The sequence below is a fragment of the Thermosynechococcus sp. GLH187 genome, assembly GCF_031583395.1.
Classification (GTDB): Bacteria; Cyanobacteriota; Cyanobacteriia; order Thermosynechococcales; family Thermosynechococcaceae; genus Thermosynechococcus.
In genome coordinates, this window is sequence record NZ_CP134175.1 from 1835728 (window position 1) to 1948253 (window position 112526).

Consider the following 112526-nt stretch of genomic DNA (forward strand, 5'->3'; position numbering starts at 1 on the left):
TACCTTGGGGGATGTTGGCCGACCCGTGTGCCACCTCTACGCAGGCCTCTTTGCCGGTTTCTTTAGCGGCCTGATTCAAAAAGAACTCAGTTGTATTGAAATCCAGTGCTACGCTATGGGAGAAACCTACTGCAAGTTCCTGCTCGGCAAGCAAGATCGCATTGATGCCGCTGCCTTCTGGCAAAACGAAGGAGCCTCCGCCAAAGATATTGAAAAACGGCTCCGCAGTGGAGAACTGGTCTATGAAAAACCGAAACGGTAATTGGCAACAGCAAGCCGTTGCTGAATTCTTTGAGGAACTGAACTGGCTGGGCTTGGTGCGCCAGCAGCCGATCGCAGAAACCTTGGTTCTCAACTGGCAATCCCTGAAAGTAGGAGAATTTTGGCAGCGGGTCAATTGGCTGGGGCTTGAGGTCAAAGGGGCGATCGCTCCCACGAGTCCCACAGAATGGCCCAGCTACCGCGTCAAGGACTTCTTTGGTCACATGAACTGGGAAGGGATTGAGGTCATCTTGCCTGCGATCTCACCCCCCCTAGAGGAGGAAATGGCGGCTCCCCCCGTTGCTGCCCCTACCCTCCCTTGGGCTGCATGGTCGGTAGAAACCTTCTTCCGCCAACTCAACTGGGAAGGCCGTCCGGATCAAGCCATCTCCCTCGAGCCAAGTCTGTGCCTCTGGCGCCTGTCGGTCAAAGACTTCTGTGCCAGTATTCCTTGGGCAGGCCAACCCGTGATTGCCCAAGTGAGGAAAGTGGAACCCCCGCCCCCTGCCCCCATGGAACCCGAAGTCACCCTCTCAGACTTATCAAACCTGTTTTAGGAGATCCCTATGCACACGGAGTTAATGAATCTCTACTACAAAGCCGAAGAAAACTACCTCAGCAATGTGGACATCAAAGTCTTCCGCCACCACATCGAGTCTCTGCAACAGCGGTTGAGTACCTATGAATTTCTGCGGGATCATGAAATTGAAATCTTCCAGCCTGTAGCCGACACTCTGCAAAAGAAATACCCCACCGAAAATCCCCAAACCCTTGAGCAAGTGTTGCGTCAAGCGATCGCCCTACTGCGCTATGCCGCCATGGCCATGCTCCTGAATAACCCCGAGTTTTTGCAGCATCGGCTCCTCGAGTGGCTCACGAAAGTGGTCAACGCCCACCAAACCCAAACTCTATGGAGCAGTTGCCACGAGCTTCTCAGTGCCCGCCTCAAGGAAATGCTCACCGAGGCTGAGCAGGACTTGATTTTGCCGCTGTTGGATCACGCCCAAGCGACCCTTGTGGGTCTGCCAGCGGTGGTCTCTGTCCACGCCTAGGTTAGGGTTGGAAGTCTGCTGAAAGTGCTTGTTATGCCTACGAATGAGGATGCCCTATGATCTCCGTTGCTGATTTGGTCAAAGACCCCATCATCCTCGGCAATTACTACGCTGCCGATGCTTATGTACAGGGGGATTTTGAAACAGGTCTGATTGAAAACCGCAAAGGTGCCCGTCTGATTGCCCTACCCGATATTTTGCTCCAAGCCATCTATGCCGGCCTCGATCAGGAAGTGGGACAGGCCAGTGGGGTGGTTCTCTTTAACTGTGGTCGCTGGTGGGGCAAGAACTTTTATCGCCGATTTGTCGAGGAGGTCAGCGAGTACTATCGCCGTCCCCTTGCGGAAATGGAAATGGTGGAGTTTCTCCAGTGTCTCAAGGAATGCTGGAAGACCCACGGTTGGGGCACGATTGATCTCGATGTGAGCTTCTACCAGCAGGGCTTTTTGGTGGTGAAAACGTGGGACTCCCCCTTTGCGGCGGCGGCTCCCAAAAATACGGGTCAGCCCCAATGCGCTGCCGAGGCGGGGATTTTAGAGTCCTTCTTTAGCCAATTGACCGGTCGCGATCTCCACTGTGTGCAAACTGCCTGTGAAACCCTAGGGGCAACCAATAACCTCTTTGTCTTGGGCTTGCGGGAGCGGGTCGAACCGGCTAAGGCTTGGCTGCAAGAGGGACAGGATCATGACACGATTATGGAGCGGCTATGTCGCACTCAAGCCGCTTGAGTATGATCCTAAAGTAACTCTCGATGCGTCATTAAAAGGAGAAAAGAGCAGTGGCCAAAGTTGTCAAACTTGAACCCATCTCGCGGGAAACCACGATTAATACCAATGACAATTTGCTGTCTGCTCTATTGGACTCTGAACTCCACGTGCTCAAGGAGTGTGGCGGGCGCGGGATGTGTGCCACCTGCCATGTCTATATCAAAGAGGGGATGGAGAGCCTCTCCCCGATCAGTAAGCGTGAGCAACGCACCCTTGAAGTGATTACAACGGCAAATGCCACCTCTCGCTTGGCCTGTCAGGCACGGGTACTGGGGCCGGGGGTAGTGGTGGAGCTACCCTCAGGGATGTATGTCAGCGCGGTTGAAGATATTGAGTCTTTGATTGGGCGGCGGGCTGAGCAGGATATTTTGCACCCCCTCGATGGCCGCGTCTTGGTGGAAGCGGGCAAGCTCATTACCCGCACGATGATTACCCAGCTGAAAGATACCCAAGTGCAGGTGGGGCAATATCTCGCCAATACGTCGGATGCCTAACCAACCACTTCATTTTCATCCTCAGGGAGGCACCATTTATGGAAGACCGTAGTTTGAATTCCCATGACACGCCATCGGGCAGGGGGCTAGCACCCCTAGAATGGGGCGCAACAGGGCTAACGGTTGTGTTGTCGGTGGCGGCGGCTGCGACCCAACAGGCCATTTTGACAGCGATCGCTCCTTTGCCCCTCTCATTGGCGGTGGGCTTAAACTTAGTGAGCCGTAAAAAATTGGATGCCCAGTTCCAAGCCTTTGTGCAGCAACAGGAGGCCAAAATTGCTGAATTGGTGGCGTCCCAAGGGCAGCAGCAGTCAGAGGTCGGCGGCCTTACCTTGGCCCTGAGTCAGGTATGCGATCGCCTTGAGGATGTGCAGAAACAGGTCATGCAACTCAACCAAGGGGCACGGGATCTCCACGACTACACCCGCATTCTTGACACCGAGCAAAAACAAATTGAGGAAGTGCTGGATTGCTTGCGGGAAATCGAGAAAAATACCCAAGTGATCCAAGTGGATCCCAGCCATGCCAAGGCCTACTACAATCGCGGTCTGACCCATCAGCGTCTAGGGGATGCCGAAGCAGCAATTCTCGATTACACAGAAGCGATTCGAATTAACGATAGCTATGCCAAGGCCTATCACAATCGCGGTGTAGCGCGCTCAACTTTGGGCGATCGCAAGGGAGCAGTAGAGGATTTGCGCACAGCGGCGAAGCTCTTCTTTGAACAAGGGGACATTAGCAGTTATCAGCGGGCACGGGATCTGGCCAAGCGTATCCATGAAGTGGGGAGTATTGAACAGGACAATAAAGAGGTACCCTTAGAAATCCTCTTCTCCTAGGGGACAATTCATTTTGCTGCTGACCCTGCATTGACAGGGGCAAAATTGCGAATCATTCTGAGAAATGTTTTTCGTTGATGGTTGAGGCTCCTTGTTGGCCACGGCTCGTGCTGCCCAAACCTCCCGTTACCGGCTGGTGGATCTAGCCGGTCAAGGCCAGTACGGACAAGTTTATCTGGCGGTCAATCGCGAGTCGGGTGAACTGGTGGCAATTAAGGTGCTCAGCGAGCGGCAATTGCTGACCCGTGGCTTTTTGCGGGAGTTGAATTTTCTCCTGACGCTTCAGCATCCCCATGTGGTGGGTTGTCAGGCGATTGACTATATTCGCGTGCACCATAGCTCCCAAGTAAGCCGCAGTTTGGTAATGGATTATTGTGCCGGGGGGACCTTGCGATCGCTCCTAGAGCAAGAACAGGCCTTACCCCTGACCACCGCTTTGCGCCTTACGCTGGATGTGCTGGCAGCTTTGACCTATGCCCATCATCGCGGCATTCTCCACTGCGATCTCAAACCGGAAAATATCCTGCTGGAGGTGACTGCTACGGGCTGGCAGGCAAAGGTGTCCGATTTTGGTGTCGCACGCCTCATTGAGGATGTCAAGGGCAGCGGTCAAACGGGATCTCCTGCCTATATGGCGCCGGAGCGTTTCTATGGTCAGACGATGCCCGCTTCGGATCTCTATGCAGTGGGGATTCTCATGTACGAGATGATCGTTGGCGATCGCCCCTTCCACGGCACACCTGCTGAACTCATGACTGCCCACCTTAGCCGTCCCTATACCCTTCCTGAAGGCTTGCCCTTTCTGGTGCGGAGCACTATTACTAAAGCGTTGGATAAATTACCGCAGCGCCGCTATAAAAGTGCAGCGGAAATGACGATGGCGGTGCAATTAGCCCTAGAGGTGATCGCGGCAGAGCGTCATGAGCAGCTGTTGTTGTTCTCTAGGTCACCGGCGGCGGTTTGGCTGGGGGAACCCCAAGGCTATTCTTTAGCGATACCGCCCCAACAGGTTGCTAGTACGGCCACAAGGTTCTATGGGGTGGTGGGCGATCGCCTGTGGGCCTGGCAAGCCAAGGAATCTCACCCTGAAGTGATTGGCCAATGGCCGCTGCCACCGTTGCCGATTCAACTCTATGGCGGTGAATTGAGGGCTTGGCTGGGCATCCAAGGGCAGCCACCGCAGCTTTTCTGTATCCATGACGGGCTCATTCCCCTAGAGTGTCATCTTCGCTCCACTCTGAACCGATTAGCCATTGACGCCACTGGTTATTGGTGTGCAGAAACGCAGATTGATGATGCAGGAGAATTAACACTTCATGTCCAACTGCTCAATGGTCAAGGACAGCGCACTCTCCGCTGTGGATGGCAGGGACGAGCTTTTGTGGATACACTCCTCCTCAATCGTCGTTATGGCTTGGTCATCAGTCGTTCCCAACATTCCGAGACGGAGCATGCCACCACCCATTTTCAACTCTTTGACCGCCGCGGACACTGGCGGCTATACACCCAACTGCCTGCCCACCTGACATTGTTTACCCCGGCCCATCACCAGCCGTGGCAACTAGCAGCGTTTGAAGATCATCCGCAGCAACCTCTATTGATGCTCCTCCATTTGCGGCCTTGGCGGATTCAACGCTTGGGGCTGCGGTTTCGTCCCCAATTTCTCTGTGCTACGCCCTGGGGCTATGTGGTGGCGGGTCGCCATCGTTTGAACTTAGTGACCCACAGCGGCGAAATTGTCGGCACGGCTGAAAGTGAGCAGGAGATTTGTGGCCTCGGCTTTACGGGCGATCGCCACCTTTGGCTGGTTCGGCAGCATCAGGGCAAGTATATTTTGCAAACGTGGGATATTACGGCCTGGGAAATTGACCTCATCCTCTAGGCCAGCCGCCTATGATAGAAAGAATAGCCGTGGGATATGCCCCATGAAACAGCCCCAGATTCTCAAAATTACCCGCAAAGCGGCCAGTCTGAAACAAAAGCAAAAGCAGCAGTCATCTCCCACCACCCTTGATGTTACAGCGACAACGGTAGCCCCTGAACCCGTCGTTGAGGTAGCAGCGGGCGATCGCGACAGTGCTCAAGGGCGTCAACATTGGTGGAGTGAACGCTGGATTGGTGTGCTAGAGTCCTTTGGCTGGCGCCGACGCCTAGAGCGGGCACGCAATTATGTCCGTGAAGGACGGGTGCTCACCTTGGAATTCAAGGGCAACCAAGTCCATGCCCAAGTTCAAGGCACGGCTCCCGAACCCTATCACGTCAAACTGCATTTGGATGCCTTTAGTGAAGAGCAGTGGCAATATGCCATTGACGGCATGGCACAAAAAGCCTTCTATGCCGCGAAGCTCCTAGCGGGAGAACTGCCCCCCAGTATTGAAGAAGTCTTTACCCAAGCTGGATTGAGTTTATTTCCCTTTACTAAGTTCGACATCCATAGCCGCTGCAATTGCCCTGACCCCGTCAATCCCTGCAAACATATTGGCGCGGTTTATTACTTGCTGGGGCAATACTTCAACGAAGACCCCTTTTTACTCTTTCAGTTGCGGGGCAAAACCAAAGAGGAGATTCTCCAACGCCTGCGCCACTATCGGGCAACGGCGACTACCCCCTCTATGGTGCCCACCCCCCCACCCCTCTATGAGCCACCGAAAACCGATGCTCCCTTTTGCCAATATCGCCAGCCCCTACCCCCAGAGTTAGTGGTGCTTGTCCCCAGTGGTCAACCCCATGCGGTGCTATCCGTGTTACCCCCCTTTCCCCATGAGGTTCCCAGTGAAGTGGCGCAGTTAATGGCCACCCTAGAGCAGATGTACAGCAGTGCCAGTCTTGCGGCCTGTCAGTTGGCGATGGGTGAACCGCTGAGAGGAGATGAAGGAACCGAAAGTGAGCCATGAAACCCAACCAGTATGACGGTCAGGGCGAAAATCTCAAACGTGGTCTCAAAGCAGAGGACACCTTCTTAGAGCTTGCCCGCAAGCAGGGATTCCAAGTTCACCACGCGAGCGAAGCTGCTGATATTCATGAGCACTGGGATTGTTTGTTGATTAAGGGGCATGAGTCCCTGAAAGTGGACATCAAGGCAGTCAAGAAAATTCAACGCCAAGACCCGCAGCCCCAAGATCAATACACTTGGATAGAATTGCAGGGGGTACGTGATCAAGGCTGGTTGTTTGGCGGTCACTCAGACTATATTGCCTTTCAAACGTTGAACTCATTTATTTTGGTGCAGCGCACAGCACTGATAGCGTTTGTGCAAAAGAATGTCGATCTCGCCGTTCAAGTGACCCAACCTACAGAGGCCCTAAAAAAACATCAAGGCAAATATCCTGTGTACCGTCGCTCAGGGCGGAGCGATCGCCTCATCTTAGTCGAAACCGATATTCTAAGACAGCTTCCGGGCAGTATCGAGTGGCTGAATCCCCAGTAACTTCCCCCTTTTCCCCAATGAAAGTCGCTCTCAAAGAAGATCACATCCCTTTAGACCAGCGATCGCCCAACCTGTCAATAATATGCACCATGTCTGAATTGCTCCAGCCCGCCAGCAGATGGGCAGCAATGGCACACCCCCCCGCACCAACCCCTTCCTTGACAAACCCCTGTTCATAGGCACGCAGGGCAGGATGACGGGATGCGCTGAAATCAAGTTGCGTGTAAATGAGTGGACACTGAACACGCTCTGCCAAGCGGTGAATCTGAGCCGTTTGATCTTCAATCAGCCAGCGGGTTGTGCCCACCACGATTTGTGCGGGACACCAAGGAAGCTGACGCCACTGGGCGATCGCTCGCGCAAAGGCATAGACCGCCATCATTTGTGACCCCCCCGCCAGCAACACACCACAGGTTTGACTTGCCCGCAGGGCCATAGCCGCCACCACCACCTGCATTGGATCGCCAATCGCTGCTACACAAGTGAAAGGATCCGCATTAGCAGGGAGATGGGCAAGCCCCTGTTGCACGAGTGACCACTTTTGGGCATGGTTACTCTGGCGATGACTACTGCCTACACAATCGCGAGCGGGGATGCCCAAACTTTCACAGAGGGCAAGGGCAGTGGTTGTGCCGCCCACGACACATTCAGCAATGATCAGCCACGGATATTGGCTGCTGAGCTTGGCTCCCCAAGACCATCCCTGTTCCCAGAGCTGCGCTACAGTTTGGGCTGTCATCGCTTCAGCCGTGGTTAGGCAGCGCGCCGGAGCGCCCCCCAAGTCAATCATCTCGGGCAGACGCGGCAAAGGTAAACCCGCATCAAAGACGTAGAGGGGCAACGCCAAGGCCTCAATGAGGGCACGACTAATTAGAGCAGGGGACGCACCCGCCGTCAGGGGTGGCAGCGGATAGCGGTAGTAGGGTTGAATGCCTCGCAGCAGGAACTCGCCATCCGCTAGGGCTGTGGTTCGGCGATCGCTGGGGGTTTGACCCGCTGCCGAGATTCCGGGAATCAATGCCGTTTCCGTAAAGCCAAGAACACAGACTAGGGCAGGAAAGTCGGGGTGCTGGCAGTGGCGATCGCCCCAAGCGCGGGCAATGGATTCTCCCGTGGCAACGCCAATCATACTAATCGACTAATAATTCCCGACCACTGCACCTGCTTGAGGTGTTCACGGCGATAGGAGAAAAAGCATTCAGCATCGCGAAACGTACAGTGGGGAGACAGGGCAATTTGCTCGTCCCTTAGCCCCAATTGCAGCAATTGCAAGCGATTCACCCGTGCCACATCCACCCGAAGTCGCTCAGGGTCTGGATCAAGAAAGATCATCTCTGGGTCTAAGGCAGCGAGACGCTGGTAAAGATCATCGCGGTCAGTGGTTTCCGTCACCCCCTCAAGAATGGTCTGCGCCAAGGCACGGGCCACATTCAGCCCCACTTGATAGACCTCACCGCGAATCGCAGGCCCCATGGCAATCCGTAAATTGGCAAGATCACTGCCGAATGCTTGCATCTGCTGGAGCGTGGCCCTAGAGATTTGGATCGCTGTCCCCCGCCACCCCGCATGAATCGCCGCAACCCGTCCACTGCCCACATCGGCAATGAGTAGCGGCACACAATCGGCACTACACACCCAGAGGGCTTGATCAGACCCTGTGGCCACAAGGGCATCCGCTGCCAATCGTTCATCACGGGCTAAAACTTCTGCTGCCAAAGCCACGCGATCGCCATGCACCTGTTGGGTTCGTAGCGGTGTTGCTGTCGTGCCTAGGGCTGCGGTGAGGGTGCTGAGGTCTTGTCCTTGCCAATCGCGAGTAAAGAAGCCATGCTGAAACCCCTGCAAAAGATCGCAGGTGAGAAAGCGCCCGAGGTCAGTGGTTTGCCAGTGCCACATTGTCAGATCCAATGACAGCTAAACTATGGCGTTCTCGTAGCTCCCTAGAAGGCACGAATCGCCTCCTTTAATACCTCCTCCCTAAGCGTTGACCGTAAAGATTGGGGTGTGCCCAAATCAACAGAACAGTTTAAGATTTCCTCCAGATATTCTTTTAACTCAATGAAGGTAAATAATCCAACAGGCCTTTCAAACTCTACTAACAAATCAACATCACTTTCAGCGTGAGCTTCATCCCGTGCCACTGAACCAAACAGCTGCAGGGTCTTTACTGCAAATTTTTTAAGGGATTCTCGACGGTTTTCTAAGGTATTGATCACTAACTGACAAGTCACCATTCCAATGTTTCCTTATTCTTTTAATCTGAATCTGACCGATCCACTGGCTGATGCGGTTCATCGGGGAGAGAGTCCTTAAGGGGTTCTAGGCAGCAGGGGGCAAGTCAAAGAGAACGGTGGTCATGTAGCGTTCTGCCCAAGCAGCACCAAAGGCTTTTTCCAGAACCCGGCGGGTTTTATCGTTCTGCTGTTGCTGATGGCAGTACTGCCGTTGCCCGGCCATAACCGCTTCCGGGTGATCCGTGGGCACAGCTTGCTGGCTAAGTTGACAGTGGAGCCTGAGGTACTCGTCAATCCGCTCTAAAAATTGCTGTTCCTCAGTGTCTCCCTGTGGCCGAATAAAAATGCAAAAGGACGAGAAGATATGTCCCCAAGGGGGCAGCTCACGGGGTTGACTAAAGGTGAATTTTGGCAAAGCACTTAAAGCCGATGTATAGGCAGCGGGCAACTCACCCGTCACCGGCGAGAGATCCACAATTGCGGCACTAATTTGCCCTCGGCCACCCACGAGGTCACAGCCAAACATTGGCAGATCGTAGCGCGGCTCTGGAAACATGACACAGTGCAAAATATCGAGACTCTCCCCCACCCGTGCCAGTTCAAGGTGAAGTTTGCGAAAGGGCGGCGCTTGGTAGCAGTGGTTCTCAATCGTTAGCCGCTCCCCTTCCAGTTTGCCCTCGACATAACCGAGATCCTCAGGCAGGGTATAGGGGGCTAAGGGCAAAGTGCTCTGCCAAATCTGCTCAATGCGATCGGCGAGCCGCTGAATTAGGGGATGCTGGTGTTGACGGAGAGACATAGCCTTGATCCTAACCCAAGTCTGTGCCGCTTGCGAGGGAGCGATCGCCCCCGCTAAACTAACCAAGAGTCTAACAGCCGAGGAATCATGCAAACTCAAATTGCCGCTGCCATTGACCCAAAGCAACTCCAACAGGCGATTCGTGCCAGCCAAGACTTTCTCTTTTCACAGCAATATGCCGAGGGCTACTGGTGGGCAGAATTAGAGTCCAATGTGACCATGACCGCAGAGGTGATCCTGCTCCACAAAATCTGGGGCACCGAACAGCGGCTACCCTTGGCCAAAGCGGAACAGTATTTGCGCAACCATCAGCGGGATCACGGCGGTTGGGAGCTATTTTATGGCGATGGCGGCGATCTCAGCACCAGTGTTGAGGCTTACATGGGACTGCGACTGTTGGGCGTGCCCGCCGATGATCCTGCCTTGGTGAAGGCACGGCAATTTATCCTTGCCCGCGGTGGCATTAGCAAAACTCGCATCTTTACCAAACTGCACCTTGCCCTCATTGGCTGCTACGACTGGCGTGGGATTCCCTCCCTCCCCCCTTGGATCATGCTCCTGCCGGAGGGTAGTCCCTTCACTATTTATGAGATGTCTAGTTGGGCACGCAGCAGCACCGTGCCGCTGTTGATTGTCATGGATCGCAAGCCCGTTTATGCCATGGATCCGCCCATTACCCTCGATGAACTCTATGCCGAAGGGCGGGCAAATGTGATCTGGGAACTGCCCCGCCAAGGCGACTGGAGTGATGTCTTTATTGGTCTCGATCGCGTTTTCAAGCTCTTTGAAACCCTGAACATTAATCCCCTCAGAGAACAGGCGCTAAAGGCTGCCGAAGAATGGGTGCTCGAGCGTCAAGAAGCTAGTGGCGACTGGGGCGGCATTATTCCGGCGATGCTCAACTCCCTATTGGCATTGCGTGCCCTTGACTATGCTGTGGATGACCCCATGGTGCAGCGGGGGATGGCAGCAGTGGATCGCTTTGCGATTGAAACCGAGACCGAGTATCGCGTCCAGCCCTGTGTCTCCCCAGTTTGGGATACTGCCTTGGTCATGCGCGCCATGGTGGATTCAGGCGTCGCCCCCGATCATCCCGCTCTGGTCAAAGCTGGCGAATGGCTGCTGTCCAAGCAAATCCTTGACTATGGGGACTGGCACGTAAAAAACAAAAAAGGTCAGCCGGGGGGATGGGCCTTTGAATTTGAGAATCGCTTCTACCCCGATGTGGATGATACAGCGGTGGTGGTGATGGCGCTTTATGCTGTGACCTTGCCTGATGAAAACCTCAAACGGCGAGCCATTGAGCGGGCAGTCGCTTGGATTGCCTCAATGCAGTGTCGGCCGGGGGGCTGGGCAGCCTTTGATGTGGACAATGACCAAGATTGGCTCAATGCCATTCCCTACGGCGATCTCAAGGCAATGATTGACCCGAATACTGCTGATGTCACGGCACGGGTGCTGGAGATGGTGGGGCGGTGTCAGTTGGCCTTTGACAGTGGTGCCCTCGATCGCGCCCTTGCTTACTTGCGCAATGAGCAGGAACCGGCAGGCTGTTGGTTTGGCCGCTGGGGGGTGAACTACCTCTATGGCACGAGTGGGGTGTTGGCAGCCCTCTCCCTTGTTGCCCCTCGCTACGATCGCTGGCGCATTCGCCGTGCCGCTGAGTGGTTGGTGCAGTGTCAAAATGCCGATGGTGGTTGGGGTGAAACCTGCTGGAGCTACAACGACCCTTCTCTCAAGGGCAAAGGCGATAGCACCGCTTCCCAAACTGCTTGGGCCATTATTGGCCTTTTGGCCGCTGGCGATGCCACAGGAGACTACGCCACAGCAGCCATTGAAAAGGGGATTGCCTACCTGCTGCAGACCCAGCGCGCCGATGGCACATGGCACGAGGATTACTTCACTGGCACGGGCTTTCCCTGCCACTTTTACTTGAAGTACCACTACTACCAGCAGCACTTTCCGCTGACGGCCTTGGGGCGCTATGCTCGCTGGCGCAATCTGTTGGCTAGTTAGGTGAGATTAGAAGGAGCGCAGTTGTTGTTGATAGACCACCGGATCGGTGCCACACAGGGGTTGGGGGGCAACCACACAGTCATTGCTCAAACCAGAGCGAATTAAGTTTTCAGCAAGCAACTGGCGATCGCGCGGCGCAGGGTGGGTACTCAAAATCGTTGGCGGTGCCCCTCCCTCCCGTTGCAATTTCTGCAGAAATGTCACCATCGCCCGTGGATCATAGTTGCTGCGAGCCAATAGCCCCAAACCATAGCGATCGGCCTCTAGTTCCTGCTCACGACTGCGAGGACGTCGAAAGGCAAGTTCCATGGCCATTTGTAGCCCGCGATCGCGATCCAAGCCCGCAGCCGTCATTAAGCCTTGGGCGATCGCCATTTGTTGCAGTTGACGAATCACATGGCGCTGATCAATGTGGCCAATTTCGTGGGCAATGACGCTGGCTAGTTCCGCCTCGTTTTCCGCCCGCAGCATTAGCCCTGTAGTGACATAGACAAAGCCCCCCATTGTGGCATAGGCATTCACTTGGCGGTCTTGGATGATGTGAAACTGGTAGGGCACACCTCGACGTTCGCCGACATTAACCAAGCGGTCACCAATGCTATGCACATAGTTTTGCGCAGCGGGATTGCGAACAAGGCGCATCCCTTGCCGCAGCATCTGCTCATGGATCTGTTGCCCCAAGGCCACCTCTTGGCGGGGCGAGATATTCGATAGTTGGATGACCTGAATCCCCTGCAACAGTAACCGCTGCCAGAGATTTTGAGCCTGTGCAGCCACAGGATGGAGAGCGATCGCCACCCCACAGACCAAGCTGGCAAAGAGGAGAAACCAACGTTGTTTTTTCACGGCTAATATTTCGCGTAAAGTCCACACCCACGCCTAGCGGCTACTTGCCCCCTTCTGACCCCTCTATTTTAGACATTGTTCCCAAGGCTTAACGTTTTTTAATCTCTGGCACCCGTAGCCCTTTACTGGCCAGCCACTCTGGATTAAAGAGCCGCGATTGATAGCGGGAACCCCCATCGCACAACACAGTAACAATTGTGTGACCGGGTCCGAGTTCCTTGGCGAGGCGTACCGCTGCCCCCACATTAATCCCGACGGAGCCACCCATAAAGAGGCCATCGTAGTGCAGCAGTTGATAAATGATCTCAAGGCACTCTTGATCCTCAATTTGAATCGCATCATCAATGGGAGCGCCTGCTAAGTTGGCGGTAATGCGGCTATTGCCAATGCCTTCGGTAATGGAACTGCCACTGCTACTGAGGGTGCCCGTTTTCGCATAGCTATAGATGGCACTGCCCATGGGATCAGCAATCACAGTGCGAATCGCGGGATTTTTTTCCTTGAGGTACATCGCCACACCTGCATAGGTGCCTCCCGTGCCAGTAGCTGCTACCCACGCATCAATGCGGCCATCGGTCTGCTGCCAAATTTCAGGGCCAGTGGTTTCGTAGTGGGCTTGGCGATTGGCCAAGTTATCGAACTGGTTTGCCCAGATGGCATTCTCCATCTCAGCAGCAATCCGCCCGGAGAGCTTCACATAGTTATTGGGGTCTTTGTAGGGCACAGCGGGAACGGGGCGCACCTCGGCACCTAGGGTACGCAACAGATCAATTTTTTCTTGAGATTGGGTATTGGGAATCACAATCAGGCACTTGTAGCCTTTGGCATTACAAATGTGGGCTAGGCCAATGCCCGTATTGCCTGCTGTGCCTTCGACCACCGTACCACCAGGTTTGAGAAGGCCCTTTTTTTCAGCATCTTCAATAATGTAGAGGGCAGCCCGATCCTTAACAGAGCCACCGGGGTTGAGGAACTCTGCCTTACCGAGAATTTCACAGCCTGTGAGGTCACTAAAGTAGTTGAGGCGAATCAGCGGCGTCTGCCCGACGGTGCCGACAAAACCCTGTTTAATATCCATGCCGTCGTTGTTTTAAGTTAACTGAATACTTTTATCGTAAAGGGGTTTGCCGCCAGAATTGCCTTGAGGGGGAGCGTGACGGAGTCAATCGCGAAGTGTGCCTTTGGCATTCACCTTTGCTATGATTGGAGATCCTTGGAGAGGTGGCAGAGTGGTTGAATGCGCTTGACTCGAAATCAAGTTTAGGGTAACACCTAACGGGGGTTCGAATCCCCCCCTCTCCGTTGATGTCCCCGATAGTTTAGAAAAACGGGTACCTCGCTTTAGCTAGCGATAGATGTAGTGGCACGACTGACCTAGAAGCTTGGCTAATAGAACCTGTCAAGCTCGAAAAGTCCTATAAATTGATCACATCAAAAAGTGTAATCTCATTCAGGAGTCTCTCCTTTGCCAGTTCTGCATATCGAGGATCAATTTCAACGCCGACGCCTTTTCGTTTGTTGGCAAAAGCTTCCACCAGTGTTGTGCCGCTGCCACAAAAGGGATCGAAGACGATATCGCCCGGAAAACTAAAGAGCTTGATACATCGTCTCGGCAGTTCCCTTGGAAACGGTGCAGGGTGACCAATCTTTTTTTTGCTTTCGCCGCTGAATGTCCATAGCCCGTTTGTCCATTCCATAAATTCTTCCCGAGTAATATCGGCCTTTTCATCGGACTTGCGCCGCCACTCCTCTTTGTACAACACCACAATTAACTCCACAGGCGCAATCACATAGGGTGCTGAGGGCGACATCCACGATCCCCAAGCCGTCCGCCGCGAAATATTACCCTCATTCCAGACAATGGTGGACTGATATTTCCAGCCAACCTCTTGAGCCAAAACCGTCAAATCCGCGCCAACACTGCGCTGTCCCCCTTTGTTTTTATCGAGGGGAATGTTAAGGCAAAACCGCCCGCCCGTTTTTGTCCAGTGAAAACAGTTGGACAGCCAAGCGCGACTAAATTCTAGATAATCGCTGTAGGGGACATCATCTTTGACTGAGCGATATTCAAGACCCACATTGTAGGGCGGGGAAGTCACAATCAGGTCAATAAAAGGCTCAGTAAATAAATCAGCATCAAGGCTATTGGCATTGAATAGCCATGTATCTTTCATTTGAAAGAAGGCTTCTTTTTTTGAGATGAATGGCATTGAGTTTTCCCAAGATTAAGAGGGTTTCCATAGCTCTACCCCATCCCGCTGATCAATCCCCTGCAAGAGTACCTTGACCACTTCATCGCGAGCCGTGGGCAGTACTTTACCCGTAAAGTCGGGGTGAATCGGCAATTCGCGGTGCCCGCGATCGATGAGTACCAATAACCAAATGGCACCGGGGCGACCGTAATCATGGACGGCATTGAGGGCAGAGCGAATCGTGCGGCCACTAAAAATCACATCATCCACCAAGACCACAATCCGCCCAGAGAGATCCACGGGAATCAGGGTCTGACGCGGTGTGCGTGGGCCAATGCGATCCAAGTCATCGCGATAAAATGTAATATCCAACTCACCAATGGGGAGGTTCACTCCTTCCAGTTGTTCAACTTGTTGCCCCAACAGCTTGGCAAGGGGAACCCCACGGGTATGAATCCCCAACAACACTAATTTGTCGAGGGCATCGCGAGCCTTCTCCACCACTTGGGAGGCTAAGCGCGTGACAGTGCGCCGTAGATCATCGGCACTGAGAATTTCAACGACTTCACCAGCCATAGCCGTCACGGTAGGGAATTCACAGATTTTAGCGAAATTCCCGCAAAAAGAGACCCTACGCCAAGCGGGTAGGGCCAAAGACGCAGTTAGGAGGTATCTTGCTTCCCTACGATACTGCCGATATTTTGGGGGAGCGAAAGCTTTTACCAATTCTTTAGATTTGGCGCAATTAACTGTTACAATACACGAGAAACTGTTATTTAGAATACCAAATCTTAGGGCTGCTTTCTCAAATGGGCGAGGACGTGGTTTTGACCGTTTCAAGCGCCTTCAATCCTTCTGAACAAGATTTTGGGTGGCTCGCTCCTCCGTTGCTCGACTACCCTAAAAGCTAGGTAAGAATTCGTTAGAAATTGGGCAATGACCAGCACTCCCTTTCGTATTCACGCTCCCTTTGAACCGACGGGAGATCAACCCCAAGCCATTCAAAAACTGGTTGCAGGGGTACAGGCGGGATATCGCTTCCAAACATTGCTGGGGGCAACGGGCACCGGCAAAACCCACACGATCGCCCGCGTGATCGAGGCCCTTGGCCGCCCGACCCTTGTGCTGGCCCACAACAAAACCCTTGCAGCGCAACTGTGCAATGAACTGCGCTCATTCTTTCCAGAAAATGCCGTCGAGTACTTTATCTCCTACTACGACTACTATCAGCCTGAGGCCTACATTCCCGTTACCGATACCTACATCGAAAAAAGTGCCTCTATCAATGAAGAAATTGATATGTTGCGACACTCGGCCACCCGCTCCCTCTTTGAACGGCGGGATGTAATTGTCGTTGCCTCCATTAGCTGCATCTACGGCTTGGGTATTCCAGCAGAGTACCTCAAAGCGGCGATTTCCTTGGAGGTGGGCAGTGAAACGGATCTGCGACAACTGCTGCGGCAACTGGCCACCATTCAATACACGCGCAACGATGTCGAACTGGGGCGGGGGCGCTTCCGTGTCAAGGGAGATGTTTTAGAAATCGGCCCAGCCTATGAGGATCGCATCATTCGGGTTGAGTTTTTTGGGGATGACATTGAAGCGATTCGCTATGTCGATCCCCTGACGGGGGAAACATTGCAGAGTGTCGAACGCCTGAATATCTATCCCGCGAAGCACTTTGTCACCCCTGCCGAACGCCTGGAAGCGGCTTGTGCTGCCATTGAAGCGGAACTGCAAGCCCAAGTGGCTTACTTGGAAGCCCAAAATAAACTCCTTGAAGCACAGCGCCTGAGTCAACGTACCCGCTATGACTTGGAAATGCTGCGACAGGTGGGCTATTGCAACGGTGTGGAAAACTACTCACGCCATCTCGCCGGCCGGGCAGCGGGGGAACCGCCGGAGTGTTTGATTGATTATTTTCCTGACGACTGGCTGTTGGTGGTGGATGAGTCCCATGTAACAGTGCCGCAAATTCGCGGGATGTTTAATGGTGACCAAGCCCGCAAAAAAGTGCTGATTGATCACGGCTTTCGGCTGCCCAGTGCGGCGGATAATCGCCCCCTGAAGGCGGAGGAATTTTGGCAAAAGGTGAAGCAATGTATTTTTGTCTCGGCAACCCCCGGCGATTGGGAATTGGCGGTGTCTGAAGGGCAAGTTGTCGAGCAAATTATTCGGCCGACGGGGGTCGTGGATCCAGAAATTTTTGTCCGTCCCACCCAAGGACAGGTGGATGATCTCTATGGGGAGATTCGCCTGCGGTGCGATCGCCAAGAGCGGGTACTGGTGACTACTCTCACGAAACGCATGGCCGAGGATCTCACGGAATACTTCCAAGAACGGGGGGTACGAGTGCGCTATTTGCACTCAGAAATCAATGCCATTGAGCGCATTGAGATTCTTGAAGCCCTGCGCCAAGGGGACTTTGATGTGTTGATTGGTGTCAACCTGTTGCGGGAGGGACTGGATTTACCTGAAGTGTCCTTGGTGGCCATCCTTGATGCAGATAAAGAGGGCTTCCTGCGGGCGGAGCGATCGCTGATTCAAACCATTGGCCGTGCTGCCCGGCACGTCCGTGGACAGGCGATTCTCTATGCCGACACCCTCACCGACAGTATGCAAAAAGCCATCCAAGAAACAGAGCGCCGCCGCGCCATTCAACTGGCCTACAACCAAGCCCACGGCATCACCCCTCAACCCATTGTCAAGAAAACCAGCAATGCCATCTTGGCCTTTTTGGATGTGTCTCGCCGCCTCAATGCCGAGTCGGTGCCTGTCTTATCTTCCCAAGCCTTACAGGAACTGAGCCTAGAGGATATCCCCCAACTGATCCAAGACCTTGAGGCGAAAATGAAGGCGGCTGCCCAAGAATTGGCCTTTGAGGAGGCTGCCCGCTACCGCGATCAAATTAAGCGTTTGCGCGATCGCCTCGTGGGGTACCGCTAGAATTATGAACTTTTGTAATAGTTCGCAACAGTCCGTAAACGGGAGCGAAGGGGGAGAAACCCTACCGTGATAAGCTAAGTACGATTTTAGATCCGCGCAATTTCGGCTGGCGTTCGGGTTGACGCTAGTTTTACCAGTTCTAGGAGTAAGAAAAACCTATGCGTGATGCCGTCACCACACTGATTAAAAACTATGACTCCACCGGTCGCTACCTCGATCGCGATGCTGTTGACAGTTTGCGCTCCTACTTTAATTCCGGTGCGGTACGGGTTAAAGCGGCAGCAGTGATCAATGGCGATGCCGCAGCCATTGTGAAGGAAGCGGGTTCTGCCCTCTTCACAGAGCAGCCGGAACTGATTCAACCCGGCGGCAATGCCTACACCACACGCCGCTATGCCACCTGCCTGCGGGATATGGACTACTACCTGCGCTATGCCACCTACGCCATTGTGGCCGGGGATGTGGATGTCCTCAATGAGCGCGTCCTCGAAGGTCTGCGGGAAACCTACAACTCCCTAGGGGTACCCATTGGACCAACGGTGCGCGGCATTCAAATCATGAAGGAGATTGTGCGCGATCGCGTGGCAGCGGCGGGCATCGAGGACACGAGTATTGTCGAACAACCCTTTGACTACATGTGTCGGCAACTGAGTGAAGTGAATATCTAGGTTGGCCAAGGTAGAAGACTCTGCAACAATAGAGGGCGGTGGCATTGGCGATCGCCCCTTTGTTGTCCTGTGCAGCAAGTATGAAAATTCGCATTGGTAATGGCTACGACATCCATCAATTGGTGCCCGAGCGGCCTTTGATTTTAGGCGGTATCAAACTAGAACACACCTTGGGACTCTTGGGACACAGTGATGCCGATGTCCTCACCCACGCAATTATGGACGCCCTTTTGGGAGCCCTCAGCCTTGGCGATATTGGCCATTACTTTCCCCCCAGTGATCCGCAGTGGGCAGGGGCAGATAGCCAAGTCTTGCTGGCGAAAGTAGCGGCACTGATTGCAGAACGGGGTTGGCAAGTGGGCAACATTGATGCCGTAGTGGTGGCAGAGCGTCCGAAGCTGAAACCCTACCTCGACCAGATGCGCGATCGCCTTGCAACCACCCTAGGGATTGATCGCGACCAGATTAGTATCAAAGCCACCACCAATGAAAAACTGGGGCCAGTGGGGCGTGAAGAGGGCATTGCCGCCTATGCCGTGGCGCTGCTCCAGTCAGAAGCTTAAGATGAACTACTAGCGAACATACAGGCTGTAGTGAAAATCCGTTTGCTCGCACTGGCTTTGCTGAAGATTGGCATGGCGAAAATTGGCCCAGCGACAGATGGCATGACTGAGGTTGGCGCGCACAAAAAGGGCATGGGAAAAATAGCCCCGCGTCAGTCCCGCATAGGCTAAATTGGCCGCATAGAAGTTGCAGCGGTAAGCCTGAACCCCCTCAAGACAAGCCTGCACCAGTTGCGCAAACCGCAGCGTAGCTTCATTGAGACTGGCTGCCATCAGCAGCGCAAAGGAAAAATCACTGGCAGCGGCGCGGGCATGGCTGAGATCTGCTTGACACCAATTGCTGTGGCGACAATCCGCCTGTTCAAGAGTGACCCAAGAGAAATCGGCATAGGTCAACCGAGCGTACTGCAAGTTGGCCAGTTGAAAATTTGCCCGCTGGGCAGTGGCGCGATCGCCCACCACTTTTAAGAACAACGCCCCTCGGCAATCGGCATCATCGAGGTTCGCCGCTGTCAGATCCGCCTCATAGAGGTTAGCAAAGCGCAAATCCCCGTGGGCAAGGTTCACCTCTCGCAGACAGGCACGGCTGAGATTGCAGCCCCGCAGGTCATAGCCCCGCAGATCCATGCCCGTAAGATTCATTTCACTCAAATCTACAGTAAGCTGAGGATAAGCTCGCCGCCATTCGTTCCAGAGGTCTTTTCCCCCCCGCAGGCGATCGCTCATTACCTGATTTAAGTGCCCTTTGATCATCATTCTTGCCTTGAGATTCTTCACATTTCGTTATCGTGGCGCGAAATTTGATAGAATTTCGTCTATGTAGCCCTATCGCTGACGAAAGGAGAATGGGTTTGAAACAAGCAACCCTACATCAGCTTAAGGTTTTTGAGGTCACTGCTCGCCACGGAAGTTTTACCCGCGCTGCCGAGGAACTCTTTCTGACGCAGCCCACCGTTTCGATTCAAATGAAGCAGTTGACCCGTGCCGTTGGTATGCCCCTCTTTGAGCAAGTGGGCAAGCGGCTCTATCTCACAGAAGCCGGCAAGGAACTGCTGGCCACCTGCCAAGACATCTTTGAGCGCCTTGAGCGGTTTGAAATGGCCGTTGCCAATCTCAAGGGGCTCAAGCAGGGACACTTGCGGCTGTGTGTCATTACCACGGCCAAATATGTGATTCCGCGGCTGCTGGGGCCATTTTGCCAGCGCTATCCGGGGATTGATGTCGCCCTGACGGTTACCAACCATGAACAGGTGGTAGAGCGCATTCGAGGCAATATGGACGATCTCTATATTCCCAGTTGCCCACCGGAGAATGTGGATGTGGAGTGCCACCGCTTTTTGGATAATCCCTTAGTGGTGGTTGCCCCCAGTCACCATCGCCTCAGTGGCCGCAGTAAAATCCCGATCCAAGAACTGGCGGGAGAACCCTTTATTATGCGGGAGCAGGGATCGGGCACCCGCCAAGCGGTGGAGAAGCTCTTTGCGGAGCACGGTGTGCCGATCAATATCCGCCTTGAGCTGGGAAGTAACGAGTCCATTAAGCAGGCGATCGCCGGCGGCCTAGGGATTTCTGTCCTGTCTCACCACTGCTTAGCCCTTGATCGCGAGTCCAGCCAGTTGACGATTCTCGATGTCGAACATTTCCCGATTCAGCGGCACTGGCATTTGGTCTATCCTGCGGGCAAACAACTGTCGGTCGTGGCTCAGGCCTTCTTTGACTATGTGTCCACCGAGGGTCGGGAAATGATTGAATCGAGCCTCACCTATCCCAGTGTGGCGGCGCCGGCCAAGGAACTCAACCCCGTCTAGCATGACAACCCTCCAATTTCTCACCTTTCCCGATCCGCCGATCGCGGCAGATCACAGCCTTCTATTGCTCCACGGCTGGGGTGCCAATGCCGCAGATCTGATTTCCCTTGGATCGTTGCTGGCTCCCCAAGCCCAAACCTATGCAGCGGAAGCCCCCTTTCCCCATCCTTACGTCCCCCAAGGGCGGATGTGGTATGACCTGAATCAGCACGATGTCCTCAGTGGTTCATTACTGCTCGATGAGCGGGCAATGGATCTAGCCACCAGTGAAGCGGCACTGCAGGAGTGGATTGCCAGCTTGCCCATTGATCTCAGCCGCACAATTTTAGGGGGGTTTTCCCAAGGGGGAGCACTGACATTGGCTGTGGGGTTAACGTTGCCCTTGGCGGGATTATTGGTCTTTAGTGGCTATTTGGTGCGCCCGCCAGTGGTGACAGCTGCCTCGCCACCCGTGTTGATGATTCATGGCACAGTGGATCCTGTGGTGCCCTTTGCCAGTGCCCAAGCCAGTTGGCAAGCCCTGCAAGCCGCAGGAGTGAAGGGAGCGTTTCATGCCCTACCCATGGCTCATGAAATTAATGGAGACGCGATCGCCATCGCCCGCCAGTTTATTGAGAAGACCCTGCCTAACATCAACTCAAATTGAGTAACCCATAGGCAAGCAAAGCGCTACCGATCGGAACTGTGAGATTATCAACCCCTCGCCAAGCAATCAGTTCCAAAAGGGTCGCACCCAGACCTACTAAGGGGGCAATCCAGAGCAACTCTAAGGCCGCAATGGGGGTGAGGGATAGAGCCGCCACCACGGTACTCACACAGAACATGGTCAGGGTTCCTTCCCAGCTTTTACTGGTTCGCGGCAGGGGATGGCGTCCCCAGTTAATCCCCACAAGGGCAGCCAAGCCATCTCCCCAAGCCATCACTAAAATTCCCAGAACCGCCAGTTCCGGCAGCGTGTTCCAAAAGAGCGCCATTAATGTGCCAATACTCACCGCATAAAAAAAGGTGCCCCAGCTTTGGCGCCCCACGCCACTAATACTGGGAAAAATCGGTATGCGGTAAGAAAGCAGTGTGACGACGCCAGCGATCGCTGCGGCCACAATTCCCCAACTCGTGGGTACCCCCAAGGCATAGGCAATGAGAATCACTTGACCGGCACCAATGTGAACCACTTTCCGTGACCATTCCTTGGCATTGGGAAACCAAGCGTGAATCAGTTCTGCGGTTAACAGCACCAAGCCCAGCCAACTGGTGACCAAAATTCCTGCCCAGAACATTGTCATTGCTATCCTCAGATGGCCGTGGCTCCTTACTGTGTCTGCTGGGCAAAAAACTGGGTCACAATCTCAAGGATGCGATCGCTGGCATGACCATCGCCAAAGGGATTAATCGCCGTCGCCATGCGGTTGTAGGTCACTGGCTCCGTGAGCAGTTCAATGGCTGCCGCGGCAATCCTATCCGCAAACGTGCCCACCAGTTTAGCAGTGCCAGCGGTGACCGCTTCCGGCCGCTCAGTGGTTTCCCGTAACACCAGTACCGGTTTACCAAGGCTAGGGGCTTCCTCTTGGAGACCACCGGAATCCGTCAGCAGGAGCGTTGCTCCCTTAATCGCTGCCACAAGAGCAGGATAGTCCAGTGGCTCCGTCAGAAAAACGCGGGGATGATGCCCCAAATAGGCTTTGAGGGGTTCACGCACAGTGGGATTGCGGTGCAGGGGCAAGAGCAAAGCGGTATCGGGAATCGTGTTTAAGATTTTCAGGAAGCCATTGGCAATGTCTTCTAGGGGGGCACCCCAGTTTTCCCGTCGGTGAACGGTGGCGAGGATCACGCGATACTGTTGCCAGTCAAGGCCGGGGACATGGCACACTGGCTGGCGATCGGCCACTTGCAACAGCGCATCAATCACGGTATTGCCCGTCAAGTGAATACTACCCGTGACCCCGGCCGCCTGAAGATTCTTGACGGCTTGTTCCGTAGGGGCAAAATGCAACTGCGCTAATTGGGAAATAAGGCGGCGGTTGGCTTCTTCTGGATAGGGGTTGTAGAGATCGTCGGTGCGCAAGCCCGCTTCCACATGGCCGACAGGAATCTGCTGATAAAAGGCGGCAAGGGTAGCGGCAAAGGCAGTTGTTGTATCCCCCTGAACCAAAACAAGATGGGGCAGGAGTTCTTGATAGAGTTGCTCAAGGCCTTGGAGAGCACGACAGGTGATTTCGGTCAGGGTTTGCTTGGGCTGCATAATGGCCAAGTCCCGATCTGCCCGCAGGTCAAACAGTGCCATCACTTGATCCACCATTTCGCGGTGCTGTCCCGTGAGGACAACGTAGGGTTCAAACAGGGGCGATCGCTGGAAGGCTTGAATGACCGGTGCCAATTTGATTGCCTCCGGGCGCGTACCCAACGTAATGCAGATCGGGATCGGGGAAGCAATCATAGCCCTCTAAATACCAAAAATAATAACTTTAGTGTACCGAGAAGCGAGCGTCAAAAAAGTGTCTAGTTGCCACTGTCCATGATTCCGTCGTTCGCCAGTCTTTTTCTAAAGCATGGAGTCTCAAGGAATGCCTGCGCGTCGCCCCTCCGTTACTTCCCCCATAGGGAGTCTTACAGTGGTAGGGGTGTGCCATCTTGGTGGGAAGGACTGTATGTTAATAATAGAAGGGAATGCACCGCCATTGCGCTCGCTGAGGTGGCCATGATTGAAATGACTGTTGCTGGGATTGCCCTCGATGCCACTAACCGTCGCACGCCAATTGTCTTACTCAAAGACGGTGCTGGACGGCGAGCACTGCCCATCTGGATTGGTGATAATGAGGCGCGGGCAATTTTAATGGCCTTGGAAAATCAACGAGCACCGCGACCGATGACCCATGATCTGATGGTCAACATTCTCAACGAATGGAATATGACCCTAGAACGGGTGGTGATCCATTCCTTGGAAGACAACACCTACTATGCAGTGCTCACCCTGCGCCAAGGAGAAACTCGTAAAGAGATTGATGCTCGTCCCAGCGATGCCATTGCCCTTGCCCTGCGCTGTGATTGCCCGATTTGGGTGATGGAAGCGGTTGTTGCCGATGCCTCGATTCCCGTCGATCGCGATGCTGACGAGGAAGAACGCCAAGCCTTTCGCCGCTTTTTAGATTCGATTCGCCCTGAAGATTTTATTCAGCAGGGCCGGGGAATGGAAGAGGATTCCTCCGCAGGCTAGAATGCGCTACCGCCGCTTTGGTCGCACGGGGCTGAACCTCTCGGTTTTTTCCCTTGGAACGATGCGTGCCTTGGGCAGTCCAGAGGTGATGCAGGCGGTCATTGAGGGGGCGATCGCCCACGGCATGAACCACATTGAAACCGCCGCCGCCTACGGTGCCAGTGAAGCCTATATTGGTCGTGCCCTCAAGGCACTGGGTCAGCCCCCCGTTTTTATCACCACTAAACTCTTGCCCCAAGGGGATGCGGATCACGTCCAGCGGCAAATTGCTCAATCCCTTGAGCGTCTTCAAGTCTCACGGTTAGATGGTGTCGCCCTCCATGGCCTCAACACCCCTGAGCATCTCGCATGGCTGAGCACTGAGGGGATGGCAATGCTGCGGCAGTTGCAAGCAAAGGGGGTAATTGGTGCTTTAGGCTTTTCCAGTCATGGATCGTTGTCTGTGATTTTGCGGGCGATCGCTAGCAACCAATTTGACTTTGTGAATCTGCATTACACCTACTTTCAGCAACGCAATGCCCCAGCGATCGCCGCTGCCGCCGAGCGGGATATGGGGATTTTTATCATTTCGCCAGCCGATAAAGGAGGACAACTCTACCGGCCTTCCCAACGGCTCCAAGACCTCTGTGCGCCCTTTCACCCTCTCCATTGGAGCTATCGCTGGTTGCTGAGTCAGCCGGCCATCACCACCTTGAGTATTGGACCGGCCACCGTTGCCGAGTTGGCCTTTCCCTTGGCCGTGGCTGATCAGGTGGCACCCCTGAGCGCTGAAGAGCAAGCGGTGGGCGATCGCCTGCAAGCAGTGATGCAGGAAACCTTGGGCACCGATTTGTGTCAACAATGTTATGCTTGTTTGCCCTGCCCTGAGGAAATTCACATCCCCGAAGTGCTGCGGCTTCACAACTTAGCCGTCGCCTACGACATGACAGAATTTGGCAAGTATCGCTATGGGATGTTTGGTCGTGCCGGGCATTGGTTTCCCGGTCAACCCGCCAACCGCTGTACTGAATGTGGCGATTGTTTGCCCCGCTGTCCCAGTGGCTTGGAGATTCCTCGGCTATTGCGCGAAACCCATGAGCAGTTGCAGGGCAGCTCGCGATCGCGCCTTTGGCAGAACATTTAATCAAATAATCAAAAATCGAAAAAACTTCCTATTTTCCCACCCAGTACCGAACTCAACTGTCAAGTATGGGTCAATCCCAATATTCCCGTCCTGTTCCCAACTCAGGGACTTCGCTAAAATCTAAAGTGAAGATAGCTTGTCATCCCGCCACGATGTTGCGCAGTATTGTCAAGGTTGGGTCAAAATTCTTTGTCTCAATCTCAATGTGAAGTATATAAGCTGAGAAAGAATTATGTGAAATGATGTCAAATTACTATGCTCATACTCCAAACCAAGATGGTCAATGGCATTCCCTGTCAGCGCATCTTTCTAAAGTGGCTGGTAGAGCGTCGAAGCTGGCTGGAAAGTTAGGTACACCTCAACTGGGCAACTATGGTGGCCTTTGGCACGACTTAGGCAAGTACAACCCTGATTTTCAGGCTTATCTCCAAGCCTGTACCCAAAATCAAGCTGTTAAAGAGAAAGTTCCTCACGCTAAGTATGGTGCGCTCCTCGCTTTCCAGAAGTGTCAGCCTCTTGCACCAATGATCTATGGCCACCATAGCGGCCTGCCTAATATGGCAGATTTGCAGAATCGGTTGGCGGAGGTTGATCGGGTAACCTACGAGCATATTAAAGGCCTAGCCAAGGCGGATGGGATTGATTTAGACCCGTCAGCAGATTTTCAAAAAGAGTTAACTTCCATTGCTAGCCCTGAGCTAGACATTGCAACTCGTAAATTAAATACTGAACTGTTCCTGCGCTTGCTGTTTTCCTGCTTAGTGGATGCGGACTACCTTGATACGGAATCCCATTTTGATCCAACCGCCGCAGCCCAACGGGGGCAGTACCCCTGCCTACAGCAGCTATGGTCAGCGTTTGCAGCGAATCAGACTCAATTGATGGCCAATAGCCTAAACACGCCTGTTAATACGGTTCGTAAGGATGTTTATCACCATTGCTTGACCGCAGCCAAGGAGCCGCAGGGAGTCTTTCGCTTAGCAGTCCCCACTGGCGGTGGTAAAACCCGCAGCAGTCTAGCCTTTGCCCTTCAGCATGCTTTAACACATGGGTTAGATCGCGTCATTGTTGCGGTGCCCTACACCAGCATTATTGAGCAAACAGTCGCCGTCTATCGGGAGATTCTGGGTGAAGACACTGTTCTGGAGCACCACAGCGCAGTGCAAACAGATTTTCAGAATGAAGATGATGCGCGATCGCTCCAAGCCTGTGCCCGCCTAGCAGCTCAAAACTGGGATGCACCGCTGATTGTCACCACGACGGTGCAACTATTTGAAAGCCTATTTGCCAATCGCCCCAGCCGTTGCCGCAAACTTCACAACATTGTCAACAGTGTAATTATTTTAGATGAGGTACAGACCCTGCCGCTGAAACTGTTAGCTCCTATTCTGAGTGTTCTGAAGACACTAGTAGCGCGGTATCGAGTCACGGTTGTGCTCTGTACGGCAACGCAGCCCGCCTTAGCTGGAACAACGCCCTACCTAGAGGGATTTGACAATGTCAGGGATATTATTCCGCCTGAAGAAGCTCAACAACAATTCTGCACCCTGAAGCGGGTCAATTATGAGCAGCTGCCAACCCCGTGGTCATGGCAAGACCTTGTGGCGGATTTGAAGCAGCAACATCAAGCCCTCGTCGTGGTGAATACCCGCAAAGATGCGCTTGCTATTCTGGATGCCTTGGGTGAGGAGGAGCACGATCGCCAGTTTCATCTTTCAACATTGCTCTACGGTGCCCATCGGCAAGCCGTCCTACAGGAGGTGCGCGATCGCCTGCGAAACAATCAACCCTGCTGGCTTATTTCTACTCAAGTGGTCGAAGCGGGTGTAGATTTAGATTTTCCGGTCGTTTATCGTGCCATGGGGTCACTGGATCGCATTGTGCAGGCGGCAGGTCGCTGTAACCGTGAAGGGCAACGTTCATCCTTGGGACGAGTCGTGATTTTTGACCCCCAAGAGGGTCGCACGCCTCAAGGGGAGTATTGCACCGCTGTTGAAACTACTCGCACTTTACTCAGGCAAGCCATGGTTGACCTAAATGACCCTACAGTTTTTCAGAGGTATTTCCAGCAGCTTTACCAAGTTCATGATCTTGATACCGAAAAAATTCAGCAGTATCGTCAGGCATTCAACTTTCCCGAAGTTGCGCAACGCTTTCGTCTCATCGAGGATCACACGTATCCAGTTGTCATTGTGCCCGATCAAGCAAAAAATAAAGATGAACACAATCAAGTAAAACAGTTAATTCGCCGTATTCAGCAACGCGGCTTAAGGGCAAAAGAAATCCGCGCATTGCAGCCTTACCTTGTCAACCTACGCACCAAGGAATTTCATGACACTGAGCACCTGCGGGAACTGATTGCTGCCGGCCTCTGGGCTTGGCAGGGTGACTATGACCCTCTCAAAGGGATTGCGATCGCAACAAACCCCATCGTCGCAGATCCCAGCGATCTTATTTTTTAGGTCAATCAGAGTTAAACTAGAGGAACGGCATCATCGGCTTTCCTAAGCCAATCAAAAGTAAGCTGGCGATGACAATTAAAATCAAATCAATGCTCAGTGTTAAAGTTTGGGGGGATTATGCTTGCTTCACCAATCCTGCCTTTAAGGTGGAGCGGGTGAGCTATCCAGTGATGACACCTAGTGCCGCGCGGGGGGTGTTGGAGGCGATTTTTTGGAAACCTGAGTTTATTTGGCAAGTGGAAGAAATTCACGTTCTGAAGCCGATTCGTCATTTTTCAATTACCCGCAATGAGGTCAACTCTCTGCAAAGCGATCGCGCCGCCCGTCAAGAGAGCTACCGCTATTTTGCTGATGAGGATCGTGCCCAGCGTCATACCTTAGCACTGCGGGATGTGGCCTATGTGATCAAGGCTCAGATCGTTCTACGTCCCCATGTCAATGCTGACATTGCCAAGTACTGTGACCAGTTTCGCCGTCGCGTCAGGAAGGGGCAATGCCACCACCAGCCTTACCTAGGTACTCGTGAATTTAGTGCCTTCTTTGAGGAACCTACGCCAGCGGATCAGCCGATTGCCCACAGTGATGATTTGGGGTGGATGTTGCTGGATGTCGTCTATGAGCAGGATACCAAGGTAAAGACCCTCAGCTACTGGCGCCACGATGGCAATGGCGCCCATTTAACTACCGGGAAAGCAGAGCCAAAGTTTTTCCATGCCCGATTGATTAATGGTGTCTCAAGGGTGTCCCAAGTTGCGATCGCCCTTCGGGGCGATCGAGGATTGAAACGAGTAACTGATTTAAGAGTTACCCGTGATCCTGAGGTTGCGATCGCCCTTCGGGGCGATCGAGGATTGAAACGACACTGACAGCATCAAAGCGATCGTCCCCGGGACGATATGACAGGATTTCTAAACCAATTGGCTCCCCAGTCACCCCATCCTTGAACAAAATCACCCCATCTCCAAGTTCTGTCGCAACTTGGTTTCTTCGTGGAACTTGCCAGAATACACTTAACAGCTCTGTTTCTGGCTCATAAAATACTCTTATTTGAGCCACACTGTCTCCCCTTCTTTAATGGCGTCAGTTTGATAAGCAGTGATTAAAAAACCATCTCCATTTAAGCGTCGTGCCACTGCAACAACCCAACGTTTTTCTCGCTGTACCCGATAAAACAATAATACTCCTGAATCTCGGCTACTGCGACGAACCTCATCTGGTGTAGAAAGAGCTAACCGCACACAATCTTCCAACTCCTCAATATCAGGGTGCTTGATGAGCAGCCGTTGCCAATACTCCTCAGAGGTTCTAACCGTAAATCCAAGCGGTGTAGAAATTTCAAATTTCATGAAACTACTGTGGTAGCAAGGGGTGTCTATCGGAGTTGCGATCGCCCTTCGGGGCGATCGAGGATTGAAACTATTCAATACGAATGACTCGCCCCATTGAATGGGGTTGCGATCGTCCTTCGGAGCGATCAAGGATTGAAACGAGGCGATCGAGGATTGAAAAGGGGGCAAAAAGATGGAGAGTAGGGAACTCGAATCCCTGACCTTCGCGGTGCGATCGCGACGCTCTACCAACTGAGCTAACTCCCCGATTCTTTCTTTAATATACGGTAAACGAGGACACGATGGTCTTAAATTGGTCTTCTACCTTTGGCCATCGCTCCTCTGGAGCTGAAACACTCAGAGTATAGACCTTGCCTCGGCTCACAGCAATACTCGACAAATTGTGTCGCTGCTGAGCATTGTCCCCATCCCCCGGCAGAGTGACGGCATACTCCAGAATGTAATAAGTTTTGTCATCTGCCTTTTGGGAGGTCGCGGAGATCAGGGCAGAACTGCGCCCGCTTTCAGTTGGGGCAATGATATTTCGCAGCAGGCGATCGCCCACCTCCTCAGGGGATCCCAATTCCTCAAGAGACTTTGTGCTGGAAACCGTATTCACAACCACACTGACGTTTTCTGTCGTCTCGATAATGTCGTGAAAGACCACATCCACGGGGTCATCCACCTGTACTTGTACCCAACCGCGGGGGTAGAGAAACTCATAGCCATCGTAGCTATCCACATAGGCCTGTAGCCCACTGGTGGCCGAACACCCCCCCAGCAACATCACAAGAATCGCCAACGCTGTGGCAAAAAACCGTTGAATCATACCGTCCTTTTGCGCTGTTCTCCCCTATTGTGACACTGAAGCTGGCGTAGCGGGGCGGCGCAATTCCTCTGGATGTGAGGGGGGAATGCCCTCAATCGTAATCAGGGACTCCGTTACCGCTCGCACAATCGGAATCGCCACCGTTGAACCGTAGGCATCATCCCCCTTGGGTTCATCCACTACCGCCAAAATCACATACTGCGGCTGATCAAGGGGAAAAATAGCCGCAAAGCTCGTGATGCGCAGATTGCTGTAGGTACCGCCAATTGCTTTTTGTGCTGTGCCGGTTTTACCCCCCAAGCGGTAGCCGAGAATATGGGCGGGTTTCCCTGTACCGAAGCGCACCACTTCTCCCAGCATTCTGACCACTGCTTGACTGGTGCGCTGCGAGAAGACCCGTCGAGGGGGGCGTTGCTCAAGGCGTTTTTGCAGTTGGCCATTTTCATCGTAGAGGCCATCAATGACATGGGGAGTGACCATCTCTCCCCCGTTGGCGATCGCCCCCAATAGTTGAGCCAAATGCAGCGGCGTCAGGGAAAAGCCTTGGCCAAAGGCCGTTGTTGCCGGTTCAATGGGGTAGTTAATAAATTGCTCCGGGGGCTTTAACTGGGCGGCGGTTTCAAAGGGGAGATCACTGCCCACCTTCTCGGTCAGCCCCAAGCGATGCAGATAGCGATAGTAGTGGCGGGCGGGAATGCGGTTCATCATGTGCACCATGGCCACATTGCTGGAGTAGGCGAGAATTTGGGCAATATTGAGGGCACCGCGGCCGCCGCGTTGGCTAAAATCACTGTTTTGAATTGGCCAGCCCCCCACCGTAATCCGCCCCTCATCGGGCAGCACTGTATCGGGAGTAATGGCATTGAGTTCAAGGGCGATCGCGGTGTTGATCGGCTTAAAGGTTGATCCCGGCTCATAGAGATCCGAGACTGCCCAGTTGCGAAAAAGGGCTGGATCAGCCCGGTAGTAATGATTAGGATCGTAGGAAGGCTCTGAGACCAGTGCCCGCAGGGCACCAGTTTTCACTTCTAGGACAATGACCGTGCCCCGCTTAGCGTTGAATTTGCGTAACTGCTGTTGCAGGGCTTGGCGTGCTGTTTGTTGCAAACGAGTATCAATCGTGAGGCGCACATGGTACCCCTGACTCAAAGCACGCGGATCCGCAGGGGCAAGGGCAGGTAACCATTGACCCAAAGCATTGGTTGATAGGAGCTGGCGGTTATGGGAAACCTGTAAAAACTGGTTTTGGCTAAACTCAATCCCCGCTTGACCTTGGTGGTCACGATCCACATAGCCGACAACGCCCGCCATGAGTTCCTGCTGCGGATAAATGCGCTGCCACGCTTGGTTGAGTTCTAGCCCATCGTAGTTCAAAGCGCGAATTTTAGCAGCAGTTTCCTCATCAATGTCGTAGGCAATGGGTACCCCCGTTGGGTAGGTACTGAACTTGGCCAACAGTTGCTCTGGAGATTGCTTGAGTAAAGGGGCCAGATCGCGGGCGATCGCCCGCCGCTCCACTTTGAACTGAATTGGATGGGCAAAGAGGGTAAACACAGGCCGATCGAGGGCAACAACCGTCTCTCGGCGATCGGTAATTGGGTAGCGTGCCAAGGTTGGCGGAGTATAGCGCCGTTGTTGTTGCTGTGCCCGTGCCGCTAAGGTTTTCCCCTGAACCACTTGCAAATAAACTAGGCGAGCAACCACACCCCCCATCACCATCAGCAAAAAGCCAAAGATCAAGCCAACTCGCAAGGGTGGCAGGGATTGGTTTTGGGGGCGGGCCGTTGTCATGGATAGCGATCAGTAATTGACAGTGCGCTGCGGTGGTGGTGTCACGGGGGGGCGTTCAAAATGAGTTTTGGCAGCAATCTTGCCCTCATTGGGCACAAAAAGAACGTGTTGCGGCGTTTGGGGCACGAGACCTTGGGGCGCGCGTTGGACTTGCTGCGTCACCCGATAGCGGAGGGTTTCATTGCTGACGAGTAGCTCCCGCTCCTGCCGTTTGAGGGTTTCTAAGCGGTCATAGGCTTGACTCCACTGCTGCTCAGAGAGGGCTGACCAACCATAGAGAGGCAGTACAGCCACAAGGGCACCGGTGGCTGCCACCCCAGAAACCCATTGAATCCCCAGCAAAGTTTTTTGCCACAGGGGCATTTGCGGCTTGGGGAGAGGCCGAATTTCCGTCAGTGTTGGCGACGATTGGGGAATAAATCGGGATTTGAATTTAGGGGCAGCAACCATAGACTCCAGCACTCCTCAGCAATTTATTACCCTAAAAGATTATGACGCACTGTAAAGATACCCATAAATAAACCATCATTCGGGCAATTCATGCAAAAGTACGCGCTGCAATTCGTAGCTTTGCCGATCGCGATCGCGGGTTGAGAGCAACTTCCGCTGCATCCGCCACAATCGGTTTACGAGTCACAACTGCCAAGAGGGGATTGCCACGCCACGCCTGCTTCACCCGCCGATCTTCCAAGCTATGGAAGCTAATGACGGCAATGCGCCCTGCGGGCTTTAACCATTGGGGCGATCGCGCCAAAAATTGGTCGAGCACCGCTAGCTCTTGGTTCACATAGATACGCAAGGCCTGAAAAACCCGTGTGGCTGGATGAATGCGTTGCCGCGGAGAAGCTTTGAGGCAGTGGGCAACCAACTGCGCCAGTTCTTGGGTGGTGGCAAGGGGACGACGGGCAACAATGTGGCGAGCAATGCGGCGGGCAAAGCGTTCTTCGCCATATTCGTAGAAAATATCCGCCAGTTCTCGCTCGCTGTAGTGATTAATCACCGTTGCCGCTGTCAAAGGGTTAGCGGGATTCATGCGCATATCGAGGGGGGCATCAAAGCGAAAACTAAAGCCCCGCTCTGGACGATCCAACTGGGCGGAACTCACTCCTAAATCTGCGAGAATGCCATCAAACATCGGCTCAGCCACAGGCAGATCAGCAAAGTTGCCGTGCCAAAACTGGACGCGATCGCCAAAGGGGGCGAGGAATTCCTGAGCCGCCGCTAGAGCCATCGGGTCTTGATCGATCGCCAGCACCCGACAGGTAGGTTCACTGCGCAATAGCAGTGCCGTGTGGCCGCCACCTCCCACCGTTGCATCCAAATAGAGTCCCCCGGCCTTGGGTTGCAATGCCTCCAGAACTGCGCTTGCCAGTACCGGTTGATGGTAGGTGGAAAATTCCAAATCTTGCATGAGCGGATCAGAACCAGCGTAAAATTTGCCACAGCACAGTCCCTTGGAGAGCAGCCGCCGTGAACGATACTTCCCTCAACTTAGCCGATGAACTGCTGATACGGGATCAACTCGTGCAGCAACTCTCAGAGGAACTCTATCAACTCATGGTGCAGCATCCTGAGTTATTTGTGCGCTTTTACCAAGCCCGCAAGACCGAGGCAGCCAATGCCGCAGCCCTGAAGTTGCTGCAAGCCCAAGTGCAACAGGTGGAAGCACAAATTGCTGCCTATCAAGAACAGATCCTTGCCTACCAGCAGCAGAGCCAAAGTCGTGAAGCGGAAATGAATGAATTGAAAGCTCAAGTCATTGAATTGAGCGATCGCAATGAGATGCTAGAGCGCGTCATCCAAGAAATGCCCGAAGTCTATCGGCAAAAATTTAGTGAGCGGCTGAGTCAAGTGAAACTCAAAATTGAAAGCCTCGAAAAAGAAAACGCGCAACTGCGTGCCGAACTGCGGAATCTGCAAACCCTCTTGGCCGCTCAAGCCCGCCAGCAACAACAGCAGGGATTCCCCTCATTGCAACCTGCGCGCGTTGGCTTGATTCCCAGCTTTAATACCTAGGTGGACAGGAATCAAAGCGTGACCGCTGCCAACGAAGATCTGCGGGAACTCAAAAAAATACTAGAAGACTTTTTTACAGGGCTTCCCGTCAAGGTCTATCTATTCGGCTCGGCTGCCCGTGGTGCTCTCCGCCAAAGCTCTGACTTAGATGTCGGGATTTTGCCCCTTGCACCACTGCCCGTGGGGCTGTTGAGTGAGTTGCGGGAGCGCCTAGAGATGTCCAATTTGATCTATCCAGTCGATGTCGTGGATTTATCAGAAGTGTCCGCCGATTTTCGATCGCGAGTGATTGCAGAGGGAATTGAGTGGATCGGCTCAGGGAACGATTAGTGGTTGCCCAAAGAGCGCTAGCTACTTTGCAAGAATTGCCCTTGGGTAAGCGCACAGATACGATTATTCGGGATGCAGCAATTCAGCGATTTGAATACACCCTAGAAGCCATCTGGAAAGCAGCACAGCTATATCTACGGGAACGCGAAGGATTAGACATCGCCTCACCGAAGGGCGTGATCCGTGCTTGCTTGGCCGTTGGCCTACTTACTCCAGAGGAAGGCCGTTTAGCGCTAAAAATGGTGGACGATCGCAACTTAACCGTCTACACCTACAATGAGACCTTGGCAGATGCAATTTTCTCGCGGTTAGCACAGCACGCCATGCTCATGGATCGCTGGTTAGCTGCCCTCGCAGCAGGAGGATTAGAGGATTGAAAATACGGATTTGGTGTGCGGCACAGCCAAGGGAAGCCGAACTGTCTGCGGATCAAGTCGCGACCCAAGTGGTACCCCTGCTGCAACAGTGCCAAGACAGTGCCGAGATTGCCATCTGTCCCCTCGATGCCCCGATCGCGATCGCTCCCCAACCGCAGGTGCTAGACTATAGCCTCACCCATTGGGCATCATCCGAGCTTTGGCAGCAGTGTCAAGCGTTGCGTGCCTTGGTTACCCAGTGGGGGATACGAACCAGCACAGGGGGTCTCTATCAGTTGCCACTAGCGCAAACGGCAAAGGGGACGCTCTTTGGCGAAATCATTGGCTGCCTTGAAGGGACATGGCAGTTACCTATCCATGCCAGCGATCGCCAGCGACAAACCCTCTATGCCCTCGGACGGCGACTCCTAGATCACTTACAGGCACCGGTGGGCTGCTATTTTCTGCAATTTGGCTGGCAGGGGGAAGTGATCTTTGAGCGACTGTGGCCTTTTCCAACCGTGGCGGCCCTAGCCAGTATTGGTGTGCAAACGCCTGATTGGTTCACAGCTCACTACCAGTGTTTAAGCGCCATGCCCCTGCGGGATCTGCGGATTCCCGCTCGCGAGACAGTGCGGCGATTAGAATAGAGAGCGCAGCGTTTGGAAAGGTGAAGCGTGAAGATTGTCCGCCGGCGGCTAGTGGGTTGGCAAGCGGTCTATGACATTGGTTTAGCTGGGGATCACAATTTTCTCTTGGCCAATGGAGCGATCGCCGCCAATTGCTTTAACAAGTCCCACTCCACGGCCTACGGCTATGTGACCTATCAAACCGCCTTTCTCAAGGCCAACTTTCCCGTCGAGTACATGGCCGCCTTGCTCACGGCGAATAGTGGCGACCAAGACAAGGTACAGCGCTATATTGCCACCTGCCTCAGCATGGGGATTGAGGTCCTTCCCCCCGATGTGAATCGCTCGGATATTGACTTTACGCCCGTGGGGGACAAAATTCTTTTTGGTCTGTCGGCCGTACGCAATGTTGGTCAGGGAGTGATTGAGGCCATTTTGCAGGCACGGGCAGAGGGGGGTGCCTTTCAAAGTTTGGCGGATTTTTGCGAACGGGTTCCGCGTGCGGGGGGCGATAGCCGCATTCTCAACCGTCGTGCCCTTGAATCCCTCATTGCCTGTGGTGCCATGGATAGTCTCCATCCCCAGCGCAACCGCAACCAACTGATGCAGGATCTCCCCCTCGTGCTGGAGTGGGCACAGGCGCGCGCCAAGGATCGGGCGGTGGGGCAAGTCAACCTCTTTGATATGTTGGCGGGTGGCTCCAGCAATGAATCCGGCGGTAGCTATGACCCAGCCCCCAGTGCGCCCCCAGTGGACGACCTACCGGATGCCGAAAAGCTCCGCCAAGAAAAAGACCTACTGGGATTTTATGTGTCGAACCATCCCCTCAAGGATATTCATCGGCCAGCGGCCATGATTGCCCCTATTAGCTTGGCGGATCTCGAGCAGCACACAGGTCAAGGGATAGTGAGTGTCATTGCCCTGCTCACAGGACTCAAGCCCATTACCACTAAGCGCGGCGAGCGGATGGCCATTGTGCAGTTGGAAGACCTCACGGGTCAAGCGGAAGCTGTCGTCTTTCCCAAAGCCTACGAGCGCATTCATGGGCAGTTACAGCTTGATCATCGGCTACTGCTGTGGGGCACCCTAGAGATGCGCGACGATCGCCCCCAACTCCTGATTGAAGATGCCGAACCCCTTGAAGCGGTGAAGCTGGTGCTTGTGGATTTGCCTGTTGAGCAAGCGGGGGACATTCAAGCCCAAAGTCGCCTCTCGGAAGTCCTCAAACAACAGGTGGGCGACATGCCCAAGGTGCCGGTAGTGGTCAAAGTGACCGATGGCTACCATGCCCAGTACGTACGCCTAGGACCACAGTTTCGCGTTGAAGATGCCGATCGCGCACGCCATGCCCTTGCTAGTGCCGGTTTTCAGGCTGAAGCGAGTGAACTGTTGAGTCTCAAGCTCTAGGCAAAGACATCCCTAAAGAAGGCAATGGCTTCCCCAAGGGCAGCAATAAACTGATCAATTTCAGCGCGGGTGTTGTAGAAATAGAGGCTGGCCCGTGCCGTGGACTGAACCCCTAAATGGCGGTGCAAAGGCTGTGTGCAGTGGTGTCCTGCGCGGATGGCAATCCCCGACTGATCAAGGATGGTCGAGAGATCGTGGGGATGCACCTCACCAACGGTAAAGCTGGCCAAGGCAGCGCGATCGCCGGACTTCGGGCCATAGAGGGTGACACCGGGCAGTTCTTGGAGGCGTTCAAAGAGATAGGCGGTGAGTTCCTGTTCGTAGGCATGGATGCGCTCCATCCCCCACTGGCTCAGATAATCCACCGCTGCCCCAAGGGCGATCGCCTCCGCAATCGCTGGCGTTCCCGCCTCAAACTTATGGGGAATATCGGCATAGGTGGCATGGTCGAGAAAGACATCGGCAATCATTTCGCCACCGCCCAAGAAGGGGGGCATTTGCCGCAGGAGTTCCGCGCGTCCCCAGAGGAAACCAATGCCCGTGGGTGCACACATTTTATGACCGGAGGCCACCAGCCAATCGCAGCCCAACTGCTGCACATCAATGGGGAGGTGAGGCACACTTTGGCAGGCATCCACCAGTACCCGCGCCCCCTTGGCATGGGCAAGACGCACAATCTCGGGAATCGGGTTCAGGCACCCCAGCGTGTTGGATACATGGGCAACGGCCACCAATCGCGTGCGATCGCTCAAAAGACTTGCGTAGTGGTCAAGATCAAACGTTTGCTCTGGCGTCAGTTCCACAAACTTGAGGCGAGCACCGGTTTTCTGAGCCACAAACTGCCACGGAATCAAATTACTGTGGTGCTCCATCACCGTCAGGATCATTTCATCCCCTGCCTGCAGCGTATTCATGCCCCAACTATAGGCCACGAGGTTAATCGCCTCACTGGCATTGCGGGTATAGATAATCTCCTCGGCATGGGGGGCATTGACAAAACGCGCCACTTTTTCCCGTGCCCCTTCGTAGGCCGTGGTCGCCTCAGCACTCAGGGTATGTACGCCCCGATGGACGTTGGAGTTGTAGCGACGATAGTAGTCCTCAAGGGTATTGAGAACTGCCAAGGGCTTTTGGGAGGTGGCTGCATTGTCAAAGTAAATCAAGGGGCGATCGTGCACCTGTCGCGCCAAAATCGGAAAGTCAGCACGGCAAAGGTCAGCGAGGGAGCGGCTCGGGGCGATCGTCATAGTGGTTGTGGTGACATCAGTAACATTCAGGAATTTCCTAGCAAGTCCCCACGGCATTTGCAGGGATACATTTCTCACTATACTCCCTTCCCCCTCGCAGAAGGTGGTTTGAGGCTGAACAGGAATAGCAAACCGCTATCTTGATCCCCGTGCAGAATAAATGTTATGAAATCCTGACATTTGATCCCTGCGAAAGACTAAACTGCGTATAAATCCCTAGGAGTGTGCCCGAATTCCCTTGACGCCCCAAGACTTTTTTGCCAAAGATCAAGGGCAAAGGATAGCTCTGTCTATCAACCCACGATAAGGAGGCACCCATGCCGAAAGATCGCCCCCCTTTAGAAGAAATGACCTTGCGGCAGTTGCGGCGCATTGCCAGTGAACTGCAAGTGTCCCGTTATAGCCGTATGCGCAAAGATCAACTCCTCGCTGCCATCCGTGAAAAGCAGGCGCAAGCCAACGGATCCACCACTACCATTTCTGTCCAACCTGTCCCCTCTAATCTGGAGTCGCAAGAAAAAGTGGAAGCAGCAAAATTTGACCTCGGTCCTGCTCAAGAGGATGTTCTCTTGGCCTCTGTAGATGAAGGTCTTGGGGATTTGCCGGGGGGCTATGGTGAAAGCCGCATTGTCCTCATGCCCCGGGATCCGCAGTGGGCCTACGCCTATTGGGATGTGCCCAACGAGCACCGCGAAGAATTGCGGCGGCAAGGGGGTCAGCAACTGGCTCTCCGGCTCTACGATGCCACGAATATCAACCTCGATAGCCAAATTCCCCACAGTGTTCAGGAGTACCCCTGCGATGAGTTGGCGCGGGAGTGGTATCTGCCCATCCCCGTGAGCGATCGCGACTATGTGGTGGAAATTGGTTACCGCTGTGCCGATGGCCGCTGGTTGGTTCTAGCCCGTTCTGCCCCTGTGCATATTCCCCCCACCTACCCCTCAGATTGGGTCTGGGATCAATTCATTACGGTGGATTGGGATATGGATCTGCGGGGCAAAACCCTCTTTGATCTGGGGGCACCCTTGGCGGGCACTGCCGAACCCCATCCCATTTACGAAGGCATCTTTGCCATGGCCGAAGGAGCCGAAGCGCAGCGGGTGGCAGGTTCTCTCTTTGGTTCCATGCACCAAGTCCCCGGCTCCATCTCCCAGTTGCCCGAAATGGCCATCAGTTCCTACGTCTTCCCCTCTGGGGTTGGCCTATGGGCTGTGCCGACGGTGTCGGGTCTGACGATGTTGGGCGTTGGCTTCTCAGCTTCGGCGGCTCCGATTCGTCCCCGCAAATTCTGGTTGGTGGCGGATGCTGAACTCATTGTCTATGGGGCTACGGAGCCAGATGCCACCGTCACCATTGGTGGGCGCCCGATCAAACTCAATCCCGATGGTACATTCCGCTTCCAAATGTCCTTCCAAGATGGCCTCATTGACTTCCCGATCTTGGCAGTGGCGGCAGATGGGGAACAAAACCGCGCCATTCACATGAAGTTCACCCGCGAAACCCCCGAACGTCGCACCAATACCAAGGAAGAAGCGGTGCTGGAGTGGCTGGCCTAAGCGAGTTGGTTGGCTCAATCCATGCCTTTCCCTCTGCCGAGTGGTGGGGGGATTTTTTTAGGCACGCAAAAAGGCAAGCAGTTCACGATTGACTAGCCCCGGCACTTCCTGTTGTGCCCAATGGCCACAGTCGGGCAGATATTTCAGCCGCCACGGTGCATGGATCCACGCTTCGATACCGTTGGCAAGGCTGGGTTGGGCGAGGGGATCATCGGCGCCCCAGAGAATCAGGGTGGGGCTGGTAATGGCTTCCGTGTGCTGTTGCAGTAGGTGCCACCACTGTTGGGGTGAAAAAAGATGGCGATAACTTTTGAGCACCGCAGCGATCGCCCCCGCTTTTTCGAGAGCCGCTTGATAGAGTTGCACGGTTTCTGCCGAGAAGGCAGCCTTGCGGATGGAGTAGCGTTGAAAGAGATCCTGCAAAAAACTCCGCAGATTATGCCCTAGCCAGTATTCCGCCAAGCCGGGGATGTGGCAAGCCAACAGTGGCCAGTTGCGCCAAAAATGCTCTACCTGTTGCCAGAGTTCCAGTCCCACACGGTAGGGGTGGGGGGTATTCAAGACGGCTAAATGCTGCACCCTCTGCGGAAAACGTGCCGCCACGTGCCAAGCAATCAGGCCACCGCAATCATGGCCGACAATGTGGGCGCGTTCATAGCCCAGTTCTTGGATCAGCGCCGTGACATCTTGGCTGAGGGTATCGAGATCATAGCCGTGGGCAGGCTTCTCGGAGTCATTGTAGCCCCGTAGATCTGGCACTACAACCTTGAAATGACGAGCCAGTACGGGAATTTGAAATCGCCAAGAGTACCAAAACTCTGGAAAGCCATGCAACAGAATCACAAGATCACCGCTGCCTTGGGTGACATAGTGCAGGCGTACTTGGTTAACGCTGAGGTACTGGTGTTGCCAACTAAGGGACGCTTCAGTCATTGAGGGTGGGGATCAAAGTAGAAGGAAAGTCCAGCTACTTTTAAGCTAGCACCGACAAAAGATCGAGGGATAGCCCCGACAGGATTAAACCGCAGTGGGGATACGGACTTCCTTGAGGAGATTGGCCAGTTCTTGCAGTTGATTGATCGCCTCTGCCCCTTCGAGTTTCATGAGTTCGCGGTCATCGCGCATTTCAGTCCAAGTGATCCCATAGTCAGAGACCAAAAAGCGAATCAGGTGGTTGTCGGCCAAGCTGACCATGAAGGAGGCACTGTTGAGTTCACCGCCACAGGTGTAGCAGGAGGCCATGTAGCCTCGATTTTCTAGGGCAATTGCCAGAGCTTGCAGGTTCAACACTAAATCGCGAATAAACTGGCGGTGTTGTTCGGCTAAACGGTAAAACATAGGACGATTCACTCCAAGCAATGAACAAAGTTATAGCACAGCTGCTAGGGAAATATTAAGACAATCTTAAGAAAGGGCAAGGCCGTACCAACGTTGTTAAATTCCTGCAGCCATTTGTAAAATTTGATAGAAAAATAAGGGAAGCTCAAATTTGTTATCGAAACCATCTTATGAAAGAGGGGACTTAACAGCTGCCCGCTGGGGATAGCCCTCCAAAGCGCGACGTTTACCTCTGGCTACCCTTTGCTCAACGTTTTAGCGGTTGTTGATTTGTTCTTGCTACTATACTCTTCATTTTAGCTTTAATCTACTTTAGGATTGGCTTTACGTTTCTAGGGTAGAGTAGCCCTAACGACATATCTTGCAAGACAATGCCAGCAACCACGATTGTTCCCGTTGCCCTTGCGGTTCTTTACCAAGGCGATCGCGTCCTTATGCAGCTGCGCGATGACAGTCCCCATATTTTGTATGCCGGCCACTGGGGACTTTTTGGCGGTCATCTTGAACCCGAAGAAGCACCGCTCGCGGGCGTCCAGCGGGAAGTCTATGAGGAGATTGGCTACTGCCCACCTCACCTCACCTTTTTTGGAGAGTACGGCGATCCCCAAGTACATCGCTATATTTTCACAGGCCCTTTGACGTGTGCACTGGAAAACTTGGTACTCAACGAAGGACAGGGCATGGACTTGGTACCCTACGATTCGGTGGTGGCTGGGGTTCACTATGCCCAAACCCTCGGCGAAGATCGCCCCTTAGGCGCCATCCACCAGCGCATTCTGCTGGATTTCTTTGCTAGGAGAGAATCCCCCGTTTAAGCAGCAAACTGTTGCAGCACCCGTTCGGGGGTTCCCAGTCCTTGGACAGAGCGATCGAGATACAGCACCTGATCACAGGTTGCCCTTACCCGCTCCAAGTGATGGGAAATTTGTAAAATTGCCCAGCCCTCACTCACCTTGAGGGTCTCCAGTAGGTCATAAAATTGTTGCTCACCTCGGAGATCTAAGCCAGCGGGAGCTTCATCCAAAATCAGGAGACGACGGGGTTGCACCAAGCAATAGGCCAAGAGGGCGCGCTTTGTTTCGCCCCCGGAAAGGGAACTCATGGGTTGTGTCGCAAGATGCTCGAGGTGCAGGCGTTGGAGACTTTCCAAGATGGCGCGATCGCGCTGCTGTCGATGCTGCCAAGGCCACTGCCACGTAGGTTGCCCCCAGCCCAAACCCACAAATTCAGCCACGGTGATCGGAATGCGTGGATCGCACTGAAAATTTTGCGGCAAGTAGGCTACCTGTTGGCGGACATAGGGGAGCGTGCGGCGATAGCCCATACCATAGCCCAAGAGGGTCACCCGTCCCTGCTGGTAGGGAATAATGCCCAAAATGGCTTGAATCAGGCTACTTTTGCCCGCCCCATTGGGACCAATAATGGCCATATTCGTATCGGCGGCGAGGGTAAAGGAGACATTTTCCACCACCCAGCGATCGCCCCGCCGCACCGAGAGGTTTTCCACCTCTAGCAGGTATTCGTTCACAGTGCTGCCCCTAACGGTCTATTCACCTGCATCCACCATGTCCCTACCACCGCGATCGCATCGGGACGACGATAGGCTTGCTGTTGCGCCCCAAAAGCCTCAGCCAGATTGCGAATGTTTTGCTCCATTCTTTGCAGGAAGTAGGTCGGCGTGAGATCAGCGGCAGTGGGAGCACGCTCTAGGGGATCAAACACACTCACTTTTACGCCCAAATCCTGCGCTAAACTTTCAAAGACCTGTTCTTGCCCCGGTTCCGTCAGGAGCGTTTTCAGATCACTTTGTTGCACCGCCTGCATCACCCGCTGCACATCCGCAGGTGAGGGGTTAACCGACGGAATGCCCACGAGATAGATCGCTTTCAGGTTATAACTCTCGGCAAAGTAGGGTGCGACATCGTGATAAACCACAAATGTTTTGCCCGCAAAGGGAGTAAGTTTTTCCCGGGCGAGGGCATCTAGGGCTTCTAACTCTCGAATAAAGGCAGTGCTATTTTGCGCGTAGATGGCAGACCCTTCGGGATCCACAGCAATCAGACCATCGCGAATGTTTTTCACTTGCTGCATGGCACGCTGGGGATCTAGCCAAATGTGGGGATTGAATTCACCGTGGCTGTGACCGTGGTCATCATGAGCGTGGTCGTGGTGGTGATCGTGGTGGTGCTCGTGATTATCCTTTTCGCTGGCAAGGGTGGCCACCCCCGCGCTGGTATCAATGATCTTGAGATTGGGATTGGCGGCGTTTTCAATCAGTTTGTCTAAAAAGGTTTCCATCTCAAGGCCATTTTTGACCAAAACCCTTGCTGTGGCCAGCAGCCGCACATCCTCAGGCCGCGCTTGAAAGTCATGGGGGTCAATATTGGCCGGCAAGAGTTGCTCAACAGTGGCGCGATCGCCTGCGACCGCTTTTGTAAAAGCAGTGATGGGTAAGAAAGTCGTCACAATGGTGAATTGGGCTTCTGCCTGTGAGGTCTCTTGCTCCTGTGGCGACTGGGCTTGGGGGGCACAACTGCCCAAAAATACCCCCAGAGTTACCAGCAGCCCCCAGCGTTTAAGGTGAGCTTGGATAGCCATAGAGAAATAGATGAATGATAACCATTCTCATATTTGCACACTTAGGCAGGGAGAGCAAGCAAAAATAAAGGGGCAAGTCTAAACCTCCCCCTTCGCAAAAACCAATTAGCGATCGCGAGTTTTTAGCCTTCGAGATTCAAGAACGGCAAGAGTGCCATGATCCGTGCCCGCTTAATCGCCACTGCAAGTTGTCGCTGTTGCTTGGCCGTGAGACCGGTCACCCGCCGCGGCAAGATTTTCCCCCGTTCAGTGATAAAGCGCCGTAGTAAATCAACATCCTTGTAATCAATGGGCTGTCCAGGGGGAATGGGAGAAATGCGTCGCCGATAAAATGCCATAGCTGTCCTCTAATTACTTGATTTCTTTGTGAATGGTGTGCTTGTTGCAGTGGGGGCAAAATTTCTTCAGTTCTAACCGCCCTGTGGTGGTGCGACGATTTTTGGTGGTGGTGTAGCGAGATACGCCAGGCGATCGCTTGGCCGGATTAGTGCGACACTCTGTGCACTCTAGGGTGATAATGATTCTGGCGCCTTTTGCTTTAGCCATGGTCTTGCCTATCTATCCAGTGAGCCGATCTCTAATTATGGCAGATCTTTGCGGATTTTGCTCACCAATTCAATGAGCTTGCGATCAAGGGCAAAGCCCCGCCGACAGCGATATACCTTTGTGCCGCCAAGGCGATCGTGGAGCGTGCGGTGCTCTTCATCAATCCACGCCAAGCTACAGTCAACGGCCAAGGGCAGTGCCAAAATAATCAGCGCCATACTCGGGCCATAGGACTCCAAGCCTGCCAATGTCAACAGCGCCCCGACACCAATCACCAGTTCTCGCTTGCTGAGGGAAAGGAGATCCGGTGTCCGCTGCCGCTGATCCAACAGGCGCACATTCATTAGCCAATGGCCGGGGCTTTGACCCTTATTGCGGTTCACCATCGCCACCCGCAGCAACCACCAAACCAAGGCAAAAACAAACAGTTGCCCCCACTGAATGGCTGCCCCCGGCGTGATACCGACAACACTCGTCAACCAGATGAGGATAAAGTCAATGCTGGTGGCGATCGCCCGTCGCCAAGGCTGAGCCAGTGGTAAGGGGGGTGGATATTGACGGGAAAGTGCCATAGCAAACACGCGGTGGCAAAAGGCCAGAGAGTGGCTAGACTAGTATAGCTTGAGGCCGATTCCCTCAAAAAATTCTGCGGAGTTTGGACGGTGCAACCCGTTGATTTGACCACCCTGCGTGCTGTTTGTGCCGATCTCCAACATTGGCTACCGGCACGGCTCGAAACGGTTTACCAGCGCGATCGCCACACGATTGCCTTGGCGCTGCGCACGCTGAAAAAACAGGATTGGCTGACCCTCAGTTGGCATCCCCAAGCGGCACGCATTGCCTTTGAACCACCGCCCCCCCGCCAACCCGACACCTTTACTTTTAGTCAGCAACTCCATGCCCAACTCAATCGCCTTGCCCTTGTGCGGGTGGGGTTAGTCAACCCTTGGGAGCGCGTCTTGGTCTTGGAATTTGCCCCTCGTCCGCAGGCAGCAACGCAGTGGCGTCTCTATGCCGAGATCATGGGCAAGTACAGCAACGTGATTCTGGTTAACGCTGCCGGGGAAATTGTTACTGCTGCCCACCAAGTCAATGCCCAACAGTCCCGCTTGCGCCCAATTCTGACCGGTCAACCCTATGTGCCCCCACCCCCCCTAACGGCCGCGTTGCCCAGTTGCGAGATTCCCTTTGAGCAGTGGCAACAACAGGTAAGCGTGATTCCCGGACTGCTGCGGCAGCAACTTCTGAAGGCCTATCGGGGACTGAGTCCAGCCTTGGTACAGCAACTACTGGCGGATGCCGCATTGTCCCTAGAAAGTCACACCACAGAGCTAACCGCTGAAGAATGGCGACGGCTATTTGACCATTGGCAGCACTGGCTGGCGTGTTTAGAGAGCGGGCATTTTGTCCCCCAATTGACATCAACGGGCTATCGCGTCATTCCCCCTCTTGGGACTCAGAGCCAGCCAACGGCCACTATCCATGAGCTGCTTGCCACCTACTACCAAGACCAACTGCGGCAACAGCAAACGCAGCAACTCCGTCAACAGTTGCACCAGAGCCTACAGGCACAGCGGCAAAAACTGATCGCCAAAATTGAGGGCTTTCGGGAACGCTTAGCGGCGGCGGCTGGGGGCGATCGCCAGCGGTATTTGGCCGACCTACTGATGGCCCATGCTCACCTGTGGCAACCGGGGATGACGAAACTGATCGTGACGGACTTTGCCACCCAAGAACCCCTTGCCATTTCCCTCTCGCCAGAGAAGAGTGCCATCCAAACGGCGCAGGAGCTGTACAAACAACAGCAGAAACTCAAACGTGCCCAGCAGCACATTACGCCGCTCCTCACCGCTGCTGAAGAGGAACTCGCCTATCTCGATCAGGTGGCGGCCACCCTCGCCACAGCCACATCCTTAGATGTCCTTGAGGAGATTCGCGCTGAATTGATTCAACAGGGATACCTGACGGCGCCCGATTACTATCGTCCCCCTACCACGCCCAGTCCCTACCTACGCTATACGACACCAAGTGGCTTCACGGTTCTCGTGGGGCGCAACAACCGCCAGAATGACGATCTTACGTTTCGCGTTGCCAGTCCCTACGATTGGTGGTTTCACACCCAAGAGATTCCAGGAAGCCACGTGATTCTCCGCCTCGCAGCGGGGGAGGTGCCCAGTGAGAAAGATATTCAATACGTGGCGAATTTGGCGGCCTACCATAGTCAAGCCCGTGCCAGTGCCCAAGTACCCGTGGTCTATACTCGCCGCAAGTATGTGCAAAAACCGAAGGGCGCTCCACCGGGGATGGTGATCTATGATCAGGCGACAGTGGTGTGGGGGTGCCCTCTGAGTGTCAGTGATGGCTCTTCCGATCTGTCCCAAGGGGGTGCTGGCGGCGATCGCCACGGGATCATGGCAGAATAGAACCGTGTTTTTTACGACACCATTGACTGCTGAGGTTCTATGCTGCGCCTAAATCGAAAATCCCTAATTTCAATCCTATTAAGCGTTGTTGCCATTATTTTAGTCGGCTGTGGCGGCCCCAGTGCCACGACCACCCCTCCGCCCACCTATAGTGAGTTGCAAATTACTCGCATTCAAGACTACCTGAGTGACATTGAGAAAAATGCTGAACGCTTTGCCGACTTAGAGGTCAGTGTGGCCAAAGGGGATTGGCAGGAAGCCCGCAACATTATGCGCGGCCCTCTCGGTGAAATGCTGATGGATATGCGTGCCCTCAACCGCAATCTCTTGGCCAAGGATCAACCCACCCCCACAGCTTTGACCCGTGCCCTGACGGATGACTTCCTGAAAATTGATCAGGGGGCGGATCTCAATAGTGTCACCGTGGCTCAAGAGGGCTTCCGTGATGCTGAAGCGGACTTCAAGGCCTATCTCAATAGCTTGCCTGAGTTGTCCTAGTCCCCTGCGTTTCTCCTAGGTTGATAGCCGTTGCCCATGTCCTTCGTCGGTCTGCATATTCACAGTGATTACAGTCTCCTCGATGGAGCTAGCCAGCTTCCCGACCTAGTGGCACGGGCAATGGAATTGGAGATGCCCGCGATCGCCCTCACGGATCACGGGGTGATGTATGGCGCCGTTGAACTGTTAAAGTTGTGTCGCGGCAAACCCCTGAAGCCAATCATTGGCAATGAGATGTACGTCATCAATGGCGACATCACCAAACAGGAGCGCAAACCCCGCTTTCACCAAGTGGTGCTGGCCAAAAATAAACAGGGCTACCACAACCTCTGCAAACTCACCACCATCTCCCACCTGCAGGGCTTCCAAGGCAAGGGAATTTTTGCTCGCCCCTGCATCAATAAAGAACTGTTGGCGCAATACCGCGACGGACTCATTGTCACCAGTGCTTGCCTCGGTGGTGAGATTCCCCAAGCCATTTTGCAGGGCAAGCCGGATTTGGCACGCAGTGTTGCTGCCTGGTATCAAGAGACCTTTGGTGAGGATTTTTACCTTGAGATCCAAGACCACGGCAGTCAAGAGGATCGGGTAGTCAACGTTGAACTGGTGCGCATTGGCCGCGAGTTGGGGATCAAAATTATTGCCACCAATGACTCCCACTTTATCTCCTGCAATGACGTTGAAGCCCACGACGCTCTGCTTTGTATCCAGACCAACAAGCTGCTCACCGATGACAAGCGGATGCGCTATAGCGGCACGGAATACCTGAAATCCGCTGCTGAAATGGCTCGGCTGTTTCGGGATCACTTGCCCGCTGAGGTCATTGAAGAGGCTTTGGCGAATACCCTTGAAGTGGCCGAAAAGATTGAACCCTATGACATCTTTCGTGAACCCCAAAGTCCAGAGTTTCCAGTGCCTGCTGGCCATACAGCCGATACCTACCTAGAGCAAGTGGCGTGGCAAGGACTGTTGGAGCGATTTCACCTCAGCGATCGCCAGCAGTTGGATCCCACCTACCGGCAGCGACTGGAATATGAACTGAAAATGCTGCAACAGATGGGGTTCTCGAACTATTTCCTCGTGGTTTGGGACTACATCAAATATGCCCGCGACCACAATATTCCCGTCGGGCCAGGGCGGGGATCGGCGGCGGGTTCCCTTGTGGCCTATGCCCTGCGCATTACCAACATTGATCCCGTACACCACGGCTTGCTCTTTGAGCGGTTTTTGAACCCTGAGCGCAAGTCCATGCCCGATATTGATACGGACTTCTGCATTGACCGCCGCGAGGAGGTGATCCAGTACGTCACCGAAAAATACGGCAGCGATCGCGTCGCCCAGATCATCACCTTCAACCGCATGACCTCAAAGGCGGTGCTCAAGGATGTGGCACGGGTGCTGGATATTCCCTATAGCCAAGCGGATCAAATGGCAAAGCTGATTCCGGTGGTGCGGGGCAAACCAGTTAAATTGGCGGTGATGATCTCCGATGACACCCCCTCGCCAGAATTCAAGGAAAAGTACGACAGTGATCCGCTGGTGCGCCGCTGGATTGATATGGCGATGCGCATTGAGGGCACCAACAAAACCTATGGCGTCCATGCAGCCGGCGTTGTCATTGCCTCAGAACCCTTGGATCAACTGGTGCCGCTGCAACGCAATAACGATGGGGCGGTGATTACCCAGTATTTCATGGAGGATCTGGAATCCCTTGGCCTTTTGAAGATGGACTTTTTGGGTCTCAAGAACCTGACAATGATCCAAAAGACGCGGGAACTGATCCAGAAAAACCACGGTCAAACCCTTGATTTGGATGCATTGCCCCTAGATGATGCCAAGACGTACCAAATTCTGGCGGAAGGTAAACTGGAGGGGATCTTCCAACTAGAATCTTCGGGGATGCGCCAAATTGTCCGAGATCTCAAGCCCTCAAATCTGGAAGACATTTCCTCGGTGCTGGCGCTCTATCGACCGGGACCGTTGGATGCAGGCCTGATTCCCAAATTCATTAACCGCAAGCATGGTCGGGAACCCATTCAATATCAACATGAGCTTTTGAAACCCATTTTGCAGGAAACCTACGGCGTTCTTTGTTATCAGGAGCAAATCATGCGGATGGCGCAGGACTTGGCAGGCTATTCTCTGGGTCAAGCGGATCTGCTCCGCCGCGCGATGGGCAAGAAGAAAAAAGAGGAAATGGAAAAACATGAAGCCCTCTTTATTGAGGGAGCGGCGAAAAATGGGGTGCCCAGCGCAGTCGCCCAAGAACTCTTTAAGCAGATGCTGGATTTTGCTGAATACTGTCTGAGTGGCGAGACGGCGGTGATGACGGTGGAATATGGGGCTGTCCCGATTCGCCGCTTGGTGCAGGAAAAATTGGCCTGTCAGGTGTACAGCCTTGATTCCCAAGGGCATCTTTATACCCAGCCCATTGCCCAATGGCACTTTCAGGGCTTCCGTCCCGTGTATGAGTATGAACTTGAGGATGGCTCAACGATTTGTGCGACACCTGATCACCGCTTTATGACCACCCGTGGCCAGATGCTGCCCATTGAGCAAATTTTTCAGGAAGGACGAGAGCTATTCCAATTCGCGATCGCCCCCAGTACGGCGCTGGCTCAAGGTCTCAAACCAGCGGTGCAGATGAGCCGCTAGACAATCTTGAATAGCTTCACTCACCTGATCAGTGGGTTGATCCGCCGCAATTCGCTGCCAGCGATCGCCCCCTGCCTCAGCCAAGGCCATAAATCCTTGACGAACTCGCTCATGAAAGGCCACCGCATGCTGCTCTAGGCGATCCGCTATGCCCCGCCGTTGGGTGCGGGCAAGGCCAACCTGAACCGGCAGATCCAGCCAGAGAACTAAATCCGGCATCAGTCCAGCGGTGGCAATCTGGTTGATGTGCTCGATGAGGCTCAAGTCCAGTCCCCGCCCATAGCCTTGGTAGGCAATGGTGGAAGCCGTGTAGCGATCGCACAGGACAATGCCCCCCCGTTGCAGTTGGGGGCGGATACTCGTCGCCACGTGCTGGGCGCGATCGGCGGCATAGAGAAGGAGTTCTGCCATGGGATCAATCTCTAAATCACTATGGAGCAGCAGTTGCCGCAGGCCTTGGCCAAGGGGCGTTCCCCCCGGTTCACGGGTCAGCAGCAGGGGCGGATCAATGTCAGCGGATCGTAATTTTGCCAGCCAGCCACTTTCCTCTAGCCATGTGGCGATCGCCCCCATTTGGGTCGTTTTGCCGGCACCCTCTCCCCCCTCTAGGACAATAAACAAACCAGTGTAGGGATGCATGAATTCAGCGATTTTGAAGAAAGGTTTGATATAATCGCGGCATCCTGCCATACAATGCAGGTCACCTTACAATGGGGGTAATGCTCAATTCCCTGTGATTTCCTAGGAACACCCGCAGTGACAGCGCCCCGTCTGTTCCGTGATTACACTAGAACCATTGTTCGCGAATTATTAGTTTACCACTTGGCGGTTATGGCTCGATATGCTCGTGTTGTTACTATTGCACTCCCTCGGGCACGGCTAAAGGAAGAGCTGGTGCAAACCCTAGAAGCCTGCGATTTGACGGTAACCCATGTGGGGGATGATTACGTCGTGGCACGGGAGAGCGCGCTCGATGCCATTTCAATGTCCCAACTGGTCACGGTTGAAGTCCTGATTGATAAAACCACGCCCCAAAAGGATGTCACCAAGTTTGATCTGGTGCTCAAGAATAAGGAACTGACCCTCAAGAAAAATAATCACTGCTTTGAATGGTTTGACCGTGTGAGTCGCGCCATTGCCGAAAATGAAAATTGGGAATTAGTTAATACAGTTGCCACACTGTGACGGTGCTGCCAGCAAATGCAACAGTGACCATTGTGGGCGCTGGGGTGGTTGGCTCGGCGATCGCCTACGAACTGAGTCGTGTGCTTGATCCAGCGGAAACGCCGATTCTTGTCCTTGAAGCACAACGGGAGGAAGATTGGCAAGCGACCGGTGCGGCTCTTGGTGTTCTCATTGTCCACCTCAGTCGGCGGCGACGTGGACGCAACTTTCAACTACGGCAGGCCAGTTTGGCACGTTATGAAACCCTCATTCCGGAGTTGGCGGCAGAAACGGGGGTTCAGATTCCCTACCAGCGCCGAGGCATTATCGAAATCTGTACCACTAAGGACGAGGCGATCGCCACCCAAGCATGGTTGCAGGAACAGGCTCCCCAAGGCGTGCAGTGGCTCTCGCCAAAAGAAGTCCAAGATCAATGTCCCCTTGTGGATATCCACCACATTCACGGTGCACTTTGGGCAACGGGCGATCGCCAAGTCACCCCTAAACCCTTGACTCAAGCCCTGCGCCAAGCGGCTCATCAACGGGGCGTCAAGTTCTTGTATCAAAGCCCTGTCCGGCAGCTCCAGCGATCGCCCCAAGGGGGATGGATTTTACAGCTCAATCAAGCAGCCATCGAGACCGAATACCTGATCTTAGCGGCAGGTCTAGGGACAACGCCCCTTACGCAAGCCCTCGATCGCTCTGTCACTGTGGAACCGGTTTTGGGACAAGCCCTAGAGTTTGCCTGTCATATTGATGCAAATACACCAGTGATGACGGCTGAAGGCATTCATTTTGTCCCCTTGCCTTGGGGGCGGGTGTGGGTGGGCGCCACCGTGGAGTTCAACACCCTCACCGCGAATCCGCAAACCCTTGATCAACTGCATGGACGGGCGATCGAACTTTGGCCAGTTCTGAAAACGGCTCCTGTGACCCAACAGTGGCAGGGACTGCGACCCCGCCCGAGCGATCGTCCGGCACCCATCATCGAAAAAATAGACGACCACACTTGGCTGACCACTGGCCATTACCGCAACGGTATTTTGCTGGCTCCCATCACCGCCCAAAAAATTGCCCAATCCCTGAGGCTGACCTTGGCCAAGGGCGATCGCCCCAAGGGGGACACAGCATTGATAAAATAAAAGCCAGCGTTGTGGGGTACATACCATGGAAGTGAATCCTTTTGGCTTGGTGGCAACAGCCATGTTTGTCTTGGTGCCAACAGTGTTCTTGATTATTTTGTACGTGCAAACGGAAAGTCAGAAGAAGAGCAGCTAAGATAGATCTCTACGGCTAGAGCGAAAACGACTCTATTTTTGCCGCAGATGCTCTAAATAGTCCTTATTTATACGGCCTGTGACTGCTGCTTCGTTTTCACCCCTTTGTATTGCACCTACCCACGTCTATCGCGGTTGGTCAATTCTCTCCCAAGCGGGGGAAGCCATTGTTCAATTGGGGCATCATCCCCTTTTAGTGGTTTCACCGCAGCGGTATCAGCAGCTTGAGCAGGAGTGTCAGGCGATCGCCCGCTCCCATGATCTCACCTTCAGCGTAGGGACATTCCATGGTGAGTGCAGTGAATCCACCCTTGCCCAGCTCCGCCAAGAGGCGCAAGGCAGCGATCTCATCATTGGCATTGGCGGTGGCAAAGCCCTAGATACCGCTAAACTTTTGGGGCATCAATTACACTTGCCCGTAGTGACGATCCCCACGTCTGCAGCCACCTGTGCCGCTTGGACAGCCCTCTCCAACATCTATACGGAGGCCGGTGCCTTTGCCTATGATGTGGCACTCCACCGTTGCCCGGATCTGCTGCTCTTGGACTATGCCCTGATTCAAACGGCGCCGAAGCGAACCCTGCTTGCCGGCATTGGCGATGCCCTTGCCAAGTGGTATGAGGCCTCGGTGAGTAGTGGTCACCGCCAAGAAACCCTGATTGTGGCGGCGGTACAGCAAGCCCGAGTATTGCGCGATATTCTCTTGCAGCAATCCGCTGAGGCCCTGGCCAATGTGGGCAGTACCGCTTGGGAAAATGTCGTCGATGCCAGTGTCCTCATGGCAGGGATGATTGGGGGCTTGGGGGGTGCCCAATGCCGCACGGTGGCAGCCCATGCGGTGCACAACGGTCTGACCCAACTGCCCCAAAGTAGGGGCACCCTCCATGGAGAAAAAGTGGCCTACGGTATTCTGGTGCAACTACGCTTGGAAGAGCTAGTTCAAGGCAGTCAACTAGCTGCTAGCGCTCGCCATCAGCTGTGCCAGTTCTATGAACAGGTGGGTTTGCCCCTGACTCTAGAGGACTTGGGTTTCCAAGAGGCCAGCTTAGCCCAGCTCCAGCATGTTGCTACGGTTGCTTGTGCCCCCCACTCCGATATTCACCATTTGCCGTTTCCGGTGACGCCTGATCTGGTGCTAGAAGCAATGGTGTCCACCGTGGTCGGCTACAGTGCCACAGTCTTGGATGGGAGTGCCCGTTAGATGGGGTTAGAGTGGATTCAGCCGGCCGATCGCTTGGGGGCATTGCCGCCCTACGTCTTTGCGCGTCTCGATGAACTGAAGCTGAAAGCTCGCCAGCAGGGACTGGACTTAATTGACTTGGGGATGGGCAATCCCGATGGCTCCGCCCCGCGTCCGGTGATTGAAGCAGCGATCGCCGCCTTTGAGGAACCCAGCTACCACGGTTATCCCCCCTTTGAAGGCACAGCGGTTTTCCGTCAAGCCATTACCCGTTGGTATCAGCGCCGCTACAATGTCTCCCTTGATCCTGATGGGGAAGCCCTCCCCCTGTTGGGATCAAAAGAGGGACTGACGCACCTTGCCCTTGCCTATGTCAATCCGGGGGATGTCGTCCTCGTGCCCAGCCCGGCCTATCCTGCCCATTTTCGTGGACCTGCGATCGCCGGTGCCAACATCTATCCCCTCATTCTCAAACGGGAAAAGGGCTGGCTCATTGATCTCAGTGAGATTCCCAGTGACATTGCCCGCCAAGCCAAGGTTTTGTACTTCAACTATCCCAGCAATCCTACGGCGGCGATCGCCCCCCGCTCTTTCTTTGAAGAAATCGTTGCCTTTGCCCGCGAATATCAAATCCTTCTAGTGCATGACCTTTGCTACGCTGAACTGGCCTTTGATGGCTATCAACCCACCAGCTTACTGGAAATTCCCGGTGCCAAGGAAATCGGCGTTGAGTTCCATACCCTCTCAAAAACCTACAATATGGCCGGTTGGCGGGTGGGGTTTGTGGTGGGCAACCGCCACATTATTCAGGGCTTGCGTACGCTGAAAACGAACTTAGATTATGGGGTTTTTTCCGTCTTACAGAAAGCGGCAGAGGTGGCCTTGAGCCTGCCCGATAGCTACATTGCCTCTGTGTGCGATCGCTATCGCCAACGGCGGGATTTTCTGATTCAAGGCTTGAATGAACTGGGCTGGCAACTCACCCCAACCCAAGCAACGATGTACCTGTGGGTGCCCGTACCCGTGGGCATGAGTTCGACAGATTTTGCCCTCAAGCTGCTTCAGGAGACAGGCGTTGTTGTGACCCCCGGCAATGCTTTTGGCGAAGGGGGTGAAGGATACGTGCGCATTAGCCTCATTGCCGATCGCGATCGCCTAGGTGAAGCCCTCAAACGCATGGCTCAAGCCAATATTCGCTTCGATAGCTTAAGTCAATGTTAAAAGCCCGGAAGGCTGATGAAATTTCACACCCACTCGCAAAGGTCATCCTAGGCGGCTATTCCAAGCGGTCTCGGCGTCCTTGAGAGCCTGATCAATTGTCTTTTGTCCGAGGAGGACAGCTTGCAAGTTTTCGTAGAGGAGTCGTTGTAGCTCCTTAATATCCCGCAGGGGGGGAATGAGAACCTCTGCTTGGCTCATTTGAGCAGCGCTGACGGATCGGGCAATGTCCACAGGGGTGGCATTTTCGCCAATGGTGCGAAAGTAGGAATCCGCTAAGGCCGCTTGTGTAGAAGGCAGAACATTGGCTTCCTTGGCAAAGGTCAGTTGATTTTCATCATTGGTGACAAAGAGGGCAAATTCTACGGCAAGTTCGGGATGGCGACTCTGGCGGGGCACCAGTAAATTCATCACAGCAACATTTTTCTTGCCAGTGTCTCCGGTCAACTGGGGGGCAGGGGCTGAAACGGCTGCAATAGTGGGGGCATTGGTGGCGATCGCGTTCAAAAATTCCGGACTGGTCATCACTAGCGCCGTTTGTCCCGCTTGATAGAGTTCGATACCTTGGCGGTGGCCTTCAGTCAGCACCTGTGGCGGCAAGAGTCCCTGACGATAGAGATCCAGCCAATACTGGAAAACGGCTTTACCCACAGGGGAATTAAAGGCAGCACGGCCTTGATCATCCACCAGTTGGACGCCCATTTGCACCATTGCCTGCATCAGCTCTGCCGAGTCTTCGGGCACCATTGTGATAAAGAAGGCGTATTTGCCCGTTTTCTCCTTCACGACTTTAGCAACACTGGCAAGTTCAGCAAAGGTTTGCGGGGGGCGATCGACCCCAGCGGCGGCAAGAATCGCCTTGTTATAAATCGTTACCCGCGAGGTGAGGTACCAAGGCACGGCAAAACTCTTGCCCTCTAACGTCGTTGCCTGCCAAATATTCGGTAAATAACGCTCGCGCACGGCTGGCGGCACATAGTCATTGAGATTGAGCCACGCATTGCGTCCTGCCAACAACGCCGCAAAGTCGGGGTTCAGGTTCACCACATCAGGCGCAGTGCCCGCTAACACCGCCATGAGAATTTTGGTCTGCATTGCTGTCCAAGGAATATCCACCCAGCGCACATGGACATCGGGATGTTGGGCTTCAAATGCCGCAATCAGGCGATGGAAGTAGTCAGTAAATTTCGGTTGCAGTTGCATGGTCCAGAATTCAATCTGGGTGCCTTGGGTAGGCGGCGTTGTTCCACAACTGGTGAGGATGGCCAGCCATAGCCCCACCAACAGCCCAGAGATCCAGCGTTGCCACGATCGCATTGCTGAGGACTCCTACAGGGGGGGGAGTTCAGAGGTACAGGCACGGCAGCGACTCGCCTTGAGGGGCACAGACTCCAAGCAGTAGGGGCACTCCCGTTGTTCGGGGGCAGGCGGTTTCTTGGGCAGCAAGGGCAAAATCAGTTTCAGGAGAATAAATAGGCTGAGGGCAATCACCCCAAAGTCGAGTAAACTGCCCAAAAATTTGCCAATTCGAATGCCTGAGCCGACGGTCAGTTCGCGCCAGTCGCCCCCGGGAATCAGAGGATTGACCAAGGGCATGATGAGGTCTTCAACAACGGAAGTAACAATGCGGCCAAAGGCACCCCCCACCACGACAGCGATCGCTAGATCAATCACATTCCCCTTTAAGGCAAATTCGCGGAACTCCTGCCAAAATTGCTTGACCTGTCGGCGGTTTAGTCGCGCCATGCCCACTCCTCAGTAGTACACAAAAATTAACATTTATCTTCATCAATGACCAAAATTTTATCGATGCCGCTAGCCAACGGGCAAACTCTAGGCTAACATTGTAGATCCAGTCAGAAAGTGTTCGAGCGATCGCTGGTATGATTGCGTATGGCACCCACTTCTGCCCGCTTGATAACTCACTATACACCCCCATTTTCGTTAAAGGAGCTAGGAAAACACTCGCATGGTCAATCAGGAAAAAACGTTAGACGTGGGCTTTACGCATGCTGATTTTGCAGCCTTACTGGACCGGTACGATTACCATTTCAACCCCGGCGACATTGTTGCTGGCACCGTCTTTAGCATCGAACCGAAGGGTGCCCTGATTGACATCGGTGCGAAAACCGCTGCCTACATCCCTATCCAAGAAATGTCTATCAACCGGATTGACAGTCCGGAAGAAGTCCTGCAACCGAACGAAACCCGTGAGTTCTTTATCTTGGCGGATGAAAATGAGGAAGGGCAGCTTACCCTCTCGATTCGTCGTATTGAGTACATGCGGGCTTGGGAGCGCGTTCGCCAACTGCAAGCGGAAGATGCCACCGTTCGTTCTCAGGTCTTTGCCACCAACCGTGGGGGTGCCCTTGTGCGCATTGAAGGGCTGCGCGGCTTTATCCCCGGTTCCCACATCAGCACCCGTGTCAACAAAGAAGAATTGGTGGGTGAAGAGCTACCCCTGAAGTTTTTAGAAGTGGATGAAGAGCGCAACCGCCTCGTCCTCAGCCACCGCCGTGCCCTTGTCGAACGCAAGATGAACAAACTAGAAGTGGGCGAAGTGGTGGTTGGAACCGTGCGTGGGATTAAGCCCTACGGTGCCTTCATTGACATTGGTGGGGTTAGCGGTCTGCTGCACATTTCCGAGATTTCCCACGATCACATTGATACGCCCCACAGTGTTTTCAATGTCAATGACCAAGTCAAGGTGATGATTATTGACCTTGATGCTGAGCGGGGTCGGATTTCCCTGTCCACCAAGCAACTGGAGCCAGAACCCGGTGACATGGTGAAAAATCCGCAGTTGGTCTATGAAAAGGCTGAAGAGATGGCAGAGCGCTATCGTCAGCAACTCCTGCAACAACAGCAGCAGGCCACCGCAGAGACCACTGAGGAAGTCATTGAAGACATTCCCGAAGCCACTGAAGACGATACGGCTGAGCCGATTCTTCAAGAAGCCTAGGATGTCCCTTGCCCTCACCCTTGGGGATCCAGCGGGCATTGGCCCAGAAATTCTCCTGAAAGCCCTAGCTCACCTGCCCTCAGAAATGTTAGGGCAGTTTTTTATTGCTGGTACAGGCCAAGTATTAGAGGAAACGTACGCTCGCCTCTGCCAGCAGGGACAGGTGGCCATTGATCCTGCCCAGCTTCGGATTTGGGAGCACCCCCTCGATGCGGTGATTGTGCCGGGGCAACCGAGTGTGGTGAGTGGGGCGGCGAGCTTTGCCTACTTAGAAACAGCCATTCAGCGGACGATCGCTGGCGAGGTGGCAGGCATTGTGACGGCACCGATTTCTAAGGCCAGTTGGCAGGCGGCAGGCTATACTTTTCCCGGTCAAACAGAAGTGCTGGCTCACTTTACTGGAACCGCCCACGTGGGCATGGTGTTCTTGGGGCGATCGCCCGTAACCAACTGGGTGCTGACCACTTTACTCGCGACGACCCACATCCCCTTGCAAGAGGTGCCCAAAGCACTGACCCCCGAGCGCCTCAATGAAAAACTCGCGCTCCTTGTGCAGTTTCTGAGGGAGCGGCGGCATCTGGAGCGACCTCGCATTGCCATTGCTGGCTTGAATCCCCACAGTGGTGAGCAGGGACACTTAGGCCAAGAGGAAGTGACTTGGCTGATTCCATGGCTCGCAGCAGCCCAGCAGCAGTATCCCCAAGTTGAACTGATTGGTCCTGTGCCCCCCGATACCCTCTGGATTGGAGCGGCCGATGCGTGGTGGGGACGCCCTGCCCCGGCAACTGCCTACGATGCCTACCTCGCGCTTTACCATGATCAGGGGTTGATTCCCGTGAAGATGCTCGCTTTTCGGGAAGCGGTGAATACGACGATTGGCTTGCCCTTTATTCGCACCTCCCCCGATCACGGCACCGCCTTTGATATTGCCGGTAAAGGGGTAGCAGACCCACAGAGTTTTCTGGCGGCGATCGCTTGGGCGCAAACCCTGAGTCAAGGATCGGTTTTCCCTCTTACCCCCGCCTAAAGTGCCTTTGATAGAATGCAACTAGATAACAAACCAAACGGTCAATCGTTGGCATTTGGGTTGTTGCTGTATCGGGCAGAGTCATATGGGATTCTTTGATTCAGAAATTGTTCAACAGGAAGCACAACGCCTGTTTCAGGACTACCAGCAGTTGATGCAGCTTGGCTCCGAGTACGGCAAGTTTGACCGCGAAGGGAAGAAGATTTACATTGCAAAAATGGAAGAACTCATGGAGCGCTACCGTATTTTTATGAAGCGCTTTGAGTTGTCCGATGACTTCATGGCGCAGATGACCATCAAACAATTGGAGACCCAACTCAGCCAGTTTGGTATGTCTGCCCAAACCATGTTTGATCAAATGCATCAAACCCTTGAGCGCATGAAAGCCGAAGTGGAACGCCAACCCTAGGGGAGAGGGCGAGTGTTGCTCTGCAATTTGGATGGGGTGATTACGCCAGAGGCCTCGATTTCTGTTTTTGATCGCGGGTTTCTCTACGGTGATAGTGTTTATGAAGTGATGCGTACCTACCGCGGGATTCCCTTTGCCCTACCAGAGCACCTCGCACGGTTGCGCGCCTCAGCCGCCTATCTCTACATGAGCGTGCCGTGGTCTGATAAGCACATTACCCAAGAAGTGCAACGCACCTTAGCGGCTGCCCCAGCGGGAGAATATTACATTCGGATTGTCGTGACCCGTGGCGCCGACCAGCGGATTGGGTTACTGCCAGAACCAACGACCCAACCAAGGTTATTGATTGTGTTGATGGCGATCGCCCCCGAACCAACATTGAGCGAACAGGGAATTTGCCTGACCATAGGCAAGCGCCAACGCACGAGCACCGCTGCCCTTGATCCTGCCGCCAAAACGGGCAATTACCTCAACAATATCTTGGCGCTATTGGAAGCGCAGCAAGCTGGGTTTGACGACGCCCTGTTGCTCAATGCCCAAGGGCAGATGACCGAGGCCACGACCAGTAACCTCTGGATTGTCCGTGAGGGTGTGGTCGAGACACCCCCCACTGCTGTTGGGATGCTCCACGGAATTACGCGAGCGACGCTGTTGCAGATCGTTGCAAACTTGGGCATGCCCCATCGGGAAGTGATTCTCACCCCACAGGATCTGGCGAGAGCCAGTGAGGGCTTTCTGAGTTCATCGGTGCGCCTGCTAATGCCGATTCGCCAAGTGGATGAGGTGATCTTTCCCGCCTGTCCGGGACCTGTGACCCAAAAGCTATGGCAGGAATTATTAACAGTGATGGAAAAGGCGACTCTGGCCTAGATACAGTCCTTTTAGCGAAGTTCTTGAGTTGGGAACATGACGGGAATATTGGGATTCACCCATACTTGACAGTCGAGTTCGGTACTGGGTGGGAAAAAAGGAATCGGGTTGCCTGCGGCATCGGTGACTTCTGGCAGGTATTCAAGGGGTAGGGCATCAAATTGACAGGTGTAGGCACCATAAATGACCTGCCGGCGATCGCCCAAAGGGCGCGCTGCGCGATCGCGCAGGATCAACTGATAACCAAAGCTGCGACTGGCATTCCCCAACTGATTGATCAGGGCAAAACGCCGTAAATAGGGCAGGCGTCCCCAAGCAGACGGCGACACAAAGGCTTCAACTCTACCCCCCGGCGCTGTGATGGACGGAAAAGCCTGCCAGCGCTGAATCACCCCATCCCCAAACTGCTGAACTGCCCACCAGAGACTCGGTACGGTCAAGCCCACTGCCGAGGGTTGCTCGCTAACCACAACTTGCTTTTCATTGACCGGCAGCGCGATCGCCTCGGCAACCGCTGGCGGTAGGTCTTCTGTACTGGGATTGGCGGTAGTTCTAACGGGGTGCAATGCCACTAAAGCAATTGCCCCAACTGTGCTGAGCCAGCGACCGCAAGACTTCAGTATGGATAGGCTTTTCATTGATCCTTAGGCGTGAGGGAGATTACCTCCTAATATTACGAATGCAGCCATGCCCTCAATACATCGAGGAGGCTATTTCCCCCCCAAGCAAGGGCAATGAGAATGGATGTGGTGACTGCTAAACCAATCAAGGAGATGACCACCCCTGCCAGACTAATCAAACCATCGTCATCCAACAATCCAAAGCCAATCGTAAAAATGCCCATCGCTGGAATGGTGTTGGTGCCGGGAACGGGCAAAATCATCGAGATTGCCATCAGTGACACGGCAACTCCCAAGCCCAAACGTCCGCCTCGGGTCGTGCAAATGGGGCGCAAGCGGGGACGGGAGATCAATTCAACCCGCCGCAGCCAAGGCAAAGCTGTGCGCACAATCTTTTGAATCTGGGATCGCGGCATCGTGCGCTTCAGCAGCCGCAGGGGCAACCAAGGGGTTGAGGCACCCACGAGCAATTGCCAGCCCAACAGTAACAGCACAATGCCAAAGGGGGTGGAGTAACCGGGGGCTGGAATAGGCAGCGCCGAGGGCAATGAAAGTACAGCCAGCAAAAAGCCGAAGGTTCGCTCTCCCGCCAACTGCAGAATATCCCCCAAGGACACCAGTTGCTGCGTTAACACCTCGCCATCGCTGAGGCTGGGCACAGGACTCAAAAAGGCACGTTCGAGGTCAGTGGACAGTTTTGCCATAAAAAATTACGGGAGGTGGAAATGTTGCCACTGCTAGGATACGATAGATTGATCGTTAGTTATGCCCAACACAGTTGACAGGCGATCCTAAGGCCGCGATCAACCTGAAGCCATGGCAACCCCATCCGACTTACCGACAGAGTTGCACCTGATTAACCCGCGGCGATCGCTGGGTCATGTTTATCTCGACTGGACACCCCAACCTGGTTGCCATGTGGATCATGAAGGGGAAACCTATACCGTGTTAGAACGCCGTCATCGCTACCGGTTTCGTGGCGGACGTTATCAACTGGAAAAAATTGCCCTCTATGTGCAGCATAGTGACACCACGAGCGATCGCCATCTCGTCAATGGACAGTGGGTGATTGGAGATCCCACCTGCCGCTGGAATGCGCTTTCACCCTTGTTGCGGTGTGCTGTGAACCCTCAAGGCTCCTGCCAAGACTGTCGAGATTACCAGCCTCGAGAACCTTAACGTTTTGCTGCGAAACCCCCCCTCGCGCAGAGGGGGAGCATCAGGGTGATTTCAGATTGAGCCAGAGACGGCCAGTCTACTGCACAGCGGGCGTCATATAGGACGTTTCCGGTAGAACAATTTTCACCGGTTCAACGTGCCAGATGTCTTGGCAGTACTCGCGAATGGCGCGATCGCTAGAAAATTTGCCCATCCGTGCCACATTCAGAATCGACATTTTTGCCCATTGGGCTTGATCTTGATACACCTGAAGCACCTGTTGATGGCAGTCCACGTAGCTTTGGTAGTCTGCCAAGAGGCAATAGCGATCGTTTTGCCAGAGGTGTTCCACAATTGGGCGAAAGAGTTCCGTATCCCCATGGGAAAAGTAACCAGAGCCGATGAGGTCAAGGACTCGCTTCAGCATCGGGTTATTATTGGCAAACTCCCACGGACGGTAGCCGTTACGCCACAATTCCTGCAATTGCTCCACCCTATTGCCAAAGAGGAAGAAGTTTTCTGCTCCTACTTCTTCGCGAATCTCCACATTGGCACCATCGAGGGTTCCAATCGTCAGCGCCCCATTGAGGGCAAATTTCATATTCCCTGTGCCTGAGGCCTCGTAGCCTGCCGTTGAGATCTGCTGTGAGAGATCCGCTGCGGGATAGACCCGCTGTCCCAGAGTCACATTGTAGTCGGGTAAAAAGACCACCTTCAGGCGATCGCGCACCGCTGGATCACGGTTAATCACGGCGGCTACCGAGTTGATGAGCTTGATGATTAGCTTGGCCATGTAGTAGCCCGGCGCCGCCTTACCGCCAAAAATAAACGTTTGGGGTACCATCTCCAGTTGCGGATTGTCCTTCAACATCTGATAGAGGGTGATGATATTGAGGACACACAGGTGCTGCCGCTTATATTCGTGGATGCGCTTCACCAAAATGGAGAAGAGGGAATGGGGATCCACCTTCACGCCCACGCGATCGCGAATGTATTCCGCAAGGCGTTCCTTATTTCCATGCTTCACCGATCGCCACTGAGCCGCAAAGTCGCGATCCTCTGCCAAGGGTTCCAATCGCCGCAGTTGATCCAAGTGTTTCACCCAATCTTCGCCAATGCGTTCGGTAATCAGGCGAGTTAATCCGGGATTACTAAGCACCATCCAGCGCCGAGGGGTGACGCCATTGGTTTTATTGGAAAATTTCTGCGGCGTCAGTTCGTAGAAATCCTTGAGCACCGTTTGTTTCAAGAGTTCTGAGTGCAGCGCCGCCACTCCGTTGATGGCATGACTCCCCACCGCTGCCAAGTGTGCCATGCGCACATAACGACAGCCACTTTCATCAATAATCGACAGCCGCCGCAGGCGATCGTTATCCCCCGGATATTGCAGGCGCACCTGATCGAGGAAGCGTTGGTTAATTTCGTAGATGATTTGCAAGTGGCGGGGTAGTAGTGAGCCAAAGAGATCTAGCGGCCATTTTTCCAGTGCCTCGGGCAAGAGGGTGTGGTTGGTGTAGGCAAATGTCTTGCAAGTAATGTCCCACGCCTGATCCCAAGGCATGAGATGCTCATCCACCAACAGGCGCATCAGTTCTGCCACCGAAATCGCCGGGTGGGTATCATTCAACTGCACGGTGAACTTTTCGTGGAAGCGGCTGAGATCCTTATTCCCCGATTGCTTGTAGAGGCGGATCATGTCCTGAAGGGCACAGGAGCAGAAGAAATATTGCTGCATCAGCCGCAGTTCTTTGCCCTGCAATTGCTCATCGTTGGGATAGAGCACCTTGGTGATGTTTTCTGAGGCAATTTTTTGGTTGACGGCACCGTAGTAGTCGCCCGTGTTAAAGGCTTGAAAGTCAAAGGACTCCACCGCCTCTGCCCGCCACAGACGCAGAAGATTGGCGGTATTCACCTTGTAGCCCAAGATTGGGGTGTCATAGGCTACCCCTTGAATCACTTGGTGAGGTTCCCAAACGACCCGATAGCGCCCTTGATCATCGGTGTAGCTATAGGTATGGCCGCCAAACTTTACCTGCAAAATCAACTCTGGCCGCGGAATTTCCCACGGGTTGCCGTAGCGTAACCACTTATCCGTAATCTCCACTTGCCAGCCATCGCGAATCTCTTGGTCAAAGATGCCGTACTCATAGCGAATGCCGTAGCCAATGGCGGGGATTTCCAATGTGGCGAGGGAATCCATATAGCAGGCAGCCAAGCGACCCAAGCCACCATTGCCCAAGCCCGGCTCTTCCTCCTGATCAAGGAGTTCCTTGAGGTTTAAACCCGTTTGCCGCATGGCTTCCTCAACGGCTTCATAGAGCCCAAGATTAATTAGGTTATTGCCAAGGTGGGGCCCCAGTAAAAATTCGGCGGAGAGATAGCAAACGGTGCGGCTTTCTTGATCTCGATAGGTTTTGGCAGAATTCAGCCAGCGCAACAGCAGGCGATCGCGCACGGTGTAGGCCAAGGCCAAGTAGTAATCATTTTTCGTCGCCACTTCGGGGAACCGCCCTTGGATAAAGAAGAGATTATCCATAAAGGCGCGGCGCAGCGTTTCAATACTCGTACCGGTGCGATCGTCTTCCGTCAGCACCGTGGGACAACCGGGCGGAATGAGACTGGTCATTGTGGGAATCCTCGCAAAGAATTAACGCGATTAGTAGTCAGCCCTTCCCTTCTGTTCTACCGCGATCGCCGAAGATTCCCCGCTAAGTACAGAATCTCTTTACCAGAAAAGGGCGGAACATCCCAAAGGAACCTTAGCAGGTGCTCATTGACTCTGGAGAAAGAGTTGGCAGGTGAGTTCTTCCTCTGCGTCTGTCTCTGAGGTGACGGCTGGAATAACAGTGGGTGGGGTACTGCCAAGGGTATCCTCTGGGGGTTGGTTTTGTGGATACCGTTGATAGAGCGTGCTTAGGAGTTTGATCAGGCGATCGCCGGCACTGGCATAGAGAGGGTCATCGGGCAAGCGCGCCAAAGCAGCGGCCATCTGCGTCTGCAAGATCTCTAAATCCCCATAGCGGCGAGTCAGCCGTTGCAGTAAATCAATGAGGGTAAACCGCTCTAGGCCTTGAGCATGCACCGGTTTGGTGGTCAACAGGGCAGCCACAAGAAGCTTCATCTGCAGGGGGGTACAGTAGCGAGTGACTTCCAAGCGCAAATCGTAGAGATCGGCGGTGCTGAAGGTTGGCGCCTCGATGGTCAGTGTGGCCGTTGGGGATTGGGTGTAGAGGGGCACCAAAATTTGCAGGAGTGCCGCTGAGAGAACCTGATAAGCCTGTGCTTTGTTGAGACTATTGACAATGGCCGTTAGGCGCTGTCCCAAAAGGGTGGGGGTTTTCAGCCGCTCAAGAATTTGGATCACGGCCTGTTGCACATCGCTGACGGTCCACGGCGGTGTTTGGGTCGGCCACTGATTCTGGTGCAGGGCATACAGTAGCTTAAAAAGACGGTTGTGCTGCGGATGCTGGACGATTTGTTGGGCAGCGGTGGCAATTGGAGAAGTCGTTGTCGTCACAGGTTTGCCCAAAGTCCCTCGATCTGTATTCTAGCCAATTTTCCTAGACGATAATTTATTGATTGTCATCAAGGGGAGATTGTCAAGACCTCTGCTAGCATTGGGAGAGTTTAGCAGTGACAGAACGGGTGTGAAAGCGCTTTTTCATCGCCTGCAGCAGCGTCTCAATGAGATTGTTGTCGGTCAAGGGGCGATCGCCCAAGGGTTGGTTGTGGCACTCCTCGCCGAAGGCCATGTCATCCTTGAGGGGGTGCCGGGAACCGCCAAAACCCTCCTTGTGAAGCTCCTCGCTCGCCTGATTGCAGCGGAATTTCGCCGTATCCAACTCACCCCCGATGTCCTCCCCGCCGATATTCTCGGTACGAGTATCTTTGACTTTAACAGTCGCACATTTCGCCTGCGCAAGGGGCCAATTTTTACCCAAGTGCTGCTGGCGGATGAAATTAACCGCACACCGCCTAAGACCCAAGCGGCTCTCCTCGAAGCCATGGAAGAACGGCAGGTAACCCTTGACGGCACCACTCTCCCCCTCTCGGGTTTATTTTGGACAGTGGCCACCCAAAACCCTTTGGAATTTGAAGGGACATATCCGCTGCCAGAAGCCCAACTGGATCGCTTCCTATTTAAGCTAGTCGTCCCCTACCCAGAGCCAACTTCAGAACGGCAAATGCTTGAAAATGCCCTTGGGGGCTTTGAGGCGCGGGATCTCGATCAACTCAATTTGGAGCCGTTGATTACCGTTGAGCAAGTCTTGGCAGCACGGCAGCAAGTGCGGCAAGTCCATGTGGCGCCTGCGGTGTTGGAGTATCTGTTGGCCTTGGTGCAGGCCAGTCGTCAACATCCCGAACTGCTGTTGGGGGCTTCCCCACGAGCGGCGGTGGGCTGGTTACGTGCCACCCAAGCCCAGGCGTGGTTAGAGGATCGCGCCTATGTTACCCCTGAGGATGTGAAGGCGATCGCCACCCCGCTACTGCAACACCGCTTAATCCTCAAGCCCGAAGCCCAGTTAGACGGCACCACGCTGCCCCAAGTGATCCAAGGTATTCTCGCGAAAGTTGCTGTCCCCCGATGAAAGCACCTGCCAGTTATCAGTTTGGTCGCCATCGCCCCCGCTGGGTGCCCACGGTTCGCTTCTATGGCCTCTTGCTGCTGGGGCTTCTCTTTCCAGTGCTGACCAGCTTTCTGCCAGCAGAGCTATGGCCGATCACCGAGGCGGTTCCCCAAGGGAAGTTGCGGGAATGGTTGCACCACTGGCCTCTGGGGCTGGGATGGCTCCTGATGGGACTGTGCGATCTGGTCATTTTCGGCCTGTCCCTGTGGGACTATATCCGCATCGGTCGCTGGCAACTGACCCTCGATCGCGCCTGTGAGTCACGGCTCTCCATTGGTCGGCAAAACCCGATTCGCCTCAGGCTGCACACCCGTGGTGAGGTTTCCTTGAATGAGCAGATCTGGGTTGAACTCTACGACTATGTGCCTGCTGAGTTTACGGGTGAAATCCCCTACTTTGCCTTTGCGGCCTCAGCCCAGAGTACGTTGGAATTGCTCTACCATGTGTTTCCACCGCGACGGGGTGCCTTTCAATGGTCAGGCTGCGATGTGCGGCTGCGCAGTTCTTGGGGCTTGGCGTGGCGACGCTGGTTTGCACCCGTTGTGACTGAAGTGGAAGTCTATCCCGATTTGATGGGCTTGCGATCGCTCTCGATTCGCCTCAGTTTAGACTTCAGTGGCAGCTTGCGGCGGCGACGCTATGCCTTGGGGGGCACCGAGTTTGCCGAATTGCGGGAGTACCACTTGGGGGATGATCTGCGCCTCATGGACTGGAAAGCGAGTGCCCGCCGCGGACGGCCTCTTGTGCGCGCCATGGAACCCGAACGGGATCAACCCCTGATCATTCTGCTGGATCGAGGCCGCTTGATGACCGCTACTGTCGCTGGTTTGAAACGCTTTGACTGGGGCTTAAACGCGGCATTGGCACTGGCGCTGACGGGCTTGCGACGGGGGGATAAGGTGGGCTTGGGGATTTTTGATCAGCAACTGCACACGTGGATTGCGCCTCAAAGTGGCGATTCCCATCTGGGGCAGATTCTGAGTCAGGTGTATCGCTGTGAACCCGTTCTCGAAGAATCTGACTATGTGGGCACCGTCAGTGCGATCTTGGGACACTATACCCGCCGTGCCCTTGTGGTGGTTCTCACAGAGGTCATTGATGAGGTGGCTTCCCAAGAACTCCTCGCAGCCATGGCTCGCCTCACGCCGCGTTTTCTACCCTTCTGCGTTGCCTTGCGCGATCGCCACATTGAAACCCTTGCCCACCGCCCGTTGATGCCACAGCCCTTAGCTGCCGTGGATCAAGTGACCAGCCTCTATGAACAGGCCGTCGCTCTCGATCTGCTGCATCAGCGGCAACGTGCCTTTGCCCACTTGGAGCAACAGGGGGTTCTTGTCCTTGACGCGCCTGCGGATCAAATGAGTGAGCAACTGGTGGATCGCTATTTGCTGCTGAAAGCCCGTGGCCGACTCTAGGGTTGGCTAGCCTCGATCACACTGGTATTCCTTGGCTCCTGTAATGGCCGTAGGGGTGGGCGATCGCCCGTTGGTGTCCCTAGGGGAAGGGGTGTCGAGGTCTGCGTCAGCCCACAAGTTGCCCGCAAACGCGCTTGCAGGAGTTGACTCACCACCTGACGTCGAATAAATTCTTGCTCAATTGCTGGGGGGACTGAACGTTGCAGTTCCATAGGTTGCCTCGAATTCACCGTTGTTCACGGCGACACAGGCTTCCGTGCGCTTCCCACACCCACATTCAACGGTCATAGGCCTCACCTTGATCTTAACGGCGATCGCCCACGATTGTAAAAATGACTACCAAAATGCAGTGGGATTTGTGGGGATTTCCTAACACTATTGCAACGGGGATACATTCGGGGATTGAGGTGATTCCCATTTCTGCTGGCAAAACTCGTGGATCACCTTACCGCCATGAATAATCACATAGAGCGTCACTCCACTGAGGACAAAAGGCATGATCTTCTCGAGCCAAGGAAGATGGCAACCGAGGCGGGTCAGGACAAGGGCAAAGGCATCATCTAAAAGGCTAATCAACAAAGGTAGCAATTGTCTTAGAAGGGTAAGAATCTCTGGTAAATAACCATCACTATCCATAAAAATACTCTCGGCTGAGTTGACGCAGAAAATCACTTAAAGAAACATTGATTAGTTGGGATGATTGGTGAGTGGAAATACTTCATAGGCACTTCGTTCTCATCAATACAAATAAAGAATTGAAAAATGAATTACACGTCTTTACAAATTGATGACCTTTAGATAAGCCTACCCTAACTGCGATTGTTGTTTCTGCGAGTGTTCCCAAGAATAGCCGAAAACCCTGCCCGTCAGGCATTAAGGCTGCTATTGCTATTGCTAAGTTCGGTTGCAAATGAGAGATTATCGTGAATTGTTAACAACCGTAACACTTCTATTATAGGCAACGCCTAGGGGTTAGGGGATAACTGTAATTTGTCGTTACATTGGGAACGCATTCTGAAAGTTAGCTGTCTAGGATAGAGATGACAGCAGCGGCAGGTGCTTTATGAGACAGATGTCGGGTCATCGGTGTGGTTTTGCGCTTCTGTTGGCGATCGCCACCACCACAGGATTTTACCAGCGGGGACTCGCACAAAATGAAGCCCAACAGTTGCGCGATATTATGCAGCGGTTGGATGCCCTACAACAGCGCTATAGTGCCGCCGTCAGTGAACTAGACGTGATTCGCAAAACCTCTTTTGGCGGCGATAGTAATCATGTCATTGCCCTCACAAATCAGATTGAGCAGTTGCAAAAACAGGGGAATTATGGCGCAGCAGTGGCACCCTCGCGGGAATTGGTGGCGATCGCTGAGCGGGTTTTAGGTGCCCATCACCCCACTGTGGCTGCAACTTTGAATAACCTTGCTGTCACCTACAAGGAACTGGGCAACTTTAGTGAGGCGATTCCCCTCTATCAGCGCAGCTTAGCCATCCGTGAACAAGCCCTTGGCGCCAATCATTCCGATGTTGCCACCAGCCTCAATAACCTCGCCAACCTCTACACCGATCAAGGCAACTACGGTGAGGCTCTGCCCCTCTATCAACGCGCCCTTGCCATCCGTGAACAAGCCCTTGGCAAGACCCATCCCGATGTGGGCTTGAGTGTGCACAACTTGGCAGTGATGTACCATTTGCAGGGCAGCCTAACCACAGCCTTGCCCCTCTACCAGCGCAGTCTGGGTCTCCTCGAACCCGCCTTAGGGACAGAACATCCCTTGGTGGCAACGGTGTTGAATAACCTTGCCGAACTCTATCGTGCTCAGAGCAATTATGGCGCGGCACTACCCCTTTACCAACGCAGTTTGGCCATCCGCGAAAAAGTGCTGGGGACAGATCACCCCGATGTGGCCACTAGCCTCAACAACTTGGCTGAACTCTATCGAGTCCAAGGCAATTACGGGGCAGCGCTTCCCCTCTATCAACGCAGTATTGCCCTGCGGCAGCGTACCCTTGGTGGCGAACATCCCTACTTGGCGCTGAGTCTTGCCAATTTAGCCAAAGCCTACTGGGCACAGGGAATGATCAACGAGGCCTTAACGGCTCTCAACCGCGCCCTTGAGATTGAAGAGGTCAACCTTAGCCGCAACCTCGTGGTTGGCTCTGAGGAATACAAGCGCAACTATCTGGCCACGTTTCAAGACTCCACCAACACCGCCATTTCCTTCCATTTACAGGGGAATCCCCAGAATCCAGCAGTGGCCAACCTAGCCTTGACTACCATTTTGCGCCGTAAAGGTCGGTTGTTGGATGTTTTAGCGGCAACGGCCAGTCGCCTACGCCATCAATTGGATGCCTCGGGGCAGCAGCAACTGGATCAATTAATTCGTGTGCGAACACAGATTGCTAGCCTCACCTTTGTGCGCGATCGCCCACCGCCGGCCAGCCAAATTAGCCAACTCGAACAGCGTGCTAACCAACTGGAAGCGCAACTGGTGAGTCAAAATGCCAACTTCCGTTTAGACGTTACCCCCGTCACCCTCAGTGCGGTGCAGCAAGCGATTCCTGCCAATGCCGTGCTGCTGGAGTTTATTGAATATGTGCCCTACAACCCAAAAACCAACCGCTGGGAAGCGCCCCGCTACGCCCTCTATGCCCTGAAAAATAGGGGTGCCCCCCAATGGCGTGACTTGGGTACCGTCGCTGATCTCGATACGGTCATTAAGGCAGCACGCCAGCGGATGGCGGATCCAAGATTGCCCGCTACCGTAACGAAGCCCTCTTTGAAGGCGGCCTATGAGCGCCTCTTGGCTCCTCTGGAACCCTTCCTAGCGGGCAGTACCCATCTGCTGGTGGCTCCCGACGGTCAGCTCAATACTCTCTCCTTTGAGGCCTTGGTGGATCGGCAGGATCGCTATCTGGTGCAGTCCTATACGATCACACTGCTCACCTCAGGACGCGACTTGCTGCGGCTGCAACAGCGGGGCAAACCGGCAAATCCCCCCTTGGTAGTGGGTAATCCCACGTTTAGTCAAGGGAGTGGTCGTGCTGTGGCCGGTAGTCAGCGGGGAGTGAACCCGCGATCGCTGGATTTGCGCAGCCTGACATTTACGGAGTTACCCGGAACCGCCACGGAGGTGAAAACCGTAAGCACGCTCTTGCCCCAAGCGCAGATCCTCACGGGTAGCAGTGCCACCGAAACTACCATCAAACAAACGCAGCGGCCACGGGTACTTCACCTCGCCACCCATGGATTTTTCCTAGAGAGTCCGCCCGTCTCTCCCCAAGTGCTGCAAAACACTCGTGGTCTCAATGCCAATACTCCCTTTAGGGGGGAAAATCCACTGTTGCGCTCCGGCTTGGCCTTGGCGGGTTTCAATCAACGGCAGAGTGGGGTGGATGATGGCGTGTTAACGGCTTTTGAAGTCACCGGCATTAACCTTGATGGTACCGAGTTAGTGGTGATGTCCGCCTGTGATACGGGGCGTGGCGATATTCTCAATGGCGATGGTGTCTATGGCTTGCGGCGAGCCTTTACCTTGGCGGGGGCACGTACCCAAGTGAGTTCCCTCTGGAAGGTGGATGACACCACGACCCAACAACTGATGGTTGCCTTTTATCAAAATCTAGCGGCTGGCAAGGGACGCAGTGAAGCCCTACGGCAAGCGCAGTTGCAGTTAATGAATGACTCCAGTAAGCAAATTCCCTATTTTTGGGCGGCCTTTGTTAGCAGTGGTGAGTGGCGCCCGCTGCCCTAAGACAGGGGGTAGCTGATAGGGGTTTGTAATTGGCTGCCGAGGGGGCGATCGCGATCAATCCACAGAATTGCCCCTTGCCGCCGTGAGGGTGGCTCTCCCCAGAGCACAGTGATACTGCCGGGGGGCAAAGGTTCAGGGCTAGGCCATTGACTGGTGAGCCAGACAAGGGAATCGATGGGATACTCAGCATCGGTGTCGCCGGGGGCGATCGCTGCTAGGGCCCGCAGTACCGTTGGCTGACCGTGGAGCATCCCCGTGGCGGGACTCCAAAACTGGACAGGAATTTGCTGTTGCAAACTGTAAAGGTAGAGGCTAGCCGCCGCAATCACCGCCTGCTCAAAGTCTTCGCCGCTCCAGTGGGGACGGGTATCAAGGGCAACGGTCACGGCATTACCACCGCTAAAGGTGTCAAACTCGCGCACTCGCAGTTCGCCATAGCGGGCACTGGTGCGCCAATGCACTAGACGCAAAGGGTCTCCCCAGCGGTAGGGACGTAAGGCACGGGTGATGCCCTCTTGGGCAACGTGAAGATGATGCTGGCGATCGCGCCACTCTTGGGAAATCTCTTGCCCCAGTTGATCGAGTAAAGGACACTGTTGCAGTTGCAAAACCTGCGGATAAACCACCACCTGCTGCGGTACGGGAAATGAGCGCTGACACCAAAAGAGGCCCAAGGGGGCAGCGGTGCGCAGCCGAAGCTGTTGCCACTCATAAATCCCCCGCCGCGGTGGGATGAGATCGTACTGCCAAGTGGTTGTTTCCTGTGGTGGCAGCCGCTCGATCGCCTGTTGGGGACATTCGCGCTGGGTGGCTGACCAGAGGCCACGGGGAACGGGGTCAATCACTTGCAAATTGTGGCGAGGCGTTTGGGTGGCATTGGTCAGAAAGACGGTCAGGCGTAGGCGATCGCCCGCATGAACTGGATCCACCTTGGCTCGCTCCAGCACCAATCCCCGCAAATAGCGCGGCGGTAGAATCGCCGCCACCAAGAGCAGACCAAAAATGATCCCCGTAATCACGTACAGCCAACCCGCCATCGAATTAATGGCTGCCGCAAAAAGAAAGAGATTCATGCCCAATAGCAACAGTCCCGCATAGGCGGGGGTCACCCAGCGTTCCTCTAAAAACTGACTGAGGCGACGCAGCTTAGTCATCGCAACTTCGGGTCTTAGGAGCGGTGGGACTCAGCAGGCAAGAGGCTAGGAAAGGAGTGGGCAAGCAGTTGCTGCAAGGCTTGACGAAAGTCCCCCTTGACAAGAGCAGGATCAAACCGCTGCACCAATTCGCCGCGCTCAAAAAAAAGAAGGGTTGGCAGGCTCGTCAGTTGAAAGTGACGACTGAGGGCAAAGTTTTCATCGGCATTGATCCGAAGAATTTGCAACCGGTGCGGCAGCGACTGCTCCAGTTGATCCAGCAGGGGATCAATGAGGCGGCAGAGGCCACACCAAGGAGCCCAAAAATGCACGATCACAGGCACGGGGGCACTGCGAATTTGCCGCTGGAATCCTTCAATATTAAATTGCTGAATGCCCTTCACGTTGTTATCTCGGTTTGTCTTGGGATCATGGTAGCAGTCAGCGGCGGTTTTGCAGCAGCGATTTGCGGCGATCTGATGCCGTAGGATCAAAAATAGCTCATACGATCGATTGGCGCTCCCAAATGACCCCCAAGCCCACCCTTTGGCAAAAACTTTTCCCCCTGCTGTTACGGGAAGCGATCGCCATGCTACAGGGGATCAATAACCTGCTTAGCAAGGCCACAGAGCAACTCAAGGGGGTGGCCACACAACGGGCGATTGCCCCGGAGCAGTTGACTCCGGAACGTTCATGGGTCAGTCGAGGGGCAGCCCTATGGTGGCAGGGAATGGGCTGGGTGCAGCAACGGCTGCCGAGTCATCTCCAGGAGCGTTATAACCGCGCCACATTGACCGCGATCGCGATCGCCCTACTTCTCATTTTGCTCTGGTTGAATCCCCTGAGTTGGTTTCAATCTCCCCCTCGGCCAACGGTGAAAGCAACCCAGCGTCCCCAACCCAGTGTCCTTGTGCAACCCCGCCCGGCACCCACACCCATGGCGGCAACACCCGCCCCAATACCCCAGCCGACACCGACACCCACTCCGTCACCAGGGGCGATCGCTCCTTCCACCTTCGTCAGTGACAGCCTCACCGTCCGCCAACAATTGCTGGCCCTTTGCGATCGCTACAGCAACGCTCTTGATCCCACCCTCACCCTCACCCCCAGCGAACAGCGCTTGGAATTGATGCTGGCCAACAGTTGGTATGATCTCAGTCCTACAAAGCAGGATCAACTAGCCCAGAACCTTTGGCAAACTGCCCATGACTTGGGGTATCAGACCGTCATTGTGGTGGATACCGAAGGTCACCTGCTTGTCCGTGATCCGGTGGTGGGTGATAATGCCATCGTTGTGCGTCGCAAGCTGATCTAACTCACCCTCGCAGCTTAAGCCATCAATTTCGCCAATCCGCTAACCTAGAAAAGTGCCAACTTCTTCAGCTTGCTATGAGTGACACCACCCTTTCCCCCGAAAAGCGCAAAGCCCTTGAGCTTGCCGTCTCCCAAATCGAACGCAACTTTGGTAAGGGCAGCATCATGCGCCTTGGGGATGCCACCCGCATGAAAGTGGAAACCATCTCTAGCGGGGCACTCACCCTTGACCTTGCTTTGGGGGGTGGACTGCCGAAGGGGCGGATCATTGAAATTTATGGCCCTGAAAGTTCGGGGAAAACTACCTTGGCGCTCCATGCCGTAGCTGAAGTCCAAAAAGCCGGTGGCGTGGCTGCCTTTGTCGATGCTGAACATGCCCTTGATCCCACCTATGCGGCTGCCCTCGGCGTGGACATTGAAAACCTACTGGTGGCTCAGCCAGACACTGGCGAAGCGGGTCTAGAAATTGTTGATCAACTGGTGCGCTCGACAGCCGTGGATATTGTGGTGGTGGACTCCGTTGCCGCCTTGGTGCCCCGCGCCGAAATTGAGGGGGATATGGGGGATAGCCATGTGGGATTGCAAGCCCGCCTGATGAGCCAAGCCCTGCGCAAAATTACCGGTAATATTGGTAAAACAGGCTGCACCGTGATTTTCCTGAACCAATTGCGGCAAAAAATTGGTGTCACCTACGGTAACCCAGAAACGACAACCGGCGGAACCGCCCTCAAGTTCTATGCCTCGGTGCGCCTAGATATTCGGCGGGTGCAAACCCTGAAGAAGGGAACGGAGGAATTTGGGATTCGCGCCAAAGTTAAGGTGGCCAAAAACAAGGTGGCACCGCCCTTTCGCATTGCCGAGTTTGACATTATTTTTGGTAAGGGCATTTCCAATCTTGGCTGTATTCTTGATATGGCCGAGGAAACCGGTGTGATTAGCCGCAAAGGGGCTTGGTATTCCTACAACGGCGAAAATTTGGCCCAAGGCCGCGACAACACGATTAAATACATGGAGGAGAACCCCAGCTTTGCCCAAGAGGTCGAACAGCAGGTGCGGCAAAAGCTAGACCAAGGGGCAGTTGTCTCCGCCAATACGGTGACTCATACCCACGATGACATGGGTGACGGAGAATAGGGGCGATCGCCCGCGAGGGACTTCCGTAGGAGCAATTTCCGCTCTCCCCAAAAGGTGAAGCCTTCCTCAACCACTGCAAAGCCACAGCGGGCATATAATTGCTGTGCTGCTTGATTTTGAGCAAGGACGTGAAGATAAAGATCGGAGTAGGTAGAGCAAAGGCTGCTCTCAACAGTGTGCAGCAAGCGACGGCCAATGCCACGCCGCCGGTAGTCCGGATGCACTGCCAAATTGGACAGGTAAGGTTTGGGTTCACCCTTGATCTCACGGAGCTGCACTTCCACACTCCCCACACATAGAGCAGACGTTCCCATGGATATGACGGCTAGCCAACACTGGTAGTGGGGACGCTCGCGCTGCCAGCGATCGCGCAAATCCTGCTCCATCCCCAACTGGACAAAGCTGCGCCAAAGGGCTTGCCAACCACCACCGGGGTGAAAACTCAAGGCCACTAATTGGGCAATGCTGGCAAGGTCAGTGATCTCTGCCGCACGAATCTCAATCATTCTAGGGCTGAGGAAGGGCAGATTGGTCAGGTTGGAGTTGGCTCATCAGTGCCCGCAGAGGGGGCTTGGCCAATAGGGTTTGCGTATCGGCCACTAGGCGATCGCCCCAGAGGTTTTCCCGCTGGAATTCCACCGTGCCGTAGCGGCTATCGAGACGCAGGGCTTCCGCTGCCAGTTGTAGTGCTCTTGCTTCATTCCCCAGTTGCAGCAGGGCTGTGGCCAAAGCAAGTTTCGGCTCACTGGCTTTGGGGTCAATGTTTGCCGCCTGTTCCCAGTTTTTTGCCGCTTGGCGGATATTGCCTTGTTCATAGAGCACGAGGCCAATGTTGGTATAGGCTGGCCAAAACTGACGATCCAAGCGCAATGAGCGGCGGTATTGCTCGATCGCCCGATCCTTTTGTCCCAGTTTTAGATAGGCGTTGCCAAGGTTGAACCATTCCTCTGTGGCATCGGGTTTCAGTGCCAATCCCTGCTCGATCGCCCGCACTGAGGCTCCATAGTGCCCTAGGCGAAAATGGGCAGAGCCTAAGTTGAAATAAGCCCCCGGATTTTTGTCATTGAGTTTCAAAGACTGCTCTAGGGCTGGCACTGCATCTTTGGGTTGATTGACCGTGAGGTAGAGTCCCCCCAGTAATGCCCAAATTTCGTGGGCTTGGGGTGCCAACTGCACTGCTAGCTTGGCTCGCACCAACGCCTCTTGAAATTGCCGAAACTGTGCCAGTTGTAGGGCTTCTTGGGCCACAATAAAGCCATTTTGCTCCATCTCCTTGGCATTGAGTTCAAGGGTGCGCGGTAACACCACTTGTGCCGTTGCCAGACTGCCACTCAGGAGAACAAGACCCAGACTCAGGGTTAAACGGGCAAGCATTTTAGGCACGATCAATTTCCGTGTTGCAAGCTAAGTGAATTCCTCTTTAGTGTGCCATACCCTACCGACGTTTGCGGTGACTGAGGGCGACGCTTGACAAAAGTGGAAAGGAGATGATTGTCTTTAGAGAAAAAATAGGCTAGCCTGTGCTTATCCAAAGATCGCTAATCAATTGCTGTCAATTAAACCCTATTCAAACCTGATTTTTAAGGAAATTTAACAATGAACCCTTCAAATGAAAACATTCCTAACTACATGGTTCCAGCGATTCTGTCCACGATTTGCTGCTGTTTGCCTTTCGGTATTGTCGCTATTATTTTTGCTGCCCAAGTCAATTCAAGGTTAGCAGTAGGCGATCGCGCCGGGGCGTTGGAGGCCTCAAACAAGGCCAAGCTATTTACTTGGATTTCGGTGATTGCGGGATTGCTCGGTGGTGCCCTTTATGCGGTACTCATGGTGCTCTCAATCATGGCTGAGCAAGGGGGGATGTAGCTCGCTGGCCAGTCGTTCATAGTGGTGGGGCGATCGCCAGCGCAGAAGATGGGTCACCGGCTGCTGTAGGAGTTCTGTCGTCAAACCGATGGCGCGGCGAGGATTCACCGTTGCGAGGGTCAACGCTGCTTCAAAATCGCAAACTCCCCAATCCACTAGGCGTCCCACCATTGCCAACAGCGGCACAGTGGTGCCACAGAGGGTGCCATCAGCCAGTCGTGCCGTCCCATTTTTCACTGCAATCTGCCGCTGATCCCAAGGATAGACCCCATCGCCTAACCCCAGCGGAGCAAGGGCATCACTCACCAAAAACAGGCGATCGCCTGCGCACTGCCACAACACCTTCAGCATTTGTGGATGAACATGCACCCCATCGCCAATCACACCGCACCAGACCCGCTGATCTGTCAAGGCTGCTGCTAACAGTCCCGGCTCGCGATGATGTAGAGGGGGCATGGCATTAAAGGCATGGGTGATCATTGTGGCACCGGCATCAAAAGCCGCCTGCGCTTCCTCCACGGTGGCCAAAGAGTGACCTAAACTCACGGTAATTCCCAACTGCCGCACATAGGGCAGCGCTTCACCATTGGTATCTAACTCTGGAGCAAGGGTGAGAATCTGAACGGTGTCACTGAACTCCCCTAAAACTGTTTGCACCCTTTCTAGGCTCAAGGGCTGAAGATGGGACTGAGGATGAGCACCGCGCTTCTGGGGATTGAGGAAAGGCCCCTCCAAATGCACACCTAAAATTTTGGCTTCAGGCTCTTGCGCATTGGGCACGTATTCGTGGATCACCCTCAAGGCAGTGTGAATTTCCGCCAGGGGAGCAGTCACAATCGTCGGGGCGTAGGCATCAATCCCCTCTTGCCAAAGATAGCGGCCAATTTTTGGCAGTGGTTCGGTGGTCTTTAACCAAGGAAAGGGAATGCCCAAGGCACCGTTAATTTGCAGATCGACGCCCCCAAGGGAGAGATAATCGCCGCCGAAGTCCAGCACCTCAGAGCCATCGGGGGGAATCAGGTCAGTGCCGATCGCCGTCACTTTACCATTTGTGAGTTGTACTTGTTGCCAGCGATCGCTCCCCAAAAGCCGCACGCGATCGAGCCATTGCTCAGTCATCATGCCGGCGTTGCTTGCAGATCAGGGCGTTCTTCAGGCACAATTGCCCCCTCCACGGGACACACTTGCAAACAAATGCCACAGTCAATACAGGTGGCAAAATCAATCCAGAACCAATCGGTGCCCTTGGCATTTTTCCCCGGTCCCGGATGAATACAGGCCACCGGACACGCCTCAACGCAATCGGCAACCCCTTCGCAGGTATTCGTGACAATGGTGTGCGCCACAGCGTTTTCCTCACTGAGAGTTGATTCAGGATCAATTCTAAAGCTCTAGGCTAGATCCCCAGATCTGACTTCGCCGCTTGAGCCGCCTCCAATAACATGGGTGTAGGGAGTGCCTCCCAATCGCGATCGCCGATCTCGGCATAGAAGGTTTCGTCATAGCTGCGGGTTTGGATCACCACAGGCATCGGCACCGCATGACCCAGCACAAGCGCCTGTTGTTTAGAATCCAGCTTGGCCAACACCGATCGCAACTGCTGCGAACCCGCCACCCCAGTGAAAATGGCCTCAATGTCCTTTTCATCGTTAAGGAGTGCGGTGATGCGGGTGCCAATTTGCGACATGATCTCGCTATCAATGCCCGAAGGCCGTTGATCAACAACGAGGAGCGTGACAAAGTACTTGCGCATTTCGCGGGCGATCGTCCCAAAAATCGTTTGCTTCACCGTCGCTGCATTCAAGAAGCGGTGAGCCTCCTCAATCGTGATCACCAGTTGACGCGGGCGATCGCTGGGATTTTTGGTTTGCAAAAAAATCTCCGACTGCTGCACATAGGCTTGGTGGATGCGGCGGGCAATAATATTCGTCGCCAGCATATAGGAGAGCATATTGGCTTGGGAGCCAAACTCAATCACCACATGTTGACCCGCCGCAAGAGTGTCCAAAATCTGACCAATGTAGTTCTTGGTACAGGTATTCCGCAGGTACTTCAGTTGCTCTAGCCGTGTCAGTTTGCGTTGCAGCGCCATGATCGAGGCTTTGCTGCCCATCTTCGTTTCGCAAAACTCCTGAATCTCCTGATTTGTCATCACCAAAAGGCGACTAATCCAACCCTTGCCAAACTCATTGCGCAGAATAATGGCATTTTCGAGGCTGGCTTCTGAAAGGTTAAGTTCCCCCTGCACCAGCGCCAGATCCTCCACCTCAATTTGATCAAAGCCAATGTAGAGTTCTTGGGCATCGCGCACCCCCCGCCGTTGCGTGGATTCGGGATCAAGGGTATAGATCTTCACCTGCTGTGGAAACAGTTGCCGCAATCCCTTAACGGTGCTGACTGACTTGCCTTCACGGGTGGCTTCCCAGCCATACTCCGAGTGCATATCAAAAATCAAGTTCACCGCCGCCTGTTTGCGGATAATCCCCGACAGCAACAGCCGCGTTAGGAAGGATTTGCCCGTCCCCGACTTGCCAAAGATGCCGTTGCTGCGCTCGACAAAGCGATCCAAGTCCAAACAGATGGGGACTGCCATATCTAAGGGAGTCCCAATGGCAAAGTTGCGCCGCTGCGGATCGTCTTCCCAGCCAAACACGGCGCGAAACTCCCGTTCACTGGCCTCATAGACAGGACTGAAATGGGCAGGGATCGTTTTTACGGGCAGTAAATCCTGCTCATCGTTGAGGATCATCAACATCGGTGCCACACTTAGCGTCGCAAACGTGCCCGTACCCGCCAGTACCTCCTGCAAAAAGGTATCCTCAAGGGCGGGGGGATTGAGCAGAATGCGGGGATTGGCCGTACCAAGCACGACATCCGTCAGCAGACAAAAGAAGCGCGATCGCTGGCCTTGCACCACCAAAAATTGACCAACCCGCAGTTCCTCAACGGAGACGCTACCACTGAGCCGCACTTCAAGGCCTTGACTGAGGGAACCTTGGACGACAATTCCCAGTTGTTGAGCCGTCATCGTTTATTGCGCCTTCAGGAGCTGAATGCGTTGCGGGTCGCCAAACCGCGGAGCAGGGGCTTGGCTGTGGAATTCAGCACCCAGTCTTGGCGTCGCTTGTAGCGTTTGACTCAGGTGCTGCACATAGCGATCCTGTGCCCGCCGAAACCCTTCTAGGTTGTCTCCGCCATTGAGAAGCGCAAAGCAGACAGTGCCGTATTTTGCTGTGGGTAAGACGCCAACCAACGCACTCACATTCCAAAGGGAACCGGTTTTCACCAGTGTGGCGGTGGGTAACTGACGATACTCAACGGTGCCGCGATCGCGCCCCGCCATGGGTAGCACATCCGCCAAACTGTGGTTTTTCTGAGCGAGCATCTCCTGAAGCGCCAAAAGCATCCCACACGCCGCCCGGGGAGAAATGCGATTCTCCTCCCCCAGACCTGAGCCGTTGATCAGTTGAATTTCACTGGGGGGTACATTGGCTTTACGGGCGGCCACTTGAGCTACGGTTGCAGCACCCCCTGCCATTTCTGCTAGGGTTTCCGCAATCTCATTATTACTGTAGATATTCATTTGCCGCACAATTTCCCCCAAGGGGAGTGAGCGATGCTCGAGGCGCAGGGTAACACTCGCAGGGATCGTGCTTTGGAAGCGTGTTTCACCCGTCATACTTACTTGGGGGCGGGGTTGTCCCTTCAGGTGCTGTTCATAGGCCGTTTGAATTTCAGGCGTCCAGCGGCGGTGATCTAGGGCGAGTTTGAATAGCGCTGCGGCGGTCTGGGGTTCAGGGTAAAAGTTCATTACAAAAGGGGGAACGATGACTAAATTCCCCTGCACTTGACGAATGCCCAAGCGATTGAGGGCATTACCGATGGCGATCGCCTCCTCCCAGACAAAGAGGGGATCATTGCCGCCAATCAAGACCAAGTCCCCCCTGAGAACACCATTTTGCAGCGTGCCTGTGGTGCCGATGCGCGTCAGAAACTGATAGTCAAAGGGGTATTTATCGAGAACCGCCAGACTGGTTGCCACTTTGGTAACAGAGGCAGCGGCAAGGGGGCGATCGCCTTGGTGGTTCACGAGTAACTGCTGAGCACTTTGAACCCAGATGCCCTGTTGACTGGGCAAGAAGCCTTCCTGAGCCAAGGTTTGCAGGTAGCGATCGCGATACTGATGCAGTGCCACCTCAGAGGGAAAGATGACTGCCTTTAATGCCTCAATGCGCGGCTGTCCCCAGTACCATGCCAATGCTGCCAACAAATCTAGCATACCCGTTCTAATTTGCTGTCAATTGCCACCATCCCAAACTGGGGCCAATAAAGCGAACCGTTAGCCAAATCACCACCAGCAGGCCAATCCCTACCCAGGTGCCCCGCGTTACCCACTTCTGGATTAGCAGCAGTTGCTCTTTCTGGAGCCAGCCCTTCTTTTGTTGACCGTAGGCCTCACCGAGGGTTTCCTTGCGCCGTTTTGCCTCACCCATACTCGCTGCTCGAACGGTTACAATCTCTATCCTAGATACTTTTGCGGGGCAATGACCCTCTAGGACTCAACGATTGGGCACACCACACCAAACTTCGCCAGCTTTTGCAACACCTTAGCCGCACTCTCCTCAATCGTCTCCAAATCCGTGCGGCATTCCACCTCTGGATTCAAGGGTGGCTCATAGGGGTTATCAATCCCCGTAAAATTGCGAATCTCCCCTGCCCGCGCCCGTTTATAGAGTCCCTTTACATCCCGCTGCTCACACACTGCCAAGGGGGCATTCACATAAACCTCAACAAAGCGGCCAATTTTATGCCGCACCTCATCCCGAATCTCGCGATAGGGCGAAATTGCCGAGACAATCACGATCACCCCGTGGCGAGTCAGCAGTTGAGCCACAAAGCCAATGCGGCGGATATTTTCATCCCGATCCTCTTTAGAAAACCCCAGCCCCTTTGTCAAATGCTGGCGGACAATATCGCCATCGAGAAGTTCAACAGCATGGCCAGCCGCCTGAAGCTGCTTGTGGACATAGTGAGCCAGCGTTGTTTTACCAGCCCCAGAGAGACCAGTAAACTAGAGAGTTAAGCCTTCGGAGTGGGTCATAGGAGGTTAATACAGTTAAGTGGACTGCGGCAACCAGTGAGGGTCTAGGGGGCTAAGACAAAGTTCACTAACTTGCCGGGAACGACAATCACTTTTTTGATCGTTTTGCCCGCTAGGTAGCGTTGGCCAATCTCCGACTGCTTGGCGGCTTCCTCCAGTTCCACTTGACTAGCCGTGGCAGGCACTTGGATCGCGCCACGGGTTTTGCCCATGACCTGAATGACAAGGGTGATTTCATCGGCAACGAGGGCAGTGGGGTCTGCTTTTGGCCAGGGCTGGCGGTGGATGGAGTCGGTGCCACCCAGTTGGTGCCAGAGTTCTTCGCTGATGTGGGGGGCAAAGGGGGCGAGTAGGGTGAGTAGGGTTTGGATGCCTTCGCTATAGACCCCCGAAGTGTGGCAGTCGGCACTGCCAAGGGCATTACTGAGTTTCATTAGTTCGGCAACAGCGGTATTGAGTTGATAGTCGCCTTCCAGATCGTCGCTAATTTCTTTGATGGCAGTGTGAATGGCACGGCGCAGCTCTTTTTCCGCTTTAGTGAGGCTTGCCGGCAGGGGTTGACCCAGCTGACCACCCTTGGCTTTGAAGGTTTGCACGAGGCGCCAAACGCGGTTGAGAAAGCGAAATTGGCCTTCGACATCGGCATCGTCCCACTCGAGGTCTTTTTCGGGGGGCGCCTTGAAAAGGATGAACATGCGGGCAGTATCCGCCCCGTACTTCTGAATCACATCGCCGGGGGCAACGCCGTTGTACTTAGATTTGGACATTTTTTCATAGACCACCTCTAGGGGCTCCCCTGTGTCCGGGTCGGTGGGTTGGCTGAGATCGGCGATGCGGCTAGGAATGATGTACTTGCCCGTGCGCGGATTTTTGTAGGTGCGCCCTTGAACCATGCCTTGGGTGAGTAGGCGTTGGAAGGGTTCACTGACATGGACAAGCTGGCGATCGCGCAAAACTTTGGTGAAAAAGCGCGAGTAGAGCAAATGGAGAATGGCGTGCTCAATCCCCCCTACATACTGATCCACGGGTAACCAGTCCTTGATGGCCGCTGGGTCAAAGGGGGCTTCACTGTTGCGCGCATCGGCGTAGCGGAAGTAGTACCAAGAGGAGTCAATAAAGGTATCCATTGTGTCCGTTTCCCGCTGGGCAGGGGTACCACATTTCGGGCAGGGAACATCGCGCCACGCCGCAAGTTTGGCCAAGGGAGAAGGGCCACGACCGCTAAACTCCACCTCTTCTGGCAGCAGCACAGGTAACTCTGACCGCGGCACCGGCACCGCCCCACACTGCGGACAGTGAATGATCGGAATGGGCACACCCCAGTAGCGTTGGCGAGAAATGAGCCAATCCCGCAGCCGATACTGCACTTGTTCGCGTCCCCAACCTTGGGTAGCAGCATACTCGGTAATCGCTGCTTTGGCGGCGGTGGAGTCCATGCCATCAAATGGACCACTGTTGATCAATCTCCCCGGCTCCGTATAGGCGGCCTTGAGGCGGGCACTGGCTTTACCGTCTGGGGGAATGATCACTTGGCGAATGGGGAGCTTGTGGGCTTTGGCAAACTGAAAGTCGCGCTCATCGTGGGCAGGTACGCCCATCACGGCTCCAGTCCCGTATTCGTAGAGGACATAATCGGCAATCCAGATAGGAATTTCCTCCCCAGTAAAAGGATTGACGGCTTTGCCACCGGTGGCCACACCGCGTTTGGGGCGATCGCCCGCTGTGCGTTCCAGTTCACTTTCCTGTTGGACACTGGCAATAAAGGCTTCGACGGTTTTGCGGCGGCGGCTAGTGGTGACTTTCGGTGTCAGGGGATGTTCGGGCGCCAGCACCACGTAGGTCACCCCATAGACGGTATCGGGACGGGTGGTAAAAACAGCAATTTTCTCATGACTGCCAACAATTGGGAATTCCAGATAGGCACCCGTGGACTTGCCGATCCAGTTGGCCTGCATCAATTTCACCCGCTCTGGCCAGCCCGTCAGTTGTTCTAAGTCATTCAACAGTTCCTCGGCATAGGCGGTAATTTTCAGGAACCATTGCTTAAGCAGTCGCCGTTCCACTAAGGCGCCCGATCGCCACGATCGCCCTTCGCTATCCACCTGCTCATTGGCCAAAACTGTTTGATCCACGGGATCCCAGTTCACCGCTGCTTCCTTCTGGTAGGCCAAACCCGCCTCAAAGAATTCCAAGAAGAGCCATTGCGTCCAGCGGTAGTAGTCGGGGTGACAGGTGGCTACTTCCCGTTCCCAATCGTAGGACAGGCCAAGGCGTTGCAGTTCTTGGCGCATTTGGGCAATGTTTTGCTGTGTCCAGACGCGAGGATGAATCCCCCGTTCAATGGCGGCATTTTCTGCCGGCAGGCCAAAGGCATCCCAGCCCATCGGGTGGAGAACGCGATAGCCCTGCATCCGCCGACAGCGGGCAATGACATCGGTAATCGTATAGTTGCGGACGTGCCCCATATGCAGATTCCCGGAGGGGTAGGGAAACATCGAGAGGGCATAGAATTTCGGCTTTTGCGGATCGGTGTTGGTGCGATCGATCTGGCGGGCAGCCCATTCCCGTTGCCACTTGGCCTCAATCACTTGGGGGTCGTAGCGATCGTCCACAACAGTTTTCCCAAAAGAACAGCTTATCTATTGTATCTGGCACGTTCCTCTCCAAGATACGGCAACAGTGGTCTTAGCTTGCCGGTGCCGCAACGGGGCGTAGCCGATAGCCTTGACCATAGACCGTTTGAATTAGGGAGGGTTCGTCGGCATGCTCAATTTTGCGCCGTAGCAGTCGAATCTGGGCGGCCAATAGGTTGCGATTGACACAGGTCTGATCCGGCCACAGTTGACTAGCAATCAATTCATGGCTGAGAAGTTCCGTCGGGTGCTTGAGGAAAAGAGCTAGGAGCGCTGTTTCCTTCTCAGAGAGGGAGATACACTGTGTTCCTCGGTAGAGCAAGCGACCTTCGACATCGAGCCGCAGATCCTGCCAGCAAAGAATCGGTGCCGTACACCCCATCGTGTGGCGCCGTCGCAGCAGTGCTCGTACCCGTGCCAGCAATTCCCGCAGTTCAAAGGGTTTAACCAAGTAATCATCAGCACCGGCATCCAGACCCCGCACCCTGTCATCCACCGTATCTCGAGCAGTGAGAAAGAGAACGGGAGTCTCATCACCAGCTTGGCGCAATCGTTGACAAAGTTCTAGCCCCGTAGGCGGTGGCACCATCCAATCCAAAATTAAGAGGTGGTAGGGGCGCTGCGTTTGCCAGTAGGTTTGAGCCGTTTCACCATCGTAGGCCACGTCAACGTGGTAGCCCTCTTGGCGCAGGATGTGACCCAAGGGGTCGGCGAGTTCCGTTTCATCCTCTAGCAGCAGAATGTGCTCCACAACATGAATTGATGGCTGATGGACACCAAAATTTTAGCGAAATCCTCTTGAGTTAGGCGGCTGCTTGTAGCAACTGAGGCGGCACTGGAATTCCCGCTGCGATCGCCTCCGCTGGCAGTGTGGGTACAAGGCGATAACAGTAGAGAAGAAATTGCTCTAACCATGTTTGTAGCAGGTCTTGCTGCTTCTCATTGAGGTAGCGATCGGGAGCAGGTACTTGCTCAGTGTAAAAGGTCTCAACCCGAATCGTGCGCAGCCAAGGATGAGTCGGGCGGGTAATCAACCAGTAGTTACGCACAAGGGCACAACCGAGGTGATTCTGCACGATCTGGCTTGCCTTCCTAAACCATGGCAGATAGTTTTGCAGCGTCTGTACCACTGGTGGCGTAAACAAGGGGCGTACTGCGGATGTCACACCAAGCAGGTTCAGGATTTCACCCTCTAGTGCCAAGAGGTAGGCCAAATTGATAGGGAGAGACGCCTTAGCCCGAGCGTAGGACACCAGTAGTGTTTCTAGGGTGGCACGGCTCGCTTCTGGGAGTCCTTCAATCAACAGGAGAAGCTGATTTTCAGTTCGCAGGGGACTGGCAGAGAGGGCTGAGCCTTGGCGCTGATAAATTTCCCTCAGAGTATCGAGGAGAAGAGGCGGTAGCAGCATTGCTCAAGGAGTTAGTCTAAAAAGACCTAGGTAATCTTAATACTTTCTTTATAGGTGTTTGTCGGGATGATGGAAGTAAGGGTTGCTACAGTTGACCCAGAAAAAACTTAGGGTATTGATAGGATGTTATAAATCTTCTAGCGATCGCTTGCCAATCCTCTAGGGAATACGCTATCTTAGACAAGCTAGAGCAACGCGGGGTAGAGCAGTCTGGTAGCTCGTCGGGCTCATAACCCGAAGGTCCATGGTTCAAATCCATGCCCCGCCATTCATGATGTTTAATCGATTCTGGCGCTTCTTAGCTCCTTTAATTCCTCTCCCTAGCTTGATTCTTGGCATGTCCACAGCGCAGACGGCTCAATATCGCTTGAGTGCGCTGAAGATTGAACTGGCACCCCAAGAACCTTTTACGGTACTGGCGATCGCTAATACGGGCAATGTCCCCCTCGACTTTAAGGTGCGGGTGCAGCAGTGGCAACAGCGGGCAACGGGGGAAGATGAACTCCATCTCTTACCCGCAAATAGCCTAGAGCTAGTCGCCTTTCCCAACCTCCTGCATCTGCCCGTGGGCGGACGGGCTGAAATTCGCCTTGGCCATCGCTTGCCGGCTGCTGATGTCGAGCGGACATATCGGCTTTTAGTTGCAGAAATTCCTCCAGCCCCTCAAGGAATCGGCTCAGAAACGCGCCTCGTAACGGTGCATAGCCTACCCGTATTTATCAAACCAGCGGTCATTCGGCGGCAGGGGCAACTCCTCAATGCCCAAGTGCAGCAGGGAACCCTGCAAATGACTGTCAGTAATCGGGGCAATGTGCATATCGAGGCGGATCAAATCACAGTCAGAGGCTTGGCGGAGAATGGTCAACGGCTCTTTGAGCTGCGCCCGCAACGGGAATATGTTCTTGCAGGGGTGACGCGGCCCTTAATGCCCATGCCTTTGCCCCAAGACCAGTGTGCAGCCGTGCGAATCCTACAGATTGTCTTGGACATTGCTGCCCATCCCCCCACCACCCAAATTGAGCGACCCACGGGGGTTTGCCGTTAGAGCCTTTGATTAAGAGCAGCAAAAAGACGCTGGCGATCGCCCTCTAGAGCCTGATCTAGTTCTGGCAAAAAGGTGTTGTCTGGCCACAGCGGCGCGAATAAAGTCACCATTGGCAGACTGTCAATGGCAATGAAAAAGTCCGTAGGTTGGGGGCCATCAATGTGGCGACTATTGACGCCAAAACCGGCACGGGTATAGGTAATCGCCACGGCAGGCGCCGCCGAACGCAACCAATCAAGGGGTGTTGGCTGACCAGCTATGGAGCGCACCATCTGTTCCAGTTGCTCTGGACTTCCCGGCCAAATGGAGGCCAAGAGGTCACGGCGGTTGTTAGGGTCATCCCATGCCTTGAGGAAGGTTTGCAGCGTTGCAGGAGCCTTCAATGTTGCCTCTTGGGGGTTGGCCAAGGGTTGCAGCCATGCAGCTAGGGGGTCGGTGTCCCGAGGGAGTTCCCCTTGCCACCAGCGGAGGAGGGTTGACACTTGACGCACATAGGCGCCTGAGGGGCGATCGCTGGCAATGTCCTGCTCAAGCTGACGATAACGCTCCGTGACCGCCGTCAGAACTGGTTGATAAAAGGGTGCGAGGGGAGCAACCCGCCAAGCCGGACTGGTGATGAAGATGGGATGGCGCAGCACCTCAAGGATCAGGGCTTGGGTGGCGAGTTGCGGTTGATTCTTACGAATGAGGGCTAAGCCGAGACCCAGAAAATTGCCCCGTTTAGCCGGTACCAGTTGAGCCGCTTTGGCAAAGGTAGGAACTGCTGCACCCAAATTGCCCTCGCGCCAATAAAGCCATGCCAAGTTACTATAACCAAACTCAAGGTAGGGGGACAGCTCAATTCCTTTTTCAAACTCAACCGTTGCTGTACGCAAGAGGTTTGCCCGTGCTGTGGGGTTGTCTGTCATCATGCCCCGCTGGCCATAGTGCCACCCCCGTTGCAGCGGATAGTAGGGTTCCCAAGGGGCGAGTTCCTGAGCATGGAAGAGCTTCTCAGTAAAGCGATTCCAGTCGGGAGGGGTTTCCAAGAGGGCTAGAAAACCTTCGCTGCTACTTGCCCAAGCACGGTGAATCGGTGTCAGCCAACCCACCATCACTAGGATGATTCCTAAAGCCACGCCCACCAGCGAGAGTGCCCAGCGTACCCGCAACCGTTGGGGAGGAGTTTGCCCTTGGCCTGTGCGAATCAGGGTTGTTAAGAGGGTAAGTTCAATTAGGAAGAGGCCACCAATGCCAACATTGTCCAGTTGAAAATCCGTAAGACTGAGTACGCCGTAGCCCCAAAGCGCAAGGTAGAGGGCGATCGCCAGCCGTTGTTCCCGTTGTGTTAAGTTCGGCCACCAGCAACGATAGCGCATTGCCCAATAAACCAGTAGCCCCACCCCCAAGAGCAATACGGCAATGCCCCAAAGGCCAAGTTCGGCCCACAGTTGTACGGGGGTACTGTGGAGTTGATAGATCCACTCCGCTTCACGGCCAGCCCAGCCCGGACGATAGTGCTGATACCACAGGGGCACACTGCCTAAGCCATTGCCCCTCAGAGGATGGGCGGCCCCCATCCGCCAGCCAACAATACTGGTAATCCAGCGGTAGGCTAGTTCGCTCCCTTGTCCTCCCTGCCAGAGAGCCACTAAGCTGCGGCGCAGGCGATCGTTGGCCAAAGCGACCACCGCTAAGCCCACCAAAGCCAACAAGCCCCACCAAGAGCGACGCTGGCGGCGATAGTGCCAAACCCAACCCACGCCAAGGGGAATGACCATTGCCAGTAAGCCGAGGCCGCCCCCCCGTGAAAATGTTGTATAGAGGGTAACTAGACCCAAAAGCAGCACCGCCATCCAAAACCGGCGCGATCCACTGGCTTCTGCTTCTATGGCCAACAGTCCTACCAAGGGTAGAGCCAATAGGAGATAGCCCGCCACGTAATTTTGGTGGCCAAAGGGTGCCCAGTTGCGGAGTTCCAAAGTGTCCACATTGAGGTGGGGCGTTAATCCTTGGGGAGTATCAAAAATTGCCGGGGCGATCGCTGTGCCCAGCCAAAGGCCTAAACTGACAAGAATCACGAGGGCAGTGAGATAGCCTTGAAAGCGCACAATTTGCCAGCGGCGTTCTGGGGTGCGCAACCAAGCCCCGAGGGGATAAAGAACAGCAATACCTCCCAACAGTGCCCAGCCATACCAGCGAGCCTGATGGGGAAAAGTACTCCACGTCCCTGAAATCGCCAATGCCAACAGGAGTAATAGCACTACGCCATCAAAGCCATTTCCCAAGGGCTGCACCCGCCGTTGATAGGCCAACACCTGCAAAAACCAAAGCAGAGGCACCCCCAGCGCGGCTTGCCAGAGTAAGACCCAAGGCCACGCCACCATGAGACTGTGACTATCGGGTAGAAGCGTAAAAAAGGTATAGCCAGCTGCTGTGAACAACCCCAGCAGAATGCCCTCCTGTTTCGCTGCCTGTTCGCCCCAATGTTTTGCCGTCATCGGTGATGCTAAAAGGGTTTAAAGCCGCTCCAACCGCTTTGATGAGCCTTGTCCTGATTCTAGGTGAATTCTTAGGCAAAGGCTGCCACCACCCGATCCATGGCTTCAACCACATTTTCCCGACTATTAAAGGCCGAAAGGCGCAGATAGCCCTCACCCGCTGCCCCAAAACCAGCACCGGGGGTACCCACTACATAGCAAGTGTGCAGCAATTTATCGAAAAAGTCCCAACTGCCAATCCCTTGGGGCGTCTTCAGCCAGACATAGGGAGCATTGACCCCACCATAGACTGCAAAGCCCGCTTGGGTGAGTTTTTCGCGAATGAGACGGGCATTGTCCATATAGAAGGCCACCAGTTCCCGTACTTGGGCTTGACCGGCTTCAGAGTAAACCGCCTCGGCGCCCCGCTGCACCATGTAGGACACACCATTAAACTTCGTGGATTGCCGCCGTTGCCACAGCGCCCAGAGTTCGACGGCCTCGCCACTGGGGGTTTGCCCCTTGAGACCCTTGGGTACTACGGTAAAGGCACAGCGAGTTCCCGTAAATCCGGCATTTTTCGAGAAGGAGCGGAATTCAATGGCACACTCGCGGGCACCGGGAATTTCATAGATGGAGTGGGGAATAGCGGGATCGGTAATAAAAGCTTCGTAGGCGGCATCAAAGAAGATAATTGCTTGGTGGGCACGGGCATAGTCCACCCACGCCTCTAAATGCTCCCGTGTGGCCACCGCACCGGTGGGATTGTTGGGGAAGCAGAGGTAGATTAAGTCCACAGGTTCACTGGGTAGCGTGGCGGTGAAGTGGTTTTCAGCGGTAATCGGCAAATAGACCAGTCCAGTGTACTCCCCGCGTTCATTGGCTTCCCCCGTGTGCCCTGCCATGACATTGGTATCCACATAGACGGGATAAACGGGGTCGGTAACGGCAATGCGGTTGCCGTCGCCAAAAATATCGAGGATATTCCCTGTGTCGCACTTGGAGCCGTCGGAAATAAAAATTTCACTGGCATCAATGTCGCAGCCGCGGGCTTGGAAGTCGTGGGCGGCAATTTTTTCCCGTAGCCAAGGATACCCCTGCTCAGGCCCATAGCCTTTGAAGGTGGCGCGATCGCCCATTTCTTCCACCGCTTGAATCATTGCTTGACGACAGGCTGCCGGCAGCGGTTCGGTGACATCCCCAATGCCGAGACGAATCAGGGGGGCATCGGGATGGGCTTGCAAGAATTGATTGACACGGCGGGCAATTTCCGGAAAGAGATACCCTGCCTTGAGTTTGAGGTAGTTTGCGTTAACAAAGGCCATAGATTAGACTGCAATCAGGGAGATTTGTTAAATTTTAACCTCAAACATTCTAAAGTGATGCTTTAATTTGGGCAACTCAATATCCTTCAGGATGAGCACCCTAAAGAATACGGGATTATTCACGCTTTCCTCACTCATATTCGCCAGCGATTGCTCTATAAGCCTCTGGAACTGCACAGTAAAGCTCACGGCCTGAAAAGCAGTACTTGCAGCAAAAGTGAGTCCTCCATTGGGGCGATCGCTGGTTGGTATAACTAAATTGGGTCAGCACTTTTACAAATCACATAACCAGCGACAGATCGATGCAATTTGATTTGGATTGTTTAGGTTAGCAGCGTTGGCAAGTAATCCCTTTTCCAGTTGATCCCATATCTCGACCGCCATTTTCTTCTCAATCGCTGCACCTATAAAGAAAACATGCGGGGAGTGTTTCGCTTTCGAAAACGCTTCACGGATACGGTCAAGAGCCGCTCGCGCAGTTTTCCAATGCTCGTCTGTGCCTGCTGGGTCTATTCCCCCTTTGAGTTCACCGAGTGCAATATAAGACGTGGCCAATTGATGCTCTGTGGACTGCAACTCCTCAGGGCTAAGGTTAAATAAACACATGTCCACATTGTTTTTCACCAAAGGGACGGTCAAGTTGTCAATCAAGGTGCGCGACTTACCCATGCTTTCCCAGCTCAAGCCACGCAAAGACAACTCGATTTCCAAGTCATCGTCAGTCATGTCAACCCACCGCCTAGTCTTTGAATGTTGCCATCTATAACTGATGCCAGCTATCGCCAGCGTTGAAATGATTGCGCGAGTAAGTTTTCTCTGCGCTAAGACGCCGCCAATGTTGCGCATTGATCCGCCGAGGGCGTCGCCACGCGTCAGCAGAAACCTGAACACTAGTTCTTCAATAAATTTCTCTCCCGCTGGCTCAAGAAATTCTTGATGAGGCCATTGATGGCTTCCGCCTTGTCTGCTGGCTGTAGATGAACCAGCGCCTTGTCAGATAATCCTGCTCCCCTGAGAAGACCTACTTCTATGTCTTTGATAGCCAGCAAATCAGCAGGGGTTTTAGCCCCTGATGCAGCTTCTTGCAATGCCCTTGCTTCGGCGACGTAAGGCGTAGAGCGACGATTCTTTTCGAGCGCAAGAGCAACAAAGCCTGCGCGTGTGGCTTCATAGCTCGTAACGAGATCATCACTAGACTGAAGATGGTTTCGGTATGGGCGCAAAGACATTACAATTTTCTCCAGATGTAAATGCCCTTACGTAGAGCTTCGCGTCCGTACTCCCCCATCTGCTGGCTACTATTGCCTTTGCCGTTTGGCAAAACGAGAATACGTTCAACATAAAAGCCTAATTTCTCTGCAATATCAGAGAGGATCATATCGACCGAAACGCTCGCTCCTGCATAACGGACATTATCGTTGACCATAAACAAGAGTGCGTTTGGTTTCAATACACGCGCACATTCGGCGACAACACAAGCCATCTCATAAAAATAGCCTTTTACCATCCGAGGAATTCCGTTATTGTTCAGAGCCCGTTGCGCTTTTTGGTCTTCCAAGTACTTCAGAATGGCTTGTAATAGTTCCTCCTCATCAGCAGCAGCCAATGCCGTTGCCCATTGCGGGTTAATGCCCAACAAGTCTTTTGGGCGATTTTCCACTGTACAACTAAGCATCTCTTGGCGAAGTCTCAGTAGTTTTTGTTCATCTGTGCCCAACAACGCGAGTTCCAGTGCATAGGTACGCGTATAGTCATAGCGGTTGCAGTAAGGCGGAGAGGTCAGAATTGCATCGTAGGTGCTGTCGGGTAATTGCGGCAATATTTGAAGACATGAACCCTCAAACAAACGGATTTGAGCCTGAAGTTTTTCCGCAGCAAACAAAGTTGTTTGATGATTGGGTGATACATCTTCTAAAATCTCGTTTATCTTTTCACAAATAGCCTGATCGAACTCTAGGATTTCGCCCTTGTCGAAAATTTTCTTACCCTGTGTGCGTCCAGAGCGGTAATCCCACCGAAGGTATTGACCATCCTTTCGAGTAAAACTGATGGATTCCAGTACACAAAGTAAAGCAAAGCGCAAGATGGATTGAACTCTACTATTCTCGACTTGGTACGCGCCTATATATTTTTCGATGGCTTCCTTTGTTGTTTTGGGATAAGCTCCCTGTGTGATTCGCAGCTCTGGCAAGGGAACACTTATTTGCGACTCTTTCCAAACTCTCAACGTCGACCATTGGCACAATCTCTCGAAGTCTTCAGGGGTGAATTCGGCATCTAGAATTTGTTTGGCCGCAATGATTTCGCGACCAATGGGTAACAACTCGATCCCATCTGCATCTATACCCATTGCACTTGCAGCAAACAAAGCTGTTCCACTGCCTGCGAAAGGATCCAGAATTCTACCTGCGTTAATACCGTTATGAAATAGATGTTCGACTAAAGAAGCTGAAAACGCTTCTTTGAACTTGTACCAACGATAAGAAGGTCTAGTTTTATTGCCTTGGAAACTCACCAAAAAACGCGAGAGTGTAGGGTCAATGTCGAATCTGTTTCTGAACCGATCGTGTAGCTGCTTATCAAGATGTCTAATAGTGCTGAGGAACTCAGGGGGTTGAGACAATACAGCAGTGGATGCCGTAGTATATTGCATTTCAATAGCTGAATACTAAACGTACCGATAGGTTGTGACCTCTCGCCTGCACGAGAAGACTGCTGCTCTCGGTTAAGTGTTTCTGTCTCCGGGGCAGCCAGTTGTGCTTCACGGCTCTCACTCCAACTGAGCAAAGATCGACAAAGAAGATAGTGATGCTAATCTATCAACCCTCGAGTACTTCCTGTAGCCGCGATCGCGCCCTTTCAAAGGCCTCGGCCAATTTCTGAGGTTGAGATCCGCCGGCCTGAGCAAAGTTGGGACGCCCGCCGCCGCGGCCACCACAGACTTGGGCGAGTTCCGCCACCAGTTGACCGGCATGAACCCCCCGCTCTACAACGTCCGGACTGGCGGCGACTAAAAGGTTCACTTTGTCAGCAGCCGGTTGAGTGGCCAACACCACAGCTCCACTGCCCAGTTTATTCAGGAGCCATTCAGCGGCGGTTTTTAGCCCTTGGGGATCTACCCCCGCCAGCGAGGCAATAAGCAGATGGGTAGTGCCGATGGCTTCAGCCTGCTCCAAGAGGGCTTGGGTTTTGGCAAGAGCTAGTTCGGCTTTGAGGTGTTCCAGTTCCTTTTGCTGGGCTTTGAGATCCGCTTGGAGTTGGCTAATGCGATCTAGAATCTCTTCCGGTTTGGCTTTGAAGCGATCGCACAACTCGCGGACAATGCTATCGCGCTGTTGCAAATAGTCACGCACCGCCGGTCCAGCAATGGCTTCAATGCGGCGAATCCCAGCCGCCACACCACTTTCGCTAATGATCTTAAAGAGGCCAATTTCAGCAGTGTTGTGGACATGGGTGCCACCACAGAGTTCCATAGAGACACCGGGAATATCGAGAACGCGCACCTGCTCACCGTATTTTTCACCAAACATGGCGATCGCCCCCTTGGCCTTGGCTTCATTGAGCGCCATGATACTCGTGTGGGTGGCATGGCTTTCACTAATCCACGTGTTGATTTGATCTTCAATCTGTTGCAGCTCTTCGCGAGTGAGGGCACGGGGGCAGTTAAAGTCAAACCGCAGCCGATCAAAAGCCACCAGTGATCCCGCCTGGGAAATGTTTTCGTCAATCCGCTTTTTCAAGGCCGCCTGCAAGAGATGCGTTGCGGTGTGGTGCGCCTGAACCCGCCGCCGACAACTGAGATCAATTTGGGCGCTCACGCGATCGCCAACGCTGAGGCTGCCCCGCTCCACTTTGCCGTAGTGAACAAACACTTCCTTTTGCTTTTGCACATCGTAGATTTGCACTAGCGCATCACTGGTGGCGAGATACCCGCGATCGCCAATTTGGCCACCGGATTCAGCATAGAAGGGAGTTTCCTCAAGGATCACCTGCACTTCAGTCCCTGCTGTTGCCGTTGTTACCGGATGACCCGCCACCAAAATCGCTGTTACGGTCGTGGTCAAACTAAACTCGTCATAGCCACGAAACTGCGTCGGATGCAGTTGATCCGCTAGGGAGTCAATCCCCTCCTGAACGGTAATATCAATGGTTTCGTGAGCGGCTTGGGAGCGTTGCCGCTGCTCGGCCATACAGGCTTCAAACTCAGCCACATCCACACCAATGCCTTGCTCAGCGGCAATCTCTTGGGTCAACTCCAAGGGGAAGCCATAGGTATCAAAAAGAACGAAAGCATCGCGCCCTGCCAATTGTGGTTTACTGCGTTTTTTGCCCTTAGTTGTCTTCAATGGAGCGAGCATCTCCGCTAAGAGCTTCTCACCCCGATCCAAGGTCTTAAGAAACTGTTCCTCCTCCCGCTGGAGTTCGCTGAGAATCACTGTCTGCCGCTCGCGCACATTGGGATAGACATTGGCAGCCAGATCAATCGCCACTTGAGCCAAGGCAGGGGTCACCAGTTCATTGATCCCCAACAGCCGACTATGGCGGACAATGCGCCGAATCAATCGCCGCAGGACATAGCCACGCCCCACATTACTGGCGGTGACGCCATCGGCAATGAGATGAACCACGGCACGGGTGTGATCGCCAATCACCTTGAGGGACGTTTTGGTGCTGGCATTGGCTTTGCGGTACTGAATCCCGGCGCGCTGTGCTGCCGCCTCAATCATCGGGAAAATTAAGTCTGTCTCGTAGTTGTTGGGCACCCCTTGCAGAACCTGCGCCATCCGCTCCAAGCCCATACCGGTATCAATGTTTTTCGCCTTGAGGGGGGTGCGGCGCCCTTGATCGTCTTGGTTCAACTCCATGAACACCAGGTTGTAGAGTTCGATGAAGCGGCGATCGTCATCGAGATCAACGTCAGCTAGCCCCTTTTCCGGATAGAAGTCGTAGTAAATCTCAGAACAAGGGCCACAGGGACCCGTTGGCCCCGCCGTCCAGAAGTTGCTCTCCTCTCCCATGCGCTGGATGCGCTCCTTGGGCAAGCCCACTTGGCGATGCCAAATGTCATAGGCCTCATCGTCATTTTCAAAGACGCTCACCAAGAGCCGTTCCGGGGGCAAACCATAAACCGTGGTCATCAATTCCCATGCCCAACCAATGGCCTCCGCCTTGAAGTAGTCGCCAAAGCTGAAGTTGCCCAACATTTCAAAGAACGTGTGGTGGCGAGCAGTGCGACCCACATTTTCAATGTCATTGGTGCGCAGACACTTTTGCGCAGTGGTGACGCGGCGTACCTTTGGCGTTTCTTGGCCGAGGAAAATGGGTTTGAAGGGGAGCATGCCGGCGATCGTCAGCAGCACCGTCGGATCCTCTGGAATCAGCGAGGCACTGGGCAAAATCGTGTGTCCCTTAGCGGCATAGAACTCAAGGAATTTTTGGCGAATTTGATCACCTGTGAGGGCAATTGTCGCCGACGCAGAGGGGGACGAGGTCATTGGAGCAAAGTCTCAACGGAGCGCAACAAACGGCAAGAACATTATTTCATCATACTGGATTGTACTCTGGGAATAAGGCACCCCATTGGCAGGATTTACGAGAATAGCCATGACTGAGCCAGCCACCCGCTCTGAAATGGGTCAACTCCTTGAGGAAGTGAGAGGAATGCGCGCTAATATGAGAAAGTTGCTGATCTGAGCGATCGCCAGCGGGTGGTGGATGCCCGCCTATGGGGTTTTATTGTCGCCCTTGTCAGGGGATTTTGGCTTATCTTGTCAAGTTGTCTTTTCTTTGATAGGAGTTAGCGCACAAACACGCCGGGCAAAAAGGTTTCGAGATAAAGATGAATCAATTGGCGGCCAAAGAGACCACTGACAATAGCCGCTACTGCCAAAAAAGGGCCAAAGGGAATCGGTTGCCGCCGCTGAATCCAACCGAGGGCAATCCCCAGTCCACCCATCAGGCCACCGAGGGCACAGGCCAAGAAAAAGGTAACGAGCAATCCCTGCCAACCTAGCCAAGCCCCGATCATCGCTGCCAGTTTGCTATCCCCTCCCCCCATGACCTCCTGACCAAGGGCGATCGCCCCCCCCCAGCGGATCAGATCAAAGAGCCAAATGCCAATCACTGCGGCAATGATGCCTTCCGTGAGTCCGCCTAGACCCGTCGTTAACCCTCTCAGGAGCAGGCCGACAATCAACCCCCATTTTGTCAGGGGATGGGGCAGCGTCATCGTGTCTAGATCAATCAAGGCCAAAGCCAAGAGCCACGCACTCAGCAGCCAGAGCACAAGGGTTTGCACTTGCCAGCCACTCACAGCCACAATCAGGACGTACAGCAGTGCCGTCAACAGCTCAATCGCAGGATACCGCCAAGAAATGGGTGCATGGCAGTAACGACATTGCCCCCGCAGGAATAGCCAGCCCAAAATTGGGATATTGTCCCAGGGCTTGAGTGTGGTCAAACAGATCGGGCAGCGAGACGGCGGATAAAGGAGCGATCGCCCACTCGGCACACGGTAGATCACAACATTGAGAAAGCTCCCCACCGCTGCCCCAAGGCCAAAGACAAGGCAGTAGCTAGCAAAGGTCAAAAAAGTTAGTGCAGTTATAGGCGTGTTACTTCCGGCAGATGATCGTAGGGAATAAAGCATTCTTGGGGCAGCAGCACTGGTTGGCTAGTAAACAGCACATAGCCCCGCAGGGTTTGCCGATTAACAGCGACACCCGCAGGCACCGTTTTTGCCCCATGAACCTGCTGGTAGAGATTATAGATGGATTGAGCAGCGGCTAATAGGGGGGTATCAACGGTTTCCATGGTCTGCAAAACTGGCATGTGCCCCACTCCTCGGCAAGCGAACAATTAGAAACGGTTATGTTTGGTTTTGAGCCAATCATCAGTTCTCGCCAAGCGCTCCGCCTATGCAAAAGCAGATCTGAAATCCTCTACCTGACTATCAATCATCTTGTCTTAGCAAAGCGATAGCATAGGGGTAGGATGGCGCTAAGACATCTTCCTCGTGAAATCACCTCAGGAGAGTATTCATGAAGGAATTGATTGTTTCACCATGCCCAGCCCCCTGGCGATCGCTAGCCTCGCCCTGTAGCTATTGACTGTGTTCCTTGTTTCCTCACAACTCCTTTGACCCAACCATGAACTCACAGCAGTTCTCCCTTGCCAATCATCTGCACCATTTACCTCATCCTGTCTTGGCGGGCGATCGCAAGGGCACCATTCTTTATGCCAACGCTGCGGCGCAACGGTTATTGAACCACGCTAGTACCGATTTAGCGGGCCTCTCCGTCATCGAGCTACTGTCCGCCAACTTTGACCTCTCCCTAGAGCGGTTCCAGCAAGTGCTCAACACCCAAACCCCGGCACAATGGGACTGCTATGATCCGCCCAAACAGCAGTGGTGGCAACTGGATTTAACCGCTGATGCTCACGGCTGGACCCTGACCCTAACGGAAATTACCGAACGCTATCGCCATTGGCTGCTCCAAGAAGCGCGGGTTAATGAACTGGAAAAATGGTGGCAGCGATTTCACACCCTGACGGAGATAGGTCAACAGCTCTTCTGGGAAATCCAAGGAGAGTGGTGTTATTGGTACGGTGACAGTCAAGGGGTGCTGGGGTACCCCCTAGAGCAATTGCCCAAAACCCTGCGAGCGTGGCAGCAACTCATCTACCCAGAGGATCAAGAGCGCTTTTGGCAAGCCATCCCTCAGCAAGGGGGAGCAACACCCTGCGATTTGGAATATCGCCTGCGCCATGCCAATGGTGCGTATGTGTGGGTGCGCGATCGCTGGGAATATCGGCAGGAACCACCAAACACCACAACCGTCATCGGCGTCATGGTCAATATCCATGACCAAAAGATACAGGAAATGCGCCTGCGGGAAAGCGAACAACGCTATCGCAACCTCGTAGATCACCTACCCGCCGTGGTGTATCGCTGTGCCATTGATGCTTCGTGGACGATGGAATACCTAAGTCCCAAGTTCACCGAGCTGACGGGGTATCTCTCGAGCGAACTGGTGCACAATCAGGTTCGTAGCTACGCTAGTATTACGCATCCAGAAGATAGCGATCGCGTTGATTGCACAATCCATGAGGCTCTTGCCAAGGGCTTCCCCTTTAGTGTCGGCTACCGCATTTTCTGTGCTGATGGGTCGGAGCGTTGGGTACATGAGTACGGTCAGGGAGTCTATGACGTAACCGGCAAAGCCTATGCAATTGAGGGCATCATTGTGGATGAAACAGAACGGATTCAGTCAGAGCAAGCCCTCAGAGAAAGTGAGTATCGCTGGCGTGCGGTCTTTGAAAATGCCCAAGTCGGGATTATTGTCACTAGCCCTGCTAACCACTACCGCCTTGTGTATTGCAATCCCTTTTTTTGCCAATTTGTCGGCTACACCGCTCCTGAACTGGCAAATCTCACCGCCCATGATCTGACCTTTGCTGAAGATTGGCCTGACGAGGCGGCTCTCATCCAAGAGTGTCAACTGGGACTGCGCAACACCTATCAAATTGTCAAGCGTTACCGCCACAAAAAGGGGCACACCGTCTGGGGAAATTTAACCCTCTCCTGTGTGCGCAATGCCAATGGTGAGCCTCACCTGCTGATTGCCCTGATTGATGACATTACTAGCCAACGCCAACTGCAACTCGCCCTCGATCGCGAGCGCAACCGCTATGAGCAGTTAGTGAACAATTGTCCCGTCATCATTTTGACTCTCAATCGCGACAAAACTCTCTTAACCAGTAATTGGGTTGGCTTGAAGACACTGGCAGCGGCTCAAGTGGTGCCCGGTATGCCATTTTCGGCACTGCTCCATCCCCAAGAATCAGTGACTCGGGTGGAAGCCCTGATTGACCGCGTTCTGGACAGAGAAACCATTAACGACGAAGAAATTCTGCTGCGTTGCCGCACCGATGCTCCCTGTGATATGCTCAGCCACCTTTTTCCCCTGCTGGATGAGGAGGAAGAAATTGTCGGCTGTGTGGTGGTCTGTACTGATATTAGCGATCGCAAACGTGCCCTTGCTGAACTGGATGAGCGCGAGGCTCAATATCGCAGTGTTTTCGAGTCTGTGGCCGATGGCCTAGTGATCTATGACACCGAAAACCTACAGATCGTTGAGGTCAATGATGCCATCTGCGACATCTATGGTTTCAGTCGTAGTGAATGCCTTGAACTCCAACCTGAGGATTTTCTGCACCCCGACTACCGCGATCAGTTTCAGGAATTCCTAGAGACGATTCGGCATCAGCCCACTTGGCACGGTGTCAGCAAGCATCGCTGTAGCGATGGCCAGGTTATTGATGTGGATATCTTTGCCACAAGGTTGCGCTACAAAGGCAAAAATCAAGTCCTCTGCGTCATCCGCGATATTACACAAATCAAGCGTTTTGAAGAAACTCAAGTGGCGATCGCTAAAGAACTCAGCCGACGGGAAGCACTCTTTCGCAATCTCATTAACGATTTAGATGTGGGAGTGATGCTGTTGTCTGCTGATCTCTACGCAAAAGTGATTAATCCTCGGGGCTGTGAGCTGCTGGGGGTCAAGGAAGCGGACATCATTGGTCAAAAACCAACAGAAATGGCTTGGGATGCCCTCAACGATGCCGGGGAACCAATGCCGCCAGCGGCTTTTCCGCTGATGATTGCCATTGCTCAAAAGCAACGGGTACAAGGGGTGATGGGCATTCTCAATCAACAAACCCAACAGCGGCTCTGGCTGCAAGTGACCGCTGATCCAGAAGTCACGGCAACGGGGAGCATTGAGCAGGTGATTCTCACCTTTAGCGATATTAGCGATCGCAAGCACTACGAGGCCTACCTTCAAGATCAAGCCGTTCGCCAGCGGGAACTCAACCAGCTCATTCAGGAGATTCGCGAAGCCCCTGATCTCAATCAGGCCTTTGCCAAGGCGGTACAGGAGGTGTGTCATATCCTGCGGGTCGATCGCGCCATTGTCGTCAAGTACGAGCCAGAACAGCACCACTGGATTCCCCTAGTGGAGTTTCTCAACAAACCCTATATAACCCCTAGCGTGGGGATAACGATTCCAGACGAGCATAATCCCATTGCCGCAACCCTCCGCCAAGGAAAAATTGCCGAGCTGCCTGCCCTAGAGAATCTGGATCCCACCGATGCAGTGAACCGTGCAATTGCTCAAGTGCTCGGTGGTGGCTGGCTCATTGCCCCAATTCGGATCAATCAGCAGATTTGGGGGGCTTTTTCCTTTCAGCGTTTTAATCATTCCAGCGGCTGGACAGATGAGGAACGCCAACTCATTCTCTCCTTCACCGATCAACTGGCAATTACCATTCAGCAAACAAACTTGTATGACTCACTGCAATTGGCCAATGCCGAACTCTCCCGCCTTGCGACCATTGATGGCCTCACCCAGATTGCCAATCGGCGCTATTTTGACCAGGATTTGCAGCAGCAGTGGCAGTTAGCCCAGCGAGAACAGACGAACATTTCCCTGATTCTTTGTGATGTCGATTTCTTCAAGAACTTCAACGACCACTACGGCCACCAAGCAGGGGATGACTGCCTGATCGCGATCGCGAAAATATTAACCCAAGCGGTGCGCCGTCCCACCGATTTAGCCGCACGCTACGGTGGTGAGGAATTTGCCTTGATTTTGCCCAATACCGATCTCACTGGCAGTCTGTGCGTCGCCGAACGCATCCAACAGCTTCTCTATGCCTTGGAGATTCCCCATATGGCCTCCTCAGTGAGCGATCGCGTCACCCTGAGTATGGGCATTGTCAGCTTGCTGCCCCAAGTCGGCCAACCGGTGAATGAATTCATCACCCTTGCTGATCAGCAGCTCTATCTCGCCAAGCGGGGCGGGCGCGATCGCTATTGCTATGCTTAGACTCTTGCTTAGTGAGAACTCTGTCGTAGGCCTTCAGCAGATGGTGGGGCTTGAGGGCAGTCACTTGGTAGCTCACCAAAATCAGTAGCACAGCCACGAGGGCGATCGGTAGCCCCAAGGGCAGGAACAGTCTATGCTTTGGATCATGGCTAATCATGCGCCGCAACCGCTGGCCAAAAATTTTCAACTTGCCCCGCCAGCCCTGATGATCTTGCACCCGTGGCCTTTGGGAGGGCTTTCCTAACAAGCGCTGCTGCCAGTAGTCATCGTGGCCAATGAGCAAAAATCGCCACTAGAAGTGCCAGAGGCCATTGGGGGGAGCATGACTCGCACGGGCTTGGGGTTGCCGCCAAATACACTCCCCTTGTTGCAGCAGTGTGTGGGCATGAATGAGGCAGTTACCGCGATAGAGGGACAATTCAGTGGGAATGGGGTGATCCAGCAAAAACTGACGGCGAAAAGCCACATTATTCAAAAAGTAGCCCGCCGCCGGTTCCATTTGCCTTCCCCCACTGTATTGCGGAAAAATGTCAGTCAGTGCCATAGCTGTGCGGTAAACACCAGCCCCGCGAATCGCAGTTTCCCCAGCCAGCACTAGATACGCTTGGGGAGCATCCCCTGTTTCAAGAGCAGGACTTCATTGGCGGCAGTGGGGGGTAAATCTTGGCTAGCAAGGGACTGGAGGGCACGGTGGAGTCCAGCCATATCCGCATTTGCCAAGTGCTCAGTTTCCAAGATGATGGAGAAGGTGGGCAGAAGTGGCGTGGAGGACATAGACATCTTGCAGAGGTAGCCGTTCTGTGGGTACAACTCCAGTGTTATTCTCCCAAACGCCATAAATGAGCCGCCCAAACCGTAAAGAATTGCAACATGCGCCTTTGTCGGGTTAAGGGGCAGAAGAATTGCCTATAATACTGTGAGCACGCCAATGCTTGAGGGAGTTGACGTTGACCACGACCGTTTTTCAAACCACAAAATCCCAAGAAATTTTTGCCGCTGCCCAAAAACTCATGCCCGGTGGCGTCAGTTCACCTGTGCGTGCCTTCAAGTCCGTCGGCGGCCAGCCCATTGTCTTTGATCACGTCAAGGGTGCCCACATTTGGGATGTAGACGGCAACCAATACATTGACTATGTGGGGTCTTGGGGACCCGCGATCGTCGGCCATGCCCATCCCGAAGTCATTGATGCTCTCCATGCCGCCCTTGAAAAGGGAACCAGCTTTGGCGCCCCCTGCGTGCTTGAGAATATCTTGGCGGAAATGGTGATTGCCGCTGTCCCTAGTGTCGAGATGGTGCGCTTTGTGAATTCTGGCACCGAAGCCTGTATGGCAGTGCTGCGGCTCATGCGTGCCTATACCCAGCGGGAAAAGGTGATCAAGTTTGAAGGCTGCTACCACGGTCATGCCGATATGTTCTTGGTCAAAGCAGGGTCAGGAGTCGCTACATTGGGTTTACCCGATTCTCCCGGCGTGCCGAAAGCAACCACCGCCGCCACATTAACCGCACCCTACAACGATCTCGAAGCGGTCAGTCGCCTCTTTGAACAGTATCCCGATGACATTGCGGGGGTGATCCTTGAACCTGTGGTCGGCAATGCGGGTTTTATTCCGCCAGATGCCGGCTTTCTCGAAGGGCTGCGGGAGCTGACAAAACAGTACGGTGCCCTCTTGGTCTTTGATGAAGTCATGACCGGCTTTCGCATCGCCTATGGTGGTGCTCAGGAAAAATTTGGTGTGACACCAGACCTCACCACCCTCGGAAAAGTGATTGGCGGTGGCCTACCGGTGGGTGCCTATGGCGGTCGCGCTGACATTATGAAGATGGTGGCGCCGGCAGGACCGGTGTATCAAGCGGGTACCCTCTCTGGCAATCCCTTGGCAATGACAGCGGGCATTAAAACCTTGGAAATTCTCAGCCGCCCCGGTAGCTATGAGCAGCTGGATCGGATCACAGGCAAGCTGATCCAAGGACTGTTAGAGGCCGCACGGGAATTTGGCCATGAGGTGTGTGGTGGGCACATCAGTGGCATGTTTGGTCTCTTTTTCACCGCTGGTCCGGTGACGAACTATGAGCAAGCCAAGCAGTCCGATTTGAAAAAGTTTGCGGCCTTCCACCGGGGTATGTTGGAGCAGGGGATTTACCTTGCGCCATCCCAGTTTGAAGCGGGCTTTACTTCCCTTGCCCATACAGAGGCGGATATTGAGCGCACCATTGCGGCAGCGCGGACAGTGCTGAGTCAGCTTTGAGCTTTCACCGTCGCGGCAAGGAGCACCACATCCATTAAGTCCGCAAGGTTGAGGCAGGGAAAGACCATGACATCCCCCAATTGATGAATGGCTCGGCTGCTATCTTCGGCCAAGGTAATCATGGGGAGTTTTCGCAGTTTGGGATGATTCTCCAGATCGGCGACCTCGTCAGCGGGCAAATCCCAAATCAGAACATCGGGTTGCCAAATCTCCACCAAGAGATCGGCCTGTTCGAGGTCTTCTGCTTCGAGGAGCCGCAGGTGGGGCAGGCTAATGTCATGGAGGAGGCCGAGGCGGAGTACCGTTTGATTGAGGAGGGGACGCTCAAAAGTCGATTCTTCGACTGGAGCAGCCAATCGCGGGAAACACCAGCGATCGAGGACATCAATCAGCAGGCTGGGATGACTACTCAAGGGCAGCCGTTGCACAAAACCGGTCAAGCCCAAGGGAGTGGCTTCATCGGAGAGGATGATCAACGGAACAGTGGCCGTGAAGGGGCTGGTGGCCAGACTCTCAACCACATCAGCCAAAATGAGACTACTGGCGGGGCGGACAACAATGGCCGTGGGTTGCAGTTGCTCCAGCTTATCCAGCGCTTCAAGGGGATGGCGAGCGACCACATAGCCGTAGTGACTGCGCTGCAATGCGGAAGTCGTGTCCATGATCCACGTGGCATCATTACTGACCAAAAGGATCAATTGAGCCGTAGTGGGTAATTCAGGGGGAAGTTCCTCAGCAAAGGGCAGTAGTACTGTCCACTCACTGGAGTCGTCAGCTTGGGCAATAAAGGAAAGCTCACCATTGTGGAGACGACAGAGTTGGCGGGCGAGCATCAGCCCCATGGTGACTTCGGCGTAGTCCTCGAGGCATTCGTGCAGCAGGCGATCGTGATCCTTGAGGGGAATGCCATGTCCCTCTTCCCACAGTTGCAGCGCCAGCCAATTTTGCCAGCGACTCAGGCGTAGTCCATAGCGATCGCTGGGAAAGAGCATCAGCCACCCCAAGAGATGGGCAAGAATCTGCCGTAGCCGCAGAGCATCGCCGTAGAGGTACACATGGCTCAAGGGCTGATCAATGTGCCACTGCCACTGCCAACCCGGCGGGGTTAGATGGTAAAGATGCTCCGCCAACTCCTGCGATCGCAACCACAAACCCGCCAATTCTACGGTTTCCCATTGCAATTCCAACTCTCGCCAAAGGGCACGGGTGTGGTCCTGCCACGCCTGAATGAGGCGATTCATTTGCCAACCGCTACGCTGGATCAGGGCAAGGTAGTCCTGTTGCTCTGGTAGAGGGTGCTGCCACAAAAGTTGGGTGAGGCTGAGAATCGCCGTTAGGGGATTTTTGAGTTCATGCCCCAAGCTCAGGAGGAGGCGCTTTTGCTGATGGAGGCGCAGTTGGTGCAAGCGGGTGGGGGTCGTCGGATCTGACTCCTGCCGCCGTTGGGCAAAAAATAACCAATAGCGATCGCTCGCCACCGCGACACCGCTTTCTGCCTTCTCCCAGTCCAACGACGTTAAATTCAAGGGAAACGAACACACCTGCCAGAGCGATCGCCCGAAGGGCGCGCTACGCGATCGCGCCTCTAGTGCCTGACAATTCATGCCTTCAAATTTAGGCTGCACCAGTGGCAAGAAATCAGTTAAGTGTTCTGACCAAGCGCGATTTTGCCAAACGACTCTCCCTTGGGCGTTTTGAATTTGTACCGGCAAAGGCAATTCTTCAATCACCTCCAGCCAAGGCAAAGGGGGCTGGCACGCCCAGCGATAGAGCAAGCGTTGCTGATCCAGCAGTCCCAAAAAACAACCCTGTGCATCCACAACCGCAATATAGGCTGGCATCTGGACTTGGCTGCGCAACCACCCCTGAAACTGCAATAGTGTCCACGTTGCGGGTACCACCATCACGGGCGATCGCCAAGAAGCCGTCACACTCCCCACCGCCAAGTCGGCTAACGTCCCTTCCCGCTCCAAACTCAACGCCAACCGCCAGCCCTGCACCACTCCCAAGGGTTTTTGCCCCTCATCCACAATGACGATCGTCTCTGGGAGGGTTTCTTGCCAACGCTGGCACACCTCGCTGAGAGACAAACCTGCCCCCACCGTCATTGCAGGTTCAGTAAAGCTGGCTAGGGAGAGGGAATTCATGGATACAGCCCTTTTTTGCAACGGGGGATACATCAAATAATGAAGTAGGATGCCGTTTTACGCCGGCTTTGCCATTCTTGAGTGTGTTCTGTCCTTGTGAGCAGGGCTGTTGGTCCTAAGCTTGTAATGAAATGGCAACACTCCTCCAGAAAACACTGCCACCACCAGCGAGAAAGTGATAGGATGCTATCAGATGCAAACTCAAGTTCTGAAAGCACGTGGCGCAGTCAACCGCACTAACAATCTGTGGCTTAGTTTACTCGCCCGCTATTGGCCAAGAATTAGTCCGTTTGCACAACTCCGACATCGATGAACTGGTTTACTTTTCCGACGAGAGAGAGTTTTGCACTTACCTAGAGCAGCGGCGCAATAATGTCGCTTGTTTAATTTTAGAATGGGGAGAGGGGACGCCGCAAATCATTACCTATCTTCACCACAGCGCCACACTCCTGCCCGCGATCATTATCTTTCCTGCCGGCACCTCACCCGTTCCGCCGGGGCCGCACTACCACATTGCTGAAAGCATTCTTACCGCTGACAACCTCCACCAGCTCAACCACCAAATTGAGGAAGCCATTACGGGATTTGTCAAACTCTGTCCGGGCTGTGCGGTGCCGCCCCATGTCATGTTTCGCATGCCAGCCCTGAAAGAAAGTAGTAATGTCGATCCGCAGCATCGTCTTTCCCAAAAATTGAAGGAGCGGCTCGGCTACCTAGGGGTCTATTACAAGCGAGACACGGAATTTTTCTTCCGCCGTATGTCCACTGCCGATAAACGCAAGCTGCTGGATGAATTGCGCTCAATTTATCGTACCATTATCCTTGAATACTTTAATACCGATGCCAAAGTTAATGAGCATATTGACGAGTTTGTTAGTAAAGCGTTCTTCGCGGATATTTCTGTTTCCCAAGTGCTAGAGATTCACGTTGAACTCATGGATAACTTTTCCAAGCAACTCAAACTCGAAGGTCGTAGTGAGGACATTTTGCTGGACTATCGCCTGACGCTCATCGATGTCATTGCCCATCTGTGTGAAATGTACCGTCGCTCTATTCCGCGTGAGGTGTAGTTTCTATGGCCCCACTGCGGAAAACCTACGTTCTCAAGCTCTATGTGGCTGGCAACACCGCCAACTCCGTGCGTGCCCTCAAAACCCTCAATAATATTCTTGAAAAAGAATTTAAGGGGGTTTATGCCCTCAAAGTCATTGATGTCCTCAAAAATCCGCAACTGGCCGAGGAGGATAAAATTCTAGCGACCCCGACCCTTGCCAAAGTCTTGCCCCCACCGGTGCGCCGCATCATTGGCGATCTCTCGAATCGCGAAAAGGTGCTCATTGGTCTTGACTTGCTGTATGAAGAAATTGGTGAGCAAGCCGAAGACGATCTTGATTTGGAATGAGACCTTTCTTCCCCTCGGTTTAGAATAACCCTTTGGAAATCCCTTTAAGAGTGCCGACTTAGAACCTCTATGACTGATACACCAGAAAACCAGCCCAGTTCAACGCCGAAGGTGGCTGCCGAAGTCAAAAAAATCCGCACGATGATCGAGGGCTTTGATGACATTAGTCATGGTGGCCTGCCCCAAGGACGCACGACACTCGTCAGTGGTACATCGGGTACCGGCAAGACCCTCTTTGCGGTGCAGTTTCTCTACAACGGCATTACGATTTTCAATGAGCCGGGCATCTTCGTCACCTTTGAAGAGTCTCCCCACGACATTATTAAAAATGCCCTGAGCTTTGGCTGGGATCTCCAAAGTCTCATTGATCAAGGGAAGCTCTTTATCCTTGATGCCTCCCCAGATCCCGATGGCCAAGATGTGGCGGGAGACTTTGATCTATCGGCGCTGATTGAGCGCATCCAGTACGCCATCCGCAAATACAAAGCAACACGGGTTTCCATTGACTCCGTGACAGCCGTCTTTCAGCAATACGATGCGGCCTCGGTGGTGCGGCGGGAAATTTTCCGCTTGGCCTTCCGCCTCAAGCAACTGGGGGTCACCACCATTATGACCACGGAGCGCATTGATGAATATGGCCCAGTGGCACGCTTTGGTGTCGAAGAGTTTGTCTCCGATAATGTGGTGATTTTGCGTAATGTGCTGGAGGGAGAACGGCGGCGGCGCACGGTCGAAATTCTCAAGCTGCGGGGCACCACCCACATGAAGGGGGAATATCCCTTTACGATCAACAACGGTATCAATATCTTCCCCTTGGGGGCAATGCGTCTTACCCAGCGCTCCTCCAATGTGCGGGTGTCTTCGGGGGTCAAGACCCTCGACGAGATGTGTGGCGGCGGTTTCTTCAAGGATTCGATTATTTTGGCCACGGGTGCTACGGGTACTGGCAAGACCCTCTTGGTCAGCAAATTCTTGGAGACGGGCTGCCAACAGGGAGAACGGGCACTGCTGTTTGCCTATGAAGAATCGCGGGCGCAGTTGTCGCGTAACGCATCCTCTTGGGGCATTGATTTTGAGGAGTTAGAACGCCAAGGTCTGCTGCGGATTGTCTGTGCCTATCCAGAATCAGCGGGTCTTGAGGATCACCTGCAAATTATCAAGTCGGAGATTGCAGACTTTAAGCCTTCGCGGGTGGCCATTGACTCCCTATCAGCGCTGGATCGGGGGGTGAGCAATAATGCCTTCCGGCAGTTTGTGATTGGGGTTACAGGCTTTGCCAAGCAGGAGGAGATCACTGGCTTTTTCACTAACACAACGGATCAATTTATGGGGTCGAACTCGATTACGGAGTCCCATATCTCGACCATTACGGACACAATTTTGCTGTTGCAGTATGTGGAAATTCGCGGTGAAATGTCACGGGCGATTAACGTCTTCAAGATGCGTGGTTCTTGGCACGATAAGGGCATTCGTGAGTACGTGATTAGTGAGAAGGGGGCGGAAATTCGCGATTCCTTCCGCAATTTTGAGGGAATTATTAGCGGTACCCCCACCCGTATTGCTGTGGATGAAAAAACTGAGTTGGCACGCATTGTGAAAGAGGTGCAGGATCTAGACAACGAGTAACAGAGAGTCCGTTGCAGAAGGAGGGAGTAGGCGCCAACCCTTGCCTTATAGCCACGTCCTGTTTATGTCCCCCATGTAGGCACGCTGGATGCAACTAAATCAGGTCATTGTCGTTCATAAGGCGGGCGATCGCCAGAGCAAGGAATGGGCGGATCGCGCCTCCCGTCAACTGCAACAGCGTGGCGCCAATGTGCTTGTGGGGCCGAGTGGACCTAAGGACAACCCCTACCCCGTCTTTATGGCCTCGGTAACAGAGCCGATAGATCTGGCCGTTGTTCTGGGGGGAGATGGCACTTCCTTGGCGGCGGCACGGCATCTGGCTGCGGCGGGGGTTCCGATTCTGGCGGTCAATGTGGGGGGGCATTTGGGGTTTTTGACGGAACCATTAGAGCTGTTTCGCGATATGGAGGCGGTTTGGGATCGCCTTGAGCGGGATGAGTACGCCATGCAACAGCGAATGATGCTGCAAGCCCAAGTGTTTGAGGGATCAAAATTGCATCCTGAAGTGGTGGGCGATCGCTACTATGCTCTGAATGAAATGTGCATTAAGCCGGCATCTGCCGATCGCATGATCACCGCCATCCTCGAAATGGAAATTGATGGCGATGTGGTGGATCAGTACCAGGGGGATGGGTTGCTGGTGGCCACCCCCACCGGCTCCACCTGCTATACGGTCGCCGCCAATGGCCCCATTTTGCATCCGGGGATGGAAGCGCTTGTGGTGACGCCGATTTGCCCCTTGAGTCTTTCGAGTCGCCCCATTGTCTTGCCTGCACGCTCGTCAGTGAGCATTTGGCCGTTGGACGATCACAGCCTCAATACTAAACTGTGGATGGATGGCGTACTGGCCACCTCCATCTGGCCGGGACAGCGGGTACAGGTGACGATGGCCGATTGTCAGGCACGCTTTATCCTCCTGCGGGATCACTACTCTTTCTATCAAACGCTACGGGAGAAGTTGGCTTGGGCAGGGGCACGCATTCCTTACCACAACAACCACCGCAATTAGATCACAACCCCATGCTTGCAACGCATCTATAATGGGCGCATTCCTCACGGGTCTTTTGCGATGATTGTCAGTCCCCTTGAACGAGCGGTGCTTGGATCGAGTGCCGAAACGCTTGTTGATCAGCTTCTGGAAATTGGCATTGCCCTTTCCGCGAGCCAATCCCTAGAGGAACTACTGCATCTCATTCTCACGAAAAGTCGCCAAATTACCGCTAGCGATGCCGGCACAATTTTTCTAGTTCAGGGCGAACGGGCAGTTCTGGAATTTAAGGCGGCTCAAAATGATAGTGTTGCTCTCCCTGAGCAGGTACAGGACACTACAGTCCCCCTCACCCCTGATAGCTTGGTGGGCTATGCCGCCCTCACGGGGGAATCCCTGAATATTCCCGATGTGTATGCCCTAGCGGGAAACGAGCTGTACCAATTCAATCGTTCTTTTGATGAAGCCCTGCGCTATCGAACCTGCTCGGTGCTGGTGGTGCCGATGCAAAATGTCAGTGGTGAGGTGATTGGCGTTCTGCAACTGATTAACCGCAAGCGATCGCCCGACACCCTGCTGACGCCAGAAACCACTGTGGCTCTCACCCAACCCTATAGCCCTTGGGAAGAACACATTGTGCGATCGCTGGCCAGTCAGGCGGCTGTGATTATTGAGCGCAACCATCTCCTAGAAAGTATTGAACAGCTCTTTGAGGGCTTTGTCACCGCTTCAGTTCAGGCCATTGAGGCGCGGGATCCAACAACAGCAGGACATTCCGAACGGGTTGCCGCTCTCACGGTTCATCTAGCGCAGACTATTAATGAAACCTCTAGGGGAGTATTTCGCGAGGTCGCCTTTAGCGATCGCCAACTGCAAGAGATTCGCTATGCAGCGCTGCTCCATGATTTTGGTAAGGTGGCCGTCCCTGAAGCCATTCTCAACAAGCAAAAGAAATTTTTCCCTGAGCAACTGGAGGTGATTCGCCAACGGTTTGCCCTTGTGCGCCGCACCCTAGAAATGGAAACGGCTCAAGCCAAGGTGAACTATCTCCTGTGCCATCCCCACACGGTTCATAGCCCAGAACAGGCCTGTCACCACTGCGCCTTTTTACGGCACCTCGATCAGGAACTCCGCCAACAACTGCTCACCCTCGAAGTCTATTGGCAGTTGCTCGAGCAGGCCAATGAGCCGCAAATTCTTGATGAAGAGCCCCTTGCCCGCCTTCAGGAATTAACCCAGTTTTATTATCGCGGGACTGATGGCGAACTCCATCCCCTGATTACGGCCAGCGAACTCGAGCAACTCTTGGTGCGGCGAGGGAATCTTACCCAACAGGAGCGGCGGCTCATTGAAGCCCACGTGACCTATACCTACCAATTTCTCTCTCGCATTCCCTGGACACCCCACCTAAAAAATGTGCCGATCATTGCCTATGGTCACCATGAGCGATTGAATGGCAGTGGCTACCCGCGAGGTATTGGGGCGGCGGAGATTCCTTTGCAAACCCAGATGCTGGCGATCGCCGATATTTACGATGCCCTGACGGCCAAGGATCGCCCCTACAAAAAGAGCCTACCCGTGGATGCGGCCCTAGAGATTCTGTGGCAGGAGGCCAAGGAATTTAAGATTAATCCCGATCTCGTTGAACTCTTTGAGCAACAGGAGGTCTTTCGGGTGCTGGGGCACCAGCGCTAGGGTTGATGGGGAGACGATCGCAAAAAGGAGACTTTCCAAAGCGTAGCCGCCAGCCAATTAGTACAGGTATGGGCGACGATCGCTAGGAGTAAATTATTCATTGCGACGGCACTATAGGCAAACAGCCCGCCCACAATGGTTGCCCACAGGGCATAGGGCCACTGCTGCCGCGATCCAGCGTGCAAAATACCAAAGCACACCGAGCTACCGATGATCCCTGCCCAGTTGAGACCCAAGCTTGGTAGGAGCACCCCGCGAAAGAGCAGCTCTTCACTGAGGCCGGGCAGAATGCCAATCCAAAATAAATCAGGCCACAGCAGCGGTGAAAGTACCAGTTTCAGGTAGGTATCCGACGCATGGCGGTAGGCGGGCCAGAGCCGATACAAAATAGCCCCCATCCCCGTAATTCCTAAGCAGAGGACAATCCCTAAAACCACTGCCCAACCATCCCAGCGCAGCGGCAGAAGTCCCGCGGAAAAGGGGGTCAATAACCACACCCGCGCCAAAATCAACCACAGGATGGCCGTCAACGCCATGGCCACTAAGACCTGCGTACGACTCAGAGGCTCATCGGGCAGGGGGGACTCCTCCATAGGCCTACGCTTTCTGGAATTGACCAAATTGGAAGTTATAGACCTCTTCCTCTTTTTCAGAGATGAGTTTGAGATCTGAACAGGGGCGAGCCACACAGAGGAGCACATAACCTTTTTCCCGCAGTTCGGGACTCAGCCCCATGGCATCGCCGTGATCAACGGTACCCTCTTGAATTTGGGCGGCACAGGTAGTGCACACTCCCGCATTACAGGAACTGGGGAGATCAATGCCAGCAGCGGTGGCCGATCGCAGGATGGGTTTATCGGCACTGGCTTCAAACGTGTAGGTTTGTCCTTGGTGCAGGATCTCAACACGAAAGGTTTGGGTCATTCTTGCAGTGAGCTATGACGCAACATCTTTCCTATTATCCCCCTAATCCTCGCGATCGCTGGTTTCCTCTGGTGCGGACTTTAGCCAGCGGCTCAAAGGTTCAGGGATGGCGACCCGTTGGCGTTCTTGCAGGCAAATGTGTTGCGTCTGGGCAATGGCCACCCGATCGCCCCCCGCATTGTAGAGCGTATAGGTGAGTTGAAAACGGCTGTGATCCAGTCTTTGGGGGTCAATGGTCACCCGCAGGCGATCG

Annotated in this window: 113 protein-coding genes, 3 tRNA genes and 1 pseudogene (2 of these 117 only partly in view); 55 read left to right on the forward strand and 62 right to left on the reverse strand. The window is 54.0% G+C overall.

Features of this window, described 5'->3' with window-relative positions; translation table 11 throughout:
* From RHI63_RS08985 to RHI63_RS09025, 9 genes are all read left to right on the forward strand, one after another.
* Positions 1-262 carry the end of a V4R domain-containing protein gene (locus RHI63_RS08985; protein WP_206199877.1) on the forward strand. It extends 476 nt beyond the left edge of the window, so the window shows 262 of its 738 coding nt (coding positions 477-738); the start codon falls outside the window, past its left edge; its stop codon occupies positions 260-262.
* Complete coding sequence (locus RHI63_RS08990) at positions 243-818, forward strand: hypothetical protein (protein ID WP_310744478.1); 576 nt, start codon at positions 243-245, stop codon at positions 816-818. The genes RHI63_RS08985 and RHI63_RS08990 overlap by 20 nt, the downstream gene beginning before the upstream one ends.
* A 9-nt stretch (positions 819-827) precedes the next feature.
* Positions 828-1313 (forward strand): phycobilisome protein, encoded by a 486-nt coding sequence (locus RHI63_RS08995; RefSeq protein ID WP_206199879.1) that lies wholly within the window; start codon positions 828-830, stop codon positions 1311-1313.
* Between the two features lie 56 nt (positions 1314-1369).
* Positions 1370-2041 (forward strand): V4R domain-containing protein, encoded by a 672-nt coding sequence (locus RHI63_RS09000; RefSeq protein WP_206199880.1) that lies wholly within the window; start codon positions 1370-1372, stop codon positions 2039-2041.
* A 50-nt stretch (positions 2042-2091) separates the two neighbouring features.
* Positions 2092-2574, forward strand: a complete 483-nt coding sequence (locus RHI63_RS09005) for a 2Fe-2S iron-sulfur cluster-binding protein (RefSeq protein ID WP_206199881.1) — start codon at positions 2092-2094, stop codon at positions 2572-2574.
* A gap of 38 nt (positions 2575-2612) precedes the next feature.
* Positions 2613-3413 (forward strand): tetratricopeptide repeat protein, encoded by an 801-nt coding sequence (locus RHI63_RS09010; RefSeq protein WP_206199882.1) that lies wholly within the window; start codon positions 2613-2615, stop codon positions 3411-3413.
* Between the two features lie 94 nt (positions 3414-3507).
* Positions 3508-5295, forward strand: a complete 1788-nt coding sequence (locus RHI63_RS09015) for a serine/threonine-protein kinase (RefSeq protein ID WP_310821503.1) — start codon at positions 3508-3510, stop codon at positions 5293-5295.
* A 43-nt stretch (positions 5296-5338) separates the two neighbouring features.
* The gene (locus tag RHI63_RS09020) at positions 5339-6307 is read left to right on the forward strand and encodes a metal-binding protein (RefSeq protein WP_225901545.1); all 969 of its coding nucleotides are present in this window, start codon (positions 5339-5341) and stop codon (positions 6305-6307) included.
* Entirely contained in the window at positions 6304-6840 is a 537-nt protein-coding gene (locus RHI63_RS09025) for a hypothetical protein (protein ID WP_206199884.1), read from the forward strand. The genes RHI63_RS09020 and RHI63_RS09025 overlap by 4 nt, the downstream gene beginning before the upstream one ends.
* Before the next feature lie 40 nt (positions 6841-6880).
* Here the strand turns inward: RHI63_RS09025 and cobT are convergent, their stop codons facing one another.
* From cobT to RHI63_RS09045, 4 genes are all read right to left on the reverse strand, one after another.
* Entirely contained in the window at positions 6881-7969 is a 1089-nt protein-coding gene (cobT, locus tag RHI63_RS09030) for a nicotinate mononucleotide-dependent phosphoribosyltransferase CobT (RefSeq protein WP_206199885.1), read from the reverse strand.
* Entirely contained in the window at positions 7966-8736 is a 771-nt protein-coding gene (gene pgeF, locus RHI63_RS09035) for a peptidoglycan editing factor PgeF (RefSeq protein ID WP_206199886.1), read from the reverse strand. Before pgeF ends, cobT begins: the two co-directional genes overlap by 4 nt.
* Positions 8737-8780: 44 nt before the next feature.
* Positions 8781-9074: a nucleotidyltransferase family protein gene (locus RHI63_RS09040; protein ID WP_206199887.1), complete on the reverse strand. Its 294-nt coding sequence runs from the start codon at positions 9072-9074 to the stop codon at positions 8781-8783.
* A gap of 85 nt (positions 9075-9159) precedes the next feature.
* Positions 9160-9873, reverse strand: coding sequence for a phycocyanobilin:ferredoxin oxidoreductase (locus RHI63_RS09045; protein ID WP_310744481.1), 714 nt, complete (start codon positions 9871-9873; stop codon positions 9160-9162).
* 87 nt (positions 9874-9960) lie between these two features.
* On the opposite strand from RHI63_RS09045, the gene shc reads away from it, so the two are divergent.
* On the forward strand, positions 9961-11889 hold the full coding sequence (shc, locus tag RHI63_RS09050) for a squalene--hopene cyclase (protein ID WP_310821504.1): 1929 nt from the start codon (positions 9961-9963) through the stop codon (positions 11887-11889).
* A gap of 6 nt (positions 11890-11895) precedes the next feature.
* On the opposite strand, the gene RHI63_RS09055 is transcribed toward shc, so the two are convergent.
* Entirely contained in the window at positions 11896-12735 is an 840-nt protein-coding gene (locus RHI63_RS09055) for a M48 family metallopeptidase (RefSeq protein WP_302678110.1), read from the reverse strand.
* An 88-nt stretch (positions 12736-12823) separates the two neighbouring features.
* The gene (locus tag RHI63_RS09060; RefSeq protein WP_206199891.1) at positions 12824-13813 is read right to left on the reverse strand and encodes a cysteine synthase A; all 990 of its coding nucleotides are present in this window, start codon (positions 13811-13813) and stop codon (positions 12824-12826) included.
* A 137-nt stretch (positions 13814-13950) separates the two neighbouring features.
* On the opposite strand from RHI63_RS09060, the gene RHI63_RS09065 reads away from it, so the two are divergent.
* Positions 13951-14037: transfer RNA gene (locus RHI63_RS09065), tRNA-Ser, on the forward strand.
* 113 nt (positions 14038-14150) lie between these two features.
* On the opposite strand, the gene RHI63_RS09070 is transcribed toward RHI63_RS09065, so the two are convergent.
* Positions 14151-14945: a site-specific DNA-methyltransferase gene (locus tag RHI63_RS09070; RefSeq protein ID WP_206199892.1), complete on the reverse strand. Its 795-nt coding sequence runs from the start codon at positions 14943-14945 to the stop codon at positions 14151-14153.
* 15 nt (positions 14946-14960) lie between these two features.
* Positions 14961-15503, reverse strand: a complete 543-nt coding sequence (gene pyrR / locus RHI63_RS09075; RefSeq protein WP_206199893.1) for a bifunctional pyr operon transcriptional regulator/uracil phosphoribosyltransferase PyrR — start codon at positions 15501-15503, stop codon at positions 14961-14963.
* 360 nt (positions 15504-15863) lie between these two features.
* Between pyrR and uvrB the strand changes: the two genes are divergently transcribed.
* The 3 genes from uvrB to ispF all read left to right on the forward strand — a co-directional run bounded on the left by uvrB (position 15864) and on the right by ispF (position 19104).
* Positions 15864-17873 carry an excinuclease ABC subunit UvrB gene (gene uvrB, locus RHI63_RS09080; protein ID WP_310744482.1) on the forward strand — a complete coding sequence of 670 codons (2010 nt, stop codon included), beginning with the start codon at positions 15864-15866 and terminating at the stop codon, positions 17871-17873.
* Positions 17874-18031: 158 nt separating this feature from the next.
* On the forward strand, positions 18032-18541 hold the full coding sequence (apcB, locus tag RHI63_RS09085; protein ID WP_149818761.1) for an allophycocyanin subunit beta: 510 nt from the start codon (positions 18032-18034) through the stop codon (positions 18539-18541).
* A gap of 80 nt (positions 18542-18621) precedes the next feature.
* Complete coding sequence (gene ispF / locus RHI63_RS09090; protein ID WP_149818762.1) at positions 18622-19104, forward strand: 2-C-methyl-D-erythritol 2,4-cyclodiphosphate synthase; 483 nt, start codon at positions 18622-18624, stop codon at positions 19102-19104.
* Between the two features lie 9 nt (positions 19105-19113).
* Here the strand turns inward: ispF and RHI63_RS09095 are convergent, their stop codons facing one another.
* Complete coding sequence (locus RHI63_RS09095; RefSeq protein WP_206199895.1) at positions 19114-19860, reverse strand: pentapeptide repeat-containing protein; 747 nt, start codon at positions 19858-19860, stop codon at positions 19114-19116.
* 95 nt (positions 19861-19955) lie between these two features.
* On the opposite strand from RHI63_RS09095, the gene RHI63_RS09100 reads away from it, so the two are divergent.
* Complete coding sequence (locus RHI63_RS09100) at positions 19956-20912, forward strand: LysR family transcriptional regulator (protein WP_190278237.1); 957 nt, start codon at positions 19956-19958, stop codon at positions 20910-20912.
* 1 nt (position 20913) lies between these two features.
* Positions 20914-21558, forward strand: coding sequence for a dienelactone hydrolase family protein (locus RHI63_RS09105; protein ID WP_310821505.1), 645 nt, complete (start codon positions 20914-20916; stop codon positions 21556-21558).
* Here RHI63_RS09105 and RHI63_RS09110 read toward each other — a convergent pair.
* Together RHI63_RS09110 and wecB are read right to left on the reverse strand one after the other, a co-directional pair.
* Positions 21545-22195 (reverse strand): diacylglycerol/polyprenol kinase family protein, encoded by a 651-nt coding sequence (locus RHI63_RS09110; protein ID WP_190278238.1) that lies wholly within the window; start codon positions 22193-22195, stop codon positions 21545-21547. The genes RHI63_RS09105 and RHI63_RS09110 overlap by 14 nt on opposite strands.
* A gap of 26 nt (positions 22196-22221) precedes the next feature.
* A complete protein-coding gene (wecB, locus tag RHI63_RS09115) occupies positions 22222-23346 on the reverse strand; it encodes a non-hydrolyzing UDP-N-acetylglucosamine 2-epimerase (protein ID WP_310821506.1) in 1125 nt (374 codons plus the stop codon).
* Positions 23347-23607: 261 nt separating this feature from the next.
* Here wecB and RHI63_RS09120 point away from each other — a divergent pair, with 261 nt between their 5' ends.
* From RHI63_RS09120 to cas5c, 4 genes are all read left to right on the forward strand, one after another.
* Entirely contained in the window at positions 23608-24123 is a 516-nt protein-coding gene (locus RHI63_RS09120) for a bifunctional nuclease family protein (protein WP_206201676.1), read from the forward strand.
* Position 24124: 1 nt separating this feature from the next.
* A complete protein-coding gene (locus RHI63_RS09125; protein ID WP_310821507.1) occupies positions 24125-25246 on the forward strand; it encodes an aldo/keto reductase in 1122 nt (373 codons plus the stop codon).
* A gap of 242 nt (positions 25247-25488) precedes the next feature.
* Complete coding sequence (cas3, locus tag RHI63_RS09130) at positions 25489-27708, forward strand: CRISPR-associated helicase Cas3' (RefSeq protein WP_310822019.1); 2220 nt, start codon at positions 25489-25491, stop codon at positions 27706-27708.
* Positions 27709-27776: 68 nt separating this feature from the next.
* Entirely contained in the window at positions 27777-28574 is a 798-nt protein-coding gene (gene cas5c, locus RHI63_RS09135) for a type I-C CRISPR-associated protein Cas5c (protein WP_310821508.1), read from the forward strand.
* On the opposite strand, the gene RHI63_RS13100 is transcribed toward cas5c, so the two are convergent.
* The 7 genes from RHI63_RS13100 to rsmH form a co-directional block, all read right to left on the reverse strand.
* The gene (locus RHI63_RS13100; RefSeq protein WP_315863468.1) at positions 28513-28764 is read right to left on the reverse strand and encodes a hypothetical protein; all 252 of its coding nucleotides are present in this window, start codon (positions 28762-28764) and stop codon (positions 28513-28515) included. The genes cas5c and RHI63_RS13100 overlap by 62 nt on opposite strands.
* Positions 28752-29054 carry a hypothetical protein gene (locus RHI63_RS09140; RefSeq protein ID WP_310821509.1) on the reverse strand — a complete coding sequence of 101 codons (303 nt, stop codon included), beginning with the start codon at positions 29052-29054 and terminating at the stop codon, positions 28752-28754. The genes RHI63_RS13100 and RHI63_RS09140 overlap by 13 nt, the downstream gene beginning before the upstream one ends.
* 176 nt (positions 29055-29230) lie before the next feature.
* Positions 29231-29303, reverse strand: a tRNA-Ala gene (locus RHI63_RS09145).
* Positions 29304-29313: 10 nt separating this feature from the next.
* Positions 29314-29865, reverse strand: coding sequence for a photosystem II reaction center PsbP (gene psbP, locus RHI63_RS09150; protein ID WP_310453708.1), 552 nt, complete (start codon positions 29863-29865; stop codon positions 29314-29316).
* A 24-nt stretch (positions 29866-29889) separates the two neighbouring features.
* The gene (locus RHI63_RS09155) at positions 29890-31656 is read right to left on the reverse strand and encodes a penicillin-binding protein 2 (protein ID WP_302678125.1); all 1767 of its coding nucleotides are present in this window, start codon (positions 31654-31656) and stop codon (positions 29890-29892) included.
* Positions 31657-31665: 9 nt separating this feature from the next.
* Complete coding sequence (locus RHI63_RS09160) at positions 31666-32106, reverse strand: hypothetical protein (protein WP_206199903.1); 441 nt, start codon at positions 32104-32106, stop codon at positions 31666-31668.
* 88 nt (positions 32107-32194) lie between these two features.
* Positions 32195-33067 (reverse strand): 16S rRNA (cytosine(1402)-N(4))-methyltransferase RsmH, encoded by an 873-nt coding sequence (rsmH, locus tag RHI63_RS09165; protein WP_206199904.1) that lies wholly within the window; start codon positions 33065-33067, stop codon positions 32195-32197.
* Between the two features lie 59 nt (positions 33068-33126).
* Between rsmH and RHI63_RS09170 the strand changes: the two genes are divergently transcribed.
* From RHI63_RS09170 to RHI63_RS09190, 5 genes are read left to right on the forward strand one after another with little or no spacing between them, the layout of a single operon-like run.
* Positions 33127-33672 carry an Npun_F5560 family protein gene (locus tag RHI63_RS09170; RefSeq protein WP_149818787.1) on the forward strand — a complete coding sequence of 182 codons (546 nt, stop codon included), beginning with the start codon at positions 33127-33129 and terminating at the stop codon, positions 33670-33672.
* Positions 33673-33690: 18 nt separating this feature from the next.
* Positions 33691-34002, forward strand: a complete 312-nt coding sequence (locus RHI63_RS09175) for a nucleotidyltransferase family protein (protein WP_190278242.1) — start codon at positions 33691-33693, stop codon at positions 34000-34002.
* Complete coding sequence (locus tag RHI63_RS09180) at positions 33978-34379, forward strand: HI0074 family nucleotidyltransferase substrate-binding subunit (protein WP_315863414.1); 402 nt, start codon at positions 33978-33980, stop codon at positions 34377-34379. The genes RHI63_RS09175 and RHI63_RS09180 overlap by 25 nt, the downstream gene beginning before the upstream one ends.
* The gene (locus RHI63_RS09185) at positions 34376-35008 is read left to right on the forward strand and encodes a hypothetical protein (RefSeq protein WP_206199907.1); all 633 of its coding nucleotides are present in this window, start codon (positions 34376-34378) and stop codon (positions 35006-35008) included. Before RHI63_RS09180 ends, RHI63_RS09185 begins: the two co-directional genes overlap by 4 nt.
* Positions 35009-35035: 27 nt before the next feature.
* Complete coding sequence (locus RHI63_RS09190) at positions 35036-36394, forward strand: OB-fold nucleic acid binding domain-containing protein (protein WP_310438168.1); 1359 nt, start codon at positions 35036-35038, stop codon at positions 36392-36394.
* On the opposite strand, the gene RHI63_RS09195 is transcribed toward RHI63_RS09190, so the two are convergent.
* Positions 36391-37641, reverse strand: coding sequence for a SufS family cysteine desulfurase (locus RHI63_RS09195; RefSeq protein WP_310800150.1), 1251 nt, complete (start codon positions 37639-37641; stop codon positions 36391-36393). The genes RHI63_RS09190 and RHI63_RS09195 overlap by 4 nt on opposite strands.
* 317 nt (positions 37642-37958) lie before the next feature.
* On the opposite strand from RHI63_RS09195, the gene RHI63_RS09200 reads away from it, so the two are divergent.
* Positions 37959-39197 (forward strand): DUF4912 domain-containing protein, encoded by a 1239-nt coding sequence (locus RHI63_RS09200; protein WP_310821511.1) that lies wholly within the window; start codon positions 37959-37961, stop codon positions 39195-39197.
* Positions 39198-39254: 57 nt separating this feature from the next.
* On the opposite strand, the gene RHI63_RS09205 is transcribed toward RHI63_RS09200, so the two are convergent.
* Entirely contained in the window at positions 39255-40130 is an 876-nt protein-coding gene (locus tag RHI63_RS09205; protein WP_206199911.1) for an alpha/beta fold hydrolase, read from the reverse strand.
* An 84-nt stretch (positions 40131-40214) separates the two neighbouring features.
* Positions 40215-40535 (reverse strand): DUF1815 family protein, encoded by a 321-nt coding sequence (locus tag RHI63_RS09210; RefSeq protein ID WP_149818796.1) that lies wholly within the window; start codon positions 40533-40535, stop codon positions 40215-40217.
* 371 nt (positions 40536-40906) lie between these two features.
* Between RHI63_RS09210 and RHI63_RS09215 the strand changes: the two genes are divergently transcribed.
* Complete coding sequence (locus tag RHI63_RS09215) at positions 40907-41350, forward strand: NUDIX hydrolase (RefSeq protein WP_206199912.1); 444 nt, start codon at positions 40907-40909, stop codon at positions 41348-41350.
* On the opposite strand, the gene RHI63_RS09220 is transcribed toward RHI63_RS09215, so the two are convergent.
* The 5 genes from RHI63_RS09220 to RHI63_RS09240 form a co-directional block, all read right to left on the reverse strand.
* A complete protein-coding gene (locus RHI63_RS09220; protein WP_206199913.1) occupies positions 41347-42063 on the reverse strand; it encodes a metal ABC transporter ATP-binding protein in 717 nt (238 codons plus the stop codon). The genes RHI63_RS09215 and RHI63_RS09220 overlap by 4 nt on opposite strands.
* Positions 42060-43133 (reverse strand): metal ABC transporter substrate-binding protein, encoded by a 1074-nt coding sequence (locus RHI63_RS09225; protein WP_206199914.1) that lies wholly within the window; start codon positions 43131-43133, stop codon positions 42060-42062. The genes RHI63_RS09220 and RHI63_RS09225 overlap by 4 nt, the downstream gene beginning before the upstream one ends.
* Positions 43134-43255: 122 nt before the next feature.
* Positions 43256-43471 (reverse strand): 30S ribosomal protein S18, encoded by a 216-nt coding sequence (gene rpsR, locus RHI63_RS09230; protein WP_011057896.1) that lies wholly within the window; start codon positions 43469-43471, stop codon positions 43256-43258.
* A 13-nt stretch (positions 43472-43484) separates the two neighbouring features.
* Positions 43485-43679, reverse strand: a complete 195-nt coding sequence (gene rpmG, locus RHI63_RS09235) for a 50S ribosomal protein L33 (RefSeq protein ID WP_149818803.1) — start codon at positions 43677-43679, stop codon at positions 43485-43487.
* A 35-nt stretch (positions 43680-43714) separates the two neighbouring features.
* Positions 43715-44251 carry an RDD family protein gene (locus tag RHI63_RS09240; protein WP_225901548.1) on the reverse strand — a complete coding sequence of 179 codons (537 nt, stop codon included), beginning with the start codon at positions 44249-44251 and terminating at the stop codon, positions 43715-43717.
* Positions 44252-44341: 90 nt separating this feature from the next.
* Here RHI63_RS09240 and RHI63_RS09245 point away from each other — a divergent pair, with 90 nt between their 5' ends.
* From RHI63_RS09245 to RHI63_RS09255, 3 genes are read left to right on the forward strand one after another with little or no spacing between them, the layout of a single operon-like run.
* On the forward strand, positions 44342-46102 hold the full coding sequence (locus tag RHI63_RS09245) for an NFACT family protein (protein ID WP_302678132.1): 1761 nt from the start codon (positions 44342-44344) through the stop codon (positions 46100-46102).
* A gap of 39 nt (positions 46103-46141) precedes the next feature.
* Positions 46142-46600: a photosystem II protein PsbQ gene (gene psbQ / locus RHI63_RS09250; RefSeq protein WP_149818809.1), complete on the forward strand. Its 459-nt coding sequence runs from the start codon at positions 46142-46144 to the stop codon at positions 46598-46600.
* Positions 46601-46636: 36 nt separating this feature from the next.
* Complete coding sequence (locus RHI63_RS09255) at positions 46637-49255, forward strand: DNA polymerase III subunit alpha (RefSeq protein ID WP_310821512.1); 2619 nt, start codon at positions 46637-46639, stop codon at positions 49253-49255.
* On the opposite strand, the gene tmk is transcribed toward RHI63_RS09255, so the two are convergent.
* Entirely contained in the window at positions 49181-49894 is a 714-nt protein-coding gene (gene tmk, locus RHI63_RS09260; RefSeq protein WP_206199919.1) for a dTMP kinase, read from the reverse strand. The two genes, RHI63_RS09255 and tmk, sit on opposite strands and share 75 nt — an antisense overlap.
* A 117-nt stretch (positions 49895-50011) precedes the next feature.
* Here tmk and RHI63_RS09265 point away from each other — a divergent pair, with 117 nt between their 5' ends.
* The 5 genes from RHI63_RS09265 (at position 50012) to RHI63_RS09285 (ending at position 54097) form a co-directional block, all read left to right on the forward strand.
* A complete protein-coding gene (locus tag RHI63_RS09265; protein WP_225901549.1) occupies positions 50012-50440 on the forward strand; it encodes a hypothetical protein in 429 nt (142 codons plus the stop codon).
* A 23-nt stretch (positions 50441-50463) separates the two neighbouring features.
* Positions 50464-51561: an FAD-dependent oxidoreductase gene (locus tag RHI63_RS09270; RefSeq protein WP_310742940.1), complete on the forward strand. Its 1098-nt coding sequence runs from the start codon at positions 50464-50466 to the stop codon at positions 51559-51561.
* A 25-nt stretch (positions 51562-51586) separates the two neighbouring features.
* Complete coding sequence (gene psbM, locus RHI63_RS09275; protein ID WP_149818817.1) at positions 51587-51697, forward strand: photosystem II reaction center protein PsbM; 111 nt, start codon at positions 51587-51589, stop codon at positions 51695-51697.
* Positions 51698-51766: 69 nt separating this feature from the next.
* Entirely contained in the window at positions 51767-52897 is a 1131-nt protein-coding gene (locus tag RHI63_RS09280) for an iron-containing alcohol dehydrogenase family protein (protein WP_206201677.1), read from the forward strand.
* Positions 52898-54097, forward strand: a complete 1200-nt coding sequence (locus RHI63_RS09285; protein ID WP_302676040.1) for an aspartate aminotransferase — start codon at positions 52898-52900, stop codon at positions 54095-54097.
* 42 nt (positions 54098-54139) lie between these two features.
* Here the strand turns inward: RHI63_RS09285 and RHI63_RS09290 are convergent, their stop codons facing one another.
* Both RHI63_RS09290 and mscL read right to left on the reverse strand, forming a co-directional pair.
* Positions 54140-55411 (reverse strand): sugar ABC transporter substrate-binding protein, encoded by a 1272-nt coding sequence (locus tag RHI63_RS09290; RefSeq protein WP_310821513.1) that lies wholly within the window; start codon positions 55409-55411, stop codon positions 54140-54142.
* 12 nt (positions 55412-55423) lie between these two features.
* Positions 55424-55840, reverse strand: a complete 417-nt coding sequence (mscL, locus tag RHI63_RS09295; protein WP_310438163.1) for a large conductance mechanosensitive channel protein MscL — start codon at positions 55838-55840, stop codon at positions 55424-55426.
* 223 nt (positions 55841-56063) lie between these two features.
* Here mscL and RHI63_RS09300 point away from each other — a divergent pair, with 223 nt between their 5' ends.
* From RHI63_RS09300 to RHI63_RS09315, 4 genes are all read left to right on the forward strand, one after another.
* Positions 56064-57056 (forward strand): 30S ribosomal protein S1, encoded by a 993-nt coding sequence (locus RHI63_RS09300; RefSeq protein WP_149818829.1) that lies wholly within the window; start codon positions 56064-56066, stop codon positions 57054-57056.
* Position 57057: 1 nt separating this feature from the next.
* Positions 57058-58083, forward strand: a complete 1026-nt coding sequence (gene pdxA / locus RHI63_RS09305; protein ID WP_310800847.1) for a 4-hydroxythreonine-4-phosphate dehydrogenase PdxA — start codon at positions 57058-57060, stop codon at positions 58081-58083.
* 85 nt (positions 58084-58168) lie between these two features.
* A complete protein-coding gene (locus RHI63_RS09310; protein ID WP_206199926.1) occupies positions 58169-58492 on the forward strand; it encodes a DUF1825 family protein in 324 nt (107 codons plus the stop codon).
* 12 nt (positions 58493-58504) lie between these two features.
* Positions 58505-59362, forward strand: coding sequence for an aminotransferase class IV (locus RHI63_RS09315; RefSeq protein WP_206199927.1), 858 nt, complete (start codon positions 58505-58507; stop codon positions 59360-59362).
* A gap of 11 nt (positions 59363-59373) precedes the next feature.
* Here RHI63_RS09315 and RHI63_RS09320 read toward each other — a convergent pair whose 3' ends face one another.
* A complete protein-coding gene (locus tag RHI63_RS09320; protein ID WP_310742944.1) occupies positions 59374-60000 on the reverse strand; it encodes a hypothetical protein in 627 nt (208 codons plus the stop codon).
* A gap of 35 nt (positions 60001-60035) precedes the next feature.
* Positions 60036-60686 (reverse strand): exopolysaccharide biosynthesis protein, encoded by a 651-nt coding sequence (locus RHI63_RS09325; RefSeq protein WP_310742945.1) that lies wholly within the window; start codon positions 60684-60686, stop codon positions 60036-60038.
* 112 nt (positions 60687-60798) lie between these two features.
* Here RHI63_RS09325 and RHI63_RS09330 point away from each other — a divergent pair, with 112 nt between their 5' ends.
* Positions 60799-61161 carry a DUF6464 family protein gene (locus RHI63_RS09330; protein WP_149818841.1) on the forward strand — a complete coding sequence of 121 codons (363 nt, stop codon included), beginning with the start codon at positions 60799-60801 and terminating at the stop codon, positions 61159-61161.
* Positions 61162-61237: 76 nt separating this feature from the next.
* Here RHI63_RS09330 and RHI63_RS09335 read toward each other — a convergent pair whose 3' ends face one another.
* Both RHI63_RS09335 and RHI63_RS09340 read right to left on the reverse strand, forming a co-directional pair.
* Positions 61238-63766, reverse strand: coding sequence for a glycogen/starch/alpha-glucan phosphorylase (locus RHI63_RS09335; RefSeq protein WP_310821514.1), 2529 nt, complete (start codon positions 63764-63766; stop codon positions 61238-61240).
* A 144-nt stretch (positions 63767-63910) separates the two neighbouring features.
* Positions 63911-64657 carry a hypothetical protein gene (locus RHI63_RS09340; protein WP_310821515.1) on the reverse strand — a complete coding sequence of 249 codons (747 nt, stop codon included), beginning with the start codon at positions 64655-64657 and terminating at the stop codon, positions 63911-63913.
* A 130-nt stretch (positions 64658-64787) separates the two neighbouring features.
* Here RHI63_RS09340 and RHI63_RS09345 point away from each other — a divergent pair, with 130 nt between their 5' ends.
* A complete protein-coding gene (locus RHI63_RS09345) occupies positions 64788-65729 on the forward strand; it encodes a MoxR family ATPase (RefSeq protein WP_310821516.1) in 942 nt (313 codons plus the stop codon).
* A complete protein-coding gene (locus RHI63_RS09350; protein ID WP_310821517.1) occupies positions 65726-67183 on the forward strand; it encodes a DUF58 domain-containing protein in 1458 nt (485 codons plus the stop codon). The genes RHI63_RS09345 and RHI63_RS09350 overlap by 4 nt, the downstream gene beginning before the upstream one ends.
* Here RHI63_RS09350 and RHI63_RS09355 read toward each other — a convergent pair.
* Positions 67180-67395, reverse strand: coding sequence for a hypothetical protein (locus tag RHI63_RS09355; protein WP_206199934.1), 216 nt, complete (start codon positions 67393-67395; stop codon positions 67180-67182). The two genes, RHI63_RS09350 and RHI63_RS09355, sit on opposite strands and share 4 nt — an antisense overlap.
* A gap of 163 nt (positions 67396-67558) precedes the next feature.
* Entirely contained in the window at positions 67559-67819 is a 261-nt protein-coding gene (locus tag RHI63_RS09360) for a hypothetical protein (protein ID WP_206199935.1), read from the reverse strand.
* A gap of 436 nt (positions 67820-68255) precedes the next feature.
* Here RHI63_RS09360 and RHI63_RS09365 point away from each other — a divergent pair, with 436 nt between their 5' ends.
* A complete protein-coding gene (locus tag RHI63_RS09365) occupies positions 68256-70937 on the forward strand; it encodes a CHAT domain-containing tetratricopeptide repeat protein (protein ID WP_310821518.1) in 2682 nt (893 codons plus the stop codon).
* Here the strand turns inward: RHI63_RS09365 and RHI63_RS09370 are convergent.
* Together RHI63_RS09370 and RHI63_RS09375 are read right to left on the reverse strand one after the other, a co-directional pair.
* Complete coding sequence (locus tag RHI63_RS09370; RefSeq protein WP_206199937.1) at positions 70934-72091, reverse strand: DUF58 domain-containing protein; 1158 nt, start codon at positions 72089-72091, stop codon at positions 70934-70936. The two genes, RHI63_RS09365 and RHI63_RS09370, sit on opposite strands and share 4 nt — an antisense overlap.
* A 14-nt stretch (positions 72092-72105) precedes the next feature.
* Positions 72106-72564, reverse strand: coding sequence for a co-chaperone YbbN (locus RHI63_RS09375; RefSeq protein WP_225901551.1), 459 nt, complete (start codon positions 72562-72564; stop codon positions 72106-72108).
* A gap of 32 nt (positions 72565-72596) precedes the next feature.
* On the opposite strand from RHI63_RS09375, the gene RHI63_RS09380 reads away from it, so the two are divergent.
* Both RHI63_RS09380 and recA read left to right on the forward strand, forming a co-directional pair.
* Positions 72597-73385 carry a hypothetical protein gene (locus RHI63_RS09380; RefSeq protein ID WP_310821519.1) on the forward strand — a complete coding sequence of 263 codons (789 nt, stop codon included), beginning with the start codon at positions 72597-72599 and terminating at the stop codon, positions 73383-73385.
* Positions 73386-73459: 74 nt separating this feature from the next.
* Positions 73460-74518, forward strand: coding sequence for a recombinase RecA (gene recA / locus RHI63_RS09385; protein ID WP_302678148.1), 1059 nt, complete (start codon positions 73460-73462; stop codon positions 74516-74518).
* On the opposite strand, the gene RHI63_RS09390 is transcribed toward recA, so the two are convergent.
* The gene (locus RHI63_RS09390; RefSeq protein WP_310821520.1) at positions 74485-75024 is read right to left on the reverse strand and encodes a GNAT family N-acetyltransferase; all 540 of its coding nucleotides are present in this window, start codon (positions 75022-75024) and stop codon (positions 74485-74487) included. The two genes, recA and RHI63_RS09390, sit on opposite strands and share 34 nt — an antisense overlap.
* A gap of 1 nt (position 75025) precedes the next feature.
* Positions 75026-75892, reverse strand: a complete 867-nt coding sequence (locus RHI63_RS09395; protein WP_225901552.1) for a tetratricopeptide repeat protein — start codon at positions 75890-75892, stop codon at positions 75026-75028.
* Positions 75893-76114: 222 nt separating this feature from the next.
* Here RHI63_RS09395 and RHI63_RS09400 point away from each other — a divergent pair, with 222 nt between their 5' ends.
* Positions 76115-76384: a CD225/dispanin family protein gene (locus RHI63_RS09400; RefSeq protein ID WP_149818861.1), complete on the forward strand. Its 270-nt coding sequence runs from the start codon at positions 76115-76117 to the stop codon at positions 76382-76384.
* Here the strand turns inward: RHI63_RS09400 and nagA are convergent.
* From nagA to RHI63_RS09445, 9 genes are all read right to left on the reverse strand, one after another.
* On the reverse strand, positions 76355-77506 hold the full coding sequence (nagA, locus tag RHI63_RS09405; RefSeq protein ID WP_206199941.1) for an N-acetylglucosamine-6-phosphate deacetylase: 1152 nt from the start codon (positions 77504-77506) through the stop codon (positions 76355-76357). The two genes, RHI63_RS09400 and nagA, sit on opposite strands and share 30 nt — an antisense overlap.
* Positions 77503-77730 (reverse strand): ferredoxin family protein, encoded by a 228-nt coding sequence (locus RHI63_RS09410; protein ID WP_011057929.1) that lies wholly within the window; start codon positions 77728-77730, stop codon positions 77503-77505. The genes nagA and RHI63_RS09410 overlap by 4 nt, the downstream gene beginning before the upstream one ends.
* Positions 77731-77780: 50 nt before the next feature.
* A complete protein-coding gene (locus RHI63_RS09415; protein ID WP_310821521.1) occupies positions 77781-79412 on the reverse strand; it encodes an ATP-binding protein in 1632 nt (543 codons plus the stop codon).
* Positions 79413-79415: 3 nt separating this feature from the next.
* Positions 79416-80663 (reverse strand): D-alanyl-D-alanine carboxypeptidase, encoded by a 1248-nt coding sequence (locus RHI63_RS09420; protein WP_310821522.1) that lies wholly within the window; start codon positions 80661-80663, stop codon positions 79416-79418.
* A gap of 7 nt (positions 80664-80670) precedes the next feature.
* On the reverse strand, positions 80671-80877 hold the full coding sequence (locus RHI63_RS09425) for a DUF2839 domain-containing protein (RefSeq protein WP_206199944.1): 207 nt from the start codon (positions 80875-80877) through the stop codon (positions 80671-80673).
* A 59-nt stretch (positions 80878-80936) separates the two neighbouring features.
* Positions 80937-81422, reverse strand: coding sequence for an adenylyl-sulfate kinase (gene cysC / locus RHI63_RS09430; RefSeq protein ID WP_225901714.1), 486 nt, complete (start codon positions 81420-81422; stop codon positions 80937-80939).
* Between the two features lie 107 nt (positions 81423-81529).
* Positions 81530-84097, reverse strand: a complete 2568-nt coding sequence (leuS, locus tag RHI63_RS09435; protein WP_310821523.1) for a leucine--tRNA ligase — start codon at positions 84095-84097, stop codon at positions 81530-81532.
* A 73-nt stretch (positions 84098-84170) separates the two neighbouring features.
* The gene (locus RHI63_RS09440) at positions 84171-84869 is read right to left on the reverse strand and encodes a response regulator transcription factor (RefSeq protein WP_206199946.1); all 699 of its coding nucleotides are present in this window, start codon (positions 84867-84869) and stop codon (positions 84171-84173) included.
* A gap of 52 nt (positions 84870-84921) precedes the next feature.
* Positions 84922-85527, reverse strand: coding sequence for a hypothetical protein (locus RHI63_RS09445; protein WP_206199947.1), 606 nt, complete (start codon positions 85525-85527; stop codon positions 84922-84924).
* Positions 85528-85721: 194 nt separating this feature from the next.
* On the opposite strand from RHI63_RS09445, the gene RHI63_RS09450 reads away from it, so the two are divergent.
* Together RHI63_RS09450 and RHI63_RS09455 are read left to right on the forward strand one after the other, a co-directional pair.
* Positions 85722-85795, forward strand: a tRNA-Met gene (locus RHI63_RS09450).
* A 69-nt stretch (positions 85796-85864) separates the two neighbouring features.
* Positions 85865-86572: a fimbria/pilus periplasmic chaperone gene (locus tag RHI63_RS09455; protein WP_310742956.1), complete on the forward strand. Its 708-nt coding sequence runs from the start codon at positions 85865-85867 to the stop codon at positions 86570-86572.
* Here the strand turns inward: RHI63_RS09455 and RHI63_RS09460 are convergent.
* From RHI63_RS09460 to RHI63_RS09495, 7 genes and pseudogenes are all read right to left on the reverse strand, one after another.
* Complete coding sequence (locus tag RHI63_RS09460; RefSeq protein ID WP_310742957.1) at positions 86569-89052, reverse strand: O-antigen ligase family protein; 2484 nt, start codon at positions 89050-89052, stop codon at positions 86569-86571. The two genes, RHI63_RS09455 and RHI63_RS09460, sit on opposite strands and share 4 nt — an antisense overlap.
* A 71-nt stretch (positions 89053-89123) precedes the next feature.
* Entirely contained in the window at positions 89124-90356 is a 1233-nt protein-coding gene (locus RHI63_RS09465) for an LL-diaminopimelate aminotransferase (RefSeq protein WP_206199950.1), read from the reverse strand.
* Positions 90357-90629: 273 nt separating this feature from the next.
* Positions 90630-91585 (reverse strand): annotated as a pseudogene (locus RHI63_RS13105) (type II restriction endonuclease).
* Positions 91585-93009, reverse strand: coding sequence for a site-specific DNA-methyltransferase (locus RHI63_RS09480; protein WP_315863388.1), 1425 nt, complete (start codon positions 93007-93009; stop codon positions 91585-91587). The pseudogene RHI63_RS13105 and the gene RHI63_RS09480 overlap by 1 nt, the downstream one beginning before the upstream one ends.
* Before the next feature lie 166 nt (positions 93010-93175).
* Positions 93176-95851, reverse strand: a complete 2676-nt coding sequence (gene alaS / locus RHI63_RS09485) for an alanine--tRNA ligase (protein ID WP_310821524.1) — start codon at positions 95849-95851, stop codon at positions 93176-93178.
* A gap of 302 nt (positions 95852-96153) precedes the next feature.
* Positions 96154-97005, reverse strand: a complete 852-nt coding sequence (locus tag RHI63_RS09490) for a prepilin peptidase (RefSeq protein WP_399372818.1) — start codon at positions 97003-97005, stop codon at positions 96154-96156.
* On the reverse strand, positions 96960-97187 hold the full coding sequence (locus tag RHI63_RS09495) for a hypothetical protein (RefSeq protein WP_225901554.1): 228 nt from the start codon (positions 97185-97187) through the stop codon (positions 96960-96962). The genes RHI63_RS09490 and RHI63_RS09495 overlap by 46 nt, the downstream gene beginning before the upstream one ends.
* 317 nt (positions 97188-97504) lie before the next feature.
* On the opposite strand from RHI63_RS09495, the gene RHI63_RS09500 reads away from it, so the two are divergent.
* A complete protein-coding gene (locus RHI63_RS09500; protein WP_310821525.1) occupies positions 97505-101245 on the forward strand; it encodes a PAS domain S-box protein in 3741 nt (1246 codons plus the stop codon).
* On the opposite strand, the gene RHI63_RS09505 is transcribed toward RHI63_RS09500, so the two are convergent.
* The 3 genes from RHI63_RS09505 to RHI63_RS09515 all read right to left on the reverse strand — a co-directional run bounded on the left by RHI63_RS09505 (position 101178) and on the right by RHI63_RS09515 (position 102019).
* On the reverse strand, positions 101178-101528 hold the full coding sequence (locus RHI63_RS09505; protein ID WP_206199956.1) for a hypothetical protein: 351 nt from the start codon (positions 101526-101528) through the stop codon (positions 101178-101180). The genes RHI63_RS09500 and RHI63_RS09505 overlap by 68 nt on opposite strands.
* Positions 101529-101537: 9 nt before the next feature.
* A complete protein-coding gene (locus RHI63_RS09510) occupies positions 101538-101744 on the reverse strand; it encodes a hypothetical protein (protein WP_310742963.1) in 207 nt (68 codons plus the stop codon).
* A gap of 95 nt (positions 101745-101839) precedes the next feature.
* Positions 101840-102019, reverse strand: coding sequence for a hypothetical protein (locus RHI63_RS09515; protein ID WP_206199958.1), 180 nt, complete (start codon positions 102017-102019; stop codon positions 101840-101842).
* A gap of 236 nt (positions 102020-102255) precedes the next feature.
* On the opposite strand from RHI63_RS09515, the gene hemL reads away from it, so the two are divergent.
* Positions 102256-103491 (forward strand): glutamate-1-semialdehyde 2,1-aminomutase, encoded by a 1236-nt coding sequence (gene hemL / locus RHI63_RS09520; protein WP_315862931.1) that lies wholly within the window; start codon positions 102256-102258, stop codon positions 103489-103491.
* Here the strand turns inward: hemL and RHI63_RS09525 are convergent.
* A complete protein-coding gene (locus RHI63_RS09525; protein ID WP_206199960.1) occupies positions 103482-105638 on the reverse strand; it encodes a HAMP domain-containing sensor histidine kinase in 2157 nt (718 codons plus the stop codon). The two genes, hemL and RHI63_RS09525, sit on opposite strands and share 10 nt — an antisense overlap.
* A 218-nt stretch (positions 105639-105856) precedes the next feature.
* On the opposite strand from RHI63_RS09525, the gene RHI63_RS09530 reads away from it, so the two are divergent.
* The 5 genes from RHI63_RS09530 (at position 105857) to RHI63_RS09550 (ending at position 111349) form a co-directional block, all read left to right on the forward strand.
* Positions 105857-106708 carry a circadian clock protein KaiA gene (locus tag RHI63_RS09530; RefSeq protein ID WP_206199961.1) on the forward strand — a complete coding sequence of 284 codons (852 nt, stop codon included), beginning with the start codon at positions 105857-105859 and terminating at the stop codon, positions 106706-106708.
* A 5-nt stretch (positions 106709-106713) separates the two neighbouring features.
* Positions 106714-107040 carry a circadian clock protein KaiB gene (gene kaiB, locus RHI63_RS09535; RefSeq protein WP_206199962.1) on the forward strand — a complete coding sequence of 109 codons (327 nt, stop codon included), beginning with the start codon at positions 106714-106716 and terminating at the stop codon, positions 107038-107040.
* 69 nt (positions 107041-107109) lie between these two features.
* Positions 107110-108666, forward strand: a complete 1557-nt coding sequence (kaiC, locus tag RHI63_RS09540; RefSeq protein ID WP_206199963.1) for a circadian clock protein KaiC — start codon at positions 107110-107112, stop codon at positions 108664-108666.
* A gap of 88 nt (positions 108667-108754) precedes the next feature.
* Positions 108755-109675, forward strand: coding sequence for an NAD(+) kinase (locus tag RHI63_RS09545; protein ID WP_206199964.1), 921 nt, complete (start codon positions 108755-108757; stop codon positions 109673-109675).
* Positions 109676-109735: 60 nt separating this feature from the next.
* A complete protein-coding gene (locus RHI63_RS09550; protein ID WP_310821526.1) occupies positions 109736-111349 on the forward strand; it encodes an HD domain-containing phosphohydrolase in 1614 nt (537 codons plus the stop codon).
* Here the strand turns inward: RHI63_RS09550 and RHI63_RS09555 are convergent.
* The 3 genes in view from RHI63_RS09555 to RHI63_RS09565 are tightly spaced (at most 42 nt apart) and all read right to left on the reverse strand, a layout consistent with a single transcriptional unit that may run on beyond the window.
* Positions 111346-111942: a CPBP family intramembrane glutamic endopeptidase gene (locus tag RHI63_RS09555; protein ID WP_206199966.1), complete on the reverse strand. Its 597-nt coding sequence runs from the start codon at positions 111940-111942 to the stop codon at positions 111346-111348. The genes RHI63_RS09550 and RHI63_RS09555 overlap by 4 nt on opposite strands.
* A 4-nt stretch (positions 111943-111946) precedes the next feature.
* Positions 111947-112273: a 2Fe-2S iron-sulfur cluster-binding protein gene (locus RHI63_RS09560; protein WP_149818908.1), complete on the reverse strand. Its 327-nt coding sequence runs from the start codon at positions 112271-112273 to the stop codon at positions 111947-111949.
* Between the two features lie 42 nt (positions 112274-112315).
* A protein-coding gene (locus RHI63_RS09565) for a thioesterase family protein (protein ID WP_206199967.1) crosses the window boundary here: on the reverse strand, positions 112316-112526 show its final stretch. 224 nt of this gene lie beyond the right edge of the window; 211 of the gene's 435 nt are visible here — the last part of the coding sequence; its start codon lies off the right edge, out of view; the stop codon is at positions 112316-112318.

What these genes read in the sequence shown, in the direction of transcription:
- RHI63_RS09480 (WP_315863388.1), bottom strand. Translation starts at nt 93,009, where the DNA reads ATGCAATATACTACGGCATCCACTGCTGTATTGTCTCAACCCCCTGAG.
- RHI63_RS09040 (WP_206199887.1), bottom strand. Translation starts at nt 9,074, where the DNA reads ATGGTGACTTGTCAGTTAGTGATCAATACCTTAGAAAACCGTCGAGAA.
- RHI63_RS09460 (WP_310742957.1), bottom strand. Translation starts at nt 89,052, where the DNA reads ATGACGGCAAAACATTGGGGCGAACAGGCAGCGAAACAGGAGGGCATT.
- ispF (WP_149818762.1), top strand. Translation starts at nt 18,622, where the DNA reads ATGAAAATTCGCATTGGTAATGGCTACGACATCCATCAATTGGTGCCC.
- pgeF (WP_206199886.1), bottom strand. Translation starts at nt 8,736, where the DNA reads ATGTGGCACTGGCAAACCACTGACCTCGGGCGCTTTCTCACCTGCGAT.
- RHI63_RS09095 (WP_206199895.1), bottom strand. Translation starts at nt 19,860, where the DNA reads ATGATGATCAAAGGGCACTTAAATCAGGTAATGAGCGATCGCCTGCGG.
- RHI63_RS09195 (WP_310800150.1), bottom strand. Translation starts at nt 37,641, where the DNA reads ATGACGATCGCCCCGAGCCGCTCCCTCGCTGACCTTTGCCGTGCTGAC.
- RHI63_RS09350 (WP_310821517.1), top strand. Translation starts at nt 65,726, where the DNA reads ATGAAAGCACCTGCCAGTTATCAGTTTGGTCGCCATCGCCCCCGCTGG.
- RHI63_RS09390 (WP_310821520.1), bottom strand. Translation starts at nt 75,024, where the DNA reads ATGATTGAGATTCGTGCGGCAGAGATCACTGACCTTGCCAGCATTGCC.
- RHI63_RS09335 (WP_310821514.1), bottom strand. Translation starts at nt 63,766, where the DNA reads ATGACCAGTCTCATTCCGCCCGGTTGTCCCACGGTGCTGACGGAAGAC.
- RHI63_RS09325 (WP_310742945.1), bottom strand. Translation starts at nt 60,686, where the DNA reads ATGGCAAAACTGTCCACTGACCTCGAACGTGCCTTTTTGAGTCCTGTG.
- psbQ (WP_149818809.1), top strand. Translation starts at nt 46,142, where the DNA reads ATGCTGCGCCTAAATCGAAAATCCCTAATTTCAATCCTATTAAGCGTT.
- RHI63_RS09000 (WP_206199880.1), top strand. Translation starts at nt 1,370, where the DNA reads ATGATCTCCGTTGCTGATTTGGTCAAAGACCCCATCATCCTCGGCAAT.
- RHI63_RS08995 (WP_206199879.1), top strand. Translation starts at nt 828, where the DNA reads ATGCACACGGAGTTAATGAATCTCTACTACAAAGCCGAAGAAAACTAC.
- RHI63_RS09465 (WP_206199950.1), bottom strand. Translation starts at nt 90,356, where the DNA reads ATGGCCTTTGTTAACGCAAACTACCTCAAACTCAAGGCAGGGTATCTC.
- hemL (WP_315862931.1), top strand. Translation starts at nt 102,256, where the DNA reads ATGCCCGGTGGCGTCAGTTCACCTGTGCGTGCCTTCAAGTCCGTCGGC.
- RHI63_RS09105 (WP_310821505.1), top strand. Translation starts at nt 20,914, where the DNA reads ATGACAACCCTCCAATTTCTCACCTTTCCCGATCCGCCGATCGCGGCA.
- mscL (WP_310438163.1), bottom strand. Translation starts at nt 55,840, where the DNA reads ATGGCGCGACTAAACCGCCGACAGGTCAAGCAATTTTGGCAGGAGTTC.
- cas5c (WP_310821508.1), top strand. Translation starts at nt 27,777, where the DNA reads ATGACAATTAAAATCAAATCAATGCTCAGTGTTAAAGTTTGGGGGGAT.
- RHI63_RS09560 (WP_149818908.1), bottom strand. Translation starts at nt 112,273, where the DNA reads ATGACCCAAACCTTTCGTGTTGAGATCCTGCACCAAGGACAAACCTAC.
- alaS (WP_310821524.1), bottom strand. Translation starts at nt 95,851, where the DNA reads ATGACCTCGTCCCCCTCTGCGTCGGCGACAATTGCCCTCACAGGTGAT.
- RHI63_RS09515 (WP_206199958.1), bottom strand. Translation starts at nt 102,019, where the DNA reads ATGTCCTCCACGCCACTTCTGCCCACCTTCTCCATCATCTTGGAAACT.
- tmk (WP_206199919.1), bottom strand. Translation starts at nt 49,894, where the DNA reads ATGCATCCCTACACTGGTTTGTTTATTGTCCTAGAGGGGGGAGAGGGT.
- cas3 (WP_310822019.1), top strand. Translation starts at nt 25,489, where the DNA reads ATGTCAAATTACTATGCTCATACTCCAAACCAAGATGGTCAATGGCAT.
- RHI63_RS09510 (WP_310742963.1), bottom strand. Translation starts at nt 101,744, where the DNA reads ATGGAACCGGCGGCGGGCTACTTTTTGAATAATGTGGCTTTTCGCCGT.
- pyrR (WP_206199893.1), bottom strand. Translation starts at nt 15,503, where the DNA reads ATGGCTGGTGAAGTCGTTGAAATTCTCAGTGCCGATGATCTACGGCGC.
- RHI63_RS09225 (WP_206199914.1), bottom strand. Translation starts at nt 43,133, where the DNA reads ATGGCTATCCAAGCTCACCTTAAACGCTGGGGGCTGCTGGTAACTCTG.
- nagA (WP_206199941.1), bottom strand. Translation starts at nt 77,506, where the DNA reads ATGATGACTGAGCAATGGCTCGATCGCGTGCGGCTTTTGGGGAGCGAT.
- RHI63_RS08990 (WP_310744478.1), top strand. Translation starts at nt 243, where the DNA reads ATGAAAAACCGAAACGGTAATTGGCAACAGCAAGCCGTTGCTGAATTC.
- RHI63_RS09215 (WP_206199912.1), top strand. Translation starts at nt 40,907, where the DNA reads ATGCCAGCAACCACGATTGTTCCCGTTGCCCTTGCGGTTCTTTACCAA.
- kaiC (WP_206199963.1), top strand. Translation starts at nt 107,110, where the DNA reads ATGACTGATACACCAGAAAACCAGCCCAGTTCAACGCCGAAGGTGGCT.
- cobT (WP_206199885.1), bottom strand. Translation starts at nt 7,969, where the DNA reads ATGATTGGCGTTGCCACGGGAGAATCCATTGCCCGCGCTTGGGGCGAT.
- RHI63_RS09025 (WP_206199884.1), top strand. Translation starts at nt 6,304, where the DNA reads ATGAAACCCAACCAGTATGACGGTCAGGGCGAAAATCTCAAACGTGGT.
- RHI63_RS09205 (WP_206199911.1), bottom strand. Translation starts at nt 40,130, where the DNA reads ATGACTGAAGCGTCCCTTAGTTGGCAACACCAGTACCTCAGCGTTAAC.
- RHI63_RS09355 (WP_206199934.1), bottom strand. Translation starts at nt 67,395, where the DNA reads ATGGAACTGCAACGTTCAGTCCCCCCAGCAATTGAGCAAGAATTTATT.
- wecB (WP_310821506.1), bottom strand. Translation starts at nt 23,346, where the DNA reads ATGATTGCTTCCCCGATCCCGATCTGCATTACGTTGGGTACGCGCCCG.
- RHI63_RS09380 (WP_310821519.1), top strand. Translation starts at nt 72,597, where the DNA reads ATGACCCCCAAGCCCACCCTTTGGCAAAAACTTTTCCCCCTGCTGTTA.
- apcB (WP_149818761.1), top strand. Translation starts at nt 18,032, where the DNA reads ATGCGTGATGCCGTCACCACACTGATTAAAAACTATGACTCCACCGGT.
- RHI63_RS09290 (WP_310821513.1), bottom strand. Translation starts at nt 55,411, where the DNA reads ATGCGATCGTGGCAACGCTGGATCTCTGGGCTGTTGGTGGGGCTATGG.
- shc (WP_310821504.1), top strand. Translation starts at nt 9,961, where the DNA reads ATGCAAACTCAAATTGCCGCTGCCATTGACCCAAAGCAACTCCAACAG.
- RHI63_RS09395 (WP_225901552.1), bottom strand. Translation starts at nt 75,892, where the DNA reads ATGCTTGCCCGTTTAACCCTGAGTCTGGGTCTTGTTCTCCTGAGTGGC.
- RHI63_RS09070 (WP_206199892.1), bottom strand. Translation starts at nt 14,945, where the DNA reads ATGCCATTCATCTCAAAAAAAGAAGCCTTCTTTCAAATGAAAGATACA.
- RHI63_RS09155 (WP_302678125.1), bottom strand. Translation starts at nt 31,656, where the DNA reads ATGACAACGGCCCGCCCCCAAAACCAATCCCTGCCACCCTTGCGAGTT.
- RHI63_RS09330 (WP_149818841.1), top strand. Translation starts at nt 60,799, where the DNA reads ATGGCAACCCCATCCGACTTACCGACAGAGTTGCACCTGATTAACCCG.
- RHI63_RS09140 (WP_310821509.1), bottom strand. Translation starts at nt 29,054, where the DNA reads ATGAAATTTGAAATTTCTACACCGCTTGGATTTACGGTTAGAACCTCT.
- RHI63_RS09370 (WP_206199937.1), bottom strand. Translation starts at nt 72,091, where the DNA reads ATGACTAAGCTGCGTCGCCTCAGTCAGTTTTTAGAGGAACGCTGGGTG.
- RHI63_RS09360 (WP_206199935.1), bottom strand. Translation starts at nt 67,819, where the DNA reads ATGGATAGTGATGGTTATTTACCAGAGATTCTTACCCTTCTAAGACAA.
- RHI63_RS09285 (WP_302676040.1), top strand. Translation starts at nt 52,898, where the DNA reads ATGGGGTTAGAGTGGATTCAGCCGGCCGATCGCTTGGGGGCATTGCCG.
- RHI63_RS09210 (WP_149818796.1), bottom strand. Translation starts at nt 40,535, where the DNA reads ATGTTTTACCGTTTAGCCGAACAACACCGCCAGTTTATTCGCGATTTA.
- RHI63_RS09415 (WP_310821521.1), bottom strand. Translation starts at nt 79,412, where the DNA reads ATGACGGCTCAACAACTGGGAATTGTCGTCCAAGGTTCCCTCAGTCAA.
- RHI63_RS09445 (WP_206199947.1), bottom strand. Translation starts at nt 85,527, where the DNA reads ATGCTGCTACCGCCTCTTCTCCTCGATACTCTGAGGGAAATTTATCAG.
- RHI63_RS09555 (WP_206199966.1), bottom strand. Translation starts at nt 111,942, where the DNA reads ATGGAGGAGTCCCCCCTGCCCGATGAGCCTCTGAGTCGTACGCAGGTC.
- RHI63_RS09300 (WP_149818829.1), top strand. Translation starts at nt 56,064, where the DNA reads ATGGTCAATCAGGAAAAAACGTTAGACGTGGGCTTTACGCATGCTGAT.
- rpmG (WP_149818803.1), bottom strand. Translation starts at nt 43,679, where the DNA reads ATGGCTAAAGCAAAAGGCGCCAGAATCATTATCACCCTAGAGTGCACA.
- RHI63_RS09255 (WP_310821512.1), top strand. Translation starts at nt 46,637, where the DNA reads ATGTCCTTCGTCGGTCTGCATATTCACAGTGATTACAGTCTCCTCGAT.
- RHI63_RS09045 (WP_310744481.1), bottom strand. Translation starts at nt 9,873, where the DNA reads ATGTCTCTCCGTCAACACCAGCATCCCCTAATTCAGCGGCTCGCCGAT.
- rsmH (WP_206199904.1), bottom strand. Translation starts at nt 33,067, where the DNA reads ATGCAAGATTTGGAATTTTCCACCTACCATCAACCGGTACTGGCAAGC.
- uvrB (WP_310744482.1), top strand. Translation starts at nt 15,864, where the DNA reads ATGACCAGCACTCCCTTTCGTATTCACGCTCCCTTTGAACCGACGGGA.
- RHI63_RS09060 (WP_206199891.1), bottom strand. Translation starts at nt 13,813, where the DNA reads ATGGATATTAAACAGGGTTTTGTCGGCACCGTCGGGCAGACGCCGCTG.
- RHI63_RS09490 (WP_399372818.1), bottom strand. Translation starts at nt 97,005, where the DNA reads ATGCTTTATTCCCTACGATCATCTGCCGGAAGTAACACGCCTATAACT.
- RHI63_RS09120 (WP_206201676.1), top strand. Translation starts at nt 23,608, where the DNA reads ATGATTGAAATGACTGTTGCTGGGATTGCCCTCGATGCCACTAACCGT.
- pdxA (WP_310800847.1), top strand. Translation starts at nt 57,058, where the DNA reads ATGTCCCTTGCCCTCACCCTTGGGGATCCAGCGGGCATTGGCCCAGAA.
- RHI63_RS09455 (WP_310742956.1), top strand. Translation starts at nt 85,865, where the DNA reads ATGTCCACAGCGCAGACGGCTCAATATCGCTTGAGTGCGCTGAAGATT.
- RHI63_RS09240 (WP_225901548.1), bottom strand. Translation starts at nt 44,251, where the DNA reads ATGGCACTTTCCCGTCAATATCCACCCCCCTTACCACTGGCTCAGCCT.
- RHI63_RS09400 (WP_149818861.1), top strand. Translation starts at nt 76,115, where the DNA reads ATGAACCCTTCAAATGAAAACATTCCTAACTACATGGTTCCAGCGATT.
- rpsR (WP_011057896.1), bottom strand. Translation starts at nt 43,471, where the DNA reads ATGGCATTTTATCGGCGACGCATTTCTCCCATTCCCCCTGGACAGCCC.
- psbP (WP_310453708.1), bottom strand. Translation starts at nt 29,865, where the DNA reads ATGATTCAACGGTTTTTTGCCACAGCGTTGGCGATTCTTGTGATGTTG.
- RHI63_RS09525 (WP_206199960.1), bottom strand. Translation starts at nt 105,638, where the DNA reads ATGAATTCCCTCTCCCTAGCCAGCTTTACTGAACCTGCAATGACGGTG.
- RHI63_RS09365 (WP_310821518.1), top strand. Translation starts at nt 68,256, where the DNA reads ATGTCGGGTCATCGGTGTGGTTTTGCGCTTCTGTTGGCGATCGCCACC.
- RHI63_RS09125 (WP_310821507.1), top strand. Translation starts at nt 24,125, where the DNA reads ATGCGCTACCGCCGCTTTGGTCGCACGGGGCTGAACCTCTCGGTTTTT.
- RHI63_RS09420 (WP_310821522.1), bottom strand. Translation starts at nt 80,663, where the DNA reads ATGCTAGATTTGTTGGCAGCATTGGCATGGTACTGGGGACAGCCGCGC.
- RHI63_RS09425 (WP_206199944.1), bottom strand. Translation starts at nt 80,877, where the DNA reads ATGGGTGAGGCAAAACGGCGCAAGGAAACCCTCGGTGAGGCCTACGGT.
- RHI63_RS09500 (WP_310821525.1), top strand. Translation starts at nt 97,505, where the DNA reads ATGAACTCACAGCAGTTCTCCCTTGCCAATCATCTGCACCATTTACCT.
- RHI63_RS09320 (WP_310742944.1), bottom strand. Translation starts at nt 60,000, where the DNA reads ATGAAAAGCCTATCCATACTGAAGTCTTGCGGTCGCTGGCTCAGCACA.
- RHI63_RS09160 (WP_206199903.1), bottom strand. Translation starts at nt 32,106, where the DNA reads ATGGTTGCTGCCCCTAAATTCAAATCCCGATTTATTCCCCAATCGTCG.
- RHI63_RS09020 (WP_225901545.1), top strand. Translation starts at nt 5,339, where the DNA reads ATGAAACAGCCCCAGATTCTCAAAATTACCCGCAAAGCGGCCAGTCTG.
- RHI63_RS09110 (WP_190278238.1), bottom strand. Translation starts at nt 22,195, where the DNA reads ATGACAATGTTCTGGGCAGGAATTTTGGTCACCAGTTGGCTGGGCTTG.
- recA (WP_302678148.1), top strand. Translation starts at nt 73,460, where the DNA reads ATGAGTGACACCACCCTTTCCCCCGAAAAGCGCAAAGCCCTTGAGCTT.
- kaiB (WP_206199962.1), top strand. Translation starts at nt 106,714, where the DNA reads ATGGCCCCACTGCGGAAAACCTACGTTCTCAAGCTCTATGTGGCTGGC.
- RHI63_RS09010 (WP_206199882.1), top strand. Translation starts at nt 2,613, where the DNA reads ATGGAAGACCGTAGTTTGAATTCCCATGACACGCCATCGGGCAGGGGG.
- RHI63_RS09495 (WP_225901554.1), bottom strand. Translation starts at nt 97,187, where the DNA reads ATGCCAGTTTTGCAGACCATGGAAACCGTTGATACCCCCCTATTAGCC.
- RHI63_RS09310 (WP_206199926.1), top strand. Translation starts at nt 58,169, where the DNA reads ATGGGATTCTTTGATTCAGAAATTGTTCAACAGGAAGCACAACGCCTG.
- psbM (WP_149818817.1), top strand. Translation starts at nt 51,587, where the DNA reads ATGGAAGTGAATCCTTTTGGCTTGGTGGCAACAGCCATGTTTGTCTTG.
- RHI63_RS09200 (WP_310821511.1), top strand. Translation starts at nt 37,959, where the DNA reads ATGCCGAAAGATCGCCCCCCTTTAGAAGAAATGACCTTGCGGCAGTTG.
- RHI63_RS09550 (WP_310821526.1), top strand. Translation starts at nt 109,736, where the DNA reads ATGATTGTCAGTCCCCTTGAACGAGCGGTGCTTGGATCGAGTGCCGAA.
- RHI63_RS09545 (WP_206199964.1), top strand. Translation starts at nt 108,755, where the DNA reads ATGCAACTAAATCAGGTCATTGTCGTTCATAAGGCGGGCGATCGCCAG.